The following is a 115,343-nucleotide window of genomic DNA, read 5'->3' on the forward strand; positions in this document are numbered from 1 at the left end:
GAGGGTCTTTATGCAGTAGCTCGATTGAATGGCGGCTCCTCTTACGAGAGACCGGTAACAAGTGGGTAGCGCTGCATAACTCCTAGCAATAACTCGAACAGTCATTGGGGCCTCGAGCCCGTATAGCAAGGCAGAGTAAGCTTATAATGAACAACCATAAAAACCAAACTGAAATCAATGTCGGCGTTGATGTCGGTAAGTCACAGCTCGATATCGTTCTACATCCACTCGACCTACATTTATCTATCCCAAATGACCCTGAACATATCCAGAAAGTCATTCAGGTACTTAAGAAGCATCCGGTAAAACGTATCGTCACTGAGGCGACGGGTCGTTATGAGCATGCCTTTGTCTTTGCCTGCGATAAAGCTAATTTACCCGTTGTTATCGTCAATCCAATCAAAGTTCGTCGCTTTGCCCAAGCTATCGGTGTCATGGCGAAAACAGACAGAATTGATGCTTCAGTCATCGCTCAATTTTCGGCAATCATTAAACCTGAGATAAAGCAACTTCCGGATGAACAGTCAAAAATAATCAAAGACTTACTAATCAGACGAACTCAGCTACTTGAAATGGCAACGATGGAAAAAAATCGTCTCCAAATCATGCCCAAAGAGCTTCATAAATCAATTAATACTTTGCTTAAATCACTTAACCAGCAAATAGATAAACTTACGGAAAAACTCGATAAGCTCGTAGCCCAGGTCAAAGAATGGCGCGTCAAATCGGAAATATTGACGAGTGTTCCTGGGGTGGGGAAAGTGCTTTCCTACACTCTGCTTAGTGAAATGCCAGAGTTAGGAAAACTAAACCGAAAAGAAATTGCCGCCCTAGTTGGTGTCGCTCCCATGAACCGCGAAAGTGGTTCTTACAAGGGTAAACGCAGGATCCGTGGTGGTCGCCACAGAATACGTACAGTCATGTTTATGGCGATGATGTCTGCCATACAGTGTAATCCTGTTTTTAAGCGCTATTACCAGCGTCTCAAAGCGGCTGGAAAAATGCCGAAAGTAGCACTGATCGCCTGCATGCGAAAGCTCATCGTGATCTTGAATACCATGCTTAAAAGCGAGGAGCTGTGGTGCGCAAAAAACGGATAAATATATTGACTAAACACCACAGTCACTTGTTAGAACGTTTTTTCCATGAATAACAATTTCTTACCTTCATAGAACGCTTCTTTAAATTGCGTATAGCCCAGCTTTTTATAAATATATATTCCTCTTGAGTTTGATTCGAATACATCTAACCAGACTTTTGAACAGTTTAAGTTTTCCGCACAATACTGTTCCATCTCTTTAATTGCGAGTTGACCAAGACCCTTTCCTTTGGAAGCAACAACAATTCTCCTGAACTCAACGACTTCTTGGCTTTCTTGCGACAAAATTATGAAACCTGACAACTCGTTTTCGTAGTACAAAGACAGATAAATTACGTCATTGCTCTCTATTAGACTTGCGTGCTTTTCTAGTGAATAAGGAATAACAAAGCCTTTTGTATCATGAGAACACTCCATTTCAACAAAAGCCCTGGCTTCTGATATCACCGACTTTCTTAATTCTAACACCATATTTTCCTAAACTTTCTAACGCCCTGTTAAGGGGTGAGCAACGCAATACCAAAGCTGCCGCATGCCACCTTAAACATTAAAACCAACGCATAGTAAAAATGGCACGCGTTGCGAATCCCTCTTGAACAGTTTGTTATACGATGCCTCACAGCAAGCGCTGAAACTGACCGTTTTTAGCTTTGAAGCCCAGTTTGTTAAACAAAGCTTGAGACCTAAAGTTACCCTCATCAATATCAGCATACAATTTTTCAATGCCCAAAGATTTAGCATGAGAGAATAATAAACTAAGAGCTTCCGACATATACCCTTGTCGCCAGTACGATGAATTTAGTAAGCACCCGACCTCACAGGAATCACCGCTATCACTAAAGCTATGTAAGCCGCAGGTTCCAATAACTTTGCTTGTCGCTTGCTCCATAACCGCCCATTCCAACGATTCACCTGATTTCTCTAGTCGGACGACGCATTCTAGCATCTGAACTACCATATCTTCCGATGTAAAAACTGGGTCTGAAGCAAATTCCATTGTTTGAATGTCACCATAAATTTCAAACAAATCATCAGAATCATTCGTTTGAATTGACCTCAAAACTATTCTACTTCCGTGTAAATCAGGCTTCATTTTTCTCCTTAATCGTATAACATTTTATTAGTGCGCATGCGCGTTTACCTCGTTGGACCAGTGAAAACGCGCACAGCTAAGTATCTGTATGGAATAAACTTATCAACATTTTGCCGCTTTTCATATAAGTAATCCATCTGGAATAACGCGCATGCGCGTTTTCCAAACCTATTATTTACTTAACAAGGATTGCAATCAGTTGTTTTTGAAGGGAGTTATATTATCAATAACGGCAAAACGCGCACGGATTTAGACTTAAAATCACCCAAAAGTCACATAATTTCAATATGACTGTATATCTGTCCAGTTTCTACTTCTTATGATGAATCGCACAAACAGGACTTAGATAAGAAATTGTTGAGTAGTAAGTTTGCGATTTACTGGCAGACCAACAACTCACTTCGGGGCAAAACCAAATCAGCTTTTTCATTCCCTTTTCACCCAAACACGGCCAAATCGAAGAAACGTTAGATACCAAGTGTAGATGCATCTGCGGACGTCGATGGCTGGGCCAAAAATGTTCCCTACATTTTTTGGCATTCCCTCGTCGGGCAGGCGTTAGCTTGCCATGAAGGTACAATCTTCAATCTACTCATTGATTCCAAATCGACCAAAGCCAAAATCCATAGCACTGACAGATGAAGTTAAATCGAAGAGACGTTGGATACCAAGTGTAGATACGCCGGTGACCTTCGGTTTCAGGGATGAAACCGCAGAGCGGCCAGGGATGGCGTACAGCGTGTCACAGGCGTATCTGCACAACCCTCGCCGGGCAGGCGTTAGATAGCCATGAAGGTGTGACCTTCAAGTCCATAGCAAATACCCAAGCAGCCAAACGCTACGACCTGAAAGCATTCCCACATTCCCTCGCCGGGCAGGCGTTAGATAACCATGAAGGTGTGACCTTCAAGTCCATAGCAAATACCCAAGCAGCCAAACGCTACGACCCGAAAGCATTCCCACATTCCCCCGCCGGGCAAGCGTTAACTTGCCATGAAGGTAGGCTCTTCAAACACATTCAATAAATAACAATGTAACCAAGACTCAAACAAAAATACCGTCTTATTTGGAAGACAAAAAAGGCCTCACTAGGAGGCCTTTTCAGTTCAAGCTGTCGTCTTACAGACGGATACCCGCTTTTTCCAGGTCTTTAGCAGTCACACTACGTGGTAGTGGTACATAACCGTCTTTCATTACGATTTGCTGACCCTGCTTTGACAGTACGAAGCGTAGGAATTCACGCTCTAGTGGTGCCAAGTCTTTGTTAGGGTGCTTGTTCACGTAAACGTATAGGTAACGTGATAGTGGGTAGCTACCGTCAGCAGCGTTAGCAGCCGATGCTTCGATGTAGTTGTCGCCCTTCTTAGAGATTGCAACCGCTTTCACGCCTGCTGTCTTGTAACCGATACCTGAGTAACCGATAGCGTTAAGTGATTGAGATACAGACTGAACCACTGATGCAGAACCAGGTTGCTCGTTTACGTTAGCCTTGAAGTCGCCCTTACAAAGTGCTTTCTTCTTGAAGTAACCGTAAGTACCAGATACTGAGTTACGGCCATATAGCTGTACGTCTTTAGCAGCCCAAGAACCGTCTAGACCTACATCGCCCCAACGTTGAACATCGCTACCGCCACACTTGTGTGTTGCAGAGAAGATGCCGTCGATCTGCTCAATGCTTAGACCCTTGATTGGGTTATCTTTGTGTACGAATACTGCAAGAGCATCGATTGCTACACGGATAGCAGTTGGCTGGTAACCGTAGTGCTTTTCGAATGCTTCGATTTCGTTAGGCTTCATCTTACGGCTCATTGGACCGAACTGTGAAGTACCTTCAGTCAGTGCTGGTGGCGCAGTAGATGAACCCGCTGCTTGAATCTGAATGTTAACGTTAGGGTACATCTCTTTGTACTCTTCCGCCCATAGGGTCATCATGTTGGCTAAAGTGTCTGAACCTACAGAAGATAGGTTACCTGATACACCACTTGTTTTTTCATAAGTTGGCAGTGATGGATCAAGAGCGGCCATAGAGGCTGCTGAGAATACACTAGCGGCTGTTAAACTCACCGCACCGACAAGCTGTTTAAGTTTCATTCTATGCTCCAGTGTTAAGCGGACTTGCTTACTCGTTTCATTTAAGTTGCAGCCAGTATCAATCGCAACGGTGACAAGTCTATGACTGTGATGTGACACTTAGATGACAATGACAAATTAAATTGCCGCAAATGCGCTTTTTAGCGTCGCCATATTAAGTTTGACATCAAATCGTCAAGTTTGCGTCATGGGTGACGGCGAGTGCCATAACCTAGACGCCATAAAATAAACCCCATAAAAAAACGCCGTCATTAGCGACGGCGTTTAATCTATTTAATCCAACTAATACCAAACTTCAGCCATCTAATACCTCACATCAAACCGCTAAAGGTCAAGCAGATGATTAGGGATGATGAAACTAAAGCGACTACCTACCCCGAGCTTACTCTCTATGGTGAGATCGCTCTGGTGATGATGCAGCGCGTGCTTGGTGATGGCCAGGCCCAATCCCGAGCCACCACTCTGACGAGAACGCGCACTATCAACCCGGTAGAAGCGCTCGGTCAGACGGGTAAGATGCTGCGGCGCTATGCCCTCGCCGGTATCCGTCACGCTAAACTCGGCTCCCATGGGCACTCTTTTCCAGCGAATGCTGATCTTACCGCCGGGCTCGGTATAACGAATGGCGTTCGACACCAGGTTAGAGCAGGCACTGCGAAGCTGCACCTCGCTACCATAGAGATTCAGTCCGGGATCCGCCTCGATAGACAGTTCATACTGCCCCATGGCCAGCGCCTGCGCCTCCTCTTTGAGCGTCTCCATGAGCACTGTCATGTTCACCTTGGTCTCGAGGTTAACCGCGCTGCCATCTTCGATGCGCGACAGCACCAGCAGCTGTTCGACCATGGAACGCATGCGGTTGGTCTGCTGCTGCATCTGTGACATCGCCTTGGCGTTGGGCGAATTAGGTTCGGCCATCCCCTGCATCATCTCCAGGTACCCCTGCAATACCGTCAGCGGCGTCTTGAGCTCGTGAGAAACGTTGGCCACAAACTCCTTACGCATCCCCTCGAGCTGGCGAATACGTGTGATGTCGCGGGCAATCAATAGCCGCTGCCCCGAACCATAGCCCATGATACGTATCTCCAGGATCCGGCTATCACTCTGGGTGTCGACAAGTTCGAACGGCTCGTCGAAATCGGCCTGCTTGAGGTATTTGGAGAAGTCGGGGTGACGGATAAGGTTGTCGATCCGCTGACCGTTATCCTGGGGCCACACCAGGCCTAACATGAGCTGGGCAAGCTTGTTACACCAGGCGATGTTGTTCTCTGAATCGAGCACCACGGCCGCATCGGGTAGCGCCTCGGCCCCTTGTCTGAAGCGGGCGAGCAGATAGGCAAGCTGGCTGACACGTTTACGGTTTTTACCTTGCAAACGGTAGATACCGTTGAACACCCCTTCCCAACTGCCACTGCCGTTGGGGGGCGTTAGTCGCTTATCGCGCCACAGCCAATAGTTGAGTCTTGAGATCTGTTTATAGTGCCAAATGAGCAGGGCGATACTGCCCAGCAACATGATCCACAGCACCTGATTTATGAGTAATCCAACGGCAAGACAGAGCAGTAGATATATCACTAATCGAGTGAGTAGTTGATACCCTGAATATGAATCAAACATAGATAAGCCATAGTAAGCGAATGGGCACAAGATAGCTTAAATTGCCGCTTGTGCCTATCAATTTGCTTGGATCTATCGACCCTTGCTGTTTGTTTCTGCGGCGAGCTTTTGTGTTTTTGTCCCCGGCTATCTACGCCTGCAGCAATGATGTACACAGGCATGAGATAGCAGATAAACAAGACACAAGAGGCGCGGCCCCTAGGGTTCATCTAAACAGTGTCTGTACTTTCTTGCCGGCTAGCAGTCTGTCACTGCAAACCCCAAGCCATGCAATCAAAACCTGTTTAGATGAATCTTAAACCACAAAGAAAATTTGGCCCTAGAGACGGGTCGAGAAACGGTAGCCCGCACCACGAACGGTTTGAATCAAACGGTCGTGATTCGATGGCTCGACGGCCTTACGCAGGCGACGAATATGCACATCGACGGTTCTGTCTTCGACATACACATTGGTACCCCAGACATTGTCCAACAGCTGCTCACGGCTGTAGACGCGCTCTGGATGGGTCATGAAGAAATGGAGCAACCTGAACTCGGTCGGGCCCATCTCCAGCACCTGATCGCCCACGGTCACGCGGTGGCTCACAGGGTCGAGTACCAATCCTTGTACGTCTATCGGCTCTTCCAGTGCCGTCGGCGCCGCGCGGCGCATGACCGCCTTGATGCGTGCCACCAGCTCTTTGGGCGAGAAAGGCTTGGTAATATAGTCATCGGCGCCCACTTCGAGCCCCTTCACCTTGTCTTCCTCTTCGCCACGGGCCGTCAGCATGATGACGGGAATGTGACGGGTAAACTCATCCTGGCGCAGTTTCTTGGCCAGCTGGATACCACTGCCGCCCGGGAACATCCAATCGAGCAACACCAAATCTGGATAAGGTTCTGACAACATATCCAATGCTGAGTCGAAATCCTCTGCTGTAGTTGTCGTAAATCCATGTTGTTCTAAAACAAAAGCTAACATCTCTCGGATGGCCAGCTCATCTTCAACTATCAAAATCCTAGCAGTCATATGCGATCTTCTATCTGTGAATTCCCACGTGTCCATTATTGGTCTTTTTTATTACAAAATTATGAAACCGCAGGGCTAGTTTGTCATAAAACGGCTTATTTTGTCATAAATCTTACATCAAAAAGGGAGGCATAAGCCTCCCTTTAGTCAGCACTCGACTCGCGAGTGAAAGTTATTTATCAATAACTTAGAACTTGTGCTCTAGACCCAGACCGAAGAATTTATCGGTAGTGTCAACACCTTCGAAATCACGGTTGGTGTAGAAGGCAAACAGTTTAGTTGGCTTGCCTAGCTTGTAGTCACCACCCACTGACCAAGAATCACCTTTGTCTTCCATATCTTGGTACTGAGCCTTCAGAACTACGGCATCGATAGTGTAAGCAGCACTTACCAGGTAACCTGTCTTGCTGTCAGCACCTACAACGGCAGTACCGTCTTTCTTGTAAGTCTCTTCCTGCTGCTGGTACATACCACCAATCTTCAGGCCAGCGATCTTACCTTGAACAGTAGCGCGAACAACTTCGTAACCTTTAACGTCTGAGTCGTAAGCGATAGAAGCGAAGATAGGAGACTTCTTCAGCTTAGCATCACCGTACATAGCGGCAACGCTGAAACCGTCTTGGCCATACTGTGAGCTAGCGCCTTCAGCAGCATAGGTCACACCTACTTTGAAACCGCTGAAAGAAGGCGTCATGTAAGTCGCAGTCTGCTCGATACGGTTTTCACCTTTGAACAGGTGCTTCAGGTCACCAGACAGGTCGTTGAACTGGTCAACTTTACCTTGAGATTGCTTCAACATGGTGTCGTTACGACCCACAGAGAAAGCACCGAAGTTACCTTTTAAACCAACGAACTGGTTACGAGCCAAGAAGTTTTCCTTAGCCGCATCACCTGTGTCCACTTCATACTCAACAGTGTAGAAAGCTTCAAGTGAGCTGCTCAGCTCGAAAGCACCCTTCACGCCAAAACGAGAAGCGTTGCTCTGAATAGTCGTCGTTGCATCACCATCTACATCGTTAGATTGAGCCGTTACGTTTAGTTTGCCGTAAACAGTCAATGGCTCTGCAGCGTGTGCAGAAGCGAGAGTGGCAGTTGCTAGCGCAGAAGCGAGTAGTGTTTTACAAAAAACGTTCATCATTTAATCCTTTCGACGTTTGTTCGTCTTGGTTATTGGTTTGGACGGCCGAAAGTGTGCAACTTTTATGTTGCAGTTTTATTTCATCGATTTAGCAACTGGATAAATTTGATAATGTGAACTACGCCCGCTGACCACAAACCCAGGCGATATGGGCGCTTCGAGGCGATAAAATGAAATATTACAGTTTGATGAATTATGTCACTTGAGCAATATTTGTGACATTTTGAGGAAGATTGTTAGCGGTTTACCCGCGCCCAACAATGGCTTACACTGCGGCTTTATTTTTGATTGAGCGCCTATCATGTGGTTTAAGAATCTTACCGTATATCGTTTTAATAAACCTTTCTCTGTCGATACCGAAGCGCTAGAGAAGTCACTGGAAGACTTTACCTTTTCTCCCTGCTCCAGCCAGGACATCAGCAAGTTCGGCTTCTCTAAAGCACTGGGTAAACTCGGCCACACCTTAGTACACAGCGCCGAGAACAGACACCTTATCTGTGCCACCAAAGAGGAGAAGATCCTGCCTTCTCAGGTGGTAAAAGAAGCCCTCGAAGAAAAAGTGGCGCAGATCGAAGCCGAAGAAAACCGCAAGCTCGCCAAGAAAGAGAAAGATGCGCTCAAAGAGGAGATCACCACCACGCTATTGCCACGCGCCTTCTCTCGTCGCAGCCAGATCCATGCGTTGATATTGCCTGAGATTGAGATGATCCTGGTGGACTCATCAAGCGCCACTAAGGCGGAAGAGTTACTGGCCCTGCTACGTAAGGCGCTGGGCTCACTGCCGGTGATTCCTTTGAGCTTCAAGACGCCAATCGAAGCCCAGCTGACCGAGTGGCTCAAGAGCAACAGCGCGCCTGCACCATTTGAGATGCAGGATGAGGCCGAGCTTAAGTCAGATTCAGATGAAGGCGGCATAGTGCGCTTCAAACAGCAAGACCTGACCGAAAACGAGGTGCTGGCGCATCTTGAGGTGGGTAAGCAGGTGCATAAGCTGGCGCTGCATTTCGGCCAGTCTATCGCCTTCGTGCTGCAATCCGATGCTGGCATCAAACGCCTGAAGTTCTCGGAAGAGTTTAGGGCGCACAACGACGAGGTGGGCACAGAAGATCCACTGGCGCGTCTGGACGCCGACTTTGCCCTGATGGGCAGCGAGCTGATCGCCCTGATGAACTCGCTAGTCGAAGTATTGGGCGGCCTGGAAGATAGTCTGTAAGCTAGCCTGTAAGCTAAGATTCTTGACGGCTTGAGAGACTAACTTTTAAGTTCTCAAGAAATAAAAAACCACCCAAGCGGGTGGTTTTTTATTGGTATGTTCTTGCGTTCAGACGATGCAACTGGCCCGACACCACAAATGCGATAGGCATGAATTAGCCTTTCAGCTTACCTTCACCATCGAAGGGCCAATCAATTCCCAGCCAAGCCTCGAAGAAGGCTTTCTGTTTCCGGCTCGGCTTATCGACGCTAACGAGCTTAAGCTTCTCACTGGGCTGTTCCGCCAGCGTCAGCGCCACCTCTTTTAGGGTATCGTTACTAAAGAGCGTCACCTTGATGCTATCGCCCGGGGTAAAGTCTTTGATGCGCGCCGCAAAGCCCTTGGCGGTGACCTTAAGGCCATTTATCGCCACCAGCTCATCGCCCGCCACTATGCCTGCTCGCCAGGCCGGTCCCTCACGTTTCACATGACTTAGCTTCAGGCTGCCATCACGGGTTTGCATGCCGGCATAGGCGATCGCCTTATTATCACTGCCATAGTCTTTCTTCAGTCCCGCCTTGGCCAGCAAGGCGTCATAGTCCAGCACCAGCGGGCTGTTCACATGATGCTGCCACCAGTCGCCATAATCTTTGCCCGACAGCTCACGCAGAATCTGCTTTACATCGCTGACTTGGTATCCCAGCGGAAGCTTAAAATCTTGATACAGTTTGGCATGCAGATCCCGATAGGAGGTCTTGAGGCGGGTGTCACTCAGCAGGCTAAAATCCAGTGCCAGTGAGGTCAGGTAGCCTTCGGCATAGATGTTACTGCTGTGGTTTTGGGCATAATCGCCGCCACCGGCCACCCACTGACCGGCACTGGCCTCGGCGACAGACTGCACCTCCCGCCCCGGTGTCTGCTCGTTGCGCGTGATACGCCGGGCCAGATCTTCCAGAAACTCCTTAGGAGTGATCACACCGGCACGCAACAAAAGCTGACTCTGAAAATAGCTGGTCGAGCCTTCGGCGATCCACAAGAGCTCGGTGATCCCCTCCTGCTGATAATCGTAGGGCACCAGCCCCTGAGGGCGGTAAGCCTTCACGTTCCAGGTATGAATAAATTCGTGGGAAGCCGTCTTGATAAAGCCGAGGTAATCTTTGCGCTCGCGAAAGCTAAAGCGTGGGCGCTGGATAACGGTAGAGTTCAGGTGCTCGGTCGCGCCGCTGGCACCACTGGTGGCGTGCACCATATAGACGTAGCGCTTAAAGGGGTAGCCAGTCCAAATCGCCTTGGCCTGCCCGCTGAGCTTGGTAAGGTCTTCCACCATCTTATCGAGATCATAGTTACCCTCACCCCAGACCACCAGCTCGTAGTCACGACCATCTGCCGAGAAGGCTCTGTGCTGGCTGATCCCCGTCTCTATGGGCGAGTCCACCAGCACATCATAATTGTCCGCCATAAATAGATGGGCATCTTTTGATTCCATGCCCGAGTAGCTGCGCCAGGCCTCAGGCACTTTTAGCGAGACATTTACCTTTTGATCGCGAAATTCTGGGCTATAGACAAATACGCCGCTGGCATCCAAATAGGCATGGGAGGCGTCGATATGGCTCACTCTCTGCCCCAGGCTGTTGGCATAGAGCTGATAGGTAACCTTGACCTGAGTCGGCTGGCTCAGTTTCACCTGCCATTCGCCGCTGGCGCTGCGCTGCCATGCTAGCGCCCTGCCCGACTCATCTTCGGCGCTGAAATGGCGGATCGCATCCCCCAGGGGCAACACCTGATACTTGCCGGTGCGCCACACGGGTAGATTCACACTAAGCTGCTTGGCCTCGCTGCGGGGAAAGTCGACCTCCACCTTGGCCAGGTGATGCTGAGGCTGGGTGAGATCGATCCGGTAATTAACATCTGCGTGAGCTTGAGACAGGAAAAAAGGACTAAAAATCAAAATCAAGGGTACAGCTAGTTTCACTCTGGCTTCCTTCTGTTATCATAGTTGTAATGTGAAGTTCGTCAGTATAACCCGATTTATCCCTCTCACTGCGGACAGAATTCTAAAAACATAATATGCCCGCCTGCGGCTCGGTGATGCTACGAAAATGCGCGTATTTCTCTACAGTCTGCTGCTGTTCTTTTGCTGTGCGACCTCGGTCAATGCAGCCTTCAGCCAATTGATCAGCAAAGAGGTTAAATTTAAAGAGTCGGCCCCCGAGTTTTACCAAGACGCCATCGCCAGCCTCTCCTTTCCCATCGAATTTGCCAGCGAAGTGGAATTCAACCACCTCGCCGATACCCAGGGCTTCAGTGGCCAGGAGCTGGAGCAGCAGCTACAGTGGCTGGCCCGTGTCTACCTGGAACCGGGCATAGGGGTCGATGACGCCTTGGAGAAGGCGCAGCAGGTGATGACCCAGCTTGAGATCATCGCCGATACCCCCTACGACAGGGCTTACTTGCTGATGCTCCAGGGGCGTAAGACAGGTAGGGATAAGCAAGATTACCAGCTGGCGATCACTTACTATCAGCAGGCGCTGGCTCAGCTCAAGGCCAGCGAAGATCTGCCGACTCAGCTGCTGCTACACAACATTCATTATCAGCTTGGCGACCTCTATCGCATCACGCTACAGAAGAACGCCGCCCTCACCCACCTCAATCAGTATCGCGAGCTGGCCTATCAGCTCAGAGACGACTATCTGATCGCCAAGGCCGAGTCGACGCTGGGGCACTACTACAGCGGCGATGAGCAGTTTGCCAAGGCGCTGCAACATTATACCGAGGCGATCCGCCTGGCCGAGGGGCTGGACAAGCCTTTCCTCAACGCCATCTTGTCGCTGCGCCTCGCCCGCGTCTATCGGGATCTCAAGTCTTGGGATGAGGCCCTGACCTATGCCCACAAGGCCGCCGATGGTTTTACCAAGGTGGGTAAAGACAATTATCTGTCCAGCGCCATGACAGTGATCGCCATGGTGTATGGTGAGCAGGAGCGCTGGAATCAGGCGATCGATTACTACCTCAATGCCCAGCAGATAGATGTCAGACGCGGCAACTTAACCGCCCAGGCTCTTAACCTGCACAACCTGGGCGAAGCCTATTTCAACAACAAGGAACCCAAGCGCGCCCTGACTAACCTTATCAAGGCTAACGGCTTATTCCTGCAAAAGAAGAGCAAGCACTACCTGATCTATAACGACCTACTGATCGCTCAGGTGGCCAGCCAGCTCGGTGACTGGAGCATGGTCAACGCCTATGCCGCCAAGGCCTTCGTATTAGCCCGGGAGAAGAAACTGCCGGAGCAGATGTTTGAGGCGCTGCAATATAAGACCCGCGCCTTGAAGGAACTGGGCGACATCGACAAGGCCCTGGCGGCGCTGGAGCAGCTGATCACTCTGAGTCAGGATCTCGAGCATGAAAGCCAGAAGCCCTCAGACTATAGCCCAAGTGTATTGGCCGAGCAGCAGCTCAAGCTGCAGCTCAGTCAGCTACAGGCATCAAACAAGACACAAGAGAAGCAGGCCCATCAGTTCAGGCTGGCCGCCAGCATCATCTTTATCGTGAGTCTGCTGTTGGCCCTGGTCGGTATCAACCAATGGCGCGGCAAGGCCAAGCTGAAACAACAGCTGACCAGCCTTAAACAGAAGGTAAATCAAGAACCCATCACCCAACTGCCTGGCTATCACGGTTTCATCGCTCGCATGGGACAGAAAAACGAGATTGCCCAGCTGGCGCTGCTCTCTGTCGATGACGGCCACACACTGGATCTCAACCTGGGCAACGACACCTATCTCGAGGCCACCGCGCGCCTGATGGACACCCTGAGCCGGGGCCTGGCCGGAGAGGCCTATCTTATTCGTCCGGGCCTCATCCTGCTGACGCTTAACGAGGTAAACGCCCATCAAGCACTTCTGGAGCGGATCCGCAGCTTGCTCGATGACCAGCCGCAGACCCAGGGCACTCATTTCAAGCTGGGCTGCATCAAGGTGCCGCTGCTTGGTAATCCGGACATCAAGGTGACGCCGGATACCTACTTCAATGTGCTGCAGATGCTAGTGGCGGGCGCCATGAGTCTGGGGACGCAAAAAGATTGTTATGTCAGTATCACACCACTGAATTTTGCGCCGGCAGCAATTTTGTCTAACCCGCTATACTTACACTTGGAAAAAGGGATCAGCCGAGGATTGGTTAAGGTCGAATGCAATGAGAATAAGGCACTCATCCAATGGCCCAAATGGCAGGGAGCAAACGATGCAGACCCCACATAATTTCACAAAAGTATCCTGCTTGGGTCACATACCCTCGACGGTACATTTGCATAACCTACTAGATCGGATACCATTGGCCTCAAATAGCTCTCCATTAGCCAATGGTAAAATTGTTCGGCAACTTCTAACCGCTTTACAACATAGAAGTTTCTTCCATCAACTGACGCTGAAGCTTATTGATAAGGTCTAGAATGAAAGACGCTATGACAAGCCTCTCCCAGGTATCGCTCCTTCAGCAGAAACTCCATTCTGCCAAAATCGCCTTGGCCGAACTCAACGATCAGAAGGCCCAGAGCCAAAGCTCATTGCTGCAATTTATCGGTCATCTCAGCCTCGCCTGTAAGGGTCAGAGCATAGAGCTGGACAACAAGCTGGCCAAGCTGCGCCACAACCTGATCAACGTCGAACATATCGACGAGGTCTTGCCGGACCTGCTCGAGGTCGAGCAGCTACTCAAGCAGCAGTACCACCATGTGATGGGACAGCTCGAAGATGGCCGCGCCAGCCTCGCCAAGGTGATCCGTCAGCTACAGCGTGTAGACTCGGTACCGGACAAACTCAAGAAAGAGATCGCCTACTACAAGCAAGATCTCGGCAAGCCGTTTCATACTTACTGGGACTACTTTCCTAAGGTAGAGCGCCTGGTGGGCTTTTTCGAAGCCATCATGCATGAGCAGCTCAGCCAGGGCGACAAGCTAGAGGTTCTGCCGAAACACAGGCAACTGGCTCACGAGCTGGCACAGATGATCTCTGAGATCGAGTTTCGTAAAGATCAGCGCGATCAGGTACTGGTGATCAAGGATTACCTGGCCGCCGAAATTGATGTCGACGGCCTGATCGACGCCTATCAGACCATACTCTCCCTGCTGCTGGAAAATATTGCGCTGGAGAAGAGCGCCTCTCAGGAATTCCTCTACGCCCTCAACGATGCCCTCTCAGCGGTGCGTGAGGTGGTGAATGACTCCTACAACAGCAACCAGCGCAGCTATCAGCTGAAGAAGCAGCTCAACCGTGAGATCAACTCGCGGGTCGACAATGTTGGCGATGCCATCATAGACATCGACGACATAGACCACCTCAAGCTGCAGGTCACTGAGCAACTCGCCTCTATCCGCACCGCCCTCGGGCGCAAGGAGGCGCTGGAGCAGCGCGAACAGGCGATGCTGCGCAAATCGATGGAGACGATGCGCGACGAGCTCAACGAGCTGAGTAAAGAGGCCAACGCCTATAAAGAGCGTCTGTTCGAACAGCAGAAACTCAACCTGCTCGACACCCTCACCCAGCTGCCCAACCGCGCGGCGCTGGAAGAGCGTATGGAGCAGGAGTTCCGCAACTATCAGCGCCATCGTCATCCGCTATGGGTGGCGGTTGCCGATATAGATCACTTCAAATCCATCAACGATAACTTCGGCCACAGCACTGGGGATAAGACGCTCCAGGTGATCGCCATGGCACTGAAAAACTCCCTGCGTGAATCTGAGTTTGTGGCCCGGTACGGCGGTGAAGAATTTGTCCTCCTCATTCCGGATGTGTCGGCCAACGACATAGAGCAGCTGTTGAATCGCGTGAGGGAGAAAGTAAAAAATATTCCCTTTAAGTTTAAAAATCAGAGAATTACGGTTACAGTATCAATAGGTGCTGCACAAATTCTTGAAAACGAGCAGATAAGCGAAACCTTCGAACGCGCCGACGCAGCACTCTACAAGGCCAAACATGAAAGCAGAGACAGAGTGATTATTGACGCCTAATCCTGGGGGCTATCCCAGGAGTTTCCACCCTTTTCCCCGGTGTCATGGCTTTGGGTCTACTGCTAAGGAGTCGCCATGATCGTCAATATCAGTCCCAGAGGCAGTATGGATCAACTTTCCCAGCTGGAAGTTGATCGCCTCAAGCAAAACGCTAGCAGTGAACTCTATCAACTCTTTCGCAGCTGCTCCCTGGCGGTGCTCGCCTCAGGATTAAAGAGCGATAACGCCTGCACCCTGTTTGAGCAGTACAGCAACTTCAATATCAACGTGCTCAGACGCGAGCGCGGCATCAAGATAGAGCTGGTCAATCCCCCCGAGGCCGCCTTCGTCGATGGCAACATCATCGCCGGGATCCAGGAGCATCTGTTTGCCGTACTCAGGGATATCGTCTACCTCAGCGATCGCTACGACAACCTGAAACATATCAACCTGACCAACTCCAGCCATATCACCAACGTGGTGTTCGACATACTGAGAAACGCCCAGGTGATCCCCCGTCAGGATCCCAACCTAGTGGTGTGCTGGGGCGGCCACAGCATAAATGAAAACGAATACCAATACACCCGAGAGGTAGGTTACGAGCTGGGCCTGCGGAGCATGGATATCTGTACCGGCTGCGGCCCTGGTGCCATGGAGGGCCCCATGAAGGGCGCCGCCATCGGCCATGCCAAGCAGCGGGTGCGCACCGCCCGCTATGTCGGTCTGACCGAGCCCAGTATCATCGCCGCCGAGCCCCCCAATCAGATAGTCAACGAGCTGGTGATCTTGCCCGATATCGAGAAGCGACTCGAGGCCTTCGTCCGCCTGGGACACGGCATAGTGATCTTCCCAGGTGGCGCCGGCACCGCCGAGGAGCTGCTCTACCTGCTGGGGATCTTGCTCAACAAGGAAAATGCCAACATCCCCTTCCCCTTGGTGCTCACAGGCCCGAGGGAGAGCGCCGATTACTTTACCAAGATAGATGAGTTTGTCGCCGCCACCCTGGGCGAAGAGGCCCAGAGCAAGTATGAGGTCGTCATCGATGACCCTGTGCGGGTCGCGCGGATCATGAGCCACGGCATGACAGTCATCAAGCAGCACCGCAGAGACACGGGCGACTCCTACCAGTACAACTGGTCGTTGAAGATAGAGCCCGAGTTTCAGCTGCCCTTCGTGCCGGATCATGAGATCATGAGCAACCTCAACCTCTACTACCAGTCCAACAAGGCGGATCTTGCGGCCAACCTGCGACGCGCCTTTTCTGGTATAGTGGCGGGCAACGTCAAGATGGACACCATGCGAGAGATAGAGCGCTCCGGCCCCTTCGAGCTCAGGGGCGATAAGCAGCTGATGAAATTGATGGACACCCTGCTGCAGGCCTTCGTGGATCAGCAGCGCATGAAGCTGCCCGGCAGCGCCTATGTCCCCTGTTATCGGATCGCCACTTAACCCTATGTTAGAGACAAGATGAACCGATTTTTAATCATAGATGGACTCAACCTGGTGCGGCGCATCCACGCCGCCCAGCCAAACGAGAACGATGTTAACGGCCTGCCGGAACGGGTCACCTCCGCCTGCCGTAAGCTGCTGAGCAAACACAACCCCAGCCATGTCACCCTGGTCTGGGATGGCGATGCCATCTCATGGCGCAAGAAGCTCTACGACGACTATAAGAAAGGGCGCAAGCCCATGCCTGAGGCCTTGAGTCAGGCGCTGCCCGCCCTTAAGCAGCACCTCGCCGAGCGCGGCTTTCACTCCATCGACGCCAAAGCCGAAGCCGACGATGTTATCGCCACCCTGGCCAGCAAGATGATACAGGCCAAGGGAGAGGCGATCATCGTCTCCACCGACAAGGGCTTTACCCAGCTGCTTTCCCCCCAGATACAGCTGTGGGATCACTTCAATCAGCAGGCGATCACCATAGAAGATCGCGAGCGTCAGCTCGGCGTCGATAGGAGTCAGTTCATCGATTTTCTCGCCATGGCGGGCGACAGCGGCAACAAGATCCCCGGCATCCCAGGTATCGGCCCTAAGTCGGCCTGTGAGTTGCTGAAAACCTTCCGCACCCTGGCCAACGTCTACGCCTCCCTGGATAAGATAGGCGCCAAACAGGCCAAGAAGCTCGAAGAGGGACGCGCGCTAGCGAGGCTGAGCTATAAGCTGGTGCAACTGCAGACCGACATCCCCCTCAACACCCGTCTGGCGAACTTCAGGGTTGAGCAGACGGCCAAGGCGTAAACATTCGCTTACTTATTTGTTGACGTTCTCGCACCTGTAAGCAAAAACGGTACTACCATACCGTTTTCATCTGCTTTATATTGTAAGCAATATGTTGCAGTGGTTTAATCCACTGCAGATACACCCGCAGCATGGAAGGATCCCAAGGTAAGATGAAATCTAAAGTTCCAGTGATAATAGGCTCAATCTTCGCGGCCTATCTGGCCTTTGTCGCCGTCGTCGTCCTGGTTTATGAACCCACGCCAGACGATATGGACTGGGAAGACAGACAGGCCTACAACAACGCCAAGTTAACCGAACTGTCCATAGGACAACCGATAGAACAGATCAAGACACTCATGGGTAAGGCCGATTTTTCCGAGGCCAAGAGCAGCAATCAAGATACCCTACAGGTGCTCTTCTATCGCACCCATCACAGCAAGTCGGACGGCGAGACCACCCGCGACGAATGTACCCCACTACTGTTTAAGAACAACAAGCTGATCGCCTGGGGCCAGGACACCTATCAGCAATATCTCGACTCTCCCATCGGCGGCTAACCGCCAAGATAGAACAGGCGCTGTTACAACCAGCGCCTGACACTCTTTAGATACGCCCCATATTCCTTAGGAAACTTTGCCAGCAGATAGGCCTCCTCGCGGCGGATCGCAAGCCAATAGACCCCGAAACAGGCTGGCAAGGTGCTCAGCAATAACCAGGCGGAGGCTAACAAGAGCCCTAACCCAATGGGAAAGCCGCAGAAAGCCACATAGATAGGATTTCGGCTAACGCGATAATAGCCAGAGGTGATAATGGTGGAGGTAGGCTTCCAGGGCTCGATGGCGGTTTGACGTTGCCTGAAGATGAGCATTATATGTAGCAAGACTAAGCTAGTTGCCAGCAGCAAGGCAGCGCCGGCTATCTGACCTATGGGGTGAGTCGACAACCCTAAGGGAAAACGCCACTCTAAGGCCAAAGCCAGGCCCATAGCGAAAATAAAGATCAAGGGCGGCGGCACCCTGACGCTGGCACCCTTGCTGTCGGTATCTGTCATGCCCTGCTCCATATTGTTTCGCCCTCCTAAATCCTTTAATTCCTCAAACACCCAAACTCTTTATCATCTTAGCGTGCGCACACTATTAAGACACGCCATAAAAAAGCCGGGCTAGGCCCGGCTTAAGGTAGACAAGTTGGGCTTAGCCCGCCTTCTTATACTCTTGATAGGCCTCTCCCTCAGACAGCCACTTAGGCGCTGGCTTGCCCTTAAGGTAGTGCTCGAAGTATTGCATCATGCGCAGGCTATAGTCGACCTTGTTCGGATATTTCTTCAGATGATGTGGCTCATCCTGATACTGGAGGAACACCACATCCTTACCCGCACGGCGCATGGCCAGATACAGCTCAACCCCTTGCTCCCAAGGCACTGCATCGTCTTTATCGCCAAACATGATCATCATAGGCGTCTTGATCCGCTCGACATAGAAGACGGGCGAGTTTTCGATATATTTCTGCGGCGCCTTAAACAGGCTCTCACCGATACGGCTCTGCCCCGTCTCATACTGGAACTGTCGCGCAAGCCCAGTGCCATGACGAATGCCGCTATAGGCGCTGGTCATGTTAGACACAGGTGCGCCGGTGACCGCCGCCTTGAAGATAGAGGTCTGCGTCACGGCAAAGGCAGTCTGGTAGCCGCCCCAGGAATGGCCCTGGATGCCCACGCCATCTGGGGCGGCGATTCCCATATCGATAAGCTTCTGCACCCCAGAGGTCAGCGCCTGAACCGAGCTCGCGCCTGGATAACCCACCTCGAAACGGATATCCGGCAGGAAGATGGCATAGCCGTTATCGGCATACCAGGCAAAGTTAGGTCTGTGGTTCAGCTTCATGTCTGGGAAGGCGTGCAACCTGTCGCTCATGAAACGGTAGAAATAAACCAGCACAGGGTAACGCTTACCGGCCACATAGTTAGATGGCTTGATCAGCACGCCATCGAGCGGCTTGCCATCGCCATTGGTCCAGTGCACCAACTCGGCCTTCCCCCAATCGAGCTGACGCTTCTGGTCGTCGAGACGGGTCTGGCGGATCGCCTGCTCAGGGCTTTGCAGATCGCTGGCATAGAGATCCGGGTAGAGATCATAACGCTCCTTAGAAAACAGCACCTTATCACTCTCTTCGGCACGGGCCAGCAGCTTGAGCTTATAGTCGCCCTCCATCAGCGGCTTGACGCCAGAGACGCCCACCTTGGCGCTGTAGAAACCATCGCCCTTGGTGCGCTCGTTATAGCCATGCAGCAGCAGGTTCTGATCCGCCTTAAGCAGATCCGGCTTGTCCGCCTTGTCTAGCAAGCCCGTAACGCGATACTGGATCTGCGCCTTACGTCCCTTGGCGGCCGTGAGACGAAACGCATCGCGAGAATCGGTATTGAACTGCCAGATATCATACTTATCGTAGGCCAGGAAGGCCGAGCCATCTTCGACCCAAGGGCCTAGTCCGTAGCCTGGCGCCACAGACGGATAGTCATGATCTTCGTCGGCAAACGGCGTCTTGAAATCTTTGGTCAGCTTGACCCGGCTATCCTGGGCGATCTGATACAGGAAGATATTGCCCTGCTGATAATAGGCCACGAAGCGCTCGTTAGGCGACAGCGACGGCTTCTCGGAAACAGGTTGCTGAACGAGAAACGACTGCTTGCGCCCTGTGTTGAGATCCACCAGATAATAGTCGCGGTAGAAACCGGCCCAGGTGATCATCTTAAGGTAAGGCACATCTGTGCTGGCGAGCATGAAGCGCTGCTGCTGACCAAGCTCAATATCCGGCACCGCCTGATCGGCCAGCTGCACCACCTGCTTAGAGCCCAGGTGCAACACCGCCAGATAGGTGCGTTTCAACTCTTTCTTATACTGCTTGACCTCGTTTGGCTTGATGCGTGGGTCGTCACCATGCCAAACCCTGAGTTCGCGCTGGCCAGTGATCACCTCAGGATCATAGAGATCGTCTGCCTTGGCCACCTTAGGCAGCTCTAGCTGCTGACTCACCTCGGGCACACGGCCGAAGAACAAACGCTTACTGTCATCGGAGAAGGTCAGCTCACTGTAACGGTTAAGGGTCCACTCTTTGGTGTTGGCCACCTGATGCAGCTTGTCGCTACCCGCTTGATGCAGGGCGAGATGATATTCACGACCCCAGGGGGCATCGCTGGCCTTGCCATAGGTAAAGGCAACATATTTGCCATCTTCGCTGGCAGACACGGCGCCTACTTGTTGATCCACAAAACCGGCAATCACCTCTAGCTCACCGCTCGCAAGGTCCATGCGCTGCACTCTGTGCAGATTGTTGGCAACATCATTCTGTGCCACCACCAGCTGGCGACCCGCCTTATCGAAATAAAAGGCGGTCACATTGGCAATTTTCTCACTGCTCCCCGCCTTCAGGTTCACCACCTCTAAGGTACGTCCCTTGTCATACTTATCGACTTTGGGCTTGTTGGCAGCGGGCGCAGGCTTAGCCTCGTTATTCTTGTCGTTGGCTTCCGGCTCATCCTTCTTATCACTATCGGCCTCTTCACCGGCCTCATACCAGATGGCCAGATGGGTTCCGGCATCGTTAAAGGCAAACTCCTTCACCTTGTCATAGCGGGTTTCTTTGCCAGATTGAGTATCCAACAGCGCCAGACCGGCCTTAAGTTTCTTGCGGGCCTTGGGGCTGGCTTTTTCCTGCTCAAGCAAGGCTGGCGCGATAGCAAAGGCGGCGAAACGGCCATCATGGCTGATCAGCGGCTTGCTGCCCCCCGCCACGGTATAACTTTGCTCGCTGTCTAGGCGCTTCACCATGCCGTGACTGTCTCCCCTGTCGGGACCGACCTCGACGGCAAAGGCACTGCCATTAGCGGCGAGCACTGGCTTATTGAGAGATTCGAATTTCATGATGACATCGGGTGTCACATCGGCGCTGAAGGCGGCGCAAGAAAAAAGACTGGCACACAAGAGGGATAGGGTCGGTAATGGCTTCAAGGTCTTCCTCGTTTTTAACTTATTATTAACGGATGCAGCTTGTCATTAACGGATGTAGCCTGAGTTATTAGACTAAAGTAGACTTTTTTAACGCTTAAGGATCAATCATCGTCATTAGCCTTTGTTATTGCAAGTTAGCCTACACAAAAAAACGTGAGATTGCTCACTATTTCCTGTGAAATTTGCGCAAAAGTAGTTAAAATAAGACCGATAAGATTCTAAAAATTCATAGTCATAACACCGTGTCTTTCGACATGGTCAGACAATAGCAGTAACGACCAACCGTGGAAGGACTCTCCATGTCAAAAAGAACTATTACCGTTATCCCGGGTGATGGGATTGGCCCAAGCATAATCGACTCAGCAATCAAGATCTTAGATAAAGCTGGATGTGATTTCGAATACGAATTTGCCGATGCTGGCCTAGCCGCACTTGAGAAGCAAGGTGAACTTCTACCTCAACGTACACTGGATATGATCGAGAAGAACCGTATCACGCTGAAAGGGCCACTAACGACCCCTGTCGGCGAAGGTTTCACCTCAATCAACGTCACTTTACGTAAAAAATTCGGCTTATATGCCAACGTACGTCCTGTATTGTCTTTTAAAGGCACTCAGGCACGTTATGACAACATCGACATCATCACGGTACGTGAAAACACCGAAGGCATGTACTCAGGCCTAGGTCAAACCGTTTCAGAAGATGGTGCGACGGCTGAAGCCACCAGTATCATTACCCGTCAGGGTGCCGAGCAGATCACTACCTTCGCCTACGAGCTAGCGCGTAAAGAGGGTCGTAAGAAGGTGACTATCGTACACAAGGCTAACATCATGAAGTCGACCTCAGGCCTGTTCCTGAAGGTAGCTCGTGAAGTGAGCCAGCGTTACCCAGACATCACCACTGAAGAGATGATTGTCGACGCGACCTGTATGAAGCTTGTGATGAACCCAGAAAACTTCGATGTGATCGTCACCACCAACCTGTTCGGCGACATCCTATCGGATCTGTGTGCCGGTCTTGTGGGCGGCCTGGGTATGGCACCTGGCGCCAACATCGGCAAGAACGCGGCGATCTTCGAAGCGGTACACGGCAGTGCGCCAGATATCGCAGGTAAGAACCTGGCTAACCCAACTTCGGTGATCCTGGCATCAATCCAGATGCTGGAATACCTGGGCATGTCAGACAAGGCGCAAGCCATTCGCGCGGCGGTTTCTGCCGTGATCGAAGAAGGCGATCGCACGACTCGCGACCTTGGCGGTACTCACGGAACCTCTGACTTCACTCAGGCGGTACTCGAGCGTCTTTAATAGACCAAGTAGCCGTAAGCGAATAAGCTAAAACAAAAAGCCCCGCAATCGCGGGGCTTTTTATTATCCGATAATTCTTTAGTTAACCGACATTTCTTAAGTTAGCCAATGATTCTATTGTTAACCAATGATTCTGTTGTTAACCATGGATTATGTTGTTAACCAAAATTAAATCCGACGCTAGGTTTTAGCCAGAGATGCACAGTCACCTCATCTCTATCATGGTACAGATGCTTACAGGCCAGATGGAAGTCGTCGATACCATTTTCTTTTAGCACCTCTTGCATGGTCGCCAAAATCGTCGATACCTCTTTATAGCGGCTCTTCATCGGTAGCTTAAGGTTAAAGATCGCTTCCTTAAACCAGCCATTGATTGCCCAGGCCTCCATTAGCTCGGCCACTCGCGAAGGCTTCTCAACCATGTCGCATACCAGCCAGTAGATATTCTTCTTAGGTGGCTCGAAACGGAAGCCGTCGGCCTGGTAGTGTCTCACCTGCCCGGTGTCCATCAGGTTTTGCGCCATCGGGCCGTTGTCCACCGCCGCCACAAACATGCCGCGGCGAACCAGCTGATAGGTCCAGCCACCTGGACAGGCGCCGAGATCCACAGAGTTCATGCCGCTGCGCAGACGCTGCTCCTGCTCCGACTTAGGGATGAAGTGGATGAAGGCTTCGTCCAGCTTGAGGGTTGAGCGGCTCGGCGCATCGCTGGCCATCTTGAGTCTGGGGATCCCCATGAAATAGGGAGAACTGTTGTGGCTCAGCGAGTAGCCCACGTAGGCGGTGCCCGGCCCGACGAAACAAACATGTATGATAGGACGCTTAGGGTTTTCTTTCTCAAGCAGGGCACCACTACGTTTCAGCGCCTGTCTCAGGGGCACGGTTAACTTACGACAGAAGGTCGATAGCTCCTTGGCCTCATTGGTATCTGGCGTCTCGACTCTGAGTTCGCCTGCCTTGCTCACCTTAGCCAGTGCATCGACGATGGGCGTGACGCGATCGCCTTCGGGCAGATCTTTGAGCAGCTCATTGGCGGCAAACATCTGACGAGTGAAGATAAGCGAGTCCAGCTCGATCTGCTCGGCCAGCAGATCGGCATCTCCCGCCTGGAAGCACTGAAAAATCACATACCCGTCGTTACGATTGGTCTTTACAAAGCCGCCAACATTCAGCTCCGCAGCTCGCTGCTGGATCTCGGCTGCGCAGTCTTTCTCGTAGCCGGCACGGCAATATAAAAATAGGTTTATCATAGGAAGATCCTGAATAAAAAATGGCGACCCATATCATTGGGGCGCCATTCTACACTTTCTCGAAAATGAATACGATTATCTTAGCGGCTGGCTAATCGTCCAGCTCCACCACGCGATTACGCCACACGGCCACCGCGATGAATAACCACCCCAGCAGGAAGCAGACGCCCCCCATGGGGGTCACAGGGCCAGTCCACTTGCTGCCCACCAACACGTAGAGGTAGAGGGAACCGGAAAACATCACTATGCCCAGCAGGAACAGATAACCCGCCCAATCGATCAGGCGCGACTTGAGCCAGTGGCCACTAAAGGCCACGGCGATCAGGGCAAAGGTGTGATAGAACTGATACTCGACCCCAAGATTAAAGATGTCGATCATCTCTGGCGTGGTCACCTGCTTGAGTCCATGGGCGCCGAAGGCTCCCAGGGCTACGGCTAAAAAACCACTCAAGGCCGCCAGCAATAAAAACCCTTTACGCATCTAACCCCCTAATAAATTTAATACTATGTGAGACTGCCAAATCCAGATTAGCGCTTTGGGTCGTGCCTGACGACTTTCTTGGTAAAAAACTATGATCCCCATCGGTTAACCACTGGAGTTTGGCGTTAAAAGGTGCAAGCCAAGGTTCTACCTGCCCTTTGGCGCCAAATTTATCGCGCTCCCCCTGTATCACCAAGAGCGGCGCCTGACACTCGGCGATAGGCTCTAGTCTTGGCTCGCCCCCTTTAGGCGGCACGAAGGGATAACCCAAACAGATAACACCATCGACCGCTTGCTCGCCAGCGAGTATTGCCGCCATGCGTCCGCCCATGGACTTGCCCATCACCACCAGGCGCTTGGGCTTATAAACCTCACGCACCGTCTCTATCAGCAGGCTAAAATCTTTAATCAGTTTAGGTGCCCTGTCCGGCGGCCTGCGCTTACCATCTATGGCGTTACTGCGCATGTAGGGAAAGTTAAAACGCAGCACGGCTATTGCTTGTTTTCCATCATGCTCACCACTATTTCTAGAGCCTAGCCGTTCGGCCATCTGCGTCATGAATTCGTGTTCCATGTTGGCGCCAGCGCCATGAGCCAGCACCACAAAGGTGTCGCAGGCCAGCGCATTATCATCCAGCGGGCCCGAGAACAGGCACTGACTTGCGGGCAACTCGGCCGCCTCGAGCCGTACATTCAAGCTTTGGGTAAAACTCATCTCGCCTCTTTATCTTTGGCTCACCACCCATGAAGGGCGTAGCCAGGTAATTCAATCGGGTTAGCCCGGCAGTAGTTCGCTGCGAGACTCCTCTTCGAACATGTCCAGCATCCACTTTCTGAAGGCGACTATCTTACCTATCTCGGCGTGGTTTTGCTGACACACCAGGTAATAGGCGTTCTTACTCACCAACACCTCGGGGAAAGGACACACCAGGCGCCCGGCCTTGATGTCGGGACGGGCCAATACGCTGTAACCCAATGCGACTCCCTGACCGTGAGCGGCAGCCTGCAACACCAAGGAGGAGTGACTGAAGATAGGACCCTGGTTCACATTAATGTCATTAATTCCACATTGTCTAAACCAAGCCTGCCAATCATGACGGCTAGAGTCATGCAGCAGGGTGTGATGTTTCAGGTCGCTCGGCTGGGATAACGGCTTGGGGCCGCTAAGCAACATGGGCGAACAGACAGGGATCAACACCTCGTTTCTCAGCTTGTCGGCACGCAGCCCTGGCCAGTTGCCCATGCCGTAATAGATGGCCACATCCACATCGTCGGTCAGGCTGCTGGTCTCGTCGTCCACCGCCTTGATCCGCACGTCGATGTCGGGATTATTCTCGCTGAAATTCGCCAAGCGGGGCACCAGCCACTGAATGGCAAAACTGGGCGAAGTGCTTACCGTGAGCGAGCCTATGGCACTTCGGGCCAGCAATCTATCTGTCGCATCGGCCAACTGCACAAAGATATCTTTTATGTCGAGAAAGTAGCCCTGCCCCTCTTCAGTCAGCAGCAAAGATCGGTTCTTACGACGAAAGAGCTTTAGCCCTAAATATTCTTCTAATGCCTTAATCTGATGACTTACTGCGGCCTGTGTCACAAAAAGTTCTTCCGCGGCGCGCGTAAAGCTTAAGTGACGGGCTGCAGCCTCGAAAGCCTTCACCGCATTCAATGGAGGTAAACGTCTCGACATAGTGATCCTTGTCTCACATTTTAATTAGTTTTTCTAATCCGTATTGTTACATTTTATCGTTTGTAAAGGGAAGGGGTTTTGGTTAAATTTTGCGCCAACGAAATGATTGAAGTTAGACAGCCTCTACGACGTATTTGGGGAGTGTCTGACACCCCAAGATATGCCGCCCGGAGGCGACCACTATGATTAACTTTAAAACTGTATTTGCCATCGCACTACTCTCAGCCTCAACCGCTGCCACTGCCGATGAAATCGTTATCGATACCACAGACCTGCATGCCGCCATCAGCGCACAATTGGCCGAAGGCCTAGAGCAGATGCAACAAGATCTGAATGAAGACCTCAACGCCATTCTGGTTGCTCAGAAAGACGAGCAGGCGGACACCAGCGTCAGCGCCCAGCGCGCCGAGTAATCGCCAGCCGGCAGTTAACGATAGTCTGCTGCAAACGATAAGCAACAAGCCGCGTCTTATGATGCGGCTTTTTTATGCCCGCCAGCTTTAAGCCCACCAACACAACTAACCCATCTCTGGCAGTAAAGGCGAGACCGACCCGCCAGATACGTTACGTGAGAAGCTAAACAGATCCAAGGTTTTATAGCTCTACGCTTGAAAGCAGCTCATAAAAAAGGCCGCCCGAAGGCAGCCTTTATCTCGAATGCTTAGCTTTCGAATGCTTAGCTTTCTAATGCTTGGCTCTCTATAGACAGCCGCTTAAAGCGCTTATGCGGGACGATAGACCTTCACATTATGATAGCCCTGCTCCTGCAGGTAGAGCGCCTGTAGCTTGCTCATGACGCCTCTGTCGCAGTAGAGCAGATAGGTCTTCTCTTTATCGAGATCGGCAAACTGGGTCGCCAACTTGAAGAAAGGAATACACTTCACCTCGATGCCGTTGAGGCTAAGCGGGCTCTGCTCTTCCTCTTCTGGCGAGCGAATGTCCACCACCACTTCACCACCTGTGACCGCATCGACGGTTTCAGTCTCGGTGATCTTGGTATCCATGCTGACGGCGATATCGCGAATATCGATCACCTCGGCGGCTTCCACCACGCGGTCGATCAAGTCTTCGGAGAACTTCTCCTCCTCGGCGAGGATCTTACCCATCACAGCCTTCACTGTCGGCTTCTGTGAGATCACGCCACAGTATTCAGGGATCGATTTGGCAAAGTCTTCGGTGCCGATCTCGCGGCTCATGTTGATAATATCTTGCTTATCCATCACGATCAGTGGACGCAGAATCAGCATATCTGTGCTGCGGTCGATCACATTCAGGTTAGTCAGGGTCTGGCTGGACACCTGCCCCATGGCCTCCCCCGTCACCAACGCCTGAATGCCCATCTTCTCGGCGATACGGCTGGCGGCGCGCATCATCATGCGCTTGAGGATAACGCCCATCTGGCCGTTATCTATCTTCTCCAGGATCTCCTGCACCACAGGGTCGAACGGCACAGAGATAAATTTCACCTTGTGAGACTCGCCATACTTCTGCCACAGATGATAGGCCACCTGCTTCACACCGATCTCGTGCTGGTCACCGCCCAGGTTAAAGAAGCAGTAATGGGTTCTAGAGCCGCGCTTGATAAACTGGAAGCTGGAGACACCTGAGTCGAAACCACCTGAGATCAATGACAGCACATCTTCCTGGGTCGCCATAGGGAAACCGCCCAAGCCGTCGATGCGTTTCTCCACAAGATAGAGATGCTCGTTGTCTATCTCAAGGTTTACCGTCATGTCGGGGTTCTTCAACCTGACACCGGCTGCCTCGGTAAACTGGTTGAGTCCACCGCCCACGTAACGCTCTACCTCGATTGAGTTGAACTCATGCTTACCGCTGCGCTTTACCCGCACACAGAAAGTCTTACCGGCCAATTCCTCTTTATAGAGCGCCAACGTCTGCTGGTAGATATCGTCCACCGACTCAAAAGTGCTCTCACGCACCTGCAGCACATGGGCGATACCCGGAATACAGGCGAGACGCTCGGCATAACGCTCAATCATCTCTGGCTTGTCTTCTGGCACCCTGACCATGATCTTATCCCACTGGCGCTGTACTCTGGCCTCTTCATCGACCTTGCGCAGCACGTTACGGATATTGGTTTCAAGCATCTTGGTAAAACGCATTCTTACCGGTTTGCTTTTCATCATGATTTCAGGAAAGAGTTTTACGATAAATTTCATGGGCGTTCCGCGGGAATAATTTTAAACAGCAATCTTGCCATTATACCAAGCCCGGTGCACAAATGCCCATAAATCAGCGACTCGGCAGGGATTTTCTGCCCTTGGCCCCTTAATGTGCGCAATATTTATTCAGCTTAGGATAATCCGCTCCGAAGAGAGTGGCTGAGGATAGGCTAGTAGAAATGAAAAGCGTCCACCGGTGTGGACGCCTTAGCAGAGGGTGTTTGCCTGCCGTAATGACTAGAGCGACAGGCTACTGCTCGACTTGAATCTCGTCTGACTCCTTCGGCTTACCCTGCTCGATGGCGATCTCGACCCGGCGATTACGGGCTCGGTTGGCTGCCGAATCGTTCGGCACCAGCGGCGCCGTGCTGGCCATGCCCACCACCTTCATCCGCTGCTGGTCGAAGCCCGGCACCCGCACCAGTTCATGGGCCACGGCCACGGCGCGCTTACTAGAGAGATCCCAGTTGGAGCTGTAGAGTTCGTTGCTGATATTCATATCATCCGTGTGACCGGAGACGGTAATGATCCCCGGAACATCCTTGAGCAGTTCGCCCACACGGCGAACGACAGGCTTAAACCTGGGCTGCAGGAAACCCGATCCCGATGAGAAGGCGCCCTTCTCACGAATCCTAATGATGATCTGCTGCCCCAAGGACTCAATCTCGATCGCCCCGTCGACGATCTCCTTGTTGAGCTCCTGCGCCATCTTCTTCACCTGATCATTGATCTGATCTTGTGACGCGGCCTCCTGCTGCTGTTGCTTCGCCTGAGCTTCAGAGTCAGCCTCTTCCTGAGCGGTGGATGATGCTTCGCCACCGCGCTGCTCACCGCGCTGCTGCTGCACACCACCGGCGCTATCGTCTTCACCTGCCTGCACCTCAATGGTGGGCTCGGTCATCTCATTGGTTTGTTGATTGATGATCTCGATGGGGGTGGGTTCTGGCTTACCGGGGCGAAACTCCAGTGCGATAACCGAGGTGCCCTTGGGAATATCTTTGACTTCAACCTTGTTCTGCACACCGAAGGCATACTTCATCGACCCGGCGATCTGCTTGAACTTCATCACGTCCATCTCGGAGAAGGCGAGCAGCAATACGAAGAAACACATCAATAGCGACATGAGGTCGGCAAAGGTTGCCAACCACATGGGCGCCCCGGCAGGAGGGCAATCGCATTTGACCTTCTTAGCCATCTGGCTATTCCCCGTCCGTCGTGTCTATCTCTCGCTGCTTTTCCGAGAGGTAATTCTTCAAGAATCCCTCGATGACCCTTGGGTTTTGACCGTCTTGAATGGCAAGTACCGCATCCATGATCAGGTTGCGGTTGAGCATCTCCTCGCCCATGCGCAGCGAGAGTTTATCGGCAATCGGCAGGGCAATCATGTTGGCGATAATTGCACCATAGAGTGTGGTCAACAAGGCCACCGCCATGGCGGGGCCGATAGACTTAGGGTCGTCCATGTTCGACAGCATAGCCACCAAACCGATAAGGGTACCTATCATCCCCATGGCGGGCGCCACATCACCCAGCGCCTTGAAGATGCTAATCCCCGTCTTATGGCGCTCTTCCGTGAGGGCGATATCCTTCTCCAAGGCTTCACGCACCACCTCGCCGTCATGGCCATCCACCAGCATGTCGACCGCTTTCTGCATGAAACTGTTGCTGATCTCCGCCTCTTCCAAGGCCAGAAAGCCCCCCTTACGGGCAGCATCGGCCATGGTGACCGATTGCTCGATCAACTCGTCCGGCTTATCTATCTTGAACATAAAGGCTTTTGCGGCGATCTTAACCGCACCGAGGAACTGTTTGAGGTTAAATTTCATCATCACCACAAACAGAGAGCCTATCATCACGATAAGCACAGAGGGCACGTCAACAAAGATGGCGATACCGCCACTGCTGACCATAGCTCCGATAATAAAACCAAATGCACCTATCAGGCCTATCAGGGTCGCTAAATCCACAACTCTTCCTCATTTACAGTATCGGCCGTTGCTAATACCTTGATCTCGGGATCAAGCTCTCAGTCAACACCATAATCATCTCGAGACAGGTCTCTACTCTACTCACTCTTGCAATGAAAGGCATCTCCCAGGACCTGGACGACGACACAAAAGTCGTCAATTAGACGGGAATTCGCCTAACCGCATACGGGAGTTTACGATATAATATCTGACAAAATTGAGTATTGTTCTAATTCAATTATCGGACAGCTTACACGCAAGTTTAGCTACAAATTCAATTTTTTATAAAAAAACCTCCTTAAAGCGTGCTATTGCACAAATATACGACAGCGCAATTTGACCCCTAGGGTCGACTGAGATACTTTGTCTGTCGCTAAATTCTTGGGAAAATCACCGTGGCCAAAAAACCTGAAAACCTGACCTTCGAAGAGTCACTCACAGAATTAGAAAACATCGTCACCAGCCTGGAGCAGGGCGATGTCTCTCTGGATGACGCCCTCAAACAATTTGAGCGCGGCATCAATCTGGTCAGAAACAGCCAAGGCAAACTCGAACAGGCCCAACAGAAAGTCTCTATCTTGACCCAGGAACAAGATCAACCCAGCTTGCAACCCTATCTGCCAGAGGGCGAATAATTGCTAAATGAAGCGATAACGCGATACCAGCAGCGCGTCGACGGCCAGCTGCGCCATTTTATCAATGCACAAGACGATACCGAGCCACAACTCAAGGCCGCCATGGAACACGGCGCCCTGATTGGCGGAAAACGTATCCGCCCCTTTCTGGTCTACGCCGTGGGCGAGATGCTGGGTGTGCCACTGGAAAGGCTAGATGCCTGCGCCGCCGCCATCGAATGTATTCATGCCTACTCGCTGATCCACGACGATCTCCCGGCCATGGACGACGACGCCCTGCGCCGCGGCCAGCCGACTGTGCATATCGCCTTTAATGAGGCCACCGCCATCCTGGCTGGCGATGCCCTGCAAACCTTGGCCTTCGAGATCATCAGCCAGGAAGGCAGCGAGCTGAGCGCAAATCAACAACTGGCCATGGTGCGCGCCCTCGCCAAGGCATCTGGCTACAGCGGCATGTGTGGAGGGCAGGCGATGGATCTTAACGCCACCGACAGGCAGATAGATCTCGAGACCCTAAAGCGGTTACACAGATTAAAAACCGGCGCCTTGATTCGCTGTGCAGTAGAATTACCTATCATTGCTGCCAAGGTCACAGATGAGCAAGCAGGCCATCTGATAACATTTGCCGAAGCCATCGGCCTCGCCTTCCAGGTACAAGACGACGTGCTGGACATCATCGCCAGCACAGAAGAGCTGGGTAAGCCCCAGGGCTCGGACTGCGAATCGAACAAGAGTACCTATCCGAAACTACTCGGTTTATCCGGGGCCCAAGCGACTGCGAAAAGTTTGATCGAAGACGCCCTATCAGCGCTGGCTAAATTACCATACAATAGCCAGTTAATTGCCGAATTCGCCCGTTTCATCATAGAGCGAAGAGTATAATAAAGAGCCAAAGAATCTCGCTATGAGTTTGGATATTACGAAATACCCTGTGCTGGCACAGGCCGACACCCCAGATGAATTAAGACAGCTTCCCCAGGGTGTGCTACCAAAACTTGCTGACGAACTCAGAAGTTATCTCCTACAGTCCGTAGGCATCTCCAGTGGCCACTTTGCTTCTGGCCTGGGCACGGTCGAGCTGACGGTTGCCCTGCACTATGTCTACAACACCCCGTTCGATCGCCTGATCTGGGACGTAGGCCACCAGGCCTATCCCCATAAGATCCTCACGGGTCGCCGGGACAAGATGCCTACCATACGCCAAAAAGGCGGCATTCACCCCTTCCCTTGGCGGGAAGAGAGCGAATATGACACCTTCAGCGTAGGTCACTCAGGTACCTCTGTTAGTGCGGCGCTGGCTATGGCCGTTGCCGCCGAGAAGGAACAAGCGGGCCGCAAGGTCGTGGCGGTCATCGGCGACGGCGCCATGACGGGCGGCATGGTATTTGAGGCCATGAACCACGCCGGCGATCTGCACAACGACATGCTGGTCGTGCTCAACGACAACGAGATGTCGATCTCCGAAAACGTCGGTGCGCTGAACAATCACCTGGCGCAGCTGATGTCGGGCCGTCTCTACACCACCATTCGCGAGAACAGCAAGAAGGTGCTCAAAGGCATGCCTGTCATCAAGGAGATGGCCAAGCGCACCGAAGAGCATCTCAAGGGCATGGTCGTCCCCGGCACCATGTTTGAGGAGCTGGGCTTTAACTATATCGGCCCTATCGATGGCCATGATGTCGACGCCTTGGTCGAGACTCTGCGCAACATGCGTAACCTCTCGGGCCCGCAGATTCTACACATCATGACCAAGAAGGGACGCGGCTATGAACCGGCGGAGAAAGACCCCATCGGCTGGCATGCGGTGCCTAAATTTGATCCTTCAACCTTTGCCAAGCCAGCTGCGAAACCGGCTAACCCCACCTTCTCTCAGGTGTTTGGTCGCTGGCTGTGTGACATGGCCGAGAAAGATGACAAGGTACTGGGGATCACCCCTGCCATGCGTGAAGGCTCAGGCATGGTGGAGTTCTCCCAGCGCTTCCCGAAACAATACTTCGATGCAGCCATCGCCGAGCAGCATGCGGTGACTCTCGCCGCGGGCTTCGCCTGTGAGGGGTATAAGCCGGTACTGGCGATCTACTCCACCTTCCTGCAACGCGGCTATGATCAGCTGATCCACGACGTGGCGCTGCAGAAACTGCCGGTGATCTTCGCCATCGACCGAGGCGGTATCGTCGGCCCAGACGGCCCGACCCACCAGGGCGCCTTTGATCTCAGCTACATGCGTGCCATTCCTAACATGGTGATCATGGCGCCGTCGGATGAGAATGAATGTCGCCAGATGCTCTACACAGGCTACTGTTACAACGAGGGACCGACGGCGATCCGTTACCCAAGAGGCAGCGCCACCGGCGAGCCTCAGGTCGAGACAATGACAGCATTTGAGATAGGTAAGGGCCTGATCAAGCGCGAAGGCAAGAAGATCGCCATCCTCAACTTCGGTACCACACTGGCGTCGGCGAGTCAGGCGGCCGAGGCGCTCGATGCCACCCTGGCTGACATGCGCTTCGTTAAGCCGCTGGATGTGGAGCTGGTAAAACAGCTGGCCGCCAGCCATGATCTGCTGGTGACTGTGGAAGAGAACGCCATCATGGGCGGCGCAGGCTCGGGGGTACTCGAACTGCTGCAGCAGCTTAAGCTGCCTATGCCTGTGCTCAACATCGGCCTGCCCGATGAGTTTATCAAGCATGGCGAGTGCGGCGAGATCCTGGCCGAGCTACAACTGGACGGCCCGGGCATCGAAGCGCAGATCCGCGCCTATCTGGCGGACTAAGCCCGCTCCCTAGCCCACAAAAAAGGCCTCATCTTGAGGCCTTTTTTAATCTCTTTCTATTGCTGACTTAAATCAGCCTCTGGCTATTAAGCCTGAGTATCGACGCTGGCACCGCCCTGAGACACCATCACCATGGCTGGACGCAACAGACGCTCGTTTAACATATAACCTTTCTGCATCACCATCATTACGGTATTGGCCGGGAACTCCTCGCTAGGCTGCATACCGATCGCCTGGTGATGATCTGGATTAAAGGCTTCTCCCTGAGGATCGACCTGGGTCAGACCAAACTTGGCCACGGCGCTGGTGAAGGTCTTCAGGGTCAATTCAACCCCTTCGTAGATAGCCTTGGTGGCCTCATCTTCACTGCTGGTGCCTTGCAGTGCGCGCTCCATGTTATCGATAACAGGTAGCAGCTCGTTGGCAAACTTCTCCAGGGCAAACTTATGGGCCTTCTCGACGTCGATCGCCGCACGGCGACGCACGTTCTCTACCTCGGCGGCGGCGCGGATCACAGAATCTTTCTGCTCTTCCACCTTAGCTTCGGCAGCAGCCAGGGCCTGCTCCAGCTCTTCAACTCGGAAATTAGCTTGGGTAAGTTCGTCCATCAAACTGGCTGCATCTTCAACCACCTCGGTTTCAACGGCTACAGCTTCGGTTTCTTCAATCTGTGGTTCTTGGGCTTTGTTTGACTCTTTGCTCATTGTTACTCCAGCTAAAAATGCTTTGTTTCTGCATGCTCTGGGCATATTATGGGGATCAAATTTGAGGTTTCAAGCCCTAGGGTCTGTTTATCTTTCAGATTTGATTTTTGTTCTATCTAAACGCTTTTTACTCAAGGTCCGTTCTGTGTCGCATACTTATTCAATGTAATAGTACGCCACACGACTCAAGGGCTGTTTAGATGAACCCTTCGGGCAGCTTTTGTAGGCCATTTCTACTGCGTTATCGCCCGTTTATGTAGAATAACTACATGACACGGGCTCTGCCTGGGATAAATGGCCTACAAATTGCTGCAAAAACAAACAGGAAAGTTCAACAGCCCCTAAGGCATGGATCAAACAGAAATATGAGCAAAGCGTTTCACTCAATCGGCTTAATCGGCAAACCCCATCACTCAGGGACCCATAAGACCCTCAAACGTCTGCATCATTGGTTGACCATGCAGTCCTACGATGTTTATGTCGAAGAGCGGGTTGCCGCCGAGATAGGCCCACAGGTGAAATCCGTGGATCTGCTGCAGATTGGCGAGTATTGCGATCTGGCCATAGTGGTGGGCGGTGACGGTAACATGCTCGGCGCCGCACGGGTGTTAGCCCGCTTCGATATCGGCGTGATTGGCGTTAACCGCGGCAACCTGGGCTTTCTTACTGACCTGCCCCCGGATACCTTCGAAGAGGCCCTGGGCAAGGTGCTCCAGGGCGAGTATGAGACTGAGCACAGGTTCCTGCTGGAATCTGAGGTACACAGACACGGCGAGATGAAGTCGAGCAACACAGCGGTCAACGAGGCGGTGCTCCACCCAGGCAAGATTGCCCACATGATCGAGTTCGAGGTCTATATCGACGACAAGTTCATGTACAGCCAGCGCGCCGACGGCATGATAGTCTCCACCCCAACGGGCTCGACCGCCTACTCGTTGTCTGCCGGCGGCGCCATACTGACGCCGAACCTGGAAGCCCTGATCCTGGTGCCCATGTTTCCCCATACCCTCTCCTGCCGCCCAATCGTGGTGGACGCCTGCCGCATCATCAAGCTGGTCGTGTCGCCAGACAACGGCGATGCCCTGGAGGTGAGCTGTGATGGTCACGTCACCCTACCTGTATTGCCGGGGGATGAGATCATCGTCAGGCGCAGTAAGGAGCGGCTCAGACTGATCCACCCCAAGGGCTACAACTACTTCCACGTGCTTCGAAACAAACTGGGTTGGGGCAGCAAGCTGTTTTAGGCCACAAGTATCATTAAAAAGCCCGCATCTATCGCGGGCTTTTTATTAGTTAACCTTGTACTCGAGCTGCACGCTCACCTCGGCAGGTACGGGTTTACCATCGACAAACTTAGGGGCGTAGCGCCAGCGCTTGATGGCCTTTAGCGACTCGCGGGTAAACTGCTGCCCCCCTTCCGAGGCCAACACCACAGGGTCACGCACAAACCCCTGCTCATCCACGGTAAAGGACATCTGGGTCCAGCCTTCCCGGCGATCTCTGGCATAGGAGATAGGGTACTTTGGCGCTTCCCGATAGAGGGGGGCCTGCTCCTGCTTCTCGGACCAGGGCTTCATGCTGCCGATCGCCACACAATGCTGGGTCGACTTGTCGCTCTCGCCTTCGGCCTCATAGATCTCCACCAGACGCGCATGGGCGGCCAGCTTGTAGGGATGGCTAAAGTCGAGCACGGAGAACTGCTTGATCACCTCTTCGAGCAGAGGGACCGCCTTGTCATACTTCTTTTCCGCCGCCTTGATCATGCCAACATAATAGGTGGCCTTGAGCCTTGCCAGGGCATCGGCCGGCATCTCTTGACGATAGATCTCGTAGGCTTCCAGCGCCTCGTCACGTATCTCCCGGGTATAAAAGCGGGTCGAGGCTAAACCATGGAAGGTCAACATCTTCACCTCGGCCAGCAGCAGCGGCTTGTCGGCGTCCTCGGCGATGGCGATCGCCTGCTTGAACAGATCCACCTTTTCTCTCGAGGCGGCCATGGTCTGGGCGGCGCCAATCAAGGGATCGACAAGCTCTATGGCATCGCGGCCAAAGTGCTTACGATAGACCTGAATGACATTGTTGAAATGCTCGTGGGCGGCCTGGCTCTCGCCATTGTCTTGCAGCGCAGTGGCCAGATTAAGCTCGAGATTAACCAGATCGATACTGTCTGATTCGAAATAGCCCTGACCTAGCTCGTAGGCCTTGGCAGCGGTAAGCGCCACCTGGGCTTTATCTTGCCCGGCCAGCGCCTGCTGATAGGCGGCGTAGCTTTCGCTAAAGGGCGATGCGATACTTAGGGGCGCAGCGAAGTGCGCGCACAACACCAGGGCGAGGCCTGATAATGACTTCTTCATAGTAAACAAATATCCTTATTTGTGATCCTGCAACATTCTCATGTAGAGAATGGCGTCCAGCGATTAGTTTCCTACGAGTAATTCAGAACAGCCTTACCGACTCTCAACCGGGATACGCCCACCTTGGCACACCCGGAGTATCGACTCGCGGCGCGGAAACTACAATCGCCACTAGGGTAACAGGAATTCAGATCAACTTAAATCACTGGCTAATTTAAATCCCTGACTAACTTAAAACATAGGGTCAGTTAACTTCTTGGAAAGCTTAGTTAAAGTGTAAATCATCCAGATGGTCAGCAATAAGGAGCAGCTCGCCAGAGAGATCCAGACACCTGTGACCCCAAACAGCCAGGCAAACAGATAGAGCACCATGGCGATCAGCACCAGCTTGCTACCTGTCAATATCGAGGCCTCCTTAGGACGATTGATCGCCTGGAAGAAGGCGGCGCCCACCAGAATAAGCCCCTCGAACGGCAGTCCCCAGAAGTAGAGACGCATCCCCTCTATCGCCACGGGCGTCAGCTCAGAATTATCCCCGGCAAAGATATAAACCAGATATTCTGGCGCCCAGTAGATGAAGGCGACGCCCGCCAGCGCGGTCACCAGAGTCATGATAATGACCAGTCTCAGGGTCTCGAACACCCTGTCGAAACGCTTCGCCCCGGTGTTGAAGCTAAACAGGGGCTGGGTACCAAAAGCTATCCCCTCGAAGATCAGGTAAAACAGCGCCTCGGCGTAGCTCACCACCCCATAGGCCGCCACATGAATAGGGCCGCCAACCCAGAGAAACGCCATATTATGCAGGGTCAGGACGATGGAGAGGTAGAGGTTCATCAAGAAGCTTGGCACGCCGACCCTGAGGATGTTGCTGCAATGGTCCAGGTTCAGACGCATCTGCTGCCAGTTGATCCCCAATCGCGTGCGCTTGGTGAAGAAATGCTGCAGGCAGGCGAGCGCGGTGAAGGCCTGACAGATCATGGTGGCGATGGCGGCGCCCGCCAGGCCATAGGGAAAGACGACGATCAGCAGCCAATCCAATAACACGTTCAAACAGCCCGAGAGGATAAGCACCAGGGTGACGAAGCCGGGGCGGCCATCGTTACGCAGCAAGGCGGTAAAGGCGATGGCGAGCACGGGAAAGACCCCGAGGGCAAAATACCAGAACAGATACTGCTCGGCGCTGGCCAGCACCTCCCCTTCGGCCCCGAGCCAGATGAGTATGGTCTGGCTCCAATGGGTACCCAGCAGGGCCAGGCCTGTTCCCGCCAGCAGGCAGAGGGTGAAGGCGTTACCCAGCAGGTGCCTTGCCCTGGCGACATCTTTTAGCCCCAGGTTTATCGACACCAGAGAGGCAGCGCCCATACCTATCAAGGCGCCGACGGCGTAGAGTATCGCCCCCACGGGATAGGCCAGCATCATGCCCGCCAAGCCCACCTCGCCAAGGTAATGACCGACAAACATGCCGTCGATGGCCACATAGACGCCGGTCACCACCATGGAGAGTATGGTGGGAATGGCGTAGCGCCACACCAGCTTAGGAATGGGTGCAGTGGCTAGATCTGAATGATCATCACTCTGGTGCGCGGCATGATGCTCGGTCATGATTTTCGGATAAGTTCTCTATCATGGTTGTTGATAGTGTGTTGATTCAACACGTAAACAGTTATTGGAGAGCGAAGATATCAGATAGCCAAGCGTTTAGATAGGCAGGCGTTTAGTTAGACAGAGCAGCACCTGCTCAATCTCGGCCTGGGGCAGCGGCTTATCGGCTATCATCTCCAGGCGTGAATCCAGGCTATCGTCCAGCTCCATCACGCCGAGTTGACCGTCCACATAGTTAAAGGCCGCGATCCCATCACCCGTTATCATCACCGCCTTGAGGCGCAGACAATCTTGCGCCTTTACCCAGGCCACCAGGGCTTCGAAGTCAAACTCATAGCGACAATCGAACACCCAGCCCAGGGTATAACGGCCCTCATGCCGATTACTGGCGCGGTAGATCCCCAGCTCATCAAATGCCTGCTCATCAATCGATAGTTTACGCCTATCATCCGCCTCATCGAAGGGCATCGCGGGCCGGCTGCCTAATAGCGAGGAGCCTGTCGAGGTTGCAGGCTTGCTAACCCGCCAGGCGGTATGCCGCGCAAAATAGTGCTTCTCAAGATATTGATACAGGCTGGTTTCTTTTGCCGAGAGTAGCTGCGCCACCTGCACCGGCAACACCTCGGCCGTAATGGATTGCTGCTGCAAGTAGGCCTCTAGGTGCTGCAAGTCAGCCGAGCTTGCCAGATCCATCTTGTTGGCCAGGATAAGGTCGGCGATACGCAGCTGATCGGTAAACAGCGAGCTCTCCAGGTAACGCGGGTCCTTGAGTTTTCTGGGATCCACCAGACAGAGGCTGGCGCGCATCGACAACACCGGCTTGAAATGCCCCTGGCTCAGGGTCTCGACGATAGCCTTGGGATGGCCCAGCCCAGTGGGCTCGATAAACAGACGATCAGGCCTCGCCTTGGCGATAAGCTGATTGACCGCCACCTGAGTCGGCACCCCGGCGGCGCAGCATAAGCAGCCACCCGCCACCTCCTTGATGGCGACATCACCGCCCTCACTCTTGAGCAGTTCACCATCTATGCCTATCTCGCCAAATTCGTTCACCAGCACGGCCCAGGTCTCATCGGCTGGCTTATGGGCCAGCAAATATTGGATAAAACTGGTTTTTCCCACACCGAGAAAACCTGTCACGACATGGGTAGGAATGGGCTTAAGGATCATCGACGGCTCCGCACTGAAAAATCGCCCCCAGTGTAGAGGGCGAGCCTGAGATTGCAATCCTTTTCAGCAGGCCTCGCTTAACCTGCTAGCGCTTGCCCCGAAAGCCCTTATCACTCGATGGGCGTCTCGCCTTGTTACTACCAGCCTTGTCACTACTAGCCTTGCGCTGAGGCGCCTTAGTGCGACTCTGGCCTCTTCGATTATCCTGACCGCCGAACTTCTGCCCTTTGCCATGCTTAGGCTGGGCCGCCTTAGAGGTCACTCTGGTGTCGAGCTCGCGATACCTAGCCGGCAGCGGCGCCCCCAGCTCATATCCGGGCTGTACCTCACGTGGCAAGGTCTTGCCGATAAGGGCCTCAATCGCCTCGAGTGCCGTTTCATCTTGCTTGGCGACGAAGGAGATGCTAACCCCGCTAAGACCGGCGCGGCCGGTACGACCGATACGGTGTACATAGTCCTGAGGCTCATCGGGCAATTCTAGGTTGATCACTAAGGGCAGCGCGGTGATATCCAGGCCGCGGGCGGCCACATCTGTTGCCACCAGCACCCGCAGATCGCCGGCCTTAAACTGCTCCAGCGCCCGGTTACGCGCCCCTTGTGTCTTATCCCCGTGAAACACCGCATTCTTGATGCCATCGAGCTTCAACTCGCGGTGCAGGCGCTCGGCGCTCTCCTTGGTGTTGACGAACACCAGCACCTGTTGCCAGTTGTTGCGACCGATAAGCTCGGCCAGCAGCTCCGCCTTACGCCTTGCATCTAGGGAGTAGACCTTCTGCTCGATCTGCGGCCCGCTATTAGCGCTGGTCACATTTATCCACTCAGGGTTATCCAGCATCTTGGTGGCCAGCGTCTTCACCTCTGGGGTAAAGGTGGCCGAGAACAACATGGTCGAGTGAGACACGCACAACAGCCGCTTGGTGCGCTCGATATCCCTCACAAATCCCATGTCGAGCATGCGATCTGCCTCATCGACAATGAGCTGATCAACCGTCTGCAGGCTCAAGTCGTGTTGGCCCAAGAGATCGAACAGCCTACCCGGCGTGGCCACCAGGATATCGACGCCTCTCGCCAAGGCCTTGCGTTGGGGATTGATGTTGGCGCCGCCATAGACGGCCAGAGTGGTCAGCTCGGTGAACTGGCTGTAGCGACTGATGCTGTCTGCCACCTGGATCGCCAGCTCTCTCGTTGGAGTCAGGATCAGGGCGCTGAGCTGCCCATTATCTCTTGGCTGATTGAGCAGGCGCTGCAACAACACAAAGCTAAAGGCCGCCGTCTTACCGGTTCCGGTCTGGGCGCAGGCCATCAGATCCCGCCCGGCAAGGGCCGTGGGGATCACCTTGGCCTGAACTTGGGTCAGGCTCTCGTAGCCGCAGGCCTTAGCCGCCTGGGCCAGTAAGGGGTCTAACGGGAGGGCATCGAAATTCATGGGCAACCTGCGAGCAGACAAAAAGTGAGCGCGGAGTCTAGCAAAAAGCGCCCCATAAAGGTAATGCTATCTTCACTGCAAAGGCTAGCGCGCCTCGGGGTTAACATAGAGGCGCTCAAACTCCGGTAGGGAGACAGGCTTGGAGTAGAGATAGCCCTGGGCAAAATCACATCCCGCGCTAGCCAGGATATCGTGCTGGAACTGGGTCTCCACCCCTTCGGCGATCACCTTGATCCCCAGCTTGTGGGCCATCACTATGATCGCCTCACACAGGGCCACACCGTCGCTGTCGGATTCGAGATTACGGGTAAATGACTGATCGATCTTGAGATAATCTATGTCGAACTTCTTCAGATAGGCCAGCGACGAATAGCCGGTACCGAAATCATCCAGAGACACCTGAATACCGGCGTCACGATAGGCCAGCAGCTTGTCGGTCACCCCCATGGAGGCATCCAGCAGCAGACCTTCGGTGATCTCGACACAGATGGCGTTGCTGGAGAGCTCGAGATGCCGTAGCAGCGCCAGCCAGTCGCTGAAGGTGTCACCCTCGTCCCTGAACTGGATCGGCGACTTGTTGATGCTGATCTGGATCTCGACGCCATGCTGAGTCCGCCAGCGGGCGCTCTGCTGGGCGGCCTTCTCAAATACCCAGTTGCCTATCTCGTTGATAAGCCCAGTCTCCTCCGCCACAGGAATAAACTCGCCCGGCGAGACCAGTCCCCGTTGAGGATGCACCCAGCGGATCAGCGCCTCCGCCTTGTAGACCCCCTGTTTGTTCATGTCGACGATAGGCTGGTAGAAGAGCTCAAACTCCTTGCGATTGATGGCGTTACGCAGATCTTTAATCAGCGCCATGCGATAGCGGGCGTACTCCTGCATCGACGGGGTAAAGTAATGGAAACGGTTGCGCCCCTGTTCCTTGGCAGCGTACATCGCCTGATCCGCATGTTTCAGCAGCCCCTCGATACTAGTGGCATCGTCGGGATAGATAGTAATGCCGATACTGGCGCTGATGTAGGCGGTCTCATCCCCCAGGCTGTAGGGCTCGGCGATGCGCTCCAGTATACTCTGAGCCACCCGCTCGACGCCGCTGGGGGAGTCGATCCCCGAGAGCACCACGGTAAACTCATCGCCCCCCAGGCGCGCCACCACATCCGACTCACGGATACAGCCCTTGAGCCGCTTGGCGGTCTCCTGCAACAAGAGATCTCCCATATCATGGCCCAGGGTGTCGTTAACCTCCTTGAAGAAGTCCAGATCCAGGAACATCAGGGCAAAGTGGCTATGATTACGATCGATACGCAATATCTCGGTATTGAGGTACTCCAGCAACATGCGGCGATTGGGCAGGCCGGTCAGGGGGTCGTAATTGGCCTGTTTCCAGATGATATGCTCCGCCTCTTTCTTCTCGGTGATGTCGGAGAAGAGCGCCACCCTACGGTACACCTGGCCGTGCTGGTCGAAGATGGTATTGATGGTCAACCAGACCATATACTCCTCGCCACTCTTGTTCTTGATCCACAGCTCCCCCTGCCAATAGCCGGTATCGCGAATGGCATTGTTCATCTCATCGTATTGGCTTCTCGGGGTGCGGGAACTCTGCAATATGCGGATGTTTTGCGTCAGCGCCTCCTCCTGGCTATACCCCGTAATCGCGGTAAAGGCAGCGTTGATGGTGATGATATGCCCCTTGTGATCCTGTACGCTCATGGCTTCACTGGAGTTGTTATACACAGAGGCCGCCAGCTCCAGCGACTCCTGCACCTTCTTCTGCTCGGTAATGTCCGAGTGCACACCGCACATGCGGGTCGGCAGGCCATTACGGTCGCGGCTAACCACCTTGCCGGTGTCCAAGATCCAATGCTCTTCACCGCTGAGGCTAATCAGTCGATATTCGATGTAATGTTTCTGAGTCTCTCCCTTGAGATGGCGATCGATGGAGTTCAGCACCGCCATCCTGTCCTGGGGATGGATGGCGTCAATCCAGATACGGCTGTCGCGATTAAGTCTTTCGAGGTCGCAGCCCAGCACCTTGGCACACCAGGGATTACGCTTGGTCTCGTTACTCTTGATATCCCAGTCCCACATGCCGAGATCGCTGCTTTCCAGCACCAAGGCCAGGCGCTCCTGACTGGTGCGCATCGCCATCTCCGCCCGCTTATGCTCAGTGATGTCGATAAGGCCGGCGATCACCATATCCACCATGTTATGGTTGCGGCGACAGGCCACCGTCAGGTGGGTATAGACGATCTCCCCATCTTTGGCGACGAAGCGCTTATCCATCTCATAGGCATCTATCTCCCCCTTTAACATGCGCTGGAACTGGGTCATATCCGCCTTAAGATCTTCGAAATAGGTCAGCTCGGTCCAGGTGCGATTGAGCAGTTCTGTCTCGGAATATTTGAGCATCTTACACAGGCGAGGATTGACCTTGATCCAGTGCTGATCGACCGAGGTGATGGCGATCCCCATGTTGCCGACGTTAAATTGCGAGCGAAAAATAAAGTCATCCTGAAGCTGGATCTTGGCGTCCCGCTCCACCTCCAGCCGCCTGGCCAGCAGCATGCCCAGCAGGGCCGTCACTATGGGAAAAATCAGCATCACAGGCAGGGCGATCTGCACCAGGAGATCGACAAACATGGAAAAGGGCAGAATAAACAGCAGCGACAGGGTCGAGAAATGCAGCAGGAAACCAAACAGGTACAACTCGATAAAGCCGAGATCGGCGATGGTGGTCTTGCGATAGTAGCGCCACAGACTACCAAACAGGGCGGAAACCAGAATCACTGTCACCCCGACCAGCATGCCATCCCCCCCCTGGAACAGGCGATAGGCACAGGCAACAGAAGCGGCGACGAAGGTAGGCAGCCCGCCGAAGAAGAGACCACTGATGGCCAACACTACAGAGCGGGTATCGATAAAGACCCCTGGCTGATATTCCCAGGAGGTCATCATGGTCAGCACGGTCACGCCGCCTATCACAGCCCCCATGATGAGGCGCCACAACAGAAAATACTCGCTACGATGGTGCCGCGGCACCGCGTCGTAGATAAATACCATGATCAACAAGAGCGCGGCATTTTGAGAGAGCGAAAATAATGTATCTTGATTCATACAAGGCTTAAATTTTCTCGAGGCTAAGTTTTTTATTATCAACCTGATAACATCATTCAGAGTGTAGCAGAAGCCCCGAAAAAAAAACCCACTAAATCATAATAAGCTAATGATTTTGAACGCCTCTCCCCTATCCCGCTAACCCCTTGCCAGCCATACAAATCACCGCCTAAGCGCCGCGCTATAGCCTAAATCGCCTAAGCTACGCACAGATGTAGCTCGAATGCTACAAAAAACACCCCGTCAGCCGCAGCAATGCAGTTGATCTCCCTCGAAAACCCCTTATCATGGGCAACATAAGGACGCGACCGCTGCAAGGAATCTAATGTTGCCCCCCAGCTTATCTCGGCAAATCAATCACCTCACCTCAGGCCTGACACTCATGTTGGCGCTTTTTTGCTTCACCGTCACTGGCCAGGAGCTGAGTATGGCCTCGGCCGGCAGCCCGTCGGCGCCGCTCAAGGTCAAGCTGGCCGCCGAAGATAACTGGGCGCCTTTTGCCGATCCCTATGGCAAAGGCCTGTCCCATCGTCTGGTCAAGCAGGCGTTTGCCCGGGTCAATGTCGATGTCGACAGTCTGGTGGTCTCCTATGCCCGCGGCGTGGTGATGACCAAGCAAGGCATAGTAGATGGTGTCTTTAATCTGCACAAAGAGCGTAAGACCCAGGAGGAGTTTGTCTTCGGCCAGATCCCCCTGTTCACCACATCGGCCTCCTTCTATCAGAATAATGCCCATCCGCTGCAGGCAGAGGACAAATGGCACCTGCCCCAAGGGTTACTTGTCGGCATCATCAAGGGCTATGAATATGGCGATGAGCTGTCTGAGCTTAAACAGCTCAAATTAGTCGAGGTGGACAATCACAATCAGCTGATCAACCTGTTGCTGCTCAACCGCATCGATGCCGCCATCATGTACGACGAGGTAGCCAATCAGTATCTTGGTCAGATGGGGGTCGGCAAGGTGATTAGCCGCAGCGTGCACAATCATACCGGCGACCTCTATGTGGCCTTCTCCAAGCAGCGTCCCAACGCCCAGCTGTTTGCCGACAAGCTAGATCTCGGCCTCAAGGCCCTTAAGCAAGACGGTAGCTATCAGAGCATAATGAACAGCCTACAGGCGATCGCCAGCAAATAGCGCCTTAACACACCACTCGCCAACAAGTCGTGCCATGACAGAGCGAGAGTATGCTATGCTGTCGCCTCTCTTATTTAGCCCAGACTCCAGATGAAGCCAGACGATAAGTTCAGCCCTACCTTTCATTTTCCGGTGCAGATCTACTACGAAGATACCGACTTTTCCGGCGTGGTGTACCATCCTAACTTCTTGAAATATTTCGAACGGGCCCGCGAGCATGTGATCGGCGCCGAGCGACTGGCGGCCCTCTGGCAGCAGCACGGCCTGGGTTTTGCCGTCTATCGCAGCGACATGCTCTGCCATGAAGGGGTTGAATTTGCCGACGTGGTGGATGTGCGTACCCGCTTCTATTTCGAGAGCAAGTATCGCACCGTGTGGCAGCAGGAGATCTGGCGCCCCAAGGGCACCAAGCCGGCGGTGACCGCCCATATCGAGATGGTCTGCATGAACAAGGCGAGGCAGCTCTGCCCCATGACGCCGCCCCTCATCGAGGAGCTCGGCCGTCACTTCAACCAGGCCATCAGCCTGTAATAAAGCCTTTTAGCTCTTAAATCCTAGCAGAGCGGCCGATTTAACTTGCGCCAATGCATCTCAAGCTCTGGCGCCCGCATCGGCTTGGCGTAAATATCCCCCTGCACCTTATCGACCCCCATCTGCTGCAACAGCTTAAATACCGGCATCTGCTCGACGCCCTCGACGGTCACCGAAAAGTCTAGTCCTTTGGCCAAGTCGACGGCGCTGCGAACGATATGCTGCGCCCGTGGATCCGACTCCAGCCCGGTCAGGAAAGCTCTGTCTATCTTAACTTCGTCCACCGGCAGGTGTTTGAGATAGGCCAGCGAGGAGTGGCCGGTACCAAAATCATCTATCGCCACCTTGACGCCAGCGCGCTTGAGGCGATTGAGCACGGCCACGGTGCGCACCATGTCTGTCATCAACTGGCTCTCGGTGATCTCGATAGAAAGCACCTGAGCACTGAGGCCATGTTGCTTCAGGCGGGTAATGATCCGCTCACTCAGCTGCTTCTCGCTCAGATCGTCGATCGCCAGATTGATCGCCAGCTGCAGGCGAATATCACTCTCCTGCCAGCGCACCTGCTGCAACAGCACCTGATCGACCACCCACTGGCTGAGCAGGCTGATCATCCCGGCACACTCTAAAAGCGGAATAAACTCACCCGGGGAGACAGGCCCAAGCACAGAGCTGTCCCAGCGGATCAGGGCCTCGGCATGGGTACAATCTCCTGTAGCCAGATTATATTTGGGCTGAAACACCAGATAGAGCTCGTTTTGCTCCAGCGCCTTGGGGAAACAGCTGACTATGGTCAACTGTCTGTGCTGACTGCGATCGTCCCCTTCCTGATAGGCGGCGATATAGTTGCTGGCCGACTTGGCCCGCACCAATGCCAGATCCAGGCGCCGCAGCATCTGACTGACGTCGGCGTGGTGCAATGACAGCTCAAGATAGCCAAGTTGCAGCTGCAAATTGATCACGGTTCCCTTGATACTGATGGGCTGCGCCAGTCCCTGCTGAAACCCCATAAGCTCGGCCTCGCTCATGGGAGTATTAAAGTAGATCAGAAACTCATCTTCATTCATCCGCGCCAGCATGTCCTTATCGCCGATGCGCCGTTCCAAGCGCTCCGCCAAGGCCTGCAGCAGCTTATCCCCCAGGGAGAAGCCAAAGAGATCATTCACATAGCGAAAGCGGTGGATATCGATAAGCACAAACATCCCATGGGTGAGAGGCATCTTGCGGGTCAACTTAGCCTTGAGGCCAACGCGATTGAGCAGCCCGGTTAGCTTGTCGCGACCCTTTGGGGGCGGTAGTTGTTTCAGCAGGTGTTGCAGCTGCACATAGAGGGGGATAAAACGGTAGGGAATGGTGGCAATATTCAGGGGCTGGCGCACCTTATGTTGCTGACTTAGCTGGGTCACCAGACGTTTAAGAAACTTAAGCTCAGTGCGCCTATGCCAGTACCAGTAGATGATACCAGCGATGCCGATTGCTATCAGATAGACTATTAACCAAATCAGCTCAGTTGCCGTCACACAATCCCTAATATTTTGATAAATAAAGAAACGACAAGACGGATCGGCACACTCTGCCGACCAGATCTTATCTATTCATAACTTAATTTAATCGAATGGTAGTTGTCGAGAAATTCATCCGATCCCAGATATTCTGGGCTCACGGGTAAGCCACGCTGAAGGAACACGTCCAGGCGCTCCTCCAGATCGTGACCGGCGCGCAGCTCGCCGGTATAGAAGGCGGCGGCGCGCACGAAATCCAGATAGGTCACCTGCTCTGGCAGATAGGGCAGATCCGCCCAGCGCTCGACCACCTCTGTCACCTCGGGCGAGAAGTCCCAGCTCTTGAGCACGGCGCGACCTAGCGGTCCCTGCATCTTTCTCACCAGCGCCCTGAGTTGCTCTATACTGGTAAACAGATGAGGATTGGCCTCGGCCTCGGTCAGTACCGGCAAGGCGCCAATATTGTGCACCAGGCTCGCCAGGGTCAGGGTGTCGTAATTGAGTCCACAGCCCTTATGGGTCTTAGAATACTTAAGCAGCAGTGCGCAGGCCGCCGAGGTCACCTCGATAGAGGCACGCCACACTTCATCCATCACCTCCCAGACCATCTCGTTGGTGGAGATAAACAGCTGCTCCATGGCCACTGAAGTCGCGATCGCCTTGATCTGGGTCAGGCCAATGCGGGTCACCGCCGCGTTGATGTTTTCAGCCTTGATACCACGGCTATACATGGCGCTGTTGGCCACCTTGATCATACGGGCCGAGATGGCGGCATCCTGACCGATTATTTCGGCCACCTGCTTAGGGCTGGAGTCGGGGCGGGAAACCACCTCCTGAACGCGCATTGCTACCTCGGGCAAAGTCGGCAAGACCAAAGCATCTGCCTTTAACTTTTTCAGTAACCCAACCAGTAGTTGATGCTCGTTAGACATGCAAACTCCTTAAAAAACTATGCCCATATTGATGTTGCCAGAGAGTATATCAGCACTCTTGCTAACCGTGATGGTAAAAATCATCCATCCAGTTAAGAATTTGTGTAATTTTAGCTAAGTTTAAGATTATAGGTTATTAATTGGCTTAAATTTCTCCTGTTTGCCCGCTTTTATCGTCAGTCATTGACGGCTGTCGATAAAATAAACAACTTCTGATTTGCATAAGCCTTGTCCCATTGAGTAAAATGCCCGCCCCAAGTTTGTTCGATACCTGTTAATTGAGAGAAATGATGTTTAAACCTGAGCTGCTGTCTCCTGCCGGGACCCTAAAAAATATGCGTTATGCCTTCGCATATGGCGCCGATGCGGTTTACGCTGGCCAACCGAGATATAGCCTGCGTGTCAGAAACAACGATTTCAAGATGGAAAACCTCGCAACGGGTATCCAAGAGGCCCACAGCCTGGGTAAGAAACTCTATGTGGTGAGCAACATCGCCCCCCACAACACTAAGCTCAAAACCTACATCAAGGATATGGAACCTGTGGTGGCCATGCAGCCCGATGCGCTGATCATGTCAGACCCAGGTCTTATCATGATGGTGCGCGAAGCCTTCCCGGATCAGACGGTGCATCTATCTGTTCAGGCTAACGCCATCAACTGGGCCTCGGTCAAGTTCTGGCAGCAACAAGGGATCAAGCGTGTGATCCTCTCTCGTGAGCTGTCGCTGGATGAGATCGAAGAGATACGTCAACGCTGCCCTGACATAGAGCTCGAGGTCTTCGTGCACGGCGCCCTGTGTATGGCTTATTCAGGCCGTTGCCTGCTCTCTGGCTATATCAACAAGCGCGACCCTAACCAGGGTACCTGCACCAACGCCTGCCGCTGGAAGTACGACGCCCACGAGGCGGTGCAGACAGAGACCGGCGACATAGTGGCGGTTAACCCCGAGGTGCAGATGCACAACCCAACCCTGGGCGAAGGCGCACCGAGCAGCGAGATCGTCTTGCTACAAGAGGCGGGACGTCCGGGCGAATATATGCCAGCCTTCGAAGATGAGCATGGCACCTATATCATGAACTCCAAGGATCTACGCGCCATCCAGCACGTCGAGCGTCTGACCAAGATGGGTGTAGATTCACTGAAAATCGAAGGCCGTACCAAGTCCTTCTACTATGTGGCCCGTACCGCCCAGCTCTATCGTCAGGCGATCGAAGATGCCGCGGCAGGTCGCGAGTTTAACCCGGCGCTTATGTACCAGCTCGAAGGGCTAGCGCACCGAGGTTACACCGAGGGCTTCCTGCGTCGTCACGTGCACGACGAGTACCAGAACTATGACTATGGCTACTCCATCAGCGATACCCAGCAGTTTGTCGGCGAGTTTACCGGCAAGCGCAACGCCAAGGGGATGGCGGAGATCGACGTGAAGAACAAGTTCTCCGTCGGCGACAGCGTCGAACTGATGACGCCCCAGGGCAACATCAACCTGACCATAGAACACCTGGAAAACCGCAAGGGCGAGAGCGTCGAGGCGGGACTAGGTTCGGGTCACTTCGTCTATCTGCCGGTACCGGCCGAAGTCGAGGTCGAGCGTGCCATCCTGATGCGTAACCTGACGGGCGAGCAGAGCACACGTCAGCCACACCCTTAAGATTCGCCTCGAGCGACTTAAACACAGCCTTTAAACAGCCCGAATCTCTCGGGCTGTTTTTTATTTCCAGAAAATAAGCCTAGCTCAACGCCTAGCGCAACGACTTACTCTGGTTCTGACTAAGCGACTTAACTTAAGCGACTTACCTTAAGCGACTGAACTTAAGCGACTTACCTTGAGCGACTATGGCCGAGTGCCAGACTCGGCAAGCACCTGCTCCGCGAACGCCTCCCTATATCTGGCTCTAACCCTAGACATAGCCACGCCTCGCACACGCTCCACACCCAAGTCTTACAACTGACTCCAACATTCAAGTCCCACGCCCACACCAGAGTCCGTTACATCTTCACATTTTTTCTACAACTGGGTAGCAAGCCAGCCATTAGCTGTTACACTGAAACGCATAGTTATCTTGATGAAATACAAGGCATAAAAATGATGACTCCCCGCGCTTCCGTAAAATATCTACTCCCAACTCTAATGGCCGCTAGCCTGGCATCACCGACGGCCTACGGCAAGAGTGAGATCCTCGAGGGCCAGTCAGGCACTGTCTCTGAGGTGGGGGATGTGGTGCAGATCGCCCTGCCCGCCGCGGGCCTAATCGGCGCCCTCTGGATAGGCGATACCGAAGGCGCCTGGCAGGTCACCAAGGGAGTCGCAGCCACGGCGGCCATCACACATACCCTGAAGTTTGGCGTTGAGCGCCTGCGACCCGATGGCACAGAGTCCAACTCCTTCCCCTCGGGTCACACCTCGGCGGCCTTCTCCGGCGCCGCCTTTATTCATCACAGATACGGTAACGCCTACGGCATTCCGGCTTATGCGGCGGCGGCCTTCGTGGGCGGCAGTCGCATCTGGGCCAACCGCCACTACATGGACGATGTGCTGGCCGGCGGCTCCATCGCCGTGATGACCAGCCTCTATTTTACCGACCCCTATGCCCAGACAGATCTGGTGATCGCCCCAAGCCTGGGGGAAGACCATATTGGCCTGGCGCTGAGCTACACCCCAGGGCTGGCAGGCAACAAGGGCCCACGTGCCGAGCGTGTAAATAGCGATAGTTGGGGCCAGCAAGACAAGCCGCTCAATAACAGCTACACCCTGATGATCGGCGGCTTCGACACCGACACTAACTATATTCGCGACAAGCAGGAAACCGGCTTCGACCTTAACGGCTTCAGCAAAGAGAGTGAACCCAACACCTACGCCTCGGCACTGGTCAACTGGGGGATGGGCAAGCAGCAATATCTCTCCTTCAGGTTTACCCCCTTGGAGGCCAGAGATACCAGCGTGCTCAACCAGGACATCGGCTTTAACGGCAAGCGCTACGCCGCCGGTAGCGAGGTTATCGCCGCCTATCGCAGCTGGAACCTCTCCGCAGACTATATGTTTAACCTGATGCCAAAGAGCGACTGGATAGTGAATGTCGGCGCCGGTATCAGCCTGATCGATCAATGGATCCGCCTCGATGACCTGGAGGGCGGAAACCTTGGAGAGTTTAACGACTTCTTCATCGTCCCCGCGGCCGCAGCGGAGCTGGGTTATCGCTTTACCCCGGCAGTCAAAGCCAGCCTGGGTTATCGCATTACCGGTCTCTCCGATTTTGATTCCAGCGCCTTCTGGGGCGATGTCACCTACCAGATCAACGAGCGCTGGGCGGCCTCAGTCTTCTATGGTCAGCTAGAGCAGACCTCGGATACCGACGAATATTATAACGACGCCCGCTTCAACTTCGCAGGCTTTGCCGTCACCTATAGCTTCTGAGCCAGCTCTGGTGACATCAACCTCCTGCGCTGGCTTTCTCTATCAGCAGGGAGGGGGTCAAAAGTTGCGGCAACACCTGCGGCGCTGGATTGCCCTTGCTGTACCAGAGATACAGCGGCACTCCTGAGCGCCGATTTTTTGCCAGGAAGCGGGTGATCGCCGGATCGCCCTTGGTCCAGTCGCCTAGCATCACAGCCGTATTTGCACGGGCGAAGGCAGCCTGGGTCTCCTGGCGCTCGATAGCCACCCTCTCAATAACCTGACAGGTTAAACACCAGTCGGCGCTGAAATACACAAACACATCCTGCTGTTTGACCAGGTCCGATAGGCTAGCCTCATCGAACGCCAGATGGCGTACTGCCTCAGCCGCAGCACCAGCCTTCATCTCAGTACTCGTCGCCGAGTTCGCTCCGAGATGATTGCTGCCTCCGGGCGCCGCAATCATCAGAGTGCCGCCAACAAGGATGACGATCGGCACCAGCGGCCACCAGGGGCGGTGGCGACCCGAGCGTTGCAACAGCCCCATCAGCCATAGTGCCAGGCTCAACAAAAGCACAAGCAGCAAGGCGATGAACAGATAGACGCTGTCAGCTTGCTGCATCAATACCCATACCAGCCCCAAGGCCGTCAAGAACATGGGCACGGCAAAGCAGCGTTTCGCCGTCAGCATCCAGGCGCCGGGTCTTGGCATGCGTTTGCGCAGCGCCGGAATGAAACCCACCAGCAAGAAAGGCAATGCCATCCCCAAGCCCAAACCGGCGAACACCATGAGGCCTACGCTGGTCGGCAGCAACATGGCTGCACCTAGGGCCGTCGCCATGAAGGGACCGGTGCAAGGTGTCGCCACAAAGGCGGCCAGTACGCCGGTCCAAAAATCTCCCGCTGGCCCGGGCTTTTGTTGCAGCTTGCTTCCAGAGCTCAGGGTACCCAACTCAAACAAACCGGCCAGATTGAGCCCTATGGCCATCATCAGCAGGATGAGTGCCACTATGATCTCCGGACGCTGCAGCTGAAACGCCCAGCCCACCTGATGGCCAAACGCCCTAAGCATCAAGATAAGCGCGCCCAGTAGGACGCACACCAACACGGCTCCCAGGGTATAGGCCAACGCGCCTGTTTTGGCTGTCCGCTCGTCACCCAAGTTGGTCAGGCTGAGTACCTTCAAGCTGAGAATGGGAAAGACACAGGGCATCAGATTCAGCAAGAGTCCGCCCAACACGGCGCCAAATACAGCCACCGCAGCTGTGACCAGCAGATTGCCGGGCGACTCTGGCTGTATAGCGGCAATTGAATAGTCCTCTTGGGTTGGCACTGCGACCTGAGCCGTCAAGGCCGATGCGGTTGGAAACGCCAAGGCGCCTTCCGGCTGCCGAACTGCCCTGAATCTGACGGCCAGCGACTCATTTAGGGTGATCACCCCATAAAAGTCACTGAGATCTCCCTCGCCATAGCCATAGCCATCACCATCACCGGCTGCAGTCGTCATCAAGAGGCGATCGCCCTTTCTGATAAAGTTCTGCGGCGCCGTGTTTGAAATCACCCCGTTCACCTCTGGGTAAAGATGGGCAACGTCAGTCAGCTGAGCAGATTCAGGCAGAGGGAGTGACAACGCAAATTGCCCATCTTGAATGCTAAACTCGGCGCTGGCCACAATCGGCCTTGGCAGTTTTTGGCGCCAGCCATCGAAGGTCTCGCGAACCTCTTGAGTCGCGCCGCCATCCCCTACGCTGAACTGCTTATGAAGACGCTGCTGCTCCGGCAGACACAGCTTGGGACTGCATACCAGATAACGAAGATCCGCAGTCAGGGTAATAAGGCTGCCGATCGGCAGATCTTCGTCTATGTGCAGCGGTGCCAACAGGGCGTAGTCACCGTGATAGATGTAATTCATCAGACCGCTGGTCAGCAACTGCTCGGACGCAGGATATTGCAGCTCGCCTATAGTCACCCCGTCAGGCAGCTGCCATTGCACCTTTAATGGAAAGCCGGCATCCCCTGGGTTAATCCAGTAGCCGTGCCAACCTGCTGCGGGAGACATAGTGATTGCCAGCGTAGTTTCGGCGCCGGGCGCAGGCGCGCCGGACTCCAGCATTAGGGATGCCGTTATCTTTCGGCCGCCCTCGTTACTGGCCTGCACTGGCATGGCCTGCGCTGGCAAAACCTGAGCCTGAATGGCCAAACACAACATCAGCCAAAAACCGGCAGCAGCTTGCGCCAATAAGGTTCTGTTTTTAAACATGTACCTGAACTCCAAGCGCGTGATTTATTTGCGTTTAAGGTCGGCGAGCAGCGACTCGAGGCGCTCGGTAAAGTCGGGAGCCCGCAGGCTAACCTTTTCGGTGATTTTGCCCGTCTCATCGATAAAGACGATAGTCGGCAGCTGAGTAACGCCGAATCGCTCGAACAGGCTGCCATCCTCATCGAAGACTATAGGTAAGCGAGTGTGATAGTTGCTCTGATACTCGACCAGATCGTCCTGGGTGGACCAGAGGTTGCTGGAGAGATGCAGCCACTGGACGGCGTTATCTGCTGTGGCGTTCTCTGCAGTGGCATTATCGGCAGCGACATCAGCAGCAAACTGCTCGACCCGCTCCCGCACCAACTGGCAAGACTTGGCCGTCTTAGGTTCGGACTCTGCCAGGTACCACTCACACCAAGGGGCGAAGAACACGAGTCCGGTTGCCTTGTCATGGCGCGCCGGCGACGGCAAAGGGTAGTCACTGTTATCGAGCGCCCTCAATGTCATAGGGCTCACCTCTGCACCTAGCTCGTAACCGGATGCAGGCTCAGAAACCGAGGTTGGCTCTGCGAGTTCTCCTGCGACAGCATAACCACTGGAAGGAGTCCCGGCGATAACCTGCTCCAATGCCTGATGAAACGCCTCGTCATCCTGATGTCCAACGTAGGCGATGCGGCCATTCTTATCGATCAAGAAATGCTGCGGCGTCACCCGTAACTTAAAGGCCCGCGCCAGGGAGCCGTCATCTATGGTCACCGGCATCTTGAGGCCTGTCTTCTTTACAAAGGCGCCGACTGAATTACTGTCGTCACTGATCCCAGTATTTACGGCAATCACCTGCAGCTTGTCGCCATATTCTTGATAGATCTTTTCAAATCCGGGCATCTGCTGGCGGCAAGGGACGCACCAGGTCGCCCAAAACTTGATGTATACAGGCTTGTTGCCATACAGCTCGCCAAGGTTGATCTTGTCCCCGGCTAAGGTGGTCAGCTGGCGCTGCGGCGCGGGCGTACCAAGCAGTTCGCTGCCGGCAAGCTTGGCCCTTCTCTCCCCCTCGGCGCCATAATCATCTTCTGCCAACGCCTGCCCCAAAAACGCCGCAGACAGCAGCAGGGTGGACAGGCTGACGGTTAGCCACTTGAAGGGGTTAATTGTTTGGAGTTTCATGCTGGGTTCCCATATTCGATGATGCTAAATGAAGGCCGCAGGCCAAAGGGTAAAACCTGGCGAGCGCACAAGTTCAACCTGCCATGGCAGATATCGCGGCTAAAGGCATCTTATGTAAATCTTGGAAATGCGAATTGTAAAATTTCGACATTTCATTAAGATTCGAAGGGGACGACTCGCTTTTACCGCCATCCATGCACAGATAAACTGGACTGAGAGGTTAATGGAGCAGATTAACATGCCAACCTTGGCACACCTTGGTTTTCAGCGCTTTCTCCCCTGCGTTGCGCTTCAGCCCTATATCCAGTGTTACTGGCACATTGTTAGGGCTGCGGGAGCTGAGTCGCTGTCGACAGAGTTTATGCATCCTGAGGGCGGTAGTGGCATCATCTTCAACTTCGGCGCGCCGATTCACTTGGATGGCAAGCAACACGGTGCCCACTGCCTGGTGACGGGGCCCACGAGGCAAAGCACCAAACTGGAACTGTCGGGCAAGGTAGATGCCTTAGGGGTGCGCTTCTGGCCCGGTAGCGGACGCGCCTTCCTAAATGCCCCCCTGTCGGAGATGCTAGGGCAAAACCTGACGCCAACGGATCTATCCCTTGCGCTACTCGGCGATGAGTTGACCGAGCGCCTGGCCGCGCTGCCAACGGCGCCGACGCGAATTGCCCTGCTAGAAAACAGATTGCTGCACTATCTGGCAGCCAGAGAGTCAATGATTGATGCCAGTGAATCTAGGATGAGGCACGCCTTAAACTGGATCACCAGACAGAGAGGCCAGGGAGAGCTGCGCCACTTATTAAGCGAGCTAGATATCGGCCAGCGCCAGCTGGAGCGTCTATTCCTGCAAGATGTAGGCATGACGCCGAAAAATTACAGCATCATACAGCGCACCGCCTATGCCAAGGAGCTACTTAGGCATGACACCGGCAAGTCACTTACCGACATCGGCTATCACGCCGGCTTCTACGACCAGGCTCACTTCATACGAGAGTTCAAGAAAGTCATAGGCATCACGCCGGGCATTTATCGAAACAAGGCCTTACACAACCCAAAACGCTAGTTTGTCGCAATTAGGATAGCTCCAAGCAAGGAGAGACACTCCCGTCGAGGCTCTGGTCCTTAGGGAGAAGAGGTGTGTGCCTGAGTCTGACGGCAAAAAGCCCCACCTAGCCAACGCTATTTTGTCATCGGATAACCAAAGCCTGTGATACAATAGGCGCTAAGCGATTGTCTCTAGTAAATGAGATAAAAAATCAGCACAAGACAAGGCCCTTAAACGGGCGAAATAAGATTATCGATAACAATCACAAATAAACTTAACTGATTGTTATAAAAGGCAAGTATAAGGTATTACAACTAGATGGCATTACTGATCGACGACAGCTGTATTAACTGTGACATGTGTGAACCTGAGTGTCCCAACCAGGCGATCACTATGGGGGAAGAGATCTATGAGATAGATCCTAACCTGTGCACCGAATGCGTCGGCCACTACGACAAGCCTACCTGCGTCTCCGTCTGCCCCATCGACTGTATCGACCCGGACCCTGACCATGTGGAGTCCCAGGATGAACTCCTGGTCAAGTATCACCTGATCACCGGCAAGCCGATCGATTAAGTGACCAACAAGCGTTAACCGTCTCCAAATAAACAAAAAGCGAAGCCTTAGCTTCGCTTTTTTATGCCTCATCATTAGTTAGCTCAATGGGCTATTTTAGGCCCATGGCATGTTCGCTTGGCGCTGCAGTTGGGTGAGCATGGCGGCGGCCTGAGTGATGCTTTGGCGCATAAATACCGGCATAGTGTCGAACTCTATACTGAGCAGCAAATTTTTCACCTCTAGCCCCAACTCTGTATCCCCCTCAATCGCCAGACGGCGCTGGAAAAACAGGGTATCTGGGTCTTCCTTACCGGCAGCGATCAGAAGCAGCGCCTGACTACAACCGCTAAAGCTCACCTCGGCCTCGCCGCTTTCGCGGACGATGAGGCGCTCATCGAAGCTAACCTCGAAGCTTAACTCGAGATCGGTCACGCTAATCTTCACCCAGCGAGCCTGCAAAAAATCCAGCTCGCCATCTTTGATCTGCGCCGCCATCAGCAGATTTAAAATACGCTCGATAAGCTGAGCCTTAATTGTAAAAGGCACTAAGTTTAATGGTTTAGCTATGACTTTAGGCCCATATTGCAATAGATGTTTGGCCATGTTTGCCAACACACTTCGCTGCATGACTGACGTTCTCCTACCAAATTGGAGGACCGAAATCGTGACTTCGATCAATGTTTAGTGAGGTTCCCGACAACCGCTGTCGAGAGTGATAAGGAAATCAATTTTAACCAGATTTTATGATCACAAACCTGTTTTACATCAAGAATTGTTCAGCCATTCCCTTTTACACTTCACACTTTTTAAGGGAGAACAGCACATGGAACTTCTTTGTCCGGCGGGTAACCTCGCCTCTCTCAAGGTCGCCTTAAACGCCGGTGCCGACGCCGTCTACCTTGGGTTGAAAAACGATACCAACGCCCGCTCCTTCGCCGGGCTTAACTTTACGCCGGAAAAATTGGCCCAGGCGGCCAAGCTGACCCAGCAGGCGGGTAAGAAGATTTTTCTGACCATCAATACCTTCCCCAAACCGGGGGAAGAGCAACGCTGGTACCAAGCGATTGATCTGGCCGCCGACACTGGGGTCGATGCGCTGATCATGGCCGACCTCTCCCTGCTGGACTATGCCCACAGCCGTTACCCTCACCTGCCGCTGCACCTGTCGGTGCAGGCCAGCGCCACTAACCTGGGGGCCCTCAGCCTCTACAAGCAAGAGTTCAACATCGAACGTGTGGTGCTCCCCCGAGTGTTGTCGATGAAACAGGTGAGAGATCTCTCCAAGGTCACCCCAGTGGATCTGGAGGTGTTCGCCTTCGGCAGCCTGTGCATCATGGCCGAGGGGCGCTGCCACCTCTCCTCTTATGTGACGGGCCAGTCTCCCAATACGGGCGGCTCCTGCTCGCCGGCCAAGCATGTACGCTGGCAAGATGTGGGCGACAGCCAACAGACACGGCTCAACGACGTGTTGATCGACCAATCCGGTAAGGATGAGCAGATGGGTTATCCCGTAGTCTGTAAGGGGCGTTACACCACCAGCGACAGCCAGGAGGCCTCGCACCTGCTGGAGTCTCCCACCAGCCTCAACACCCTCAGCCTGCTGCCGGAGCTCGCCAAGGCTCGCGTGGTCTCCCTCAAGATTGAAGGGCGTCAACGCAGCCCGGCCTATGTGGAGCAGGTAACCCGGGTCTGGCGTCAGGCGATCGACACCTACCTAAGCGATCCAGCGGCCTACACCACCCAGGCCCAGTGGGATCAAGCCCTGGCCAAGGTCTCAGAGGGACAGGTCACCACACTGGGCGCCTATGAGCGCACCTGGCAATAACAGCAAAGCAATAAAGACAAAAGGATAACAAGATGAAAACCTCATTAGGACCGATTCAATATTGCTGGCCCAAAGAGAAGGTGGTCGAATTTTATGAAACCGTGGCTCAGAGCAGCGTGCCCCTGGTCTATCTGGGCGAGACCGTCTGTAGCCGCCGCCGGGAGCTTAAGTTCAGCGACTACCTGGCATTGGCCCAGATGCTAAAGGCCGCTGGCAAGGAGGTGGTACTCTCCACCCTGACGCTTATCGAGGCACAGTCGGAATTTCTTGAACTCAAGAAGCAGGTGGAAAACGGCGAGTTCACCATAGAGGCCAACGATGTCGGCGCCATCTATCTGGCCAAGGAGCAAGGGATACCCTTCGTCTGCGGGCCCAGCATCAACAGCTATAATGCCGCGACCCTAAAGAAGTTTGCCAGTTGGGGCATGCAACGTTTCGTGATGCCGCTGGAGCTGTCCAAGGCCTGGCTCACCCAGGTACTTGAAGATCTCGCCCCGCGCCAGGTCGAGGTTGAGGTGTTTGGCCATGGCTTCATGCCGCTGGCCCATTCGGCCCGCTGCTTCACCGCCCGCCATAAGGGACTCACCAAGGATAAGTGCCAGACCATCTGTATCGAAAATCCCGAGGGATTACTGGTGCAGACCCAGGAAGATCAGCCGCTGCTGCGCCTCAACGGCATTCAGACACAGTCGGCCAACTATATGGATCTGTGCGACCAGCAGACTCAGATGCAAGCCCTGGGGGTCGACTATTTCCGCATCTCGCCCTCGTCCCTGGCATCCATCGCCCTGGCCGATGAGTTACCGGCCAAGTCGGCCAGCCACGACCGGCAGTGTAATGGCTACTGGCATCAGCTACCGGGTTTAACCCTTAGCTAGGCGAGCGGCAGCTAGATGAAAAAAGCAGGACTCATTAGGGAATTTAAAAAAGCAGATAAAACGTCGACTTAGTTAACAAGGAAGGTTAATCGTGTCGACGCGTCTCTCGCTGGGTCCACACCAGCGAGAGTAGCCAACCCATAAAGCTGAACAGCGCCGCCCACTCCATGATCACAGGGCAGCGAATATCGGGTCTGGGCTCCACCATCACGAGATCATGATAAAACCAGGTTCCGCTCGCCACCACGCCATCATCCGTATGGGCCATCAGGATAAACACCAGCAGCAAGCCCAGCGTCAGGCCGGAGAGCAACAGGCTACCGCGCAGGGCGAAGCGCTTGGGCCTGTCTCTACGACTCAACAGGTAGACAAGATACGCCGCCACGCTCATCGCCGCGAAGTAGAAGAAATATTCTATGCCTAAGATATGCAGGTGATAGACGTTAACCGGAAACAGGCCGACACAGGCCAGCGCCAGAAGCGATACCACCAACACAGAGAAGCTGGTCAACACCCAGGGGCCGTCGCTGTTTTGCAGGGCAAACAGGGCAAATAACACCAAACTCAAGCTACCGAAGAAGAGGCCGCCGTTAAACACCACCGCCAGCTCGGAGTGGCCATACTGACCCAACTCACTCAGGGAGAAGTTGTAGAAGCTAAAGCCTTGGCCGCTGTAATCGCTGAACCCTAAGCTGGCCGCCACCAAGCCGATAAGATGTCCTACGAGTCCAAGCAAGCCAAACCTAAATGCTAATTTAGACAGTTTCTGCTCTTTTGAAGTCATAGGCCCTTTATCGTTTAACACACTCATCGGTTAACCATATATGGAATCAGAATTTTTTGCAGAGGTCTAGCGCATATTTCTGACACGGACTGAATAAAATCTCAACAAAAATCATACATGAGAATCATAGCTCACCTTCACTAAAGGGGTATCTCTCAGACTAAACGGCACGCCGCCACGCAACACCAAAGCAACAATTGCACAACCTTGTTTTCAAAGGAGTTTAACTAATATTTACCTAGCCTAGACCTTGTTAATTTAGGTACAATATAAATAGTCATAAAGTGCTAATAACTATGCTGCGGCGGTGAAACGGTTCACCAAGCATTATAATCGTTTTACATCACTGGACTTAGGGGGTAACCTTCCCCGCTTATCTCATGAATGGATATTCAGAGTGTATTGATTAACGGATCTTTGAGTAGATGGCTACCCATGCTTGGGAAGCAAAGAATAAAGGCTAAATAAAGTGGCTGAAAAACAAACCCATAACATTAAAACCGTGCTGACGTTTCTAGTCCCTTCCATTATCGGACTGTTGCTCTTCATGACCCCCATTAGCTATCAAGATGCCATCACGATCCCCATCGCCATCGTATCTAAGGGGCTGCAAAATCTATTGGGCGATAGCATTGTCGCCATAGTCACCGCCATTGTGGTGCTCACCGCTGTCGCAACTCTCATCAGCAAGGCGGCAAAACCCGCGATACTCAATCGCTATCCCTTCTTTCGTGCCCTGCTCGATGTCAGCCCCATGTGGACCCTGGTGCGCGTGCTGGGTGCCATCTTCATCGTACTGACCTTTACCGGAACTGGGCCCGAGGCGATTCACTCGGGCAATACAGGCGCACTGGTGCTCAACGACCTGCTGCCCGTGCTATTTTGCGTGTTTATCTTTGCTGGCATGTTGCTGCCGCTGCTGCTTAACTTCGGCCTGCTGGAGCTGTTCGGCACCCTGCTGACCAAGGTAATGCGCCCTGTGTTCAACCTGCCGGGACGCAGCGCCATCGACTGTATGGCCTCCTGGCTGGGCGATGGCAGCGTCGGCATTCTGATGACCAGTAAGCAATATGAATCCCGTTTCTACACCCAGAGAGAAGCGGCGGTGATCGGCACCACCTTCTCGGCAGTCTCTATCACCTTCTCGCTGGTGGTGATCTCTCAGGTTAAGCTCGAGCACCTGTTCGTGCCCTTCTATCTGACCGTCTGTCTGGCCGGTGTGGTCGCGGCCATCGTTGTGCCTAAGCTGCCCCCGCTCTCTTGGAAGAAAGATCACTACATAGACGAAACCCCGCGTCATCCAGACGATGAGGTGATCCCACATGGTAAGGGCGTCTTCGCCTGGGGCCTGGAGCAGGCGCTGACCAAGGCGGCCAAGGCCGATGGCATGGGTCATACCCTAAAAGATGGTCTGAAGAACGTGATCGACATGATCTTCGGCGTGATCCCTGTGGTAATGGCCATAGGTACGGTCGCCCTGATGATCGCCGAATACACGCCTATCTTTAACTATCTGGGCATGCCATTCATTCCGCTGTTTGAGCTGCTACAGGTGCCGGAAGCCGCCGAGGCCTCAAAGACAATAGTGGTGGGCTTTGCCGACATGTTCATCCCATCAATCCTGGCCAGCTCCATCGAGTCTGACATGACCCGCTTCATCATCGCCGCCATGTCGGTGACCCAGCTGATCTACATGAGTGAAGTGGGCGCCCTGCTGATCGGCAGCAAGATCCCGGTCAATATCGTCGAGCTGTTTGTCATCTTTATCCTAAGAACCCTGGTCACCCTGCCAGTGATTGCAGGTGTTGCCCACCTTATCTTCTAAGGCTGAGGCGTTAGCTAAAAAAGGGCAGCTCAGGCTGCCCTTTCTTATGGCCACAATGGCACATTATCTTATTCATTCAACTCGCAATTTCCCCAAAGACTTCTAAACTTAAACACTCAAGCAGCGCTCATTGTATCGGGATTTACGCGGCTGTTTTTCGCCCCCCATCCCCAAAAACTGAGCACCAAATCGCCCCCTAGATCACAAGGGCCAAGTTATGACTTGCAAACACACGAGTTGGCGCACCTAGATGAGAGCACTCATTCTCTCACTCATGCTATTGCTACTGGTGAGCCAGCCCAGCCTAGCCTTCAGCTATCAGCCGCAGTTTGATTCCTTCGGCGCCAAGGAGGGGCTGTCGATGAATACGGTCACAGATATCGTCAACGACAAGGAGGGACATCTGTGGATCGCCACCCAGGCCGGGCTCAACCGCTACGATGGCAAGCGTTTCAAGATCTTCGACACCCGGGGGGATAACCGCGGCCCCTCGGCCAAATATATCAAGAAGCTGCATTTCAGCCGCAGCACCCTTTGGCTCATCACCCGCAACGAAGGGATCAACCGCTATCATGCCGACAGCGGCATCTTCGAGCCCTTCAACGCCAGTAACAGCCCGCTGCCCGATGATATCGTAGACCTCGATGAAGACGCTCAGGGTAACCTGTGGATCGCCACCGCCGACAATCGCCTGCTCTACTTCTCCCCCGCCAGCAACAAGCTGCTGGCGACCCTGGACAGCAGCACGACCCAAGGGCTACCCAGCGGGCGCATCAACACCCTGTATCGTGACCGACAGGATAGGCTCTGGATAGGCACGCTCAACGGACTCGCCAGCCTCAAACAGACTGAAGATGAGATTAACGTCACCCAATACGCGCCTGAGACACTGCGCGGCGTCTCCGCCATCGAGGCGGGTAAGAGCAACACCCTCTGGGTCGGCACCCAGACCCGCGGCCTGTTCCTGCTGGATATCACCAATGCTCAGGCCATGACGATCGCCGCCGTGCCCGCCAGCCCCGTCTTCTCCATCTCCGCCCTCAAGCGGGATAAGTTCGGCAGCCTCTGGATAGGCTTTCGCGCCCAAGGGCTGGCCAGATACAACCCCAGCCGCAACGAGATCCACAGGCTCAACGCCTCAGCAGAGAACCGCTACAGCATCAACAGCCCAGTCATCACATCCTTGTGGATAGACAACGAGCAGCAGCTGTGGATCGGCAGCAAGGGCGGCGGCCTGAGTAAGACCTTTCTCGACGCCCAATATTTCGGCCATATCCATGGTTTTAGCTTCAACGACAACAACCTGCTCAACGTGGATATTCGCAGCCTGCTGGAAGACAGCCAGGGCACCCTCTGGGTCGGCACCGCCAGCGGCGTCTACCAGGGGCTGAAAAATCCCAGGGGCGAGCTAACGGGCTTCACCCCCTTTCATGTGCAAAACCCCAGCCTGAGTCAGGCCTTCATCAGCTTTATCAAGGAGGATGAGCTAGGTCAGCTGTGGATAGGCACCCGGGGCGATGGCCTCTTCATCTATACCGCAGACAAGCAGAGCTATATTCACTATCTGGCCGATGCCAAGAGCCCCAACAGCCTGCCCAGCAATCAGCTCTATTCGCTCTATTTCGACAGGCAGGGGACCCCCTGGATCACCAGCAGCGATGGCGGCATCGCCAGATACGCCGGCATAGCCACAGGCTTCATTGCCGTGCCCCTGCCCATCAAGACAGTCACCGACATGCTGCAAGACGACGACGGCAACTACTGGCTCACCTCCTCCAGCGACGGCCTGCTGAGGCTCGCGGCCAATGGCGAGATCACCCACTTCGCCAGCCACACACCCCATGCCTTGCCCAAGCAACACCTCTTCTCCATTATCGCCGATGATAACCACAGCCTGTGGATCGCCAGTAACGAGGGGTTACTGCACTTCAACACCCAGGACTTCAGCAGCCGACTGCTTACCACGGCGGATGGCCTGATCGACGACACCATCTACCTACTGTTTGCCGATCAGCGCCGTCACCTCTGGCTAGGCACCACCAAGGGGTTAACTCAGCTCGACCCGGACAACCTTAAGACCACCAACTACACAGATATCGACGGCATACAGGATAACGAGTTCAACTTCGGCGCCGCGGCCTTGGGGCGTAACAACACCCTCTATCTTGGCGGCGTCAACGGCTTTAACCACTTTAATCCGGCCCAGCTGCCCCGCCGTAAGCCGCCGACCCTGCCGGTGATCACAGATCTCTTTGTGCTGGGTCAGGCCCAAGGGCTACCCGACATGGACAAGGGCACGCCAAGACTGCCCCCTTCGCTGGCGCTGCCCCATACCGCCGATATCTTCTCGCTGCACTACCACAGCCCGGATCTGCACAATGCCTCCCGGCTCAGCTATCAGTACCGCCTGCTTGGGCTCAACGACACCTGGATAGCGGGCTCGCCGGAGCAGGTCGCCTACTTCACCGGCCTCAACCCGGGCAACTATCTGTTTGAGATCCGCGCCAAGGATATCAACCAGCAATACAGCCCCATCAGGCGCCTCAAGATCATGCTGGAGCCCGCGCCATGGCAATCCCCCTTCGCCTACACCTTATATTTCACCCTGACCCTGATGCTGGTAAGCCTGATCTTCTATCGCAAGTGGTCCCAGTATCAGCAACAAGCTGCCCTGCTGCATGAGGTGGCCCAGAGCGAGCAGCGCCTGCAGCTAGCCCTGTGGGGCAGCGGCGATGAGTTTTGGGACTGGAATATCGTTCATGGCAACGCCACCCGTACCAACACCTTCCTCAAGTACCCCGAGCAGGAAGAGGAACTGAAGAAGACCATAGCCACCTGCGTCCACCCGAACGACATCCCCAAGGTGTCGCGGGTCGCCAAGGAGTGCATCAACGACCAGATAGACAAGTTCTCCCTCACCTATCGCGGCCTGGCGCCCGACGGCGAGTGGCTCTGGGTGCTCAATCGTGGTCAGGTGGTAGAGCGTGACGAGGCGGGCAAGGCGATACGTATCGCGGGGACCATCAAGAACATTCAGCAGCAGAAAGAGACGGAGCACGCCCTGCGCGAGCTCAATCAGCGTCTGGAGCAGCGCGTCAACGAGCGCACCCTTGAGCTGCAACAACGCAACGACGAGCTGAAACACACCCTGGACGAGCTGGAACATACCCAGGGCGAGCTGATGGACAAGGAGAAGATGGCAGCGCTGGGCGGCCTGGTGGCAAGTATCACCCACGAGGTCAATACTCCCATAGGGATCAGCGTCACCGCCGCCTCCCACCTGCAGGAGAGCGTCAAACACTTCGACCAACTCTATCGCCGCGGCGAGATCACCGAAGAGGATTTCGAACAGTATCAGAATGAAGTGGCCGAGTGCTGCCGACTGATCCTGGCCAATCTGGAACGCGCCTCAAAGCTTATCGCCAGCTTCAAGCAGGTCTCTGTGGATCAGTCCCACGAGGATGTACGCGAGTTCGACCTGCATACCTATCTGGATGAGATCTTCATCTCTCTCAACCCCATGCTGTCACGCACGCCCCATGAGTACAGCTATCAATGTCCGGAGAAGCTGATCATCCAGAGCACCCCGGGGGCTTTCTACCAGATCGTCAGCAACCTGTTCAACAACTCGGTGATCCACGCCTACCCAGATGGCAAGTCAGGCAAGCTCAGCCTTGAGGTGACCCGCAGCGACCAAGGGATCTACATCACCTATCAGGACGATGGCTGTGGCATGTCCCAGGAGGTTCAGGCCCAGGTGTTCCAGCCCTTCTTCACCACCAAGCGCGGCAAGGGCGGCAGCGGCCTGGGGATGAATATCGTCTCCAACATAGTCACTCAGGTCCTCAAGGGCGAGATCAGCATAGACTCCCAGGAGGGGCGCGGCAGCACCTTTATCATACATCTGCCCGACAGCCTGATCGTCCGCTAGGCGTCATCTGGCTGCAATAATTTGTTCATCTCTTAGTCAAACTCCCCTCTTACTCTGGCGCTATGGATAGGGTGTCTCCATCACGGGCACCATCCCTTACATAGCGAGCAGACCCATGCAAAAGATGATCTTCACCGTAGACGATGTGGTTGCCAACAACCTCCCCAAGCTCAATCAGAGCCCCTGGCTGGCGACCCCCACCAAGGCGCTGCTGCGCTATTTCCTGATGGAAAAAGAGTGCCATGCCATCACCCAGGAGTTCGATTACCTGGAGGGGGTAGACTTTATCGAGCAGGTCCTGGCCAGCTTCAACTTCACCTACAGCGTGCCCAGCACAGAGGTGGAGAATATCCCCAGCGAGGGCCGGGTGGTGATCTATGCCAACCACCCTATCGGCTCACTGGACGCCCTGGCGATGATCAAGCTGATCAGCAAGGTGCGCCCGGACATCAAGGTGGTGGCCAACGAGCTGCTGATGGCCCTGGAGCCGCTGCACTCCATCCTGCTGCCGGTGCGTAACATGACGGGCGGCACCCCCAAACAGCATCTTGAGAAGATCCACCAGCACCTCAAGAGCGAAGGTGCCGTGCTGATCTTCCCCTCCGGCGAGGTGTCACGCCTGCGCCCCAACGGCGTGCGGGATCTGCACTGGCACAGCGGTTTTCTGAAGATCGCCAAGGCCTGTCAGGCACCGTTGCTGCCCATGTTTGCCGATGCCAAGAATTCGGCCACCTTCTACGGTGCCTCGATGATCTACAAGCCCCTTGCCAGCCTGCTGCTGGTCAAGGAGATGTTCAAGCAGGCCAAGCGCACCATGCCCCTGCGCATAGGTCAGCTGATCCCCAAGGAGGTGGTGGCCAGCAGCGACTTCCCGCTCAAGACCCAGGTGAAACTGCTGAAGAATCATCTCTATCGCATCGGCAAGAACCGCAGCCCCCTGTTTAAGACCCAGAATGCCATCGCCCACCCTGAGTCGCGCAGCGATCTGATCGAGGCCCTGTCCCAGTGCGAGCTGCTGGGCCAGACCCATGACGAGAAACTCATCTATCTCTACCGCCACAAGCAGAGCAATCCCATCATGCGTGAGATAGGCAGACTGAGAGAGATCGCCTTTCGCGCCGTGGGTGAAGGCAGCGGCAAGCGCCGCGACACAGACAAGTACGACGCCGACTACCTGCATCTGGTGCTCTGGGATCACAAGGCGCTGGAATTAGTCGGCGCCTACCGTTTCGCCAGTGCCAAGAGCCTCTACCAAGATGAGCATAAGGGCCTCTACAGCCAGTCGCTGTTTCAATACCGCGACGAATTTGCCCCCTACTTTGAGCAGGGGCTGGAGCTGGGACGCAGTTTCGTGCAGCCTAAGTATTGGGGCAAGCGCAGCCTAGATTACCTCTGGTTCGGCATAGGCGCCTTCCTCGCCAAACATCCTGAATATCGCTATCTGTTCGGCCCCGTCTCCATCAGCGACGCCCTACCGGAGCAGGCCAAGGCGATGTTGGTCTACTTCTATCAGACCCACTTCTGCCCGGTGCAGGAGCTGGCGCACGCCAACAGCCGCTACAGCTTCACCCCAGAGCAGCACGAACAGTTAGATAGCCTCTTCCCCGGGGAAGACTATCAGGCGGAATTTAAGTTGCTCAAGCAGGCGCTTGCCAGCATGGGCGCGGCCGTGCCCGCCCTGTACAAACAATATGGCGAGCTGTGCGACGGTTTAGGGGTGAGTTTCCTCGACTTCGGCATAGATGCCGAGTTTGGCGACTGCATCGATGGCCTGGTGCTGGTGGACACCCACAAACTCAAGGCCAAGAAGCGCGCCCGCTACATAGACTGCCACCTGCCCGAGCTCAACACGGGCGGCGAAGACAGCCCGTTAAAATAGAAATAGCAATGGCACTAGTAATAGCGCTAGCGGCTATCTTCAAGCAATAAAAAGACGCCCCAGAGCGTCTTTTTTATTGCAAGCTTTTGTGGATTGGTTTTGCGACAAGCTTTTGTGAATTTGTTTTGCGACAAAGGCTTGTGAGTTAGTTTTACCAATAGCTTTGGCGGACTCTCAATTAACATCAGCCCAAGCCACCAAACTTAACTATTTATCTAGTCATGAAAGCGCGTCAGCAGGGCGCGATAGATGCGATACAAGCGCACTATCTGCGCCAGCTCCACCCGCTCGTTGACCTGATGTATGGTGCGATTGGGAAGCCCCAGCTCGATCACCTGAGTTTGGATTGATGACAAAAAACGTCCGTCTGAGGTGCCCCCCGAGGTGGAGAGGCGCGGAAAGCTGGCGGTGACCTCGAAGATCGCCGCCTCCACCTGGGCGATCAGGCTCTGGCCATCGTTTTCCTGGGTATGATAGGGCTGACAGCCACGCTCCCAGCGCAGACTGATGGCATCATCCCCCAGGGAAAGCCCGTCGAGACAGGCCTGGATCCGCGCCATGATCCCCGCCTCGCTGTAACGATAGCTGTAGCGTATGTTGAAACAGATCTCACAGCTACCCGGGACGATATTGTCGGTAAACGCCCCCGAATCCACATGGGTCACCTGCAGGCTGGTGCCGGGAAAGTCGTCGCTGCCCTCATCCCAACTAAGGGCTTCTAGCGCCTGCATCACCCGCGCCGCCATATGCAGGGCGTTGACGGCGTTCTTGGGATAGGCCACATGCCCTTGCTTGCCTTTGAGCGTTAGCCGGGCCGAGATGGCGCCGCGACGGCCAATCTTAATCACATCGCCCGCCTGCTTATCGGCGGTCGGCTCGGCCACCACACAGTACTTGGGCAGACGGCCCTGAGCCTTAAGGCGCTCCACCAAGATGCGGGTTCCATGTTCCGCCTCGCCCTCTTCGTCGCTGGTGACGATAAACTGCCAGTTGGCCTTAGGCAGACCATGACAGGCAATATGATCCTCGACCGCCGCCAGCATCACCGCCAGGCCTGATTTCATGTCCACAGCGCCGCGGCCAATCAGCATGCCATCCACTAAGGTGGCGGCAAACGGCGGCGTCTGCCAGCGGCTCAGTTCCCCGGGCGGCACCACATCCGTATGCCCCGCCAGCGCCAGCTGCGCCGGGCGCTCATCGAAGGAGGCCAACAGGTTGCTCACCCCCTGATCCTGATAGTGGCTGACGTCAAAACCCATTGCGGCAAGCCTTTCCCCCAGCCACTGCTGGCAACCGGCATCTTCCGGGGTGATAGACGTGCGGCGCATCAGCTCACGGCAGTAACGCACCGCCTTGTGCTGGCTAAGATCTTCCCGGCGTAGCTCTTCCTGACTTAGCTCGCCTTGATTATGCTTGCCTTGATTATGCTTGCCTTGGGTGCGCTGAAAATGAATGGAATCGACATAGAAAGGGTCGGACTGGCTGGTCTGGGATGCCAATGGCATGGATTTCATCTTTTTGCCCTGATACTAAGATAAACCCAATCATTAAAGGGCAAACCCATGACATTTATGTGAAATTTAGATGGTCATTTGTTGAACATTCATTTATCTGTTATAACTGGAAACAGGGTGAACATTCACCAAAGTCACTGAGAACCTTACAAAACTCAGTTAACCTCTCCCTAAGTCTCAGGAGTCTGCCATGGCAACACGGGTATCGGAGATCATGAGCACCAGGGTCGTCACCATAGAGATGGACGACAGGCTTACCATAGTCAAAGAGATCTTTGACAGCGCCCCCTTTCATCATCTGCTGGTGATCGAGAACGACAGCTTGCAAGGCGTACTATCCGAACGCGACTATCTGCGCACCCTCAGCCCCCATATCGGCAGCATAGGCGAGACCGAGCGCGACAGCGACACCCTGCAGCGCCGCGCCCATCAGGTAATGAGCCGGGATCCCATCACCATAGCCCCCGAGGCCGACATCAAGACCGCCGGGCAACTCATGCTGGCCCACGACATCGGCTGCCTGCCCGTGATGGCATTTAGCAAGATAGTGGGCATCATCACCTGGAAAGATCTGCTAGGTGCCTTCTGCCATGATGAGCTGTGCCCCGAACAGGACTAGTGCTCACAAGTATTGAAAAATGAGTTACTCAATTGCCTTGCTTATCAGCCTCAATCGACAGCCTTAAACGACAAACCCAGGTCAATTGACCTGGGTTTGTGTTATTTGAGCTGCTGATTCGATACGTTCTAGATAGCCCAGCCGCCCATATAGAAGACCACCAGGCCGATAGTGATGGCTAACACACCGGGTTTCAGGGCGCGCCATTCACCGCTGGCCAGACGGCCAACCACTAGGGTCACGAAGCCCAGCATGATACCGGTAACGATATTACAGCTGAGGATAATAAACACGGCGCAAGTTAGTCCCGCCATGGCATCGACCTTGTCGTCGAAGTTCAGCTTGGTCACATTGCTCAGCATCAACAGGCCCACATACATGAGCGCCGGCGCCGTGGCATAGGCCGGCACCAGGTAGCTAAGCGGCGCCAGGAATACCATCAGCAGGAAGAGCACGCCGACGATTGTCGCCGTCAGGCCCGTCTTACCACCGGCCGCGGTACCCGCCGCCGACTCGATGTACACGGCCGCCGGCGCGCCGCCCACGGCGCCTGCGAAGATGCTGCTCATGGAATCAGAGGTCAGCGCCTTACCGCCGCCAACAATGTTGTCTTTCTCATCCAAAAGTTCGGCCTGACCGGCCACCGCGCGAATGGTACCGGTGGCATCGAAGATCGCCGTCATCACCAGCGCCAGCACTATCGGCAGTACCACAGGGTTGAGGGCGCCCATGATATCCAGCTGACCGATAAGCGACTTATCTGACATCAAATCAGGCAGGGCGAATAAGCCTTGGTAGGTCACGCTCGGGTCAAACGCTAGGCCAAATACAGAAAGCGCGATGATCACCAGCAAAATGCCACCGGGTACGCCGCGGCGCTCCAGGCCTATGGTGGCCGCCAGGCCAATCACTGTTGCGATGACAGGCAGGCTATGAATATCGCCAAGCTTCACCGGCAGACCAGCGTCGTTGGCGACGATCAGATGCACACTATTGGTGGCGATCAACAGCAGGAACAGGCCTATGCCTATGCCGGTACCGTGAGCGATCCCCTTAGGCAGGTTGGTCAGTACCCACTGACGCACGCCTGTGACACTCACCAGGGTGAAGACCACGCCCATGAGGAAGATGGCGCCCAGGGTCACGGGAATCGAGATCCCCTGGCCCAGCACCATGCTAAAGGCGGTGAAGGCGGTCAGTGAGATGGCGCAGCCAATCGCCATCGGTAGATTAGCCCACAGTCCCATCAGCAGGGAGCCGAAGGAGGCAATCAGACAGGTCGCCACGAAGACGGCGCCGGGATCGAAACCGGCGGCGCCCAGCATGTTTGGCACCACGATCACCGAATAAACCATGGCGAGGAAGGTGGTTAAGCCGGCAATCACCTCTTGGCGCAGCGTGCTGCCGCGAGCGGTAATGGCAAAATAACGGTCAAGCAGGGAGCTTGCAGGTACAGCGGGTGCAGCGAGAGTCTGTTCAGACTTCATAGTAGTTACCTTTTTTGATCTCTTAATTTGGAAGGCTATGGCAAGTTAGAGCCCCACGACAGATGTCTGTGGGTGAGAGATCCACTGAGTACTTATTGGTGTACCTTACGTGACCTGCAGATCGGTAACCGAGGAGATACCGACCTTTTAAGGTAAGCAAACACTTACCCATAACACAGCCTTTGTTGGCGGCGCATTCTACAGCAAAGACTGTGACATAAACTAGAGCAAGCTAACAATTCGCCAAACTTTTGTTCAACTTTCGCACGAAGGGCTTTTTAGGCAGAGATACCGCGACAACCATGGGACATCCACTCAAGAGAAAACTCAGTTAACTCATTCAATATCAGCCAGTTATAAATAAATTCTTCGCCATCAAGTCGTCAGGCTCAGTTTTATTCATATTTTTTCATAACTTGTCACCCTTGGTTCATGCCAGGCAGCACCCCCATTCACATCCCTCCTCTACCATGCAGCCATGGACAAAGATCAACTAAGAGAGTCTGTCATGCCATCACACCCAATAAGCGAAACACGAGATCAGGATAAATCCAAAGAGCTCAAAGCCCTTGGCTTCATCATAGTGCTGCTCTTCCCGATGCTGACCGTCACAGGCATCAGCGCCTATGGCTTCATCATCTGGATGATCCAGGCCTTCGGCGGCGTCGTCGCCCATTAACCCCATTACCAACTTGAGAAAGGATGTTGCTATGAAGTGGTTTATCACCCTTTGGCGTACCCTCAACAAACCCGCCAAAACCCTCACCCTTGGCGCCATTAGCCTGTCAGCCTTCCTGATGGGCATCATCTTTTGGGGTGGCTTCAACACAGCCCTGGAGGCGACCAACACAGAAGCCTTCTGCATCAGCTGCCACAGCATGGAGAGTAAACCCTACCAGGAGCTGCAAAGCACAGTGCATTGGTCGAATCACTCCGGCGTGCGCGCCACCTGCCCCGACTGTCACGTGCCCCACAACTGGAGCCGTAAGATTGGCCGCAAGATAGAGGCCTCCCACGACATGTGGGGCTGGCTGCTGCAAACCGTCAACACCGAAGAGAAGTTCGAGGCCAAGCGTCTGGAGATGGCGAGCCGTGAGTGGAAACGTTTCGATCGCGACAACTCACTCGCCTGTAAGAACTGCCACAACTATGACTCGATGAAGTGGGACGAGATGTCCAAACTGGCCCAGAAACAGATGAAACGTGCCGCCGAGTTGGATCAGAGCTGTATCGACTGCCACAAGGGAATAGCCCACAAGCTTCCGGACATGGGCACCTCACGCGCCCCTGAGCTTATTGCCCAGGTGGGTTCTGGCGAGAGCAGCCTGGCTATCGGCGAGAACTACTTCAGCGCCCTGACCAAGCCACTGTTCTTCAACGAGAAGACAGACGTCGAGGCGGGCACCCTCAACATCGCCACTAAGGTGAAGGTGCTTGAGGTCAAGGGTCAACGCGCCAAGGTAGGTATCGACGGCTGGCGTAAGAAGATAGGCGCAGGCCGGGTGATCTATTTCGATTTCGGCATGAACATCCTCTCGGCCCAGCTCTCGAAAGATGCCGCCCTGGAGCCAGGCGTGATGCAAGTGTTCGAAGAGCAGCAAGACCCGCTCACCGGCCTCACCTGGCAGCGAGTCGAGGCGCAGATCTGGGTGGATGGCGACTATCTGGTGAAAGACCTGCAGCCGCTATGGGACTACGCACGCGACACCTATTCCAGCAGCTGTAGCGTCTGTCACACCCAGCCCGACGAGGCCCATTTCGACGCCAACACTTGGCCCGGCATGTTTCAGGGAATGATCGCCTTCGTCAACATGGATCAGGACACCCAGGCACTGGTGCAGAAATACCTGCAAGAACATTCATCGACTTTTGCCACCTCAGCGCACTAACAGGATAGCATCATGAACAGAAGAGATTTTCTAAAAGGCCTCGCCGCCAGCTCCTATGTCACCCTAAGCGGCTCATCGCTGTTGGCGCCGCTCAACGCCCTGGCCAGCACGGGCACGGATGAAGTGTGGAAAACCACCGGCTCCCACTTCGGCGCCTTTAAGATGACTCGCAAGAATGGCGTCATCGATAAGGTGATCCCCTTCGACCTGGATAAATACCCCACCGATATGATCAATGGGGTCAAGGGGCTGGTCTATAACCCATCCCGCGTGCGCTACCCTATGGTGCGCCTCGACTTCCTGCTCAAGGGGCACAAGAGCAACACCTTAGAGCGCGGCGACTACCGTTTCGTGCGCGTCACCTGGGACAAGGCACTGTCGCTGTTTAAGGACTCACTCGATGAGATCCAGACCAAGTATGGCCCGTCTGGACTACATGCGGGACAGACAGGCTGGCGCGCCACCGGTCAGCTGCACTCCTCCACCAGCCATATGCAGCGCGCGGTGGGGATGCACGGTAACTTCGTCAAGAAGGTCGGCGACTACTCCACCGGCGCAGGTCAAACGATTCTGCCTTACGTGCTCGGCTCCACCGAGGTCTACGCCCAGGGGACGTCCTGGCCGCTGATCTTAGAGCACAGCGACACAATAGTGCTCTGGTCGAACGACCCCTATAAGAACCTGCAGGTGGGCTGGAACGCCGAGACTCACGAGTCTTACGCCTATCTGGCGCAGCTCAAGGAGAAGGTGGCTCAAGGCAAGATCCGGGTGATCAGCATAGATCCCGTGGTCACCAAGACCCAAAAGTACCTGGGCTGCGAGCAGCTCTACATCAACCCACAGACAGACGTGGCCCTGATGCTGGGTATCGCCCACGAGATGGTGAGCAAAGACCTGCACGACAAGGCCTTCATCGAAGGCTACAGCCTGGGCTTCGACGAGTTCCTCCCCTACCTGCTAGGTGAGAAAGATGGCGTGGCCAAAACCCCTGAGTGGGCTAGCCAGATCACAGGCGTGAGTGTCGAGATCATTAAAGATCTGGCCAAGGTGATGACTAAGGGCCGCACCCAACTCATGATGGGCTGGTGCATTCAGCGTCAGCAGCATGGTGAGCAGCCCTACTGGATGGCGGCGGTGCTGGCCACCATGATAGGCCAAATCGGCCTGCCGGGCGGCGGCATCAGCTATGGCCACCACTACTCCAGCATAGGCGTACCATCGTCGGGTGCGGCGGCGCCGGGCGCCTTCCCACGTAACCTGGATGAGGGCCAAAAGCCACTATTTGACAGCACAGACTTCAAGGGTGCCAGCAGCACCATACCAGTGGCGCGCTGGATAGATGCCATCCTGGAGCCGGGCAAGACGATAGATGCCAACGGCAGCAAGGTCACCTACCCCGACATCAAGATGATGGTGTTCTCGGGCAACAACCCTTGGAACCACCATCAGGACAGAAACAAGATGAAGCGCGCATTCCACAAGCTGGAATGTGTGGTCACCATAGACGTGAACTGGACCGCCACCTGTCGCTTCTCAGACATAGTGCTGCCCGCCTGTACCACCTTCGAGCGCAACGACATAGACGTGTACGGCAGCTATGCCAACCGCGGCGTGTTGGCGATGCAGAAGATGGTCGAGCCCTTGTACGAGAGTCTGTCAGACTTTGAGATCTTCACCCGCTTCGCGGCGCTCATGGGTAAAGAGAAGCAATATACCCGCGGCCTGACCGAGATGGACTGGCTAAGAAAGCTCTACGACGAGTGTAAGGCCGCCAACGCAGGTAAGTTCGAGATGCCAGATTTCGACACCTTCTGGCAACAGGGCTATGTGCACTTCGGTGAAGGAGAGAATTGGACACGCCACAGCGATTTTAGGGATGACCCTGAGATCAACCCGCTGGGCACGCCATCAGGCCTTATCGAGATCTTTAGCCGTAAGATCGCCCAGTTTAACTACGACGATTGTCCCGGCCATCCAACTTGGATGGAGAAGAGCGAGCGCAGCCACGGCGGCCCTGGCTCAGACAAGTACCCCATCTGGATGCAGTCCTGCCACCCGGATCAGCGTCTGCACTCGCAGATGTGTGAATCCCAGGAGTACCGCGAGACCTATACCGTACAGGGACGCGAGCCTGTCTACCTCAATCCGCTGGATGCTAAGGCCCGCGGCATCAAGGATGGCGATCTGGTGCGCGTGTTCAACGACAGGGGTCAGCTACTGGCGGGCGCCCGGGTATCGAACCGCTTCCCTCAGGGTGTGATCCGTATCCACGAGGGTGCCTGGTATGGCCCAGTGGACAAGGATGGCAGTAAGCAAGGCGGCAACGAGATGGGCGCCCTGTGCAGCTACGGCGACCCCAACACCCTGACTCAGGATATCGGCAGCTCTAAGCTGGCACAGGCCTGCGCCGCCTACACCTGTCTGGTGGAGTTCGAGAAGTTCAGCGGTAAGGTCCCAGAAGTCAGCGCCTTCAGCGGCCCCATAGAGATCAGCCGCTAAAATAAGCTAGCGGTCAAAGGAGAATTAAGATGAGTAAGTCATCGATTTATCAAACACCAGCCAACCAGGCGCGAGCCAGGGTCTACCGTCTGCTGTCGGATCTGTTTGCCAAAGAGATAGATCATCAGCGCCTACAGAGCCTGCAAAGCGCTGAGGCGCAGGCCTTCTTTGACCTGCTGGCCGGCGAGCCTAGGCTGGCGCCTGAGGTGAACACCATCCAAGCGGTGTTGGCAGGACTGGGCGATGAGGCCTCCCTGCTGAATCTGGCCGCGGATTATTGCGGCCTGTTCCTGGTAGGCGGCAAGCAGAGCGCCAATCCCTATGCAGGCCTCTATCTGACGCCTGAAGGCGATGAGGAGCAGCCGCTGCTCTTCGGCCCTCAGCATCAGGAGATACTTGCCCTGCTCGAGCAGAGTAAGCTGGGGGTGCAGAGCGATTTTCCCGAGCCAGCCGATCACATCTCGGTGATCTTGGCCTATGTCGCCCAGCAGGCCACCAGCCTGGATGATAAGGCGCAGCAGCGCTTTATCGCCAAGTATCTGGATGCCTGGCTAGCCGAGTTTGCCAAGCGCGTGAGTGACAGAGACCCTGGCCGCTTCTACCAGGCCCTCGCCAGGCTCACTCAGACCTGGGTCAGCCTGGATTGTGAGGCACTTTGCGAGCATTCGTAAAAAAATCAATAAGTATCAATATGATTGAATAGCAATCACCACAGTAAAAGCGCCGCTCATTGTCGGCGCCTTTTTTATGCCGATAGCTATTTGCGCCGATCCCCCTTATAGTGGCCCCCTACACGTAGCGAATCGATATCGATCTAGGCTTGTTGCGTTTACCGTTAACGCAAGGAGTTTAACCGCCATGAGCGCCCCACGTGTCCGCTACCAGACCCTGGAATACCCTCACACAGATATACATATCCGCAGTCTCAGAGACAGACAGGAATACTCAGATCCTCTGGGCGAGGCCGAGGCGTTAGGGATCTCATCCGCCCAGTGGTCACTATTTGGCGTGTTATGGGATTCGGGTAAGGCGCTGGCAGATCAGATGGTAAGTTTCGATATCGACAACAAGCGCATCTTAGAGGTGGGTTGTGGCATGGCACTGGCCAGCCTGTTGCTCAATAGCCGTCAAGCCGACATCACCGCCACAGATTACCACCCAGAGGCAGGCAACTTCTTACGGGAAAATGTGCGTCTTAACCAAGGCGAGACTATTCCCTTTCTGCGCACCAGCTGGGACTCCCACAGCGATGGCCTAGGGTTATTTGACCTGATCATAGGTGCAGACTTGCTCTACGAACGAGAGCATATCGAGCTGTTATCGGCCTTTATCCATCGCCATGCGGCGCCCGCCTGCGAGGTGATCTTAGTCGACCCAGGCCGTGGCAACCATGCCGCCTTTAGCAAGAAGATGTGCAGCCTGGGCTATCGTCACCATCAGGAAAAAATCGCTCCGACCGCCGAGATGTCCTCCAGCTTTAAGGGGCAGATGCTCTACTACCAACAGGGCTAACGCCTGCCCCCCTGACCGCGCCTCTTGGCGCGGCGTTTCTGCGCCGCCTTGCCATTGCGACGGGGATTGGGGTCAGCCTTGGTGAGATCCGGCTCGAAACCGGGCAACCACTGCTGGGGCAGACGCTTATCCAGCAGTGCCTCGACCTCCTCCAGCAGCAGTGCATCCTCCTCGCAGTAAAGGGTCACGGCGACGCCCTGCTTACCCGCACGACCGGTGCGACCGATGCGATGCACATAATCCTGGGCCACATAGGGCAGCTCATAGTTAACCACATAGTCCAGAGACTCGATATCTATCCCCCGCGCCGCCACATCCGTAGCCACCAGTACCTTGATCTCTCCACGGCGGAAATCGGCCAGCACCTGCTCACGCGCGCCCTGGCCCAGATCCCCATGAAACGCCTTGGCCTGGATGCCTTGCTCACATAAGCGGGCGGCCAGCTTGTCGGCGGCCACCTTCTTACGACTAAACACCAATACCCGCTGCCAATCCCCCTTGTTGATCAGATGAGACAGGAGGGCAAACTTGCGCTCGCTGTCCACCGCATAGACCCGCTGCTCGACATCCTGGCTGGCGCTGTTCTGCGGGCTGACGGCGATGCGTTTGGGCTGCTTTAACCAGCGATGGCTCAGTGCAAGCACCTTGTCATCCAGGGTTGCTGAAAACAGCAGGGTCTGACGCTCGCTGGGTAACAGCGCCATCAGCTCGGCTATCTCGTCGGCAAAGCCCATATCCAACATGCGATCGGCTTCGTCGAACACCAGGTGCGCCACGCCATCTAGCTTGGCGGCGCCGCGTCTGTGCAGGTCCAGCAGGCGACCCGGGGTCGCGACGATCAGGTCGACGCCTGCGGCAAGCTGCTGGCACTGGGCCTCGATGCTGACGCCGCCATAGACCAGCCCCGCCGACAGACAGGTGAAGCGGGCGAGATCTGAGATCCCCTGATGAACCTGCAGCGCCAGCTCGCGGGTGGGCACCAACACCAGGGCTCGGGGCTGTTTATCTGAGCCCTCTACCTGCGCCTGGCCCATCAAGTTAGCCAGGATAGGCAGGGCGAAGGCGGCCGTCTTGCCCGTGCCCGTCTGGGCCGAGGCCATGAGATCGACACCGCTTCGCACCAAGGGGATCGCCTCGGCCTGGATCTGAGTCGCCTCGCGAAATGCCAAGGCCTCCAGCGCCTGTTGCAGAGGCGCAGGCAGAGACAATTGAGAAAATAACATAGGTGAAGATCCCGCTTTAGTTGCTGTTGTGAGTAGATGGTTAACAATGGGGCGCAAGTGTAGCAGATTTCGCCCATGGCTCTAGCAGATTCAGACGCCTAATGCGCCGCTTTGCTAGCTCCGCTATTGCATTGATGCTAGCTGCACTATTGCGTTGATGCTAGCTGCGCCTGGAAGGCGGCGACCGAGTCACGCCACAGCAGCCTGAGCCCACGAATATCCTCCGTCTGCAACGCACTCTGTTCCAGTTGCTGGCAGCGCCTTGTCAGCCTGACCATGCCCATGTTGGCGCTGCTGCCCTTGAGGCCGTGGAGTAGCTTACGACACGCCTGAATCTTATCCTCGGCGGCCTGTTCGGCTTTCTGTTCGGCTTTCTGTTCTGGCAGAGATTCGACAAGCTGCTCCAACTGGGTCAGCTGCGCCTCGCTGGAGGAGAGATAGAGGCTCAACATCTGCGCCATCGCCGCCTCGCCGAGACAGTCGAAATCCCCCTGAAACTGGGCGCTATCCAGCAGAGAGGCATTCAGCAGAGGAGCATCCGGCAGAGGATTTTCCTCCACTAAATCCGCCGCCGACGTTTCATCAGATCCCACAAGTTCCACTGCTTCAGTCTCTTCTGTTTCTTCGACTCCTTCGGCGACTGGAGCCGAAGTTTTTGACGCCCGCCCCAACCAGCGCATCAGGGCCTGCATGTTGAGCGGCTTGGCCAAGATCTCATCGAATCCTACCGCTCGATAGACCTCGAGATCCTGTGGCTGCAACTGGGCGGTGAAGGCGGCAAACACCAGATCGCTCACGGCGCGCTCCCTAAGCTGACTCAGGAGGTCTATGCCAGAACCATCGCTGAGCTGAATATCCAACATCACGGCATCGAACCCTGGCGATTGGCGCTCAAAGACGGCTATGGCCTCGGCGCAGCTTGGCACCAATACTGCCTCGTGGCCAAGATGCGCCAGGAAGCCCTGGGCCACCATGGCATTGACCTGATTATCTTCCACCACCAGCACTCTCTTTGGCGCGACCTGAGGGATGATATCTGTCGTGCTCTGCGCAGGCGCCTCACAGGCGATCAACGGCAGGCTAAATCCGAAGGTACTGCCCTTATTCACCTCTGTGTCGACCCAGAGCCCCTCATCGCCGGCCCCCATCAGGGTGACCAGCTCCTTACTGATCGCCAGCCCTAGGCCAGTGCCACGGCTGCGCCCCTGATTGGGCTGAGCACTGTAGGCGATAAACAATCGCGCCTTGGCATCCTCGGGGATCCCAAGGCCAGTATCGCTCACGATAAACTTAAGGCGCGCCCCTGCTTGGCTCACCCGCAGACAGATCTCTCCCGCCGGGGTAAATTTGATGGCATTGCCTAGCAGATTAAACAGCACCTGGCGCAGCTTAGGGCCATCGATATTGATCCACTCGGGGAGACGCTCTCGCTCCAGGCGCAGCGAAAGACCTGCGTTGCCCGCCCCCGCAAGCATGATGGAGACCACCTCGTCGAGCAGCTCATTGATGGCCACAGGGCGCGGCTCATTGCTCAGTTTGCCCTGCTCCAGGCGCGAGAAGTCTAAGATGTCGTTCAGCACAGTCTGTAGTAGAGCGCCGCTGTACTGAGACAGGGCCAGCATCTGCTTCTGGGCCGTGGGCAGCTCAGATTCCCCCAGTAGGGTCAGGGTGCCGAGCAGACCGTTGAGGGGGGTGCGGATCTCATGGCTCATGGTCGCCAAAAATAGCGACTTGGCCCTGTCGGCCGCCTCGGCCATCTGTCTCGCCTGGGCATGGCCCTGCACCTCAGCATCGAGACGGCGATTGGTTTGAGCCAGTTCCTGGGTACGTTCCTGCACCGTCGTCTCCAGCGACGCCTTGTGGGCCGACAACTCGGAGGCTGTCTCCTGAAGCGCAGTTTGCAGACGCTGATTGTGATCTGTCTTCTGCTTGAAGGCATCGATGGCCGAGGCCATGGCGGTCAGCTCATCATCCCCGTGGGGGTCCAGCGCCACCTGAGTATCCCCTCGGCTAAGCCGTGACAGGGCGTCGGTCGCCTCGTGGAGTCGAAGTGCGATCCCCTTGTAGATCACCCGATATACCACAATCAGGATCAACACCAGCATCAATAACCCCGTGCCCCAGAGTCCCGCCTTGGCCCAGAAGAGCTGACGTAGAAAATCTCCCCTGGCCTGCTCCGCCTGGGTTTGCTGCGCTGTCATGGCACCATCAACCTGAGTATTAAGCTGGCTAAGCTTGTCACTCAGTGTCTGGAGCTGCGCCGTCTGGGAAGCGAGCACCCTGGCATAGCGGCGCTGCAGCGTGAGTTTATCGCCGACGCCGCGCAGTATCGCCAGCTCATGGGCCAGCTCTGTGGCTCTCACAGGGTCTCGCACCACCCCCTTAAGTAGCTCTAATGGCATAAGATTAGGCTGATTGATGTCAAAGATAACATCGCTCGTGGCACTGGCTGGCTCATTGCCGGGCATGCCGCCCTGGGCCTCAGTTGGCTGCAATCGATACTCGCCGCCGCCCTGCTCGGCCAACACCCGCGACATGCTCACCAGCACCTTACTGAGCCCCAGATGTTGCTCGGGCGATTGCAGCAGCTGACCCACCAGCGCCAGGTGATGGATCAGGGCCAGGGCGCGATTGAGACGCGCCTGAATATCGAGATCTTTCTCTATGATGGTATCGAGCAGATAGCCGCTCTGGGCGGTGCCGGCAACCTCGGGATAGGCCAGGCTCAGCTTGGCCAGCACGGCGGAATCGACGACCGCCAGTTCGGCTTCCAGCAGCTCGATAGCCCGTCCGGAGGCGTCCACCAAAGCCTCGCCATCGCCCCTGAGTTGCTTGGCGAGGGCCAAACGCTCACCCACCTGATGGCCTAACTGCGTCAGGTCGTGAATGATCTCGGCCGCTCTGGGACCTAGGTGGCTATCGCCCTGAAGATTAAGCGATTTAAGGCGGGCGATGGCGCCGAGCAGGTTGCTGCTCTCGATGGATAGCTTGCGCCCGAGAAAGGCGCGCTCCGCCTCCTCCTGCGCCCGCTCTAAGGCCTGGGCGTTTTCTTGCAGGGCGCTGACCGACTGCATCAACTGGCGCGCGGCTTCTGAGGCGGGTAGCGCCTCCTCATAGAGGTATTTGTCGGCGGCCTTCACCCAATAGAGGGATACGCTGCCCAGGCTCACCAGCGTGAGCAGGAGCAGCGCCAGCAGGCTAAAGGCCAGCATGAGACGACCGACTAAACTTTTCCCCGAGAGTGATAAAGCGCCCACATGGCTCCCGTTTAACTGTTACAATGAATCAATGACATGCGTCTGGTTACATTATACTGAGTGCCCTGTGGTGAAGCATAATAAATCTCCCTTTTTCCGCGCCTTTTCTCTCTGGGCTTGCCTCAACGGGCTGGCAATTTCCGCCGGTTTGGCGATATCGGTGACGGCCAATGCCAGTGAGACCTGGTCACTTGAGCGGCGCACTCCCTATAACGCCAAGCTCCAGCAGGTCGAGACACTCAGCTATCGCCCCTTGAGTGCGGCTAAACGGCCCTGGCGACTCTGCGCCCTGGTGCCCCACCTCAAAGACGCCTACTGGATTGGCATAGACTATGGCTTGGTGACCCGGGCGCAAACTTTGGGGGTCGCCCTGGAGCTGTTTGAGGCTGGTAGTTACTATGGCAAGGTGAAGCAGCTCGAGCAGCTAGAACACTGCATGAAATCCGATTTCGACGCCATCTTGCTGGGCACTGTAGATCCTGAGCTACTCAAACAGTATCAGGGGCAGATCAGCAAGCCCATGTTGGCCCTGGTCAACCGCCTGGACAGCCCCCTGGTGAGCACACGCATAGGCGTCAACTGGTATCAGATGGGCTGGCATGCCGGCGATTATATTCATCGCACCACAGCCAAACAGCCTGGCAAGGCTAACACAAGCCAGACTAGCACAAGCCAGACTAGCACTGGCCAGGCTGTGCAACTGGCACTGCTGCTCGGCCCCGAGAAACTTGGCGGCAGCACCTGGGTTGAGCAAGGGATCATGGCTGCGCTTGAGGGCAGCACAGTGACCATCTCCTCCAACCGCCACGCCGATAACAATCGCGATCTCTATCGGGATCAGTTACATCATCTACTCAAAGACCATAGGCCCGACTATATACTGGGCAGCGCCGTGGCCATCGAGGCCGCCATCGGCGCCCTGGCGCAGCAGGACACAGCGCAAGACATAGCCTTGGTGAGCAGCTATCTCTCGCCCGCCACCCTGCGCGGCCTGTACCGCCATAGGGTGGCCTTTAGTAGTGACGATCAGGTGGTGCTGCAGGGTAAGTTAGCGATAGATGTGGTGGTGCGGGAACTCGAGGGCGCCGCCCCCTTTGGCGATATCGGCCCCGGGATAAAGGGACTCACCCCAGATAATATTCAGATGAAGCAGCTAGCCGACAGCCTGGCGCCGGCGGATTTTTACCCCATCTACCGGGTCGAGGCACCTAAGGCGACTCCTCAACCCTAGTCTTATACCTTAATCTTCTACTTTAGCGGAGAACAGGTAGCCCTCGCCGTGGACGGTAACGAAGAGTTCGGCATGTAGCTTGTTGCGCAGACGTCGGATGATCACATCTATGGTTCTGTCGTTGACATCCTGATTGCGGTGGCTGGTCAGCTGCATCAGGCGTTCACGGCTCAGCACCTGCTGTGGGTGCAGCACGAAGGCGCTAAGCAGCTCAAACTCCGCCTTGGTGAGCTTAATCACCGCCTCGCCCTGAGAGAGCCTGCGGCTGTTGAGGGCCAGGCTGTAATCTTCAAACTCGATAAGATCGTCACAGCGCTCCAGCTCGGCAATCGCCTGCTGCTGCGCCTTCTTCACTAAAGAGATACGCCAGAGCAGATTCTTCACCCGCACCAGGAGTTCACGCAGCTCGAAGGGCTTGGTCACATAATCGTCGGCGCCCATCTCCAGGCCGATGATCTTATCGATCGCCTCGTCACGCCCGGTTACCAATATGATGCCCACCTCGGAGCGGCTACGCAGTTCGCGGGTCAGGCTGAGGCCATCGACACCGGGTAGGTTGATGTCCAACATCACGAGATCGATATGCTGCTGGCTGAACTGCTGCCACATCTCTTCACCATCGGCGGCTTCGAGCACTCGATAACCCTCTTTCTCGAAATAGCCCTTCAGGCGAGCACGGATCACCGCCTCATCATCGACCACAAGCACACAAGGTTGTAATGAAGTTAGGGCCATGACCCCGCTCCCAGACGCGTTAAATAAAGGTTAAGGCTATTATTCACAATTTTTCATAATTGCATATCAGCTTTATCTCAATTATGAGATCTGGCGCGGTTTTTAGCCGCTAGGGCGCCCGTGTTGTTTAAGCCTTTGCTGCCTATCAGATCTTGCGTTCGATGCAAATAGATTTTGGCTCAAGTCACTAAAGCTAAATATAAATCAAGATTTTTACACCCGGGTCATGTTAGCTTATGCTTACCTTATTAACATTACGCTCACACTTGAGGCTAGGACAGGTTATGAATGAAAGGCGGCAATTTTCGCGCATCTTCTTCGATGTCGATGCGACGCTCACCCAAGAGGATAAGGTGTGGTCGACCAAGCTGCACGATCTTAGCCTGAATGGTGCCCTGGTCGAGCTGCCCCAAGAGTTCGCACCAGGCCCGGCTCCAATACTCCTGAGCTTCACCCTGGAAGGCTCGGATGTAGAGGTCACTATGGAGACCCAGGTGATCCACCGTCAAGACGGCCAACTCGGCCTCGAATGCCTGCATATCGATATCGACAGCATCAGCCACTTGAGGCGCATGCTAGAGCTCAACATAGGCGATGCCTCATTGCTCGACCGTGAACTCAAGATGTTTATCGAGGTGCATGATCAAGGGTGATGCGCCCTCCTGCCAGCCATGGACTTTGCTAGAGTTAGCTTAGCTTCAATGAATGCAACACAAAGGGGACCTAGCTAGGGTCCTCTTTTTCGATCTGGCACTGTCGCTAACGCTGGTCCATCGGGCTGACTCCTGATGCCGGCGTCACAGGTTAACGCTCTATGTTTTCCTATCTAACTGCACCGCAAGCACGCCTCAAGCCCCACCTAACAACTCACTTAAATACTCATTTAAATGTTTGCCTACAAGTTCACCTAAAAACTCGGCTCTAGTGCAACCCAACATATTCGATTATCGAATGGTTATTAGTTATTAACTATTAGATTTTAAGCCTATTCTAGCTCCATAGGCAAAATTAAGCCGTGAAATAAACCCATTTTAGGTTCAACCAAACGAGGTAGTCACCATGAAAACATCAATCGTCGCAGCCAGCATCGCCGCTCTTATGACTATAGGTGCAGTACAAACCGCTTCAGCTTGCTCTAGCGTATCGGCCACCACAGACTATGGCACGCTAGTCGCCCGCTCGCTAGATTGGGGAGTCGCAGTCGAAGCCCGCGCCAAGATCATTCCAGCTGGCATAGAAGTGAGCTCCAATGCGCCTAGCTACAAGACTCAGGCCACCTGGACCACCAAGTACAAGACAATGTCACTGTCTGATAACCCTATCTTCCATGGCACCGCCTACGACGCCATCAACGACCAAGGCCTGTCTGTCCACGGACAATACCAGGAAGCTAGCGCGCCGTTTCTGGCGATGCATAAAGACAATGACGATGGTGCACCTGCGGTCAACAACGGACTACTGGCGACCTACATCACCTCAAACTACAAAACCGTTGCCGAGGCTATCGACGGCCTGGACAAAGGCGAATGGCAGCCAGCCTTCTCTGATCCCCTGATGGACATGGATCACTTAGTACCTGCGCATTTTAACCTGCGTGATAATGAGGGTAACGTGGCTCTAATCCAACTTAACGCAGGTGGCAAGCTGAAGGTATGGCGTGGCAGCACCAACGACGAGCTGCGCTTCGTCACCAACGAGCCTCTGTTCCAAGACCACCAAAAGTTCTCTAAGACGGTAGATCGCAGTGCACTGGGCACTAAACTGCCTGCGGATTACTCATCACTGTCTCGTTATGTTCGCGGCCTGCACCATGCAGAGAGCCAGGACTTCAAAGACATGAGCTACCAGCAGACCATGGCGGCACAGTTACTGGCCTTCCACAGCGCGGTAGCCATCCCACAGTCTGTTATGGCGCCAACGGTCGATGGCCCACAGATCCTTAACGAAGGCGGCGTGTTCCCCACCTTCTTTACAGTGCAGTACAACCTGAAAAACGGCGATACCGTTTATTCAAACCTGCATGAAGGCCAACAGGTGAAGTTTAACTTCACCGATGTGAAAGTCGGTGACCAGCCAGTCTGTTCAAACCTGACCGTTGAATCCCAAGATGGCAATTCAACCCCCACTTTTGGCAAGTGTAGCTAAACAGCCTTAAGTGCCAAAAAGCCTCCATATCCGGAGGCTTTTTATCTTTTACAACAAGAAAATGTTCAATCTAGTTAGCCTTTACCTGAAAGGCAGCATGATAGCTCACCACTCCTTGAGGCCATTCGCCGCGCAATTTACGCGCAAGAAAATAAGCCTCTGGCACGCCGGGTAGAGTAAGTCCGGCATTGGGCGCAAAGCCAAAACGCCGATAAAACTCAGGCTCTCCCAGTAAGACGCAGCCATGGGCATTATCTTTATCGAGCGCCTCCAGTGCGGCGCGCATCAAGGCGCTGCCGATCCCCTCTCCCTGAAGCCCGGGTAAAACCGAGATGGGGCCGAGTCCATACCAGTCTGGACTCCCATCAGAGATGCTCACCCGGGACAAGGCAACATGCCCTACTAGTTTTCCCTGCACCTCGGCCACTAATGATATCGCCAGCGCGCCTGCGTCTCGCAGGGCATTGACGATAAGATGCTCGGTATGGTCGGTGTGAGGCGCCTCGAGAAAGGCTGCCCTGGTGATCTCTGCTATGTCTGCACTATCGCCGGGGGCTTCACTGCGTATATGCATGGGTTTCCTCTCGCTGACAGTAAACCTTAACAGATCAGCTCTAGTAGCTCGTGGATCGTCTTGATGGGGTTAATCTTGGCCCCCAACCCTTCCATCGACTTATGATAGTTGCGATAGGGAATAAAGATCTCGGTAAAGCCATGCTGCACCGCCTCTTTCACCCTGGGCACGCCGCTGTCAATGGGGCGCACATCACCGTTGAGACTCAGCTCGCCCATGATGCAGGTGGTGCGCGGCACCACGAACTCGTTGAGGCTGCTCAGCAGCGCGGCCACCAGCGCCAGGTCGATACAGGTCTCAGACTCGTCTATCTTGAGTCCGCCCACCAGATTGAAATAGGTGTCGTGATAGATCTTGGTGCGGGTATGTTTACGTAAAATCCCCGTCAGCATCTTGATGCGGTTCATGTTCAGGCCGACACAGACCCGCTGGGGAAACTCCCCTTCGGCCTCTGTGGTCAGGCACTGGATCTCCAGCAGCAGGTTGCGATTGCCCTTGCGGATACAGGTAATGGCCGCCCCGGGAGACTCGGTAGTGGAGCCCGAGAGGAAGATCTCGCTGGGGTTATCGACACTTATCATGCCTCGCTCCGTCATCCTGAAGATGCCTACGGTATCCACGTCGCCGAAACGATTCTTGTTGGCCCTCAGGGTGCGCACCTGACCGTCGTTACACTCGAGATGCGTCAGGCAGTCGACGATATGGATCAGGGTCTGCGGGCCTGCCGTCTCGTTGTTCTTGTTCACGTGGGCGACCAAGAACATGGTGACATTGTTCTGCTTACAGTATTGGGTCAGTGCCTGGGCACTGCCCTTGACCTGAGATGGCGAACCCGGACTGCCGTTGGCTAGGTCCGTCACAACGGCCTGAATCGAGTCGATCACCGCAAACTTGACCTGCTTGGCCTCCAGCTCGGCGATGATCGCCTCCACATTGGTCTCGGCCATCAGGTAGAGGTTTTCCTCGTTGCAGTCGAGCCTGAGGCGATTGACCCGGTTCTTAAACTGCGACAACGACTCTTCGGCGGTGCAGTAGAGCGAGGGCATCAGTTGAGACATACGCGACACCAGATCCGACAAAATGGTCGTCTTACCGGCGCCGGGATCCCCCGAGATAATGTTAACCGAGCCCGTGGTGAGCCCGCCGCACAGCACCCGGTCCAGCTCGCCAATGCCGGTAAGCAGCTTCTTGGCCTCAAACTCCTCCACCTCGCTAAGCTTCTTCGAGCCGCCACCGACGGCGCCCGCATAACCGGCCACCGAGCCCCCGCTTGACTTAGCCGGTGCTAGCCTCACCTCTGAGATGGTGTTCCACTCGCCGCAGGCATTACACTGCCCCTGCCAGCGGGGAAAGTCCTGACCACATTCGCTGCACACATATGCTGTTTTATTCTTCGCCATAGCTTAACTGTTTGTCATCTCATCAATGTCTGGACTCTCCTGTATCTGCTCACGCAGACCAAAAAGGCCCTTTTCCATGCAGGCATTCTACATGAGTATCTTGAGCGGCTGTAGTGCGCATACACCAATCCACGCTATCGCTGAGTGCTAAAATGATTCCCACAAGGGGGCTAAAATGCCTTACACTGGCGTTAGGGCTTTCAACCACAGTGTCCGCCACAGCGTTAGCAAATTGTGCTGAATAAACAAAAGGCTATCAAGTTTTTACCCGAGCTGCCGACACAAGAAGATAAGCCGCACCATCCACTATGAGTCGAAAAGATATAATCCATGAGTCTAGAGCAACATAAGGCATTGATCGAACAGTTAAAACCCCTGCTGATGGAAACCAACTTCCAGGAGCTGTTTGAACATCTGACCTCAGGCGAGTCCAATTCGACCCGTTTTCTGCTCAAGATGGAGCTCAACCGCCTCTCCTCTCCCTGTACCCGGGTTATCGATCTCAGGGACAGATCCGAACTGCCCTGCGCCCCCTTTAGCAGCGGCGCCCAGACTCACTTTATCGATGCCCCGGCGAAAGAGAACTTTATTCAGGCCCTAGCCCTGTATCAAGGGCAGTACACCCTTGGCGTTTACGAACAGGTGATCGAGGGTCATAAACTGCGCCGGCAAAGGGCGCGCGAAGGCGACCAAGGGGCCGACACAGCCCTCACCCCCTATGTGGCCAGCGGCGCCATCTTAGGCAGCTACTTCAATCGCGCCGAAGAGCGGATGAACTATGCGATCCGCATCGGCGTGCTACAACCGGGGCGTAGCGAGGTGAAAGGGATCACGGTCGACCTCTCGGTCGGCGGCGCCCGCATTCGCCTGCCAGCCGATCACGGCCTCAACCCAGAGCAGCCGCTTATCGTCAAGCTGCTGGAACTGAGCGCCGAATACTATTTCGATGACCTGCAGAAAGGGGTGGAGTATCAGGTGGTCGATGTCGAGAGCAATCACGAGTTCAGCTGGATGCGCCTCAAACGCGTCGGCGGCAGCGATGCCCTCTCTGACATGCTGGCCAACCTGATCCAGGGCTACAAGTTTCGCTACAAGGTGGATATCAACGATATACTGGTCGCCGCCACAGGACTGGGTTTCGAGCGTCACTATCTGCCCCATCTGCCGCACCTGCCGCTGTATGTTGAGCTTAAGGACGGCCAGCATCGCATCACCCACAAGTTACTGAGCCGCGACAATCAGAAGCTGCAACAGTATTTTGTCGATGAGAAGTCGGTCAGCCAGCTCGGCAGCATGTTGACCCATGAGCGGTTACAGGCCCTGTTTAATGCGCCTCAAGACCCGGATCATAACCTGTTTTTCTGCTTTACCTTTCAGGCACAGGGGGCAATCTTCTTCTATTCCGCCAGCCTGGCCGAGCTAAAACAGAGCGATATGCTCGGCCTCTTCCTGCGCTTTGGTGCCACCAAGGCCAGTTGGCGCATATTCAAGCTGGCCTGTCATGAGATAGACCATGAGATCTCCTATAAATCCAGTGTCTTACCCGGTGACTCCAGCTATTACGCCTCGCTGACCGAGGCCCAGCTCAAGTGCTTCACCCATGTGCTGCAGCTGATCGATCTCACCAACGAAGAGGTGCTGCCGCAATATGAGGCTTGGGATGCCAAAGGCCATCAGGCCAACGAGCTGAAACGCTTCGGCCAGGAGAAGCTGCTGGAAGATCAGATCAAGTTGTTGTCGCTACAATTTACCGAGCGGCGCAACGAGGCGCGCTTCTCCTTCAAGACGCTGGTCACCGTCAGCCAGGGCAAACAGACACACCACGGTTTCACCTTAGATATCTCGGGCAAGGGGCTGCAAGTCACCCTGGATGAGCCAGCGAACTTAGATACCACGGCCCCTGTGATGGTCGCCTTTCCCAAGCTGCAACATCTGGCGGGTAAGACGCGGCTGGCGCAGCTGCCCTATCGGCTTATCCGCACCCGCAAAAATGGCGTCACCATACACCTTGCCGCCATGGTCGGCCACACGCCCCATGTCGGCGTCGCCTTCCTCAGCCGCCTCATCGAGGCCAACCGCGACAAGCTGAGAAAGCTGACCGAGGCCAACAGCGACATGAAGGAGCTCTCGGACGGGCTGAAGAACTTGCTGATGCGCGACTTGGCTTCCGTCCCTTACTTCATAGAGAAGACGGCAAAATCGGCCAAACTCAGCGTATTAGGGGTGAGCAAACATTCCAACGCCATCGCCGATCTCTTCGCGGCGACCACCCAGGAGGCATTGAAATACGACCTCAGTGCCCTGCTGGACAAGGGGCGCCTCAAAGAGGATTTCATCACCCCTATCCGTCAGATGAAGCCACAACACGGACTCGAGTTTTTCGAAACCTATGTGCAGATCTCCCGCCAGTCTCAGGGACGCATCAAGATAAAATGCGTGAAGCCAAGGGAGATTGGCGATCAACAGGCCCAGCTACACTTCATACGGCAGAGCCAAAACCTGGGCCGCTTCATGGCGCTTCGCGTCTACCGCGGCGCTGCTGGTAAGCCTGATATCAACTATATCAAGCGTGAACTGGAATATATTGGCCTACATGCCCAGCACAAGGCCAAGAAGCTGGAACAACTGATGTGGCACATCATAGGCGTGGGCGAGCTGCTGGATATTACAGACGAGGTGATGCTGCGCTATCCAGAGCTGCTTGAGCAACAGAAAGCGTAACTGCCGGCGCTATAAACCTGCGCCATTTTGATCTTCACTAGAGCCCGCGGTACCAGCTCAATACCAGAGGAAAGTGATCCTCTGTGGCATCCTTGTGGGTCAGCATCTCGGCGTGGCCATAGTCGTGACGGTTGCCATTAGCCTTGCTGAGCAAGGTATAGGTCACCGGCTTGATATGGCACTCCTTAATCATCCGCTGCACGTCGGCCGGATTACCCAGCACCTGATCCCCCTTACCTGCGATAAACCAGGCCTTAGGCCAGCCCTGTTTGGCACCTAAGGCAGTTGCCGCCTTGGCGTAATCGAAGCCATCGTCATGATCTATCCACTCACCTCTGACCCAGTCGATACTCTGGTACAGGGAGGCCCTGGTCTCGTTATCCATCCCCATGCGCCAGCGGTCGGCGGCCAGATAGCCATGACCGGCGGCAATCGCCGGCGCCAGTTTGTTCCACACAAGATCCACCATCAGCCACTTCTTAAAGGAGCGTACCTTAATGGCGCGCTTACTGCCGAAGGTCAGCAAAGACGCGACACTGGTCTGAAAGAAATCGAAACGGGCGATGGCGCTGGCCATCAGCACACCGCCCCAGGAGTGAGCGCACCAATGCACCTGATGAGCCTCGGGATGCTGAGACAAAATATAGTGCTGTACCAGGGGGAGCTGTTCGCGGATCACCTCACCCTGACCATGGCTGGCGCCTGTGCTCAATTTTGGGGTACTCAGGCCGCGTCCCAGGGTATCGAGCACATAGACCACGAAGCCCGCCTCGGCCAGATAACAGCCAAGCCCCCTGCCCTTGTCACTATAGAAGACCCGGCCATTAGACATGGCGCCGTGGAGCATCAGTATGGGCGGCCGACTCATGTCGGCATCGGGCTGTTTGAGCAGGCGCAGATGGAGTTGTCCCTGACGATAGGGAATAAAACGTGATTCTTGGATCAGAGTCGACACTGAAAACATCCGAGTAAAATTTGATTTAAATTACTGACTTTAAAGGAGTAATACAAGAGTAAAGCGAGAGAAAAACAGGACTCAAACAGGCCTGAAGCCATCTTAAACAAGTGTTTTAAATTTATGACTTAAAGATCAAAGATAAAAGGATGATTTTAAACGCGAGCTTTAGATTCAATCAGGCAAAAAATTAGCCAATATAGTCGAGATCAAAAAAGGCCCGCACAGGGCGAGCCTTTTGACGCTGTGTTAGATTCGGCCGAGAATTCCGCCTAGGCCAGGTTTACCAACATGTAGGGCAGTACTCTTAAATCCAACTTGGCAATCGCCGCATCGGCTGCCGCCTTTAGCTTAGGCTTGGCATGATAGGCGATGCCAAAATCCGCCGCCTGCACCATGGGGATATCGTTGGCGCCATCGCCTATAGCCAGGCGCTGACCCACAGGGATCTGCCAGCTCTCGGCGCTGCGTAGCACGGTATCGGCCTTAAACTGGGCATCGACCACAGTGCCTATCACCTCTCCCTTGAGCTTGCCCTCGACGATCACCAGCTCGTTGGCATAGGCGGCATCTAGGTTTAACTGCTGCTTAAGGTGCCCAACGAACGGGGTAAAGCCGCCCGAGGCCAACACCAAACGCCAGCCATAATCCTGCAGTTCGGCTACCATGGCCTCCAGCCCCGGCATTAGCGGCAGCTGGGCACACAGGGTATCTATGATGCCGGCATCGGCGCCCGCCAGCTTGGCCACCCGCTCACGCAGGCTCTGCTCGAAATCCAGCTCGCCCTGCATGGCGCGCTCGGTAACCTCGGCCACCGCCTCGCCAACGCCGGCCATGGCCGCCAGCTCGTCGATGCACTCTATCTGAATCGCCGTCGAGTCCATGTCCATCACCAGTAGACCGGGCCTATCCAGCCTAGGCTGTTCTGCGCCGATATGCAGCAGCTCGATATCATCTCGCTCGCCGAGCGCATCGCAGAGCTTCTGCCCCGCCTGCTTGTCGAGGCAGAGCTCGATACAGGTAAGATCGTTTTGGCGGGTGATAAGGGCGATGCTCACAGGCGCTGCAGAGGACAACAGCTGCTCGGTGATAGTCTCCTGGCTCTGAGTGTCCTGATAGACCAGACGCAGGCGTAAATCAGCGTTGGGGGCGCTCGCTTCCTCGTGGCGTGTAAGCTGACAGCCATCCAGGGTAAGACTCGCACTAACCTCATCATAGAGCCATGAAAACAGAGGATTTTGTTGCTGATTTGCCATTAGTAATGCGTCTCCGGGTATCGGGTTAGAAGATAATCCATTATGATTAATAAAACCCTTATCATCTTCAGGTACAAAGTGTTTTTTCTTAAAGGACTCAAAAAGACCCAGAGGCTGACGCGACTGCTGCAGATTGCCGTGGCGGTCGCCCTCATGGTGGGCCTGTTCCAATTATGGGAAACTAGCCTACTACAAGGTCAGCAGCTTCTAAAGTCCCAAACTCAAAAGATGGCACGATTATTAGTGCAGCAGACCGCCTATGGCGCCGCCCCGGCGCTGCAGCTGCAAAACGATGAGCAGCTACAATGGCTCACCAGCGCCCTGGTGCTTGATCCTAAGGTGATGTCGGCCACCATATTCAGCGAGAAGGGACAACGCCTGGCATTTGCCCAGAGCGTCACCAGCGAGCAGCTGGAACCTGAGTCGGAAGAGTTAAAGGCCCTGCTGGCGGCTTACCCGCCCTATGTAGAGGCGGTGCTGCAGGATGATAAAAACCTGGGTTACATAGAGGTGCGTCTGGTGCCGCAACGCTTCTTCAATGAGATCAAGGAGGCGCATCAGCTCAACATGGAGCAGCAGCAGATGATGTTGATCATCGCAGGCCTCATCGGCATGCTGCTCTCCCGCGCTCTCTCCTTTAAACGGGCCGACTTCGAGCGTCGCAAGACCAAGAGCAAGATCGGTAAGAAAATCGCCGCCACCCTGGGTGCGGATGACGCGCAAGAGAGCGATGACTCAGCCCCAGATGCTGCCTGTGATAAGAAACAAGGCAATTAAGCCGTCCCGGGTGGAGGACAAAGACAAGACTCGCGCTCAACATGAGCCAGGTTTAGACAGAGGAAAGCCTTAGTCAGAAGAAAACCTTGATCAGAGTAAAGCACAGGTCAGAGAAAAACTTGGCCAGAGAACCCTTGGAACAGACATAAAAAAACGGGCCAATTGGCCCGTTTTTATTTAAACACTCGCGTGATAATTACAGAGTAATTGCCGCTTCCAGTGTCATTTCGATCATTTCGTTGAAGGTAGTTTGACGCTCGTCAGAAGAGGTCTTTTCACCGGTACGAATATGGTCAGATACTGTCACCACACATAGCGCCTTAGCACCAAACTCTTTAGCAACGCCGTATAGACCAGCCGCTTCCATCTCAACGCCTAGCACGTCCATCTTTTCCATCACGTCGAACATTTCTGGATCTGGCGTGTAGAACAGGTCGGCAGAGAATACGTTACCAACGCGGTACTTAGTACCTTTCTCTTCGGCTGCCTTAACCACTGCGCTCAACAGGCTGTAGTCACAGATAGCGGCGAAGTCTTGGCCCTTGAAACGTAGACGGTTAACTTGAGAATCGGTACAAGCACCCATACCGATGATCACGTCGCGCACTTTAACGTCTGTGCTGATCGCACCACAAGTACCCACGCGGATCAGGTTTTTCACGCCGTAGTCTTTGATCAGCTCAGTCGCATAGATAGAGCAAGAAGGGATACCCATGCCTGAACCCATCACAGAGATACGAACGCCTTTGTAAGTACCTGTGAAACCTAGCATGTTACGTACGTCGGTGACTTGCTCAACGTTCTCAAGGAAAGTTTCTGCAATGTATTTAGCACGTAGCGGGTCGCCTGGGAATAACACTGTATCAGCGAATGCACCGTCGACTGCATTAATGTGTGGTGTAGCCATCTATATAACCCCTATTTTTAGACTTAAGTCTTTTTCTAGTAGCGGTGGCCCAATTTAAGCCACCAAATCATAATATTGTAGCAGGATGACCTTAAGTCATCCTTATTGCCTAGGCGACGAATGACTCGCCGTATTCCATAGGCTCTAGACCGAAGTAGCTCGCAATGCTCTGGCCGATATCGGCGAAGCTGTTACGACGACCCAGTGAACCGGGTGCTAGACCTGCACCATAGGCAAGTACTGGCACACGCTCACGGGTGTGGTCTGTACCCTGCCAGGTTGGGTCGCAACCATGGTCTGCGGTCAGCAGCAGCAGATCCTCTTCACCCAGCAGCGCCAACATCTCTGGCAGGCGGCTGTCGAAGTACTCCAGCGCGCGGGCATAACCGGCGATGTCACGGCGGTGGCCGTAGTGAGAGTCGAAATCGACGAAGTTAGTAAACACGATAGTACGGTCACCAGCTTGCTTCACCTGCTCCAGGGTCGCATCGAATAGCGCCTCCAAACCTGTGGCCTTCACCTTCTTGGTAATACCGCAGTGCGCATAGATATCGGCAATCTTACCCACGCTAACCACCTCACCACCGGCCTCTTTCAGCTTATCGAGAACCGTCTTTGATGGTGGCTCGACCGCGTAGTCTTTACGGTTACCGGTACGGGCGAAATCGCTTGGACCTGTGCCAACGAATGGACGAGCGATAACACGGCCGATGTTGTAAGGTTCCAGCTCTTCACGGGCGATTTGACACAAGGTGTAGAGGTTTTCCAGACCAAATGTCTCTTCGTGACAGGCGATTTGGAACACTGAGTCCGCAGAGGTGTAGAAGATAGGCAGACCAGAGCGCATATGCTCTTCGCCCAGCTCTTCGAGGATCGCAGTACCTGATGCGTGGCAGTTACCCAGGAACCCTGACAGGCCGGCGCGCTCAAGGATCTTGTCGGTCAGCTCTTTAGGGAAAGAGTTTTTCAGGTCGCTAAAATAGCCCCACTCATACAGAACGGGAACACCCGCCATCTCCCAGTGACCGCTCGGGGTATCTTTACCCGAGCTCAGCTCATCGGCATGACCGTAGGCACCAATCACTTCGACATCGTCACCGAAGCCTTCAGCAAAGCTGCCTGTGCTCTCTTTAGCGGCCAGTGCCAGGCCAAGCTTGGCCAGGTTAGGTAGCTTAAGCGGGCCTTCACGACCATCGTTGGCCTTGCCTTCGGCACATGCCTTAGCAATATGACCGAAGGTGTTTGAACCTGAGTCGCCAAAGGCTTCAGCATCTTTTGCCGCACCGACCCCAAAAGAGTCGAGCATCATAATGACAGTTCTTTTCATCTTTTACTCTCCTAGAGATCTGACTGACGAATGTAACGATAGATCTCTGGTGTTTTCTCTGGCGCTTCATCGCCAATGTGAATCGCTTTCTTCACGGCTGCCGCCGCTTCTTCGAAGGCGCTTTCAGATTGCGCATGTACCATGGCAATCGGCTTATCTGAGGTGATCTCATCGCCCAGCGCACAGACTTGGGTCAAGCCCACACTGTAATCTAGGGCATCACCTGGCTTACGACGTCCACCGCCTAGGGTTACTACCGCAAGGCCTAGCTCACGGGTATCCATAGAGGCCGCGAAACCGCTACGGTCGGCGTATACAGGACGAATGATCTGCGACTGTGGCAGATACTTAGCATAGTTTTCGATAAAGTCAGCTGGACCACCCAGACCGGTAATCATACGACCGAAGATATCGGCAGCCTTACCGTTGTCCAGCACGCGGTTGAGTTTCTCACGGGCTTCGGCTTCGTTGGCGGCTAGGCCACCTAGCTGCAACATCTCGGCGCACAGACCCATGGTCACTTCATACAAGCGTGGGTTACGGTATGCACCGGTCAGGAAATCCACCGCTTCTTTCACTTCTACCGCGTTACCGGCACATGATGCCAACACCTGGTTCATGTCGGTCAGCAGAGCAGTAGTCTTGGTACCGGCACCATTGGCTACCGCGGTAATGCTGCGAGCCAACTCTTCAGAGGCTTCATAAGTTGGCATGAAGGCGCCACTGCCCACCTTAACGTCCATGGCTAATGCATCGAGACCGGCGGCAAGTTTCTTAGAAAGAATAGAAGCTGTGATGAGAGAGATGGATTCAACGGTTGCGGTATTATCGCGAATAGAATAGAAACGCTTATCGGCGGGGACCAGGTCTCCAGTTTGACCTATGATGGCGACACCGGCTTCTTTAACGACTTTTCTGAACAGGTCGCTGTCGGGCTCAGTCTGGTAACCTGGAATCGCATCGAACTTATCCAGGGTTCCGCCGGTATGACCCAGGCCACGGCCGGAGATCATGGGCACATATCCGCCACAGGCGGCAGCCATGGGGCCAAGCATCAGGCTGATCACATCGCCCACACCGCCAGTGCTGTGCTTGTCGATAATAGGGCCGTCGAGGCCGAGGTTTTTCCAGTTAAGGACGGTGCCAGAGTCACGCATGGCTGTGGTCAGCGCAATACGTTCATCCATGTTCATGTCTTTGAAATAGACCGCCATACCCAGTGCAGCGATTTGGCCTTCAGAAACTGTGTTGTTGGTGATCCCCTGAACGAAAAATTGGATCTCTTGGGTAGACAACACTTCGCCATTACGTTTTTTACGAATAATCTCTTGTGCTAGAAACATGGTACTGCCTCCAAATTTGTCACAAAAAATCGTATTTGAGTGACAAATTCTCTTATTTAACGCCATAACCGTAATTTAATTACGAACAATATATACAAGTTTTGGCGTTATCAAATAGATTTAGATCACACTTAACTAATAAAGCTAACCGCGTCGCTTAGTAACCTTGAGGACCCTTAGGCGCTTCGGCCAATTCCAAGGTGTGTAGCAAGTTGTTTAGCAGGCTAGACGCACCAAAACGGAAGGTACGTGGAGTTGCCCAGCCCTTGCCTAGCAGACGCTCAGCGACACCTAAGAACTCTTCTGCGGCTGCGGCATCACGCACACCACCGGCTGGTTTGAAACCAACTTTAGGGTTCTTCTCGGCGATAACTGTCATCATGATCTCGGCGGCCTCTAAGGTGGCGTTTACTTCCACTTTACCGGTAGAGGTCTTGATGAAGTCGGCGCCGGCGTCGATAGACAGCTCAGAGGCCTTGCGGATAAGCGCTGGGTCTTGCAGTACACCAGACTCGATGATCACCTTCAGCAGTACGTCGTCACCACAGGCTTCTTTACAAGCTTTAACCAGCTCATAGCCTACAGTTTCGTTGCCTTCCATCAGGGCACGGTATGGGAATACTACGTCAACTTCATCTGCACCATAGGCAACGGCGGCACGCGTCTCTAGCACGGCGATCGCGATATCATCGTTACCATGGGGGAAGTTGGTGACTGTAGCGATTTTGATCTCTTCACAACCCATTTCATTCAGGGTCTTACGAGCGATAGGAATAAAACGAGGATAGATACAGATTGCAGCTGTGTTACCCGCAGGAGTCTTAGCCTTATGACATAACTCAATCACTTTCTGATCGGTATCGTCATCGTTCAGGGTGGTCAGATCCATCAGCTCAATGGCTTGCTGTGCTGCTTTTTTTAAATCACTCATATTAGCTCTCCGAAACGTAAATTATAAATTCAGAAACAAGAAATCGACGTATGGCAGCACCTAGAGTTGGCATCTTCTGATTATATTTATGGCCGGGCCTTCAGGCGTTGCCGTAAATTTGTTTTATCGGTACGACATAACAAGTTTACTAATTCAGGTATTCAATGCCCTGGTGAAACCAGCGGCGATCCTGACACAAGGGTCACGACTTGAATCCTTGAAGACCGGGAAGGGGGAACTAAGTAATTATACTTTGTAGAGTAGTGTTCCAGCCTTTCCGCGAAAAATCCTTTTTAGCGCGTAAAACTACTAACCTTTATGTAAACAAGCTCTATTAATATAGTCCATGCTTAGATAAAGATTACTCACTTAGGTTAAACAATCATGACAAACCTAAGAGAGAGATGAGGAGCCGCCTTCAGGCGGCTCCCAAGCCTACAAATTCTGAGTTTAGAACTTGTAAGTTGCGGTGAAGTAGTGACCCCAACCAGTGGTTTCTAGGCCAGTAGCACCTTTGTCAGTCAGCAGGTAAACGTCTTTGTAACCTTTCAGACCATAGCCAAGTGCATACTTGTCAGAGTGCCAGTACAGACCGAAGAAGGCTGCGCCACCGTTAGTTGATTTACCTTTAACAAGTGGACCATTTTCTTCTGTAGGCCAGTATGCTTCGTCAGCACCGAACTGCCAATCAACATAACCTTGGAAAGATAGGAAGCTCTTGTTTTCGAAGAAGTAGAAAGGCTTAAACCAGTTAGCAGAGAACTGGTAACCGTTCCACTCTTTTGCGTTTAGGTCGTAGTGAGCGTATAGGTTCATGCCGGTTTTGCCTAACCAAGGCACGTTTACGTCAGCACCAAGACCCCAGAAAGTCGCGTTCACGTCAGAACCGATAGCTCCGCCACCCCAGTTGAACAGAGTTGAGAAGTACAGTTCTTGAACTGGACCGAAAGACAGGTCTTTACCAGTGATCGCATCTAGAGAGAAGCGTGGGTTAAACTTCATGAACATCTTGCTAGCGCCAGAACCAGATGCCTTGTCGCCAGCATTTTCGTTACCTAGGTTGAACACGTCAACGTAGCCATATAGATCAACGATACCTTTACGGCCGCCGAATTCCATCTCTAGGTAGTTGTGTCCGCTTGCACCAGCACTTGGTAGCTCGTCTACAGAGTACATAGCGTTGAACTGCATCCACTTGTAGTCGGTAGCGTATAGATCTGAACGATCTGCTGCGAAAGCACTGCTAGACATTGCTGCTACTGCTGTAGCGGCTAAAGCTAAAGTTTTAACGTTTTTCATCATCAACCCCATTATTTTATGGTTTTACTGCTCTTTGCGAGTCAGCGTTTCTTTCTTTGTTGGCGCCGCATTTTACTCAAATTGTATTAAATCACAATATAATTAATGTAAAAATGCGAACACAATATTCTAACACTAAAACAAACTTCTGATTTATCACTGATATTGGCGTTTTGTCGCCGGCCAGCTCGAAGTTTATCTCCCCATGACTAAACATCAACGGCTGTGATAAATAGTCATCTTGTTACTAATATGTTGAAAAATGGTTGGGTTAACGCTGACTCTGCCCTGCTGGGCAGAGTCGTCGTTCAGGGGCATCCCCCCAAGGAATTTCCTGAGACTTATAACGCTAGGAACAGACCCGCTAGCGTAGCACTCATTAGATTAGATAGAGAACCAGCTACTACCGCACGTAGACTAAGTCTAGCTAGGTCGTGACGACGAGTCGGTGCCATGGCCCCCAACCCACCAAGTATAACGGCAACGGAACCTAAATTTGCGAAGCCGCAAAGAGCGAATGAAATGATTGCCTTAGTTCTGTCACTCATTACAGCGTTAGTCGCTTCAACTAGCAGACCACCGTCAGCAACGTCTTTCAGGTATGGAGCGAAGTTCAGGTAAGCAACGAATTCGTTAACAACAATCTTCTGACCAATGAAAGAACCTGCGATAAGGGCTTCGTTCCAAGGCACACCGATTAGGAATGCGAGTGGCATGAAGATGTAACCAAGGATCAGCTCTAGCGTGATACCTTCAGCACCGAACAGGCCAGTTACACCACCGATGATACCGTTGATCATAGCGATTAAGCCTACGAAAGCGATCAACATTGCACCAACGTTTAGGGCTAGGTGCATACCAGATGAAGCACCTGCTGCTGCTGCGTCTAGTACGTTAGCTGGCTTGTCAGGATCTTCTGGCAGCTCATCCATTTCGTTAACAGTTTTCTCTGTTTCTGGATGCATTAGCTTAGCCATCAATAGACCACCTGGTGCAGCCATGAATGATGCAGCAACAAGGTACTCGATAGGTACACCCATCTGCGCGTAACCAGCCAATACTGAACCAGCGATTGAAGCTAGACCACCAACCATGATGGCAAACAGCTCAGACTGAGTCATAGTCGCGATAAACGGACGAACCACAAGTGGCGCTTCTGTTTGACCAACGAAGATGTTAGCAGTTGCTGACATAGACTCAGTACGGCTAGTACCCAAGACTTTCTGTAGACCACCACCGATGATACGGATGATCCACTGCATGATGCCCAGGTAGTAAAGTACCGCGATCAGCGATGAGAAGAAGACGATAACAGGCAGTACGTTGATAGCGAAGATGAAGCCCAATTTGAAGTTAGCCAGATCGCCAAACAGGAAGCCGATACCGTTTTGTGCGTAACCGATAACGCTAGATACGCCATCTGAAACACTTTTTAGAATGTCTTTACCGATAGGTACGTACAGTACGAAACCTGCAAAGAATGCCTGAATCGCAAGTGCACCAAATACGGTACGCATGTTGATAGCTTTTTTGTTGTTAGAAAGCAAAAAACCTATCGCGAGTAGGACGACCACCCCTACTAAACTCATTAAAATATCCATTAACCATCACCCTATTGTTAATACTTTTTAATTATGTTGTTAACCAACCTTTTTCACCGACAGATTATACCCGACCGGATGGTTAAAATCGTCGTTTTGATCAAGTTTTTGAAGTTTTATTTCAAGGTGTTACAAAAAAAACTTGGTGCGACTTACATCTGTTTTTTCAAAAATAAACTAGAGGTCAAAGAGTTGCAGCGTATTTCGAAACACTTGTTCTGATACCAGAACGTTAGATTTTTTTTGCAAATTTGCGATTTTCTCAATTAGCAAATGCAAAATTAAGCCAGATCCGCCGGTTTTATCGGCAAATTGCGACTTTTTCAGCTGGTAAACCAGGGCCAAATCAGTCTCGATCACCAGATGTTCTAACGGTAACTTGACAAGCGTTTCTTGCAATTTTTTCGCCTTTTCCTCCAGCAACAGATGACCTATTCCTAGGTAACACCCCGCATCCACATAGCGCTGAGCCAACTGCATCGAGCCATAAAAGCCATGTATCACACCTCCTCTTGCCAAAGGGTAGCGTTTGAGTAACGCCAGCACCTCGTTGTGGGCCTTGACGCTATGCAGAATCACCGGCAATTCGTGTTGCTGGGCCAACTGCAGTTGCGCCTCGAAACAGGGAAGCTGAGCCTCCCAGGAAGCTTTATGTAAGGCATCTAACCCACACTCGCCGATGGCAACCAGCTTGGGGTCGTCGCCTCGCTCCTCAAGAAGTTTAGACAAGTTTTCAATATCTTGCTGCCAATCTTCAGTGCAATACCAGGGATGAACCCCGAGTCCATAATGAAAGCCATGGCGCGCCGCGATCACCTGAAGCTTAGGCCATTGACTGGCGCTGACGCCTGGGATCACCGCATCTTTAAGGCCATTGGCCCTGAGCCTGGCGACTAACTGCTCACGCTCAGCATCGAATTCGTCAAAATCCAGATGCACATGACTGTCGATAACCGCAAGCCTGCTATCGAATGCCTTGCTATCCTGGGAATCACCGGCGCGCATCTTCAACTCTCGCCTTGGCATCATGTGGTGCTTGCTGAGGTTTCTCTGCCTGGTGAGCGGTTAATGCCGACTCACTCAATTTAGGCTCATTTAATTCGGGATCACTTATTTTGGGCGCGCAGCAGCGCTGATTCTCCGGCGTTAGCCCCATACGATCACACCAGGCGATATAGGCGCGCCACCATTTCACTATCATCTTGGCTCCTTAATTCTATGGTTTTTGACTTCTCAGGCCCCACTTCAATGGCCCCCAACTTCAATAGCGCCTAGTTCAATCGCTTAGTTTCACTATACTGAAGGGCTCAAAAAATGTGCACAAAAAAAGCAGCCTAGGCTGCTTTTTCAATTTTTTAGTTCTCGCGGGTCTTGGCGAACTCTATGTCGGGATAACGTTCTATCGACAAATTGAGGTTCACCATGGTCGGCGCCACATAGGTGAGGTTGTCGCCGCCATCTAGCGCCAAATTGTTGCTGCACTTTCGCTTAAACTCTTCAAGCTTCTTGGCATCTTCGCAGTAGACCCAGCGCGCCGTCGCCACGCTGATCGCCTCGTAGATAGCCTCGACCTTATATTCGCTCTTAAGACGCTGCACAACCACTTCAAACTGCAGCACACCCACGGCGCCCACGATCAGGTCGTTGGAGTCCAGCGGACGGAACACCTGCACCGCACCTTCTTCAGACAGCTGTACCAGACCTTTGAGCAGCTGTTTCTGCTTCAGCGGATCCTTGAGCCTGATACGGCGGAACATCTCAGGTGCGAAGTTTGGTACACCGGTAAAGCGAAGCTTCTCACCTTGGGTAAAGGTATCGCCGATGCGTATGGTGCCATGGTTATGCAGGCCGATAATATCACCAGGATAAGCCGCGTCGGCGCGGTTACGATCGCCGGCCATGAAAGTTAGAGCGTCGCTGACGTTCACATCTTTACCAATACGCACATGGTGCATCTTCATGCCTTGCTCATAACGACCGGAGCAGATACGCATGAAGGCGACACGGTCCCTGTGCTTAGGATCCATGTTCGCCTGGATCTTAAACACGAAGCCACTGAACTTAGGCTCATCGGGCTCAACGTTACGCTGATCCGACTCACGCGGCTGAGGACGCGGCGCCCACTCGACGATACCGTCGAGAATATGGTCGACACCGAAGTTACCCAGTGCGGTACCGAAGAATACCGGCGTTAGCTCGCCCTTAAGGAAGGCCTCAAGGTCAAACTCATGAGAGGCACCCAGCACCAGCTCCATCTCATCGCGCAGGTCTTGTGCGTAGCTGCCGATCGCCTCATCCAGCTCTGGATTATCCAAGCCCTTGATGACGCGAGAATCCTGGATGGTATGACCCATGCCGTTTTGATAGAGGATCACCTCATCACGCAACAGGTGGTACACACCTTTGAACTCTTTACCTGCGCCGATAGGCCAGGTAATTGGCGCACAGGCGATGTTCAGTATGTTCTCCACCTCGTCCATCAACTCGATAGGATCACGAATATCGCGGTCAAGTTTGTTCATGAAGGTCACGATCGGCGTATCACGCAGACGGGTGACTTCCATCAACTTGATGGTGCGTTGCTCAACACCCTTTGCCGAGTCGATCACCATGAGGCAAGAGTCAACCGCCGTCAGCGTACGATAGGTATCTTCCGAGAAGTCTTCGTGACCTGGAGTATCCAGCAGGTTCACCAAGGCCTCGCGGTAAGGGAATTGCATTACAGAGGTGGTTATCGAGATACCACGATCCTTTTCCATCTCCATCCAGTCAGACTTGGCATGCTGTCCCGACTTCTTACCCTTTACCGTGCCCGCCTTCTGCAACGCCTGTCCGAACAACAAGACCTTCTCGGTGATGGTGGTTTTACCCGCATCCGGGTGCGAGATGATGGCGAAAGTACGACGCTTGTCGACTTCAACTGTATAGCCTGACATGATTACCTGCGAATTTGATGGAGTGTTAAAAGCGGGCAATTATAGCGCCAAGCTTGACCTATGGCTAGTTTAGCGCGGCGGAACTGAGGCGGGCGGCTAACCTAAGTAAAAAGGCCCGCCGAGAATGGCGAGCCTTTTATAGTGATAGGTTGCTGAGTTGCTGAATCGTTCGGCTTGGCTAACCTAAACCAGGCACTAGGGCTGAGCAATCAGCTCGTTTATCTTCGCCAGCTCGACCCTGGCATACCTGTGCTCGACAAAATCATAGATATTGGTCGCCAGAGCTAGGCGGAAGTAGTTCGCGGCGTCACTGTAATTGCCCTGCTTCTCGGCAATCTTGGCGATATAAAAATAGGCTTCGCACAGGCGCTCGGCATACTCGTTAGGATGGCTCAGCCCCTGCTTGGCCACCTCAAACACCTGCTCGCGGCTCTCCTTACCCAAATAGAAGTCCACTAACGTAGTCGACCATTGTGAGTCATCCAATTTGGCTCTATTGGCGGCGAGATGCTGCATCGCCTGCTCGCCATCGACTTTCGACTCGGTGATATAGAGCCACAGCGCGCGGTAGCCATCTTGCTCATTGGCCTGATAGAAAGACTGCATATCGGCCACGGCCAGCTCGTCGCGCTGCCCGTAATAGAGAGCAATACCGCGATTGAGATAGGCATAGTCATAATCGGGGGACAGCTCGAGCACGGCGTCGAAGGCCTCGTAGGCGCTCTCAAACTCCCCTTCCTGGGTGTAGTAGATGCCGATGAAGTTATAGGCATCGGCAAGATTAGGCTGCAGCTTCAGCGACTGATGAAAATCGATGCGACTCAGGATGCGCAGCCCAACGCTGTCGTAGATCACCCCGCGGTCATAATGAAAACGCGCACGCTGCTCTGGGGTCAACTCGGCCGAAGCCAAGATATCGTTTAATCTGGCGAGGGTCACCTCGAGCTTATAATCGGGCATAACCGGGGCAACCATTAACTTGCCCTGCTCCGCCGTCGCCGCCGGTTGAGTCGATACACATCCTGTTAGTAACAAACTTAGGCTGGTCATCACCGCTAACGAGACCGAGCGTAATTTATGAGTCATCCATTTAACCTTTTCAGCGCTGCAATAGCCTCAATCATAGCAATACCAAATAGTGACGGCTATCTTCTATGAGAAAAAACCAATAAAAAAGGAGACCTAATGGTCTCCTTTCAAATTTCACTCGCTTTCGCTATCGATTATTCGCTTGCCGATTCTTCTTTCGGCTGAGCTTCTTTCATCGACAGACGTACGCGGCCTTGGCGATCGACTTCCATCACCTTAACTTTCACTTCTTGACCCACTTCCAGGTAGTCAGAGACGTTGGCAACACGCTCCTCGGCGATTTGCGAGATGTGTACCAGACCGTCTTTACCCGGCAGGATAGTCACGAAGGCACCGAAGTCAACGATACGAACAACCTTACCATTGTAGACAGTGCCCACTTCAACTTCTGCAGTGATCTCCTGGATACGACGGATCGCTTCTTTGGTCGCATCGCCGTTGGCAGAAGCAATCTTAACGGTACCGTCATCTTCCAGCTCGATAGTAGTGCCAGTCTCTTCGGTCAGAGCACGGATAGTTGCACCGCCTTTACCAATCACGTCACGGATCTTCTCTGGGTTAATCTTCAGAGTGGTGATACGCGGCGCGTGATCAGAGATCTCGGCGCGGTGGCCAGAGATAGCCTGATCCATCACATTCAAGATGTGTACGCGAGCACCGTAGGCTTGCTGCAGAGCGATCTGCATGATCTCTTTGGTGATACCTTCGATCTTGATATCCATCTGCAGCGCGGTAACACCGTCACGGGTACCAGCCACTTTGAAATCCATGTCACCCAGGTGGTCTTCGTCACCCAGAATGTCAGAAAGTACAACGAAATCGTCGCCTTCTTTAACCAGACCCATGGCGATACCAGCAACTGAAGTCTTGATTGGTACACCGGCATCCATCAGCGCCAGTGAAGTACCACACACAGACGCCATTGAGCTTGAACCGTTAGACTCGGTGATCTCAGATACTACGCGGATGCTGTATGGGAACTCTTCAGCCGTTGGCATTACCGCGTGGATACCACGCCATGCCAGCTTACCGTGACCGATTTCACGACGCTTAGGCGAGCCAACCATACCGGTTTCACCCACTGAGTATGGAGGGAAGTTGTAGTGCAGCATGAAGCGGCTGGTTTGCTCGCCCATGATGCTGTCGATCTTCTGTGCGTCACGCTCAGTACCTAAGGTACAAGTCACCAGCGCCTGAGTCTCACCACGGGTGAACAGAGCACTACCGTGAGTACGTGGCAGTACGCCCGCCACCACGCTCAGGGCACGAACCATATCTGGCTCACGACCATCGATACGTGGGTTGCCCGCGATGATGCGGCTACGAACCACTTTCTTCTCTAGGCTGCCAAGCAGACCGTCAATTTCGCGTGCATCGGCATCTGGGTTTTCAGCCAGTAATGCTTCTTTAGCCGCCGTTTTAACGACATCAACCTGAGCATAACGATCTTGCTTAACGACAATCTGGTAAGCTTCGGTTAGACCCGCTTCAGCCAAATCTTTAACCTTAGCAACCAGCTCTTCATTTTGTACTGGAGCAGTCCAGTCCCACATTGGCTTGTTAACTTCGGCCTTTAGCTCTTTGATCGCCTGGATAACAACTTGCTGTTGCTCATGACCGTAAACCACGGCGCCAAGCATCACTTCTTCTGGCAGCGCATCGGCTTCAGACTCAACCATAAGTACTGCATTTTCAGTACCGGCAACAGAAAGCTCCAGCTGGCTGTTTTCTAGCTGTGAAACCGTTGGGTTGAGGATGTACTCGCCATCTACATAACCAACACGAGCAGAACCCAGTGGACCATTGAATGGAATGCCTGAGATAGACAGTGCCGCAGAAGTACCGATCATAGAGATCACTTCTGGGCTGATTTCTGGATCAACAGAAACCACAGTGATGATCACCTGAACTTCGTTCTTAAAACCATTAGGGAATAGAGGACGAATAGGACGGTCAATCAGACGTGCAGTGAGGGTCTCGCCTTCAGATGGACGACCTTCACGCTTGAAGAATCCACCAGGGATTTTACCCGCAGCGTAAGTTTTTTCCTGGTAATTAACGGTTAACGGGAAAAAGTCACGACCTGGCTCTTCAGCTTTCTTGCCAACAACAGTAACCAATACTGTTGTATCGCCCATACTTGCCAAAACAGCTGCGTCTGCTTGACGTGCAATAACCCCAGTCTCTAGTGTGACTGTGTGCTGACCATATTCAAAACTCTTTACGATTGGATTCACGTGAACCTTTCCTTAATTTAATAACCTTAATTTCGCGGCTAAGTATACTGCAAGTCTAATCAATAGATAAAGAGCACATGTAGATGACAAAGCTGAATCTTTTCTCTAAAGTGGTTAGATAAAGATAAATTTCTGTCTATCGCTGCTTTTTCTGAAAATAGAATGTGATTGGTCACTAGGAACAAGGGGTGGCAAATGAGCGCTCGGTTTAAATCCTTAACATGGAAACAGACGACACTGGTCGTGTTTTCAGCGTTATTTTTTGCCGTTGCCATCTTTATCGTCGAAGTCGCCTTAGTCGGTGTCTCGGCCCGTCAACAACTCATGGTCGCCCAGGAAGAGCTGCTGGACTCCATCGAACAACCCGCCGCCAACGCCGTCTGGGCACTGGATGACAATCTCGCCACTCAGACCCTCGAAGGGGTACTCAAGGTCGAGCATGTGGGCGAGGCGGTGATCGAGCTCGACGATGGCAGCATGTTTGTCTCCATGAACAACCCTTTCACCGACAACCCGCTGGTGCGTAAGCTCAGTGAAAAGCTGTTTGGCGACCTGAAACAGATAAGCCGCACCCTCTACCGTCCCTCTTTCTTCGAGGGCACAGAGAAGCAGCAGATCATCGGCACCCTGACCATCTTCTATAACACCCAGGAGCTGACCGACTCCCTCTTCTCCCAGTTACGCTTTAGCTTTCTGGCCACCCTGGCCCGGGCACTCTTGGTCACCATGGCGCTGTCCATCATCTTCCACCGCTTCCTCACCAAGCCGATCGCCCAGATCAGTGAGGCGATTGATAAGATAGACCCCGAGCTGCCGGACGAAAACCTGCTGCCCACGTCAACCGCCCACCAGGATGACGAGCTGGGCCTGGTGACATCAAAATTTAATCAAATCTTAATCCAGTTTGGCCAGACCCAGAGCAAGCTTCGGCGCATGGCGACCCGGGATCCCCTCACAGGTCTGCCTAACCGCACCCTACTGCTGGAAACCATAGCGGTATCGATTCAGCGCGCCAGGGTGCACAAGCATCAATTTACCATGCTGTTTATCGACCTCGACCGTTTCAAGAACGTCAACGACTCGCTGGGCCATGCCCTGGGGGATCAGTTCCTGGCCCGTATCGCCAGGGTGCTGGAGCGGGTCGTCGGCGATCGCGGCACAGTGGCGCGTCTCGGCGGCGATGAGTTTGTCATCCTGGCCGAAGACGCCAGAACCCCGGATCAGGCCGCCGACTTTGTCGACAAGCTGCTGATGCAGCTCAACGTGCCACTACAGCTGAATGAGCACACCATACATCCCGCCGCGTCGGTGGGGATCTCCATCTACCCCGACGATGGTCTGAGCGCCGAAGATCTGATCCGCCACGCCGATATCGCCATGTACAGCGCCAAGGCGGCTGGCTCTAATCAATGGGCCTTCTTCAAGCAGCAGATGACTGAGCGGGCCGCGGTGCGTCTGAGAACCGAGGCCTCCCTGCACGACGCCCTGAAGAACAACGAGTTCCTGCTGCATTTTCAGCCCAAGTTTAATATCAAGACCGGCAAGGTGATCGCCTGTGAGGCGCTGATTCGCTGGAAGAAAGATGGCAGACTCATCAGCCCCATGTCTTTCATCCCTGTGGCCGAAGAGACAGGCATCATCATCCCCCTGGGACGCTGGGTCATCGAAGAGGCCTGCCGCACCCTGAAACATTGGCGTAAGCGCTACAACTACGCCATCCCCATCGCGGTCAACGTCGCCTCGCAGCAGTTTGCCGATGCCAGCCTGGTGCCGGACATCAAGCAGCTGGCGCTGAGATACCAGATAGACCCCAGTCTTTTAGAGGTGGAGATCACCGAGACCTCACTGATGAATGATATCGAGCTCGCCATCCATAAACTGGAGCAGCTCAAGGGCGCAGGATTTGGTATCGCGGTCGATGACTTCGGTACCGGCTACTCCTCGCTCTCCTACCTGCGTCATCTGCCGATCACCACCATGAAGATAGATCGCTGCTTCGTGACGGATCTGCCTAACGAGAGCGCCATCGCCTCAACCATCTTGATGCTCGGCAAGCAGCTAAATCTACATATCGTGGCCGAAGGAATTGAGAATGAGCAGCAGCTTAACTGGCTAAAACAGATGGACTGTGAGATAGGCCAGGGCTTCTACTACAGCCAACCGCTGGATATAAGCGAATTCGAGAACCGTTATATAGCCCCCAACACCGCCAGCATCAGTCAGATTTAATCGTCGCTTTAATGTCACCACAGCGATTAGCTAAAGCCATTTCCGAAAATCAGGCATAAAAAAAGGAGGCTTAGCCTCCTTTTTCCACTACAGCACTAATCGATAGATTAGCGACGTAGACCTAACTTCTTGATAAGCTCTTGATAGCGCTCGTTTTCAGTGCGCTTCAGGTAAGCTAGAAGCTTACGACGAGAGTTAACCATGCGAAGCAAACCACGACGTGAGTGATGATCATGGATGTGCTCTTTGAAGTGACCTTGTAGGTGGTTGATCTGTGCAGTTAGCAGAGCAACCTGAACTTCAGTAGAACCAGTGTCATTTTCACCACGACCGAAATCAGCCAGGATTTGTGCTTTTACTTCTTTACTTAGTGACATTTTTTTCTCCAAAAATAGATAGAAACTTCAGCCGATCACTAACTCAGCCAAAGAGAGCGCGCTATAGTACCGATTTTAGCGCCATTTAGCAAGCCTCAAGCCTGCTCGTCGTGCAATACCACCAGACGCTTAGGCGCCAGCAAGCCATCGTCGTTCATCTGTCCGATACCGACAAACTGTTTCGCCTCACCTAGGGTGATACGCACCAACTCATCGACGGGCAAATTAGCCACCTGAACCGGATTACCGTTCATCAGATAATGGGCCAGCTCATCGGAGACGTTGATCTCTTTGAGGCCGCTCACCGCGGTATCCATGGGCAGCAACAGGGGATCCAGTAGTTCCTTAGGCGGACGCTCCTCTTCCTGCGCCTTGGCAAGCAAGGCCTCAAGCTGCTCCAGTGTCACCATCTTATCGTAAGGATAACCGGCAACGCCTGTACGGCGCAGCATGATGACGTGAGCACCACAGCCCAGCATCTCACCGAGATCATCGGTAATGGTACGGATGTAGGTCCCCTTGGAGCAGTGGATGTCCAAGGTCAGCTCGTCACCCTCAAGCTTAATAAAGTTAAGCTCAAAGACCTTGATAGGACGCGCCTCGCGCGGCACCTCTTTGCCTTCTCTGGCGTACTTGTACAGAGGCTGGCCCTGATACTTGAGCGCCGAGTACATAGAGGGCACCTGCATGGTCTCACCACGAAAATGCTCCAGCGCCTCTTCGAGCTGCTGCTCGGTGAAGTTAATCGGGCGCGTCTGCACCACCTCACCGTCAGAGTCGCTGGTATCTGTGCGCACACCCAGCTTGGCGGTCACCAGGTAACGTTTGTCGGCATCGAGCAGATGCTGCGAAAACTTGGTGGCCTCACCCAGGCAGATCGGCAGCATGCCGGTCGCTAAAGGGTCCAGCGCGCCAGTATGACCCGCCTTGGCGGCGTTATAGATTCGCTTTACTCTCTGTAAGGCGAAGTTGGAGCTCATTCCCGTGTCTTTGTCCAGCAGCACTATGCCGTCGACCAAGCGACCTCTAGGTTTACGCGCCATTATTTATCGTCCTGCTCGGTATTGTCCTGCTCTTCGTCTTCACGACCGTGTTCAACCGCCTTAGCCTTATCCTTGGTGATCACCTGACTCACCAGGTTAGACATGCGCATCCCCTCGATCAGCGACGCATCATAGATGAAGCGGATTTCGGGCATAACCCTAAGCTTCATACGACCCGCCACCAGAGAGCGAACATAACCCGCAGCCGCTTCCAGCGCCGCCAGCTTCTCTTCTACAACCGCCTTGTCTTCCTCGAAGAAGGTGACATAGACCTTGGCGTAGTTCAAATCGCGAGATACATCGACGTCGTTGACCGTCACCATACCGATACGCGGATCTTTGATGTCCCGTTGCAGCACCTGAGCCAGCTCCTGTTGCAGCTGCTGAGCGATGCGACGAGTACGACTAAATTCTCTTGCCATAATATTTTGCCATCTCAAAAACAGGTGACCGGCTTGGTAAAGCTGCAACCGCTGCTATTTGGGTCGCGTCTTGACTCTGGGTCATGCCTGAACAAAAAGGCGGCTTGCGCCGCCCCTTGATACTGATACCAATCGTAGTAAATAGCTAATCATCCTAGCGTATTAAAACGTTCGATAATTGCGTTAGTATTTTTGATTGTAGTCTAACTACTTATCGAAAAATTCTGCCTTGTTCTCAAACGTTTTTCATACGCTATTTCTGCTCACATACTTACTGTGATTGGTATTATAAGGTTCGAGCGATTTCGACCGTTTCGAAGACCTCAATCTGATCGCCAACTTTGACGTCATTATAGTTCTTCACGCCGATACCACACTCCATACCGTTACGAACTTCGTTAACGTCATCCTTGAAGCGACGCAGTGATTCAAGCTCACCTTCGAAGATCACTACGTTGTCACGTAGTACACGGATTGGCGCGCTGCGCTTGATGGTACCTTCGGTAACCATACAACCTGCGATAGCACCAATCTTAGGCGACTTGAACACGTCACGCACTTCGGCAAGACCAATGATCTCTTGCTTGAACTCAGGTGCCAACATGCCACCCATGGCCGCCTTAACTTCATCGATAAGATGATAGATAACGCTGTAGTAACGCAGGTCAACGCTCTCGCTTTCAATCGTCTTACGCGCCTGTGCATCGGCACGAACGTTGAAACCAACCATGATAGCGTTTGACGCAGCCGCCAGAGTCGCATCTGTCTCGGTCAATCCACCTACACCGCTGGCGATGATGTTAACCTTCACCTCGTCGGTAGACAGCTTGTTGAGTGAGTCAGAAATCGCTTCCAGCGAGCCTTGTACGTCGGCCTTAAGGACGATGTTCAGCTCTTGGACTTCGCCTTCTGTCATGTTAGCGAACATGTTCTCAAGCTTAGACTTCTGCTGACGGGCCAGCTTAACGTCACGGAACTTACCTTGACGGTAGAGTGCCACTTCACGTGCCTTACGCTCGTCACGAACAACGGTCGCTTCGTCACCGGCAGATGGCACACCAGAAAGACCTAAGATCTCAACGGGAATCGATGGACCGGCTTCGGTGATCGACTTACCGTTCTCATCCTTCATCGCACGGACTTTACCGTACTCAAGACCACAAAGAACGATATCGCCCTGCTTCAGGGTACCTTCTTGTACCAGGATGGTCGCTACAGGGCCGCGGCCCTTGTCTAGCTTAGACTCAACAACCACACCCGCAGCCATGCCTTCGCGTACCGCTTTCAGTTCTAGTACTTCGGCTTCAAGCAAGATGCCTTCCAGCAACTCGTCGATACCTTCACCAGACTTAGCTGACACGTGAACAAACATGTTGTTTCCGCCCCAATCTTCTGACATCACGCCGTGTTGAGACAGTTCAGACTTAACGCGATCAGGATCCGCTTCTGGCTTATCAATCTTGTTCACCGCAACGATAAGCGGTACACCGCCCGCCTTAGCGTGCTGAATCGCTTCGATGGTCTGTGGCATCACGCCGTCATCGGCTGCAACAACCAATACCACGATATCGGTCGCCTTGGCACCACGTGCACGCATCGCGGTAAACGCGGCGTGACCTGGGGTATCTAAGAAGGTGATCATGCCGTTGTCGGTTTCTACGTGGTATGCACCGATGTGCTGGGTAATACCACCCGCCTCACCAGAAGCCACCTTAGCGCGACGAATATAGTCGAGTAGCGATGTCTTACCATGGTCAACGTGACCCATGATGGTCACAACCGGCGCACGAGGCTCAACCTTAACGTTGCCGTCACGATCGGCGAGTACTTGATGCTCAAGCTCGTTTTCGCGAGTCAGAACCACCTTGTGGCCCATCTCTTCGGCTACCAGCTGCGCAGTTTCCTGATCCAGCACCTGGTTGATGGTCACCATAGAGCCCATCTTCATCATCTGCTTGATGATCTCGGTCGCCTTAACCGCCATCTTCTGTGCCAGCTCGGCAACCGTTACGGTTTCGCCGATAGTCACGTCACGGGTAACGGCCGCAGCAGGCTTGTTAAAGCCATGGTCCATCGACTCTGGCGCATTGCGCTGATTACGATTGTTACGACCACCACGAGCTTCTTTACCGCCACGCTTCTTGCCGATAGGCTCTTTCTTGCCACCGGCAGGCTTACGCGCACGGCGACCGCGTCGTTCGGCATCTCTGTCCGCCGAATCTTCGGCGGCACGTGCTTCAGTCGATGTGGTCACATGGTGATCGGCGCTGTTTTCAGATTCTTTACGCAGACGCTCTTCTTCAGCCCAACGCTTCTCGTTCTCTTCGGCAAGACGACGTGCTTCTTCGGCTGCAGCCTTAGCTTCTTCATCCGCCTTAGCCTTAGCGGCAGCTTCTTTAGCCGCTAGCAGGCGAGCTTCTTCCACCTTGGCGGCTTTCTCTTCTGCTGTTTCTTCAACAGCAGGCTTACCTTCGGCAGCCTTCTTCGCCTTAGCTTCTGCCTCGGCCTTAGCCTTAGCTTTTGCTGCGGCTTCTGCTTCAGCTTTCGCCTTGGCTTCCGCGTCAGCCTTTGCCTTAGCTTCTGCTTCGGCAGCTGCCTTGGCTTCAGCTTCTGCCTTGGCCTTAGCTTCCACCTCGGCTTCTGCCGCCGGGTCGCGCTTGACGAAGGTACGCTTCTTACGCACTTCTACCTTGATATCTTTAGACTGACCACCACTACCCGACACGCTCAGTGTCGAAATGGATTTACGTTGCAGTGTCATCTTGGTTGGCGCTGAATCGCCGCCGTGTTGCTTCTTAAGAAACTCAAGCAACTTCTGCTTTTCTTCTTCAGAAACAGTATCTGTTTTACTCTTCTTAATTCCTGCCTCAGAAAACTGCTCAACTAATCGATCAGCACTCTTCCCTACTTCCTCGGCCAGTTTTGCTACTGTGGTATCTGCCATCTGTAAAATCCCCTCTGTTGATCGACTTAAGCTTCTTCGCCAAACCAACAGATATTGCGGGCCGCCATAATGAGCTCACCAGCCTTTTCTTCTGTTAATTCTTCAATCTCGATCAAATCATCAATGCCTTGTTCGGCTAAATCTTCAAGCGTAATCACGCCTTTACTTGCCAACACATACGCCAAGTGACGCTCTAAACCTTCTAGGGCAAGTAAATCTTCGCTTGGCTCAGCACCGTCAAGTGCTTCCTCGGATGCCAAAGCCCGTGTAGAGATCGCAGCCTTAGCGCGTTCTCTGAGTGCCTCAACGATCTCCTCGTCGAAACCGTCGATTTCAAGCAACTCTGACTCAGGTACGTAGGCAACTTCTTCAAGTGAGGTAAAACCTTCATCTGCCAGTACTTGAGCAAAATCTTCATCGACATCCAGTGCAGAGACGAACAGGTTAACAATCTTGGCGCTTTCCGCCTGATGCTTAGCCTGCATATCTTCCACTGTCATCACGTTTAGTTCCCAGCCCGATAACTGAGTCGCCAAACGTACGTTTTGACCGTTACGGCCAATAGCTTGCGCCAACGAGTCGGCTTCAACGGCGATATCCATAGAATGGTTATCTTCGTCGACTATGATAGAAGCCACATCGGCCGGCGCCATCGCATTGATCACAAATTGCGCTGGGTTATCATCCCAAAGCACGATATCAACGCGCTCGCCGCCTAACTCATTAGACACGGCCTGAACACGCGCGCCGCGCATGCCCACACAAGCACCGATAGGATCGATGCGACGGTCATTAGACTTGACCGCAATCTTAGCGCGAGAACCTGGGTCACGAGCTGCTCCCATGATCTCAATCATCTCGTCGGCAATTTCCGGTACTTCTACGCGGAACAGCTCGATCAGCATGTCTGGCTTGGTACGGGTCAGGAACAGCTGTGCACCACGCGCCTCTGGACGCACGGCGTAGAGCAGCGCACGAACACGGTCGCCAGGACGGAAGCTCTCACGTGAGATAAGATCTTCTTTGAACAGCACGGCGTCGGCGTTGTTACCCAGATCCACAACGACGCTCTCGCGGTTGCTCTTCTTCACCACACCCGTGATCAGCTCGCCTTC

The 115,343-nt window shown here is 54.0% G+C and carries 90 protein-coding genes (1 of these 90 running past the window's edge); 37 read left to right on the forward strand and 53 right to left on the reverse strand.

What is annotated here, in order from left to right; translation table 11 throughout:
* The first annotated feature begins 146 nt into the window (after positions 1-146).
* Positions 147-1,100 (forward strand): IS110 family transposase, encoded by a 954-nt coding sequence (locus AYI87_RS16070; RefSeq protein WP_144203744.1) that lies wholly within the window; start codon positions 147-149, stop codon positions 1,098-1,100.
* Between the two features lie 29 nt (positions 1,101-1,129).
* Here the strand turns inward: AYI87_RS16070 and AYI87_RS16075 are convergent, their stop codons facing one another.
* Positions 1,130-1,570: a GNAT family N-acetyltransferase gene (locus AYI87_RS16075; protein ID WP_144203745.1), complete on the reverse strand. Its 441-nt coding sequence runs from the start codon at positions 1,568-1,570 to the stop codon at positions 1,130-1,132.
* 145 nt (positions 1,571-1,715) lie between these two features.
* Entirely contained in the window at positions 1,716-2,192 is a 477-nt protein-coding gene (locus AYI87_RS16085; RefSeq protein ID WP_144203747.1) for a GNAT family N-acetyltransferase, read from the reverse strand.
* Positions 2,193-2,896: 704 nt separating this feature from the next.
* Here AYI87_RS16085 and AYI87_RS16090 point away from each other — a divergent pair.
* Complete coding sequence (locus tag AYI87_RS16090; RefSeq protein ID WP_144203748.1) at positions 2,897-3,217, forward strand: hypothetical protein; 321 nt, start codon at positions 2,897-2,899, stop codon at positions 3,215-3,217.
* A gap of 94 nt (positions 3,218-3,311) precedes the next feature.
* Here the strand turns inward: AYI87_RS16090 and AYI87_RS16095 are convergent, their stop codons facing one another.
* The 4 genes from AYI87_RS16095 to AYI87_RS16110 all read right to left on the reverse strand — a co-directional run bounded on the left by AYI87_RS16095 (position 3,312) and on the right by AYI87_RS16110 (position 8,047).
* Positions 3,312-4,283, reverse strand: a complete 972-nt coding sequence (locus tag AYI87_RS16095; RefSeq protein WP_041509185.1) for a PstS family phosphate ABC transporter substrate-binding protein — start codon at positions 4,281-4,283, stop codon at positions 3,312-3,314.
* Positions 4,284-4,607: 324 nt separating this feature from the next.
* A complete protein-coding gene (gene phoR, locus AYI87_RS16100; protein WP_144203749.1) occupies positions 4,608-5,900 on the reverse strand; it encodes a phosphate regulon sensor histidine kinase PhoR in 1,293 nt (430 codons plus the stop codon).
* Positions 5,901-6,219: 319 nt separating this feature from the next.
* The gene (gene phoB, locus AYI87_RS16105; protein ID WP_041406681.1) at positions 6,220-6,909 is read right to left on the reverse strand and encodes a phosphate regulon transcriptional regulator PhoB; all 690 of its coding nucleotides are present in this window, start codon (positions 6,907-6,909) and stop codon (positions 6,220-6,222) included.
* Between the two features lie 187 nt (positions 6,910-7,096).
* Positions 7,097-8,047, reverse strand: a complete 951-nt coding sequence (locus AYI87_RS16110) for a porin (protein WP_011866547.1) — start codon at positions 8,045-8,047, stop codon at positions 7,097-7,099.
* A gap of 301 nt (positions 8,048-8,348) precedes the next feature.
* Here AYI87_RS16110 and rdgC point away from each other — a divergent pair, with 301 nt between their 5' ends.
* Positions 8,349-9,260 carry a recombination-associated protein RdgC gene (rdgC, locus tag AYI87_RS16115; protein ID WP_144203750.1) on the forward strand — a complete coding sequence of 304 codons (912 nt, stop codon included), beginning with the start codon at positions 8,349-8,351 and terminating at the stop codon, positions 9,258-9,260.
* 154 nt (positions 9,261-9,414) lie between these two features.
* Here the strand turns inward: rdgC and AYI87_RS16120 are convergent, their stop codons facing one another.
* Positions 9,415-11,211 carry a M61 family metallopeptidase gene (locus AYI87_RS16120; protein ID WP_144203751.1) on the reverse strand — a complete coding sequence of 599 codons (1,797 nt, stop codon included), beginning with the start codon at positions 11,209-11,211 and terminating at the stop codon, positions 9,415-9,417.
* A 127-nt stretch (positions 11,212-11,338) separates the two neighbouring features.
* Between AYI87_RS16120 and AYI87_RS16125 the strand changes: the two genes are divergently transcribed.
* The 5 genes from AYI87_RS16125 (at position 11,339) to AYI87_RS16145 (ending at position 17,999) form a co-directional block, all read left to right on the forward strand.
* A complete protein-coding gene (locus AYI87_RS16125) occupies positions 11,339-13,495 on the forward strand; it encodes a tetratricopeptide repeat protein (RefSeq protein ID WP_144203752.1) in 2,157 nt (718 codons plus the stop codon).
* A 191-nt stretch (positions 13,496-13,686) separates the two neighbouring features.
* Positions 13,687-15,243: a GGDEF domain-containing protein gene (locus AYI87_RS16130; protein WP_011866551.1), complete on the forward strand. Its 1,557-nt coding sequence runs from the start codon at positions 13,687-13,689 to the stop codon at positions 15,241-15,243.
* Positions 15,244-15,318: 75 nt separating this feature from the next.
* Entirely contained in the window at positions 15,319-16,671 is a 1,353-nt protein-coding gene (gene ppnN, locus AYI87_RS16135; RefSeq protein WP_144203753.1) for a nucleotide 5'-monophosphate nucleosidase PpnN, read from the forward strand.
* A gap of 18 nt (positions 16,672-16,689) precedes the next feature.
* Positions 16,690-17,460, forward strand: coding sequence for a flap endonuclease Xni (gene xni / locus AYI87_RS16140; RefSeq protein ID WP_144203754.1), 771 nt, complete (start codon positions 16,690-16,692; stop codon positions 17,458-17,460).
* A gap of 152 nt (positions 17,461-17,612) precedes the next feature.
* A complete protein-coding gene (locus AYI87_RS16145) occupies positions 17,613-17,999 on the forward strand; it encodes a DUF3192 domain-containing protein (protein WP_144203755.1) in 387 nt (128 codons plus the stop codon).
* Positions 18,000-18,022: 23 nt separating this feature from the next.
* On the opposite strand, the gene AYI87_RS16150 is transcribed toward AYI87_RS16145, so the two are convergent.
* On the reverse strand, positions 18,023-18,493 hold the full coding sequence (locus AYI87_RS16150) for a methyltransferase family protein (protein WP_260865159.1): 471 nt from the start codon (positions 18,491-18,493) through the stop codon (positions 18,023-18,025).
* A 142-nt stretch (positions 18,494-18,635) separates the two neighbouring features.
* A complete protein-coding gene (locus tag AYI87_RS16155; protein ID WP_144203756.1) occupies positions 18,636-21,449 on the reverse strand; it encodes an alpha/beta hydrolase family protein in 2,814 nt (937 codons plus the stop codon).
* 299 nt (positions 21,450-21,748) lie between these two features.
* Here AYI87_RS16155 and AYI87_RS16160 point away from each other — a divergent pair, with 299 nt between their 5' ends.
* Positions 21,749-22,756, forward strand: coding sequence for an isocitrate dehydrogenase (locus AYI87_RS16160; protein WP_011866557.1), 1,008 nt, complete (start codon positions 21,749-21,751; stop codon positions 22,754-22,756).
* 158 nt (positions 22,757-22,914) lie between these two features.
* Here AYI87_RS16160 and rlmM read toward each other — a convergent pair whose 3' ends face one another.
* The 4 genes from rlmM to AYI87_RS16180 all read right to left on the reverse strand — a co-directional run bounded on the left by rlmM (position 22,915) and on the right by AYI87_RS16180 (position 26,174).
* On the reverse strand, positions 22,915-24,006 hold the full coding sequence (gene rlmM, locus AYI87_RS16165) for a 23S rRNA (cytidine(2498)-2'-O)-methyltransferase RlmM (protein ID WP_144203757.1): 1,092 nt from the start codon (positions 24,004-24,006) through the stop codon (positions 22,915-22,917).
* A gap of 91 nt (positions 24,007-24,097) precedes the next feature.
* On the reverse strand, positions 24,098-24,487 hold the full coding sequence (locus AYI87_RS16170; protein WP_041509171.1) for a DUF423 domain-containing protein: 390 nt from the start codon (positions 24,485-24,487) through the stop codon (positions 24,098-24,100).
* Positions 24,480-25,202 (reverse strand): alpha/beta fold hydrolase, encoded by a 723-nt coding sequence (locus tag AYI87_RS16175; protein WP_186300656.1) that lies wholly within the window; start codon positions 25,200-25,202, stop codon positions 24,480-24,482. The genes AYI87_RS16170 and AYI87_RS16175 overlap by 8 nt, the downstream gene beginning before the upstream one ends.
* 60 nt (positions 25,203-25,262) lie before the next feature.
* Complete coding sequence (locus AYI87_RS16180; RefSeq protein WP_011866561.1) at positions 25,263-26,174, reverse strand: transcriptional regulator GcvA; 912 nt, start codon at positions 26,172-26,174, stop codon at positions 25,263-25,265.
* 182 nt (positions 26,175-26,356) lie between these two features.
* Between AYI87_RS16180 and AYI87_RS16185 the strand changes: the two genes are divergently transcribed.
* Positions 26,357-26,587, forward strand: coding sequence for a hypothetical protein (locus AYI87_RS16185; protein ID WP_011866562.1), 231 nt, complete (start codon positions 26,357-26,359; stop codon positions 26,585-26,587).
* Between the two features lie 309 nt (positions 26,588-26,896).
* Here the strand turns inward: AYI87_RS16185 and thiI are convergent, their stop codons facing one another.
* The 3 genes from thiI to pomA all read right to left on the reverse strand — a co-directional run bounded on the left by thiI (position 26,897) and on the right by pomA (position 30,324).
* Entirely contained in the window at positions 26,897-28,354 is a 1,458-nt protein-coding gene (thiI, locus tag AYI87_RS16190) for a tRNA uracil 4-sulfurtransferase ThiI (protein WP_144203758.1), read from the reverse strand.
* 253 nt (positions 28,355-28,607) lie between these two features.
* A complete protein-coding gene (locus tag AYI87_RS16195) occupies positions 28,608-29,552 on the reverse strand; it encodes a flagellar motor protein MotB (RefSeq protein ID WP_144203759.1) in 945 nt (314 codons plus the stop codon).
* Between the two features lie 4 nt (positions 29,553-29,556).
* The gene (gene pomA, locus AYI87_RS16200; protein WP_011866565.1) at positions 29,557-30,324 is read right to left on the reverse strand and encodes a flagellar motor protein PomA; all 768 of its coding nucleotides are present in this window, start codon (positions 30,322-30,324) and stop codon (positions 29,557-29,559) included.
* Positions 30,325-30,719: 395 nt separating this feature from the next.
* Here pomA and xseB point away from each other — a divergent pair, with 395 nt between their 5' ends.
* The 3 genes from xseB to dxs are packed head-to-tail and all read left to right on the forward strand — an operon-like array spanning position 30,720 to position 33,732.
* Entirely contained in the window at positions 30,720-30,959 is a 240-nt protein-coding gene (gene xseB / locus AYI87_RS16205) for an exodeoxyribonuclease VII small subunit (RefSeq protein WP_011866566.1), read from the forward strand.
* Positions 30,960-31,841 (forward strand): (2E,6E)-farnesyl diphosphate synthase, encoded by an 882-nt coding sequence (gene ispA / locus AYI87_RS16210; RefSeq protein ID WP_144203760.1) that lies wholly within the window; start codon positions 30,960-30,962, stop codon positions 31,839-31,841. It abuts the gene before it with no gap.
* Positions 31,842-31,863: 22 nt separating this feature from the next.
* On the forward strand, positions 31,864-33,732 hold the full coding sequence (gene dxs, locus AYI87_RS16215; RefSeq protein ID WP_144203761.1) for a 1-deoxy-D-xylulose-5-phosphate synthase: 1,869 nt from the start codon (positions 31,864-31,866) through the stop codon (positions 33,730-33,732).
* An 86-nt stretch (positions 33,733-33,818) separates the two neighbouring features.
* Here dxs and grpE read toward each other — a convergent pair whose 3' ends face one another.
* Positions 33,819-34,436 (reverse strand): nucleotide exchange factor GrpE, encoded by a 618-nt coding sequence (grpE, locus tag AYI87_RS16220; RefSeq protein WP_011866569.1) that lies wholly within the window; start codon positions 34,434-34,436, stop codon positions 33,819-33,821.
* Between the two features lie 365 nt (positions 34,437-34,801).
* On the opposite strand from grpE, the gene nadK reads away from it, so the two are divergent.
* Positions 34,802-35,680, forward strand: a complete 879-nt coding sequence (gene nadK / locus AYI87_RS16225; RefSeq protein ID WP_144203762.1) for an NAD(+) kinase — start codon at positions 34,802-34,804, stop codon at positions 35,678-35,680.
* Between the two features lie 45 nt (positions 35,681-35,725).
* Here nadK and AYI87_RS16230 read toward each other — a convergent pair whose 3' ends face one another.
* From AYI87_RS16230 to AYI87_RS16250, 5 genes are all read right to left on the reverse strand, one after another.
* A complete protein-coding gene (locus tag AYI87_RS16230; RefSeq protein WP_144203763.1) occupies positions 35,726-36,790 on the reverse strand; it encodes a TonB family protein in 1,065 nt (354 codons plus the stop codon).
* 231 nt (positions 36,791-37,021) lie between these two features.
* Complete coding sequence (locus tag AYI87_RS16235; protein WP_144203764.1) at positions 37,022-38,392, reverse strand: MATE family efflux transporter; 1,371 nt, start codon at positions 38,390-38,392, stop codon at positions 37,022-37,024.
* 96 nt (positions 38,393-38,488) lie between these two features.
* On the reverse strand, positions 38,489-39,562 hold the full coding sequence (locus AYI87_RS16240; protein WP_144203765.1) for a CobW family GTP-binding protein: 1,074 nt from the start codon (positions 39,560-39,562) through the stop codon (positions 38,489-38,491).
* Between the two features lie 85 nt (positions 39,563-39,647).
* Positions 39,648-40,988, reverse strand: coding sequence for a DEAD/DEAH box helicase (locus AYI87_RS16245; RefSeq protein WP_144203766.1), 1,341 nt, complete (start codon positions 40,986-40,988; stop codon positions 39,648-39,650).
* A gap of 84 nt (positions 40,989-41,072) precedes the next feature.
* Positions 41,073-44,105: an EAL domain-containing protein gene (locus tag AYI87_RS16250; protein WP_144203767.1), complete on the reverse strand. Its 3,033-nt coding sequence runs from the start codon at positions 44,103-44,105 to the stop codon at positions 41,073-41,075.
* Between the two features lie 325 nt (positions 44,106-44,430).
* On the opposite strand from AYI87_RS16250, the gene AYI87_RS16255 reads away from it, so the two are divergent.
* Both AYI87_RS16255 and AYI87_RS16260 read left to right on the forward strand, forming a co-directional pair.
* Positions 44,431-45,240, forward strand: a complete 810-nt coding sequence (locus AYI87_RS16255) for a substrate-binding periplasmic protein (RefSeq protein WP_144203768.1) — start codon at positions 44,431-44,433, stop codon at positions 45,238-45,240.
* Positions 45,241-45,330: 90 nt separating this feature from the next.
* Positions 45,331-45,771: a thioesterase family protein gene (locus AYI87_RS16260; RefSeq protein WP_144203769.1), complete on the forward strand. Its 441-nt coding sequence runs from the start codon at positions 45,331-45,333 to the stop codon at positions 45,769-45,771.
* Positions 45,772-45,794: 23 nt separating this feature from the next.
* Here the strand turns inward: AYI87_RS16260 and AYI87_RS16265 are convergent, their stop codons facing one another.
* Both AYI87_RS16265 and AYI87_RS16270 read right to left on the reverse strand, forming a co-directional pair.
* Complete coding sequence (locus AYI87_RS16265) at positions 45,795-47,291, reverse strand: putative bifunctional diguanylate cyclase/phosphodiesterase (protein WP_144203770.1); 1,497 nt, start codon at positions 47,289-47,291, stop codon at positions 45,795-45,797.
* Between the two features lie 71 nt (positions 47,292-47,362).
* Positions 47,363-48,205, reverse strand: coding sequence for an HDOD domain-containing protein (locus tag AYI87_RS16270; RefSeq protein ID WP_144203771.1), 843 nt, complete (start codon positions 48,203-48,205; stop codon positions 47,363-47,365).
* A 290-nt stretch (positions 48,206-48,495) separates the two neighbouring features.
* Between AYI87_RS16270 and yegQ the strand changes: the two genes are divergently transcribed.
* Together yegQ and AYI87_RS16280 are read left to right on the forward strand one after the other, a co-directional pair.
* On the forward strand, positions 48,496-49,854 hold the full coding sequence (gene yegQ / locus AYI87_RS16275) for a tRNA 5-hydroxyuridine modification protein YegQ (protein ID WP_144203825.1): 1,359 nt from the start codon (positions 48,496-48,498) through the stop codon (positions 49,852-49,854).
* A gap of 435 nt (positions 49,855-50,289) precedes the next feature.
* Positions 50,290-51,618, forward strand: coding sequence for a phosphatase PAP2 family protein (locus AYI87_RS16280; protein ID WP_144203772.1), 1,329 nt, complete (start codon positions 50,290-50,292; stop codon positions 51,616-51,618).
* Positions 51,619-51,634: 16 nt separating this feature from the next.
* Here the strand turns inward: AYI87_RS16280 and AYI87_RS16285 are convergent, their stop codons facing one another.
* A complete protein-coding gene (locus AYI87_RS16285) occupies positions 51,635-53,857 on the reverse strand; it encodes a protein-disulfide reductase DsbD family protein (RefSeq protein ID WP_144203773.1) in 2,223 nt (740 codons plus the stop codon).
* Positions 53,858-53,881: 24 nt separating this feature from the next.
* The gene (locus AYI87_RS16290; RefSeq protein ID WP_144203774.1) at positions 53,882-55,024 is read right to left on the reverse strand and encodes a redoxin family protein; all 1,143 of its coding nucleotides are present in this window, start codon (positions 55,022-55,024) and stop codon (positions 53,882-53,884) included.
* A 223-nt stretch (positions 55,025-55,247) separates the two neighbouring features.
* On the opposite strand from AYI87_RS16290, the gene AYI87_RS16295 reads away from it, so the two are divergent.
* Both AYI87_RS16295 and AYI87_RS16300 read left to right on the forward strand, forming a co-directional pair.
* Positions 55,248-56,087 carry a helix-turn-helix domain-containing protein gene (locus tag AYI87_RS16295; RefSeq protein ID WP_186300657.1) on the forward strand — a complete coding sequence of 280 codons (840 nt, stop codon included), beginning with the start codon at positions 55,248-55,250 and terminating at the stop codon, positions 56,085-56,087.
* Between the two features lie 300 nt (positions 56,088-56,387).
* A complete protein-coding gene (locus AYI87_RS16300) occupies positions 56,388-56,645 on the forward strand; it encodes a YfhL family 4Fe-4S dicluster ferredoxin (protein WP_144203776.1) in 258 nt (85 codons plus the stop codon).
* A 96-nt stretch (positions 56,646-56,741) separates the two neighbouring features.
* On the opposite strand, the gene AYI87_RS16305 is transcribed toward AYI87_RS16300, so the two are convergent.
* On the reverse strand, positions 56,742-57,254 hold the full coding sequence (locus AYI87_RS16305) for an SCP2 domain-containing protein (protein WP_144203777.1): 513 nt from the start codon (positions 57,252-57,254) through the stop codon (positions 56,742-56,744).
* A gap of 196 nt (positions 57,255-57,450) precedes the next feature.
* Between AYI87_RS16305 and AYI87_RS16310 the strand changes: the two genes are divergently transcribed.
* Together AYI87_RS16310 and AYI87_RS16315 are read left to right on the forward strand one after the other, a co-directional pair.
* Positions 57,451-58,452: a peptidase U32 family protein gene (locus AYI87_RS16310; protein ID WP_144203778.1), complete on the forward strand. Its 1,002-nt coding sequence runs from the start codon at positions 57,451-57,453 to the stop codon at positions 58,450-58,452.
* Between the two features lie 32 nt (positions 58,453-58,484).
* Positions 58,485-59,330, forward strand: coding sequence for a U32 family peptidase (locus AYI87_RS16315; protein ID WP_144203779.1), 846 nt, complete (start codon positions 58,485-58,487; stop codon positions 59,328-59,330).
* Between the two features lie 85 nt (positions 59,331-59,415).
* On the opposite strand, the gene AYI87_RS16320 is transcribed toward AYI87_RS16315, so the two are convergent.
* Positions 59,416-60,066 (reverse strand): hypothetical protein, encoded by a 651-nt coding sequence (locus tag AYI87_RS16320; RefSeq protein WP_260865160.1) that lies wholly within the window; start codon positions 60,064-60,066, stop codon positions 59,416-59,418.
* A 517-nt stretch (positions 60,067-60,583) separates the two neighbouring features.
* On the opposite strand from AYI87_RS16320, the gene AYI87_RS16325 reads away from it, so the two are divergent.
* The 3 genes from AYI87_RS16325 (at position 60,584) to AYI87_RS16335 (ending at position 67,749) form a co-directional block, all read left to right on the forward strand.
* The gene (locus AYI87_RS16325) at positions 60,584-61,939 is read left to right on the forward strand and encodes a YjiH family protein (RefSeq protein ID WP_144203781.1); all 1,356 of its coding nucleotides are present in this window, start codon (positions 60,584-60,586) and stop codon (positions 61,937-61,939) included.
* A 250-nt stretch (positions 61,940-62,189) separates the two neighbouring features.
* A complete protein-coding gene (locus AYI87_RS16330) occupies positions 62,190-65,870 on the forward strand; it encodes a two-component regulator propeller domain-containing protein (RefSeq protein ID WP_144203782.1) in 3,681 nt (1,226 codons plus the stop codon).
* Positions 65,871-65,994: 124 nt separating this feature from the next.
* On the forward strand, positions 65,995-67,749 hold the full coding sequence (locus AYI87_RS16335; protein ID WP_144203826.1) for a GNAT family N-acyltransferase: 1,755 nt from the start codon (positions 65,995-65,997) through the stop codon (positions 67,747-67,749).
* A 215-nt stretch (positions 67,750-67,964) separates the two neighbouring features.
* Here the strand turns inward: AYI87_RS16335 and dapE are convergent, their stop codons facing one another.
* Complete coding sequence (gene dapE / locus AYI87_RS16340; protein ID WP_186300658.1) at positions 67,965-69,254, reverse strand: succinyl-diaminopimelate desuccinylase; 1,290 nt, start codon at positions 69,252-69,254, stop codon at positions 67,965-67,967.
* 199 nt (positions 69,255-69,453) lie between these two features.
* Between dapE and AYI87_RS16345 the strand changes: the two genes are divergently transcribed.
* The gene (locus tag AYI87_RS16345) at positions 69,454-69,882 is read left to right on the forward strand and encodes a CBS domain-containing protein (protein ID WP_144203784.1); all 429 of its coding nucleotides are present in this window, start codon (positions 69,454-69,456) and stop codon (positions 69,880-69,882) included.
* Between the two features lie 128 nt (positions 69,883-70,010).
* Here AYI87_RS16345 and AYI87_RS16350 read toward each other — a convergent pair whose 3' ends face one another.
* On the reverse strand, positions 70,011-71,369 hold the full coding sequence (locus AYI87_RS16350) for an NCS2 family permease (protein WP_144203785.1): 1,359 nt from the start codon (positions 71,367-71,369) through the stop codon (positions 70,011-70,013).
* A 508-nt stretch (positions 71,370-71,877) separates the two neighbouring features.
* Here AYI87_RS16350 and torE point away from each other — a divergent pair.
* The 5 genes from torE (at position 71,878) to AYI87_RS16380 (ending at position 77,269) form a co-directional block, all read left to right on the forward strand.
* Positions 71,878-72,048, forward strand: coding sequence for a trimethylamine N-oxide reductase system protein TorE (gene torE, locus AYI87_RS16360; protein ID WP_144203786.1), 171 nt, complete (start codon positions 71,878-71,880; stop codon positions 72,046-72,048).
* Between the two features lie 31 nt (positions 72,049-72,079).
* Complete coding sequence (gene torC / locus AYI87_RS16365; protein WP_144203787.1) at positions 72,080-73,258, forward strand: pentaheme c-type cytochrome TorC; 1,179 nt, start codon at positions 72,080-72,082, stop codon at positions 73,256-73,258.
* Between the two features lie 12 nt (positions 73,259-73,270).
* Positions 73,271-75,757 carry a trimethylamine-N-oxide reductase TorA gene (torA, locus tag AYI87_RS16370; protein WP_144203788.1) on the forward strand — a complete coding sequence of 829 codons (2,487 nt, stop codon included), beginning with the start codon at positions 73,271-73,273 and terminating at the stop codon, positions 75,755-75,757.
* Positions 75,758-75,786: 29 nt separating this feature from the next.
* The gene (torD, locus tag AYI87_RS16375; RefSeq protein WP_144203789.1) at positions 75,787-76,428 is read left to right on the forward strand and encodes a molecular chaperone TorD; all 642 of its coding nucleotides are present in this window, start codon (positions 75,787-75,789) and stop codon (positions 76,426-76,428) included.
* Positions 76,429-76,615: 187 nt separating this feature from the next.
* Complete coding sequence (locus AYI87_RS16380) at positions 76,616-77,269, forward strand: class I SAM-dependent methyltransferase (protein WP_144203790.1); 654 nt, start codon at positions 76,616-76,618, stop codon at positions 77,267-77,269.
* Here AYI87_RS16380 and AYI87_RS16385 read toward each other — a convergent pair.
* Together AYI87_RS16385 and torS are read right to left on the reverse strand one after the other, a co-directional pair.
* Entirely contained in the window at positions 77,266-78,492 is a 1,227-nt protein-coding gene (locus AYI87_RS16385) for a DEAD/DEAH box helicase (RefSeq protein ID WP_144203791.1), read from the reverse strand. The two genes, AYI87_RS16380 and AYI87_RS16385, sit on opposite strands and share 4 nt — an antisense overlap.
* 146 nt (positions 78,493-78,638) lie before the next feature.
* The gene (gene torS, locus AYI87_RS16390; RefSeq protein WP_144203792.1) at positions 78,639-81,749 is read right to left on the reverse strand and encodes a TMAO reductase system sensor histidine kinase/response regulator TorS; all 3,111 of its coding nucleotides are present in this window, start codon (positions 81,747-81,749) and stop codon (positions 78,639-78,641) included.
* A 67-nt stretch (positions 81,750-81,816) separates the two neighbouring features.
* Here torS and torT point away from each other — a divergent pair, with 67 nt between their 5' ends.
* Entirely contained in the window at positions 81,817-82,980 is a 1,164-nt protein-coding gene (gene torT / locus AYI87_RS16395; RefSeq protein WP_144203793.1) for a TMAO reductase system periplasmic protein TorT, read from the forward strand.
* 9 nt (positions 82,981-82,989) lie between these two features.
* On the opposite strand, the gene torR is transcribed toward torT, so the two are convergent.
* Positions 82,990-83,715 carry a two-component system response regulator TorR gene (torR, locus tag AYI87_RS16400; protein ID WP_011866600.1) on the reverse strand — a complete coding sequence of 242 codons (726 nt, stop codon included), beginning with the start codon at positions 83,713-83,715 and terminating at the stop codon, positions 82,990-82,992.
* A 284-nt stretch (positions 83,716-83,999) separates the two neighbouring features.
* Between torR and AYI87_RS16405 the strand changes: the two genes are divergently transcribed.
* Positions 84,000-84,368: a PilZ domain-containing protein gene (locus tag AYI87_RS16405; protein ID WP_144203794.1), complete on the forward strand. Its 369-nt coding sequence runs from the start codon at positions 84,000-84,002 to the stop codon at positions 84,366-84,368.
* A gap of 406 nt (positions 84,369-84,774) precedes the next feature.
* Positions 84,775-85,860 carry a linear amide C-N hydrolase gene (locus AYI87_RS16410; protein WP_144203795.1) on the forward strand — a complete coding sequence of 362 codons (1,086 nt, stop codon included), beginning with the start codon at positions 84,775-84,777 and terminating at the stop codon, positions 85,858-85,860.
* Positions 85,861-85,930: 70 nt separating this feature from the next.
* On the opposite strand, the gene AYI87_RS16415 is transcribed toward AYI87_RS16410, so the two are convergent.
* Together AYI87_RS16415 and radA are read right to left on the reverse strand one after the other, a co-directional pair.
* Positions 85,931-86,434: a GNAT family N-acetyltransferase gene (locus tag AYI87_RS16415; RefSeq protein WP_144203796.1), complete on the reverse strand. Its 504-nt coding sequence runs from the start codon at positions 86,432-86,434 to the stop codon at positions 85,931-85,933.
* 26 nt (positions 86,435-86,460) lie between these two features.
* Entirely contained in the window at positions 86,461-87,834 is a 1,374-nt protein-coding gene (radA, locus tag AYI87_RS16420) for a DNA repair protein RadA (RefSeq protein WP_144203797.1), read from the reverse strand.
* Between the two features lie 330 nt (positions 87,835-88,164).
* On the opposite strand from radA, the gene AYI87_RS16425 reads away from it, so the two are divergent.
* Entirely contained in the window at positions 88,165-90,555 is a 2,391-nt protein-coding gene (locus tag AYI87_RS16425) for a PilZ domain-containing protein (protein ID WP_144203798.1), read from the forward strand.
* 37 nt (positions 90,556-90,592) lie between these two features.
* On the opposite strand, the gene AYI87_RS16430 is transcribed toward AYI87_RS16425, so the two are convergent.
* Together AYI87_RS16430 and serB are read right to left on the reverse strand one after the other, a co-directional pair.
* Positions 90,593-91,519 carry an alpha/beta fold hydrolase gene (locus AYI87_RS16430; RefSeq protein ID WP_144203799.1) on the reverse strand — a complete coding sequence of 309 codons (927 nt, stop codon included), beginning with the start codon at positions 91,517-91,519 and terminating at the stop codon, positions 90,593-90,595.
* A gap of 263 nt (positions 91,520-91,782) precedes the next feature.
* On the reverse strand, positions 91,783-92,766 hold the full coding sequence (gene serB / locus AYI87_RS16435; RefSeq protein ID WP_144203800.1) for a phosphoserine phosphatase SerB: 984 nt from the start codon (positions 92,764-92,766) through the stop codon (positions 91,783-91,785).
* A gap of 42 nt (positions 92,767-92,808) precedes the next feature.
* Between serB and AYI87_RS16440 the strand changes: the two genes are divergently transcribed.
* Complete coding sequence (locus AYI87_RS16440) at positions 92,809-93,543, forward strand: YtjB family periplasmic protein (protein ID WP_260865161.1); 735 nt, start codon at positions 92,809-92,811, stop codon at positions 93,541-93,543.
* Between the two features lie 196 nt (positions 93,544-93,739).
* Here AYI87_RS16440 and deoD read toward each other — a convergent pair whose 3' ends face one another.
* The 11 genes from deoD to pnp all read right to left on the reverse strand — a co-directional run bounded on the left by deoD (position 93,740) and on the right by pnp (position 107,213).
* A complete protein-coding gene (gene deoD, locus AYI87_RS16445) occupies positions 93,740-94,450 on the reverse strand; it encodes a purine-nucleoside phosphorylase (protein ID WP_011866609.1) in 711 nt (236 codons plus the stop codon).
* Between the two features lie 109 nt (positions 94,451-94,559).
* The gene (locus tag AYI87_RS16450) at positions 94,560-95,777 is read right to left on the reverse strand and encodes a phosphopentomutase (RefSeq protein ID WP_144203801.1); all 1,218 of its coding nucleotides are present in this window, start codon (positions 95,775-95,777) and stop codon (positions 94,560-94,562) included.
* An 11-nt stretch (positions 95,778-95,788) separates the two neighbouring features.
* Positions 95,789-97,120 (reverse strand): thymidine phosphorylase, encoded by a 1,332-nt coding sequence (gene deoA / locus AYI87_RS16455; protein ID WP_144203802.1) that lies wholly within the window; start codon positions 97,118-97,120, stop codon positions 95,789-95,791.
* A 157-nt stretch (positions 97,121-97,277) separates the two neighbouring features.
* A complete protein-coding gene (gene deoC / locus AYI87_RS16460; RefSeq protein WP_144203803.1) occupies positions 97,278-98,051 on the reverse strand; it encodes a deoxyribose-phosphate aldolase in 774 nt (257 codons plus the stop codon).
* Between the two features lie 450 nt (positions 98,052-98,501).
* On the reverse strand, positions 98,502-99,350 hold the full coding sequence (locus tag AYI87_RS16465) for an outer membrane protein OmpK (protein ID WP_144203828.1): 849 nt from the start codon (positions 99,348-99,350) through the stop codon (positions 98,502-98,504).
* Positions 99,351-99,691: 341 nt separating this feature from the next.
* Positions 99,692-100,951 carry a NupC/NupG family nucleoside CNT transporter gene (locus AYI87_RS16470; RefSeq protein WP_144203804.1) on the reverse strand — a complete coding sequence of 420 codons (1,260 nt, stop codon included), beginning with the start codon at positions 100,949-100,951 and terminating at the stop codon, positions 99,692-99,694.
* A 177-nt stretch (positions 100,952-101,128) separates the two neighbouring features.
* Positions 101,129-101,956 carry a TatD family hydrolase gene (locus AYI87_RS16475; protein ID WP_144203829.1) on the reverse strand — a complete coding sequence of 276 codons (828 nt, stop codon included), beginning with the start codon at positions 101,954-101,956 and terminating at the stop codon, positions 101,129-101,131.
* A complete protein-coding gene (locus AYI87_RS16480) occupies positions 101,943-102,152 on the reverse strand; it encodes a hypothetical protein (RefSeq protein WP_144203805.1) in 210 nt (69 codons plus the stop codon). The genes AYI87_RS16475 and AYI87_RS16480 overlap by 14 nt, the downstream gene beginning before the upstream one ends.
* Before the next feature lie 154 nt (positions 102,153-102,306).
* Positions 102,307-103,887 (reverse strand): peptide chain release factor 3, encoded by a 1,581-nt coding sequence (gene prfC, locus AYI87_RS16485; protein WP_144203806.1) that lies wholly within the window; start codon positions 103,885-103,887, stop codon positions 102,307-102,309.
* 195 nt (positions 103,888-104,082) lie between these two features.
* The gene (gene nlpI, locus AYI87_RS16490; RefSeq protein ID WP_144203807.1) at positions 104,083-104,973 is read right to left on the reverse strand and encodes a lipoprotein NlpI; all 891 of its coding nucleotides are present in this window, start codon (positions 104,971-104,973) and stop codon (positions 104,083-104,085) included.
* A 137-nt stretch (positions 104,974-105,110) separates the two neighbouring features.
* Entirely contained in the window at positions 105,111-107,213 is a 2,103-nt protein-coding gene (gene pnp, locus AYI87_RS16495) for a polyribonucleotide nucleotidyltransferase (RefSeq protein WP_144203808.1), read from the reverse strand.
* A 195-nt stretch (positions 107,214-107,408) separates the two neighbouring features.
* Here pnp and AYI87_RS16500 point away from each other — a divergent pair, with 195 nt between their 5' ends.
* Positions 107,409-109,442, forward strand: a complete 2,034-nt coding sequence (locus tag AYI87_RS16500; RefSeq protein ID WP_144203809.1) for a putative bifunctional diguanylate cyclase/phosphodiesterase — start codon at positions 107,409-107,411, stop codon at positions 109,440-109,442.
* A 107-nt stretch (positions 109,443-109,549) separates the two neighbouring features.
* Here the strand turns inward: AYI87_RS16500 and rpsO are convergent, their stop codons facing one another.
* From rpsO to nusA, 5 genes are all read right to left on the reverse strand, one after another.
* Positions 109,550-109,819: a 30S ribosomal protein S15 gene (gene rpsO, locus AYI87_RS16505; protein ID WP_011866621.1), complete on the reverse strand. Its 270-nt coding sequence runs from the start codon at positions 109,817-109,819 to the stop codon at positions 109,550-109,552.
* A 95-nt stretch (positions 109,820-109,914) separates the two neighbouring features.
* Positions 109,915-110,862, reverse strand: coding sequence for a tRNA pseudouridine(55) synthase TruB (gene truB / locus AYI87_RS16510; RefSeq protein ID WP_144203810.1), 948 nt, complete (start codon positions 110,860-110,862; stop codon positions 109,915-109,917).
* Positions 110,862-111,284, reverse strand: a complete 423-nt coding sequence (gene rbfA / locus AYI87_RS16515) for a 30S ribosome-binding factor RbfA (protein ID WP_144203811.1) — start codon at positions 111,282-111,284, stop codon at positions 110,862-110,864. The genes truB and rbfA overlap by 1 nt, the downstream gene beginning before the upstream one ends.
* Before the next feature lie 286 nt (positions 111,285-111,570).
* Complete coding sequence (gene infB / locus AYI87_RS16520; protein ID WP_144203812.1) at positions 111,571-114,228, reverse strand: translation initiation factor IF-2; 2,658 nt, start codon at positions 114,226-114,228, stop codon at positions 111,571-111,573.
* 26 nt (positions 114,229-114,254) lie between these two features.
* On the reverse strand, positions 114,255-115,343 hold the 3' portion of the coding sequence (nusA, locus tag AYI87_RS16525; RefSeq protein WP_011866625.1) for a transcription termination factor NusA. Its footprint extends 411 nt past the window's final position; 1,089 of the gene's 1,500 nt are visible here — the last part of the coding sequence; its start codon lies off the right edge, out of view; its stop codon occupies positions 114,255-114,257.

It is taken from the genome of Shewanella sp. KCT (assembly GCF_007636505.1).
Lineage (GTDB): Bacteria > Pseudomonadota > Gammaproteobacteria > Enterobacterales > Shewanellaceae > Shewanella > Shewanella halotolerans.

Coding starts and splice junctions, on each gene's coding strand:
- AYI87_RS16240 (WP_144203765.1), bottom strand. CDS start 39,562: ATGATCCTTAAGCCCATTCCTACCCATGTCGTGACAGGTTTTCTCGGT.
- AYI87_RS16465 (WP_144203828.1), bottom strand. CDS start 99,350: ATGAAAAACGTTAAAACTTTAGCTTTAGCCGCTACAGCAGTAGCAGCA.
- AYI87_RS16185 (WP_011866562.1), top strand. CDS start 26,357: ATGATTAACTTTAAAACTGTATTTGCCATCGCACTACTCTCAGCCTCA.
- AYI87_RS16090 (WP_144203748.1), top strand. CDS start 2,897: ATGAAACCGCAGAGCGGCCAGGGATGGCGTACAGCGTGTCACAGGCGT.
- torR (WP_011866600.1), bottom strand. CDS start 83,715: ATGGCCCTAACTTCATTACAACCTTGTGTGCTTGTGGTCGATGATGAG.
- AYI87_RS16335 (WP_144203826.1), top strand. CDS start 65,995: ATGATCTTCACCGTAGACGATGTGGTTGCCAACAACCTCCCCAAGCTC.
- AYI87_RS16095 (WP_041509185.1), bottom strand. CDS start 4,283: ATGAAACTTAAACAGCTTGTCGGTGCGGTGAGTTTAACAGCCGCTAGT.
- AYI87_RS16345 (WP_144203784.1), top strand. CDS start 69,454: ATGGCAACACGGGTATCGGAGATCATGAGCACCAGGGTCGTCACCATA.
- AYI87_RS16285 (WP_144203773.1), bottom strand. CDS start 53,857: ATGTTTAAAAACAGAACCTTATTGGCGCAAGCTGCTGCCGGTTTTTGG.
- AYI87_RS16130 (WP_011866551.1), top strand. CDS start 13,687: ATGAAAGACGCTATGACAAGCCTCTCCCAGGTATCGCTCCTTCAGCAG.
- AYI87_RS16245 (WP_144203766.1), bottom strand. CDS start 40,988: ATGAATTTCGATGCCCTCCCGTTAGACCCCTTACTGGCCCAGGCGGCT.
- AYI87_RS16430 (WP_144203799.1), bottom strand. CDS start 91,519: ATGTTTTCAGTGTCGACTCTGATCCAAGAATCACGTTTTATTCCCTAT.
- phoR (WP_144203749.1), bottom strand. CDS start 5,900: ATGTTTGATTCATATTCAGGGTATCAACTACTCACTCGATTAGTGATA.
- AYI87_RS16380 (WP_144203790.1), top strand. CDS start 76,616: ATGAGCGCCCCACGTGTCCGCTACCAGACCCTGGAATACCCTCACACA.
- AYI87_RS16110 (WP_011866547.1), bottom strand. CDS start 8,047: ATGATGAACGTTTTTTGTAAAACACTACTCGCTTCTGCGCTAGCAACT.
- yegQ (WP_144203825.1), top strand. CDS start 48,496: ATGTTTAAACCTGAGCTGCTGTCTCCTGCCGGGACCCTAAAAAATATG.
- AYI87_RS16250 (WP_144203767.1), bottom strand. CDS start 44,105: ATGAATCAAGATACATTATTTTCGCTCTCTCAAAATGCCGCGCTCTTG.
- deoA (WP_144203802.1), bottom strand. CDS start 97,120: ATGTTTCTAGCACAAGAGATTATTCGTAAAAAACGTAATGGCGAAGTG.
- rlmM (WP_144203757.1), bottom strand. CDS start 24,006: ATGATAAACCTATTTTTATATTGCCGTGCCGGCTACGAGAAAGACTGC.
- nadK (WP_144203762.1), top strand. CDS start 34,802: ATGAGCAAAGCGTTTCACTCAATCGGCTTAATCGGCAAACCCCATCAC.
- AYI87_RS16315 (WP_144203779.1), top strand. CDS start 58,485: ATGAAAACCTCATTAGGACCGATTCAATATTGCTGGCCCAAAGAGAAG.
- AYI87_RS16385 (WP_144203791.1), bottom strand. CDS start 78,492: ATGTTATTTTCTCAATTGTCTCTGCCTGCGCCTCTGCAACAGGCGCTG.
- AYI87_RS16415 (WP_144203796.1), bottom strand. CDS start 86,434: ATGCATATACGCAGTGAAGCCCCCGGCGATAGTGCAGACATAGCAGAG.
- torC (WP_144203787.1), top strand. CDS start 72,080: ATGAAGTGGTTTATCACCCTTTGGCGTACCCTCAACAAACCCGCCAAA.
- AYI87_RS16150 (WP_260865159.1), bottom strand. CDS start 18,493: ATGACAGATACCGACAGCAAGGGTGCCAGCGTCAGGGTGCCGCCGCCC.
- AYI87_RS16180 (WP_011866561.1), bottom strand. CDS start 26,174: ATGTCGAGACGTTTACCTCCATTGAATGCGGTGAAGGCTTTCGAGGCT.
- AYI87_RS16295 (WP_186300657.1), top strand. CDS start 55,248: ATGGAGCAGATTAACATGCCAACCTTGGCACACCTTGGTTTTCAGCGC.
- AYI87_RS16280 (WP_144203772.1), top strand. CDS start 50,290: ATGATGACTCCCCGCGCTTCCGTAAAATATCTACTCCCAACTCTAATG.
- AYI87_RS16480 (WP_144203805.1), bottom strand. CDS start 102,152: ATGATAGTGAAATGGTGGCGCGCCTATATCGCCTGGTGTGATCGTATG.
- dxs (WP_144203761.1), top strand. CDS start 31,864: ATGAGTTTGGATATTACGAAATACCCTGTGCTGGCACAGGCCGACACC.
- AYI87_RS16475 (WP_144203829.1), bottom strand. CDS start 101,956: ATGCGCGCCGGTGATTCCCAGGATAGCAAGGCATTCGATAGCAGGCTT.
- torA (WP_144203788.1), top strand. CDS start 73,271: ATGAACAGAAGAGATTTTCTAAAAGGCCTCGCCGCCAGCTCCTATGTC.
- AYI87_RS16125 (WP_144203752.1), top strand. CDS start 11,339: ATGCGCGTATTTCTCTACAGTCTGCTGCTGTTCTTTTGCTGTGCGACC.
- AYI87_RS16425 (WP_144203798.1), top strand. CDS start 88,165: ATGAGTCTAGAGCAACATAAGGCATTGATCGAACAGTTAAAACCCCTG.
- AYI87_RS16300 (WP_144203776.1), top strand. CDS start 56,388: ATGGCATTACTGATCGACGACAGCTGTATTAACTGTGACATGTGTGAA.
- AYI87_RS16450 (WP_144203801.1), bottom strand. CDS start 95,777: ATGAAAAGAACTGTCATTATGATGCTCGACTCTTTTGGGGTCGGTGCG.
- AYI87_RS16170 (WP_041509171.1), bottom strand. CDS start 24,487: ATGCGTAAAGGGTTTTTATTGCTGGCGGCCTTGAGTGGTTTTTTAGCC.
- AYI87_RS16195 (WP_144203759.1), bottom strand. CDS start 29,552: ATGGCTAAGAAGGTCAAATGCGATTGCCCTCCTGCCGGGGCGCCCATG.
- AYI87_RS16500 (WP_144203809.1), top strand. CDS start 107,409: ATGAGCGCTCGGTTTAAATCCTTAACATGGAAACAGACGACACTGGTC.
- AYI87_RS16255 (WP_144203768.1), top strand. CDS start 44,431: ATGTTGCCCCCCAGCTTATCTCGGCAAATCAATCACCTCACCTCAGGC.
- AYI87_RS16075 (WP_144203745.1), bottom strand. CDS start 1,570: ATGGTGTTAGAATTAAGAAAGTCGGTGATATCAGAAGCCAGGGCTTTT.
- AYI87_RS16160 (WP_011866557.1), top strand. CDS start 21,749: ATGTCAAAAAGAACTATTACCGTTATCCCGGGTGATGGGATTGGCCCA.
- AYI87_RS16145 (WP_144203755.1), top strand. CDS start 17,613: ATGAAATCTAAAGTTCCAGTGATAATAGGCTCAATCTTCGCGGCCTAT.
- AYI87_RS16470 (WP_144203804.1), bottom strand. CDS start 100,951: ATGGATATTTTAATGAGTTTAGTAGGGGTGGTCGTCCTACTCGCGATA.
- torD (WP_144203789.1), top strand. CDS start 75,787: ATGAGTAAGTCATCGATTTATCAAACACCAGCCAACCAGGCGCGAGCC.
- serB (WP_144203800.1), bottom strand. CDS start 92,766: ATGGCAAATCAGCAACAAAATCCTCTGTTTTCATGGCTCTATGATGAG.
- rbfA (WP_144203811.1), bottom strand. CDS start 111,284: ATGGCAAGAGAATTTAGTCGTACTCGTCGCATCGCTCAGCAGCTGCAA.
- infB (WP_144203812.1), bottom strand. CDS start 114,228: ATGGCAGATACCACAGTAGCAAAACTGGCCGAGGAAGTAGGGAAGAGT.
- xni (WP_144203754.1), top strand. CDS start 16,690: ATGAACCGATTTTTAATCATAGATGGACTCAACCTGGTGCGGCGCATC.
- grpE (WP_011866569.1), bottom strand. CDS start 34,436: ATGAGCAAAGAGTCAAACAAAGCCCAAGAACCACAGATTGAAGAAACC.
- AYI87_RS16405 (WP_144203794.1), top strand. CDS start 84,000: ATGAATGAAAGGCGGCAATTTTCGCGCATCTTCTTCGATGTCGATGCG.
- AYI87_RS16410 (WP_144203795.1), top strand. CDS start 84,775: ATGAAAACATCAATCGTCGCAGCCAGCATCGCCGCTCTTATGACTATA.
- AYI87_RS16230 (WP_144203763.1), bottom strand. CDS start 36,790: ATGAAGAAGTCATTATCAGGCCTCGCCCTGGTGTTGTGCGCGCACTTC.
- dapE (WP_186300658.1), bottom strand. CDS start 69,254: ATGCCATTGGCATCCCAGACCAGCCAGTCCGACCCTTTCTATGTCGAT.
- AYI87_RS16305 (WP_144203777.1), bottom strand. CDS start 57,254: ATGCAGCGAAGTGTGTTGGCAAACATGGCCAAACATCTATTGCAATAT.
- thiI (WP_144203758.1), bottom strand. CDS start 28,354: ATGAAATTTATCGTAAAACTCTTTCCTGAAATCATGATGAAAAGCAAA.
- phoB (WP_041406681.1), bottom strand. CDS start 6,909: ATGACTGCTAGGATTTTGATAGTTGAAGATGAGCTGGCCATCCGAGAG.
- rdgC (WP_144203750.1), top strand. CDS start 8,349: ATGTGGTTTAAGAATCTTACCGTATATCGTTTTAATAAACCTTTCTCT.
- AYI87_RS16270 (WP_144203771.1), bottom strand. CDS start 48,205: ATGTCTAACGAGCATCAACTACTGGTTGGGTTACTGAAAAAGTTAAAG.
- AYI87_RS16350 (WP_144203785.1), bottom strand. CDS start 71,369: ATGAAGTCTGAACAGACTCTCGCTGCACCCGCTGTACCTGCAAGCTCC.
- deoD (WP_011866609.1), bottom strand. CDS start 94,450: ATGGCTACACCACACATTAATGCAGTCGACGGTGCATTCGCTGATACA.
- AYI87_RS16070 (WP_144203744.1), top strand. CDS start 147: ATGAACAACCATAAAAACCAAACTGAAATCAATGTCGGCGTTGATGTC.
- AYI87_RS16290 (WP_144203774.1), bottom strand. CDS start 55,024: ATGAAACTCCAAACAATTAACCCCTTCAAGTGGCTAACCGTCAGCCTG.
- AYI87_RS16260 (WP_144203769.1), top strand. CDS start 45,331: ATGAAGCCAGACGATAAGTTCAGCCCTACCTTTCATTTTCCGGTGCAG.
- radA (WP_144203797.1), bottom strand. CDS start 87,834: ATGGCGAAGAATAAAACAGCATATGTGTGCAGCGAATGTGGTCAGGAC.
- deoC (WP_144203803.1), bottom strand. CDS start 98,051: ATGAGTGATTTAAAAAAAGCAGCACAGCAAGCCATTGAGCTGATGGAT.
- ppnN (WP_144203753.1), top strand. CDS start 15,319: ATGATCGTCAATATCAGTCCCAGAGGCAGTATGGATCAACTTTCCCAG.
- AYI87_RS16235 (WP_144203764.1), bottom strand. CDS start 38,392: ATGACCGAGCATCATGCCGCGCACCAGAGTGATGATCATTCAGATCTA.
- AYI87_RS16330 (WP_144203782.1), top strand. CDS start 62,190: ATGAGAGCACTCATTCTCTCACTCATGCTATTGCTACTGGTGAGCCAG.
- truB (WP_144203810.1), bottom strand. CDS start 110,862: ATGGCGCGTAAACCTAGAGGTCGCTTGGTCGACGGCATAGTGCTGCTG.
- torE (WP_144203786.1), top strand. CDS start 71,878: ATGCCATCACACCCAATAAGCGAAACACGAGATCAGGATAAATCCAAA.
- rpsO (WP_011866621.1), bottom strand. CDS start 109,819: ATGTCACTAAGTAAAGAAGTAAAAGCACAAATCCTGGCTGATTTCGGT.
- AYI87_RS16085 (WP_144203747.1), bottom strand. CDS start 2,192: ATGAAGCCTGATTTACACGGAAGTAGAATAGTTTTGAGGTCAATTCAA.
- AYI87_RS16310 (WP_144203778.1), top strand. CDS start 57,451: ATGGAACTTCTTTGTCCGGCGGGTAACCTCGCCTCTCTCAAGGTCGCC.
- nlpI (WP_144203807.1), bottom strand. CDS start 104,973: ATGACTCATAAATTACGCTCGGTCTCGTTAGCGGTGATGACCAGCCTA.
- prfC (WP_144203806.1), bottom strand. CDS start 103,887: ATGTCAGGCTATACAGTTGAAGTCGACAAGCGTCGTACTTTCGCCATC.
- AYI87_RS16175 (WP_186300656.1), bottom strand. CDS start 25,202: ATGAGTTTTACCCAAAGCTTGAATGTACGGCTCGAGGCGGCCGAGTTG.
- AYI87_RS16440 (WP_260865161.1), top strand. CDS start 92,809: ATGATTAATAAAACCCTTATCATCTTCAGGTACAAAGTGTTTTTTCTT.